Below are 115,343 nucleotides of genomic sequence, written 5' to 3' on the forward strand. Positions count from 1 at the left end.
CGCTGCGGCCGCTGCTTTTTTCTTCGCCAGCTCTACATCGTCTGCGGCGCTCTCCGCTCCTTCTGCCTGCTCCGCTTCTTTCGCCTTCTGCTTCGCCAGCGCTGCTGCTTTTGCTTTCGCTGCGGCCGCTGCTTTTTTCTTCGCCAGCTCTACATCGTCTGCGGCGCTCTCCGCTCCTTCTGCCTGCTCCGCTTCTTTCGCCTTCTGCTTCGCTAGCGCTGCTGCTTTTGCTTTTGCTTTCGCTGCGGCCGCTGCTTTTGCTTTGGCGAGTGCAAGCTCGTCCGTTTCTCCCTCTTGCTTTTGTTCCGCTGCGTTCGCTTCGAGCGCCTGTTCAGTTTGACCGCTCGCTTGTTTCGCTGCCATGCGTTCGCGCGCTAACTGCTTCGCCCGCTCGGCGGCTTCTTTTTTCAATTGCTGTAAATCTTTTTCTTCGCCCATCGATTACAGCACCTTCTTCCCTGTCTTCGCTTCATAGCGAATCTTTTCTTTTAACTTATTAATCCCGTAAATTAATGCGGCCGGATTAGGCGGACAGCCAGGGATGTAGACGTCAACCGGAACGATTTGGTCGACCCCTTTCACGACGCAATACGATTTCACATACGGCCCCCCCGCTGTCGCACATGATCCCATCGCAATGACCCATTTCGGCTCCGGCATTTGATCGTATAAGCGGCGGACGATCGGCGCCATTTTTTTTGTGACCGTTCCCGAGACGATCATCACATCCGATTGGCGCGGAGACGTGCGGAAAAACGAGCCAAATCGGTCCAAGTCGTAATGGGAAGAGCCGACCCCCATCATTTCAATCGCACAGCAAGCAAGCCCGAACGTCAACGGCCATAGCGAATTGCTTCTCGCCCAAGCCTTTAGCTGTTCGAGCGTGGTCAAAAAGACGTTGCGCCGTAATTCTTCCATTTCTTCTTCTGGCACATTCAGCAATTTTACATCCATTTTAACACCTTCTTCTTCCAAGCATACAAAAGCCCAATGACAAGCATTGCCACAAAAATCAACATTTCAATAAGAGCAAATAGACCGAGCCGGTTATAAGCAACCGCCCATGGGTATAAAAAGACCGTTTCAACATCAAAAATGACAAATAAAAGCGCAAACATGTAATAGCGTACGTTAAATTGAATGCGCGAATCGTGAAATGGTTCAATCCCGCTTTCATACGTCGTTTCCTTTGCGGCATTCGGCGCATGCGGCCGCAACAAGCGCCCTGCTGTCAAAGCAACAACCGGAAGCAAAACGCCTAGACATAAAAACACAAAGACGATTAAATAGTTATTCAAATAGATGTTGAGCAATTTCGTGTAAGCCCCCTTTGCTATCTAGCATCATCATAAATTGCGGAAAATATCACACAATTTCGACTTGTAACCGATATCATTATAACATTTATATCCAGATGTGTCGACAGAGCCGAGCATTTTACTTGTAACGAATGTTATTATAGTGATAACAAATTAGGACAGTGGTTTTATCGCATAAAAAAAAAGACAGGGAAAATCCCCTGCCTTTACTGTTTTCCGGCTATCTCTAATCGGTTGATGGCACGTCTTAAGGCGAGTTCCGCACGCTTGAAATCAACGTCGTCTTGCTTCGCTTGCAAGCGTCGTTCCGCGCGTTCTTTCGCCGCTTTCGCGCGAGCGACATCGATATCTTCCGCTTTTTCAGCTGCCTGTGCTAACACGGTCACTTTATCGGGACGAACTTCCAAAAAGCCACCGCTGACGGCGATCAATTCTGTCTTTCCGTCCTTTTTCAAGCGCACCGCTCCAATTTCAAGCGGCGCAACAAGCGGAATATGCCCCGGCAAAATCCCGAGCTCCCCGCTTTTTGCTTTCGTGCTAACCATTTCAACGTCCGCTTCATACACCGGGCCATCAGGAGTAACTACACTGACTTTAATTGTCTTCATGACAAAAACCCCCTATGCCCTTCATTAAACTTCTACGCCCATTTTTCTCGCTTTTTCCACAACTTCTTCAATGCGACCTACTAGGCGGAACGCATCTTCTGGAAGATGGTCGTATTTTCCTTCCAAAATTTCTTTAAAGCCGCGAACCGTTTCTTTTACAGGCACGTAAGAACCTGGTTGGCCTGTAAATTGCTCCGCAACGTGGAAGTTTTGCGATAAGAAGAATTGGATGCGGCGAGCGCGATGAACGACAAGTTTGTCTTCATCCGAAAGCTCATCCATACCAAGAATCGCGATAATGTCTTGCAATTCTTTATAGCGCTGCAGCGTTTGTTGCACTTTGCGCGCTACTTGATAATGCTCTTCGCCAACGATTTCCGGTGAAAGCGCACGAGATGTCGACGCAAGCGGGTCTACCGCTGGATAAATCCCCATCTCGGACAATTTACGCTCCAAGTTCGTTGTTGCGTCTAAGTGTGCGAATGTTGTCGCCGGCGCCGGGTCTGTGTAGTCGTCCGCTGGCACGTAAATCGCTTGGATTGATGTTACAGAACCAACGGCTGTTGATGTGATCCGCTCTTGCAATTGCCCCATTTCTGTCGCAAGCGTTGGTTGGTAACCTACCGCTGATGGCATGCGTCCTAATAGCGCAGAAACTTCAGAACCTGCTTGCGTGAAACGGAAAATGTTGTCGATGAAGAACAATACGTCTTGTCCTTGCTCATCGCGGAAATATTCCGCCATCGTCAATCCCGTTAACGCTACGCGCATCCGCGCACCAGGCGGCTCGTTCATTTGTCCGAAGACCATTGCCGTTTTGTTAATAACACCGGAGTCTTTCATTTCATGGTACAAGTCGTTTCCTTCACGCGTACGCTCGCCGACGCCCGCGAATACGGAAATACCGCCATGCTCTTGTGCGATGTTGTTAATTAACTCCTGAATCAATACTGTTTTACCTACACCTGCACCGCCGAATAAACCGATTTTTCCACCTTTAATATACGGAGCAAGAAGGTCAACAACTTTAATCCCTGTTTCCAAAATTTCGACTTGTGTCGAAAGTTGTTCAAATTTTGGCGCTGGTCTGTGAATCGAATCGCGGCGCGCCTCCGCTGGAATTTCTTCGCCTAAATCGATCGGCTCTCCTAATACGTTAAACACACGGCCGAGCGTGACGTCCCCAACTGGAACAGAAATTGGCGCCCCTGTATCGATGACTTCCATTCCACGAATGAGACCGTCTGTAGAGGCCATCGCAATCGTACGAACAGTATCATCCCCAAGGTGAAGGGCCACTTCTAATGTTAAGTCAATGTCGACTTCGTTTTCACTGCGCGCTTTATGTTGAATTTTAAGGGCGTTGTAAATCGCAGGAAGATGTCCGCTTTCGAACTTCACGTCTACAACTGGACCCATAACTTGAAGAACGCGTCCTTTTGTCATCTTTTTCCCTCCTAACTTGCTACTTGAACGTCTCTATAGCGCCTGACGCTTTGTTATTGCAACGCATTGGCTCCTGCCACGATTTCCGTAATTTCTTGCGTAATCGCTGCTTGACGAGCACGGTTGTATGAAAGCGTAAGCGTGCGAATAAGTTCTTTGGCATTATCGGTTGCGTTTTTCATCGCCGTCATCCGCGCCGCATGCTCACTCGCTTTCGCATCGAGCAACGCACCGTAAATTAAGCTTTCCGCGTATTGCGGCAACAACACTTCTAAAATTTCTTCTTGCGAAGGCTCGAATTCATACGATGTCAATTTTTTGTTCGCAGCCAAATCTGTGAGCGGCAACAATTTCCGTTCTGTTACATCTTGCTGAATGGCGCTCACGAAATGGTTATAGTACATATACAACTCATCAAACGTGCCGTCGGCAAACATATTGACCGTTTGATTCGCGATCGCTTTAATATCAGCGAACGATGGTTGGTCTGGCAAACCGGTAATATGCAAAGCAACCGGAATGTTGCGCTTTTTGAAAAAGCTTAAACCGATGCGGCCAATCGCAATAATCGCGTACTCGTCCGCCGATTTGTGGCGCTCTTGAATCGTTTGGTAAACAGTACGAAGCACGTTGCTGTTGTAGGCGCCCGCTAACCCGCGGTCAGATGTAATGACTAAATAGCCTGTCTTTTTCACAGGACGTTTCACGAGCATCGGATGGTTGCTCGAACTGCCTAAAGCGATGTTCGCCACGACTTCTTGAATTTTTTCCATATATGGAACAAACGATTTCGCGTTCGTTTCAGCGCGGTGTAATTTTGAAGCGGAAACCATTTCCATCGCTTTTGTAATTTGGCTCGTTTTTTTCGTCGAGTTAATCCGCGTTTTAATATCGCGTAATGATGCCAAAGGTTTTCACCACCTTTTTTGCACTGAATCTATTGATAGAGACAAGGAACAGAAGCATCGCGTCCCTTCTGTTCCGTTGCCATTTTATTCCGAAACGACAAACGTTTTCTTGAAGTCTTCGATCGCTTTGTTGAAGTCTTCTTCGTTTGGAAGATCTTTCGTCGTGCGAATATGGTCAAGGATATGCTGACCGTTTTGATCGAGCCATGCGAAAAATTCTTTTTCAAAGCGGCGAATATCTTCCACTGGAATATCGTCTAAAAATCCGCGCGTTAATGCGTAAATGATCGCCACTTGTTTTTCAACTGGAAGCGGCTCGTGTAATCCTTGTTTCAATACTTCTACTGTGCGCGCACCGCGAGCAAGTTTCGCTTGCGTCGCTTTATCAAGGTCCGAACCGAATTGCGCGAACGCTTCGAGTTCACGATACGCCGCTAAGTCAAGGCGAAGCGTACCTGATACTTTTTTCATCGCTTTAATTTGTGCCGCACCACCGACGCGCGATACGGAAAGACCGGCGTTGATCGCTGGGCGCACGCCTGCGAAGAATAAGTCAGATTGCAAGAAAATTTGTCCGTCTGTAATCGAGATGACGTTCGTTGGAATGTAAGCAGAGATGTCGCCTGCTTGCGTTTCAACGAATGGCAATGCCGTTAATGAACCTGCGCCTTTTGCGTCGCTTAATTTTGCTGCGCGCTCTAAGAGGCGAGAGTGCAAGTAGAATACGTCCCCTGGATATGCTTCACGGCCTGGCGGACGACGTAATAAAAGCGAAAGTTCGCGGTAAGCGGCCGCTTGCTTCGATAAGTCGTCGTACACAACAAGCACGTGTTGTCCTTTGTACATGAAATATTCGCCCATCGATACGCCCGCATATGGCGCTAAGAATAGCAACGGTGCTGGTTGGGAAGCAGAAGCGGTCACGACGATCGTGTAGTCTAACGCCCCGTGCTTACGCAACGTTTCAACAACGTTACGAACCGTTGATTCTTTTTGGCCAATCGCGACATAAATACAAATCATGTTTTGGTCTTTTTGGTTTAAGATCGTGTCGATCGCAACCGATGTTTTACCTGTTTGACGGTCTCCGATAATCAACTCGCGTTGACCGCGGCCGATTGGTACAAGGGCGTCAATCGCTTTAATTCCTGTTTGCAACGGCTCGTGTACCGATTTACGATCCATGACACCAGGAGCTGGGCTTTCGATCGGACGAGTTTCTGTCGTTTCGATTGGTCCTAACCCGTCCACAGGTTGGCCTAATGGGTTGACGACACGGCCAATCAATGCTTCGCCGACCGGAACTTCCATGATGCGACCTGTACGGCGCACTTCGTCACCTTCTTTAATGCCTGTATACGGTCCTAAAATAACGATACCGACGTTATTTTCTTCAAGGTTAAGCGCCATTCCCATGACACCGTTTGCAAACTCCACGAGCTCCCCTGACATGACGTTGTCAAGGCCATGAGCGCGCGCGATACCGTCACCGACTTGGATTACTGTACCTACATCGCTCACTTTGATTTCAGACTGATAATTTTCAATTTGTTTTTTTATCAGCGCGCTAATTTCTTCAGCTCTGATGCTCATGCATTTCACCCCTATCTACAAATCTTTAACCAATAAGCTGACGTTGTAGTCGTTCTAGTTTACCGCTGACGCTGCCATCATAAATGCGGTTGCCAATGCGCAGCTTCACACCGCCGATTAAGCTCGGATCGATGATGTTATGAATGTGAAGCGTTGTTTTGCCTACTTTTTTCGCGAACACGTCGGCAAGCGCCTGCTTTTCCTCCTCGCTCAACGGACGAGCCGAGTAAACGGTCGCTTCCGCTACGCCGCGCGCTTCGTTCGCAAGGGCGATAAATTCGTCGGCAAGCTCTTCTACGATGCCGATGCGATGGCGGTCAAGCAACAAAAGCAACGTATTTTGCACAGGTGCTGACAGCGCTGCGAACGTTTCTTTTATTAACGCTTTTTTCTTTTCAAGCGATAGCTTCGGATGGGTTAACACTGCGAAAAAGTCTGGTTGATCCACAAACACTTGCTGGACGACGCGAATTTCTGATTCAAACTGATCAAGGAGCTGCTGCTGTTGTGCGATTTGAAAAAGAGCCAATGCATACCGTTTCGCTACGATTTCTTTGTTCATCGCCCTTCTCCTACCTCATGAATGTACTCTTGGATCAGCTTCGCTTGATCTTGTTCCGTCAATTCTTTTTCAATCACTTTCGATGCAATGAGTACGGATAAAGAAGCCACTTGCTCGCGCAAAGCAGCGACTGCTTGCTCTTTTTCGCGCTCGATTTCTTTTTTCGCCGTTTCTTTGAGGCGCTCCGCTTCGGCGCGGGCAGCCGCAATGATTTGCTCTTTTTGCTCTTCGCCAAGCTTGCGCGCATTTTCAATGAGCGCTTGCGCTTCTTGACGCGACTGTTTCATGAGCGCACGCTGCTCTTCAGCCAGCTTTTTCGCTTCTTGATGATGCTTTTCTGCCTGCTCGATTTCATTAGCGATATGCTCTTCGCGCTGTTTCATAATGCCCATTAATGGACCGAACGCATATTTACGGAGCAATGCTAATAAGATTAAAAACATAAGTAGTTGGAAAATGATATCGCCGCTGTTTAATCCACTATGTTCAGCCACAGCGCCTAATACAAACATGTTTAACACCGCTCGTTTCACTCCCTTCAAGAGTCGCTCGTTAGGTTTATTACTAGTACTAGTAAAATAGCTACCTTATGAAGATGATTCAACTAAGTCAATTATAAACATAAAGGAATGGCGAAGGTTCTCATGGAATGATCTTCGCCATTGTTGAACGATTTTTGTTCATCATGCTATAAAATTGTCAAGTCATATTGCCCAAACGCCGAGCTTGACCATGATGCTCAATAAGCAAAGCGCCGAGCTTCTGCTTGCCTTATTGACCTAAAACCATGAACGCGATAACTACCGCGATGATCGGAATCGCCTCTACTAACGCAACCCCGATGAACATTGTTGTTTGAAGCATACCGCGAGCTTCTGGCTGACGCGCGATACCTTCAACTGTACGAGATACGATTAAACCGTTACCAATACCTGCACCAAGTGCAGCTAAACCGATAGCAATTGCAGCTGCTAATAAACCCATGATTAAAAGTCCTCCTTTAAAATATTTATTGAAATATTAATTTTTTATTAAATTAATGGTCATGACTCACTTTATGTGCCATATAAACCATTGTTAGCATTGTGAAAATAAATGCTTGAATTGCACCAACAAAAACACTGAAGCCTTGCCATGCAATCGTCGGAATGATTGCGGCAACCGTTCCACCAACACCTGTCGCTAAACCACCCGCAAGCAAGCCCAACAAAATTTCGCCTGCGAAAATGTTACCGTAAAGACGCAAACCAAGCGTTAATGTGTTAGCGAATTCTTCGATAATCTTAAGCGGGAATAAAAACCACATCGGGCTGAAGAAGCCTTTCATATAATGACCAAAGCCATTCAGCTTAATGCCATAGTAGTGAGATAGTGCTACAACCATTATTGCGAGTGTTAATGTGACAACTGGATCGGCTGTCGGCGACTTCCACCATAACTTCCCGTCAATCACAACGGAAAATGGAAGACCAAGCATGTTTGCAACGAAAATGTACATGATTAATGTTAATCCAAGCATATGGAAGCGTCCGCCTGTTTTCCAGTCCATGTTACTTTTAATAATATTTTTGACAAAGTCCACAACCCATTCAAGGAAGTTTTGCATTCCTGTTGGTTTCATAGACAAGTTGCGGGTTGCCAAAACAGCAATGATAAAGACAATCACAGATGTGACAGTAATCATTAAAATATTAGCTAAGTTGAAAGTAAAACCTAAAAATTCCGCTGTTGGAGACCCGTGTTCCACTAGTACTCACCTCTCTTCCCATCGCTTTTGCGTATTTTTCCAAAAAAATAATCTATTATAATGACAAAATAGGATGTCATTAATCCCAACACCACCGGAATTGTTGAGAAATAATGAGGATATCGAATCACAATTAACACTGCCAATCCTGCAGCAGCCATACGTGAAAATGTGCCAAGAGAGCGGACTTTCTCCCCTTCGATGATTGCCTGTACGAAATGGCCTGTCTTTCTAGTCAATATCCATAGCCCGTAAAAGCTGATGGTCGTGCCAAGAATCAGACTGGAAAATATGATTTTATATTGTGTAAAACCCCAGCCTAATGTATAAACGGATAGCAAATAAAACATGTATTTTCGCTGCCTTTGAAACATTTGCTGAAGCTCTTCCATGCAACTTATTCTCCTGAAAAATATTGACGAACTGTTCGTAACATGGCATATACGCCTGTAGTAAGCCCAAGCAGTAAACCAATAATTAAAAAAAGAGGCTCTGTATCAAAATGTCGATCGATCCACCTGCCGCCGAATATGCCAACTAAAATGGAACCGACCAACTGTGACGCAATTGCGGACATCAAACCGATCGCTTGAAGGGGATGGCGTTGATTTTGGCGCATAAAATTAATAATCCTCACTCTATGCAATTCACAAAAAATTAAAGAAATAAACGTGGTTTTTTAACTATGAAAACCTTATCATTATTGCCCCTTGTAAGCATACAATAGGAGTCCGCCAATGTCAATGTATTTACTATGAAAAAAGTATTAAACGGTTCTAATTGTAATAATTTGTCACAATTTATAAATTCATTTTTCTTTTCTTAAATTTATTATAACATTTTTTCTCATTATACATAAAAATACATAAAAATACATAAAACGCCAAGCACTCTTTGGCACTCAGCGTTCCATTTTTCCATCTGACCGTTCGTAAAGTTTTCTACGCACCATAGTGATCAACAATGGGGATTATTTCGTCCCAAACAGACGATCCCCGGCGTCGCCAAGTCCCGGAACGATATAGCCGTGGTCGTTTAGTTTTTCATCGAGCGCTGCGATATAAATGTCGACATCCGGATGCGCTTTTTTCACCGCTTCGACTCCTTCTGGGGCCGCGATTAAGCACATAAATTTAATGTTTTTCGCACCGCGCTTCTTCAATGAGGTGATCGCTTCGACCGCGGAACCGCCTGTCGCTAACATCGGGTCGACGACAATAAAGTCGCGTTCCTCAACATCGGTCGGCAATTTCACATAATATTCCACTGGTTTTAACGTTTCCGGATCACGATATAATCCGATATGGCCGACTTTTGCGGCCGGAATGAGCTTCAAAATGCCGTCGACCATGCCGATTCCCGCGCGCAAAATTGGAATAATGCCAAGCTTTTTGCCAGCGATCACTTTCGATTTCGCTTTACTGACGGGCGTTTCGATTTCCACTTCTTCAAGCGGAAGGTCGCGCGTAATTTCAAACGCCATCAATGTCGCCACTTCTTCAACAAGTTCACGGAACTCTTTCGTTCCCGTTTGCTTGTCGCGAATGTATGTAAGTTTATGCTGAATGAGTGGATGATCAAATACGTACACTTTGCCCATTGTTCCCTCTCCTCTTTTCCTCAGGTTGCATTTCCCTACATTTTACCGGAAAAATGATACCTGTTCAATAAGAGGCTTAAATTGTCAAAAAATCACCTCGTATCAATCGAATGATACGAGGTGCACTTTGTTATGCATAAAGCGGGAATTTCTCGGTCAATGCCGCAACGCGGCGGCGCGCTTCTTCCAATTTTTCTTTATTGTCGGTATTTTTCAGCGCCAGAGCGATGATGCTTGCGATTTCATCCATTTCTGCAAGACCGAAGCCGCGGCTTGTAACAGCCGCTGTACCGATGCGGATGCCGCTTGTGACAAACGGGCTTTCCGGATCGTACGGAATCGTGTTTTTGTTCACCGTAATTCCAATTTCATCGAGCACGTTTTCCGCCACTTTTCCTGTTAACCCGAGCGAACGCAAATCAACCAACAACAGATGGTTGTCCGTTCCGCCTGATACGAGCGTAAATCCTTCGCTCACTAATGCTTCTGCTAAACGTTTGGCGTTGTTGACAACGTTTTGTGCGTATGTTTTAAAGCTGTCGCCAAGCGCTTCACCTAATGCAACAGCTTTCGCAGCGATGACGTGCATGAGCGGTCCGCCTTGAATGCCTGGGAAAATCGCTTTATCGATTTGTTTCGCAAATTCTTCTTTGCAAAGAATCATGCCGCCGCGCGGACCGCGCAACGTTTTATGCGTCGTCGTCGTGACAAAATGCGCATAAGGCACCGGATTTGGATGAAGACCTGCCGCAACAAGACCTGCGATATGCGCCATATCGACCATCAAATAGGCGCCCACTTCATCGGCAATTTCGCGGAACCGCGCAAAATCAATCACTCGCGGATACGCACTTGCTCCAGCTACAATGAGCTTCGGCTTATGTAAGCGCGCTTTTTCTAATACATCGTCATAGTTAATGCGGTGCGTTTCAGGATCCACACCGTATTCCACGAAATTGTATTGAATGCCGCTGAAGTTTACCGAGCTTCCGTGCGTTAAGTGTCCCCCATGCGATAAATTCATGCCGAGCACTGTATCGCCATGGTTTAAAATCGTAAAATAAACGGCCATGTTCGCTTGTGCGCCAGAATGAGGCTGAACGTTCACATGCTCAGCGCCAAACAGTTGCTTCGCTCGCTCGCGCGCCAAATCTTCCACGACATCCACATGTTCGCAGCCCCCATAATAGCGGCGGCCTGGATATCCTTCCGCATATTTGTTCGTTAACACAGAGCCTTGCGCTTCCATCACGGCACGGCTCACAAAGTTTTCGGAGGCAATCAACTCAATTTTCGTTTGCTGCCTTTTTAGTTCATCTTGAATCGCTTGAAACACTTGCGGATCTTGCTGTGGCAAGTAGTTCATCACGAGCTCCCCCTTTTTTCGAAATATGAGAATATTCCTTTCTATTTTAACAACTTTTCACGGAATGATTCAAAGAAAAAATGAACAAAATCATTAAGATGTGCACGAAGCATTCGGATTTTCCTTTGAATACACGGCTCGAGCGCCGCCGATTAGTTTCGGTCTTGTTTTCGCCAACGTTACATGAGCATGTCCGACTTGCCGGATCGATGTGCGAATCGGCACGGCGACATGTTTTAAATGCATGCCGATAAGCGTAGCGCCGATATCAATGCCGGCATCCGCTTTCAGAAATTCGACGACGACCGGGTCGTTCATATGGTTGTAGGCATACTCCGCCAGCGCACCACCTGCGGAACGCACCGGAATGACGGAAACAATCTCGAGCTGTTTCGCCAGCGCAGTTTCTTTTTCCACGACAAGCGCGCGGTTTAAATGCTCGCAACATTGAAAGGCGAGCTGGACCCCTGTTTCATCGCGCCATTTTTGCAATTCGGCGAAAATCATTTCCGCCACTTCTGTCGTGCCTGCCGTTCCGATTTTTTTCCCGATCACTTCGCTCGTGCTGCAGCCGATGACGAGAAGATGTTCAGAAAAGAGCGGGACTTGTTGCCGAAATTCCGCTAAAATCGCACGCCATTGTTGCTTCCACTCCGAAAGCATCTTTGCATCCCCCTACTTTTGTTCATATTGTTGAATTTTATTGATGCGGTTGGCATGGCGCCCACCCTCAAATTCCGTCGTCAGCCATATTTTCGCAATTTCCCGCGCCAAGCCTGGACCGATGACGCGCTCTCCCATCGCCAACACGTTGCTGTCGTTATGCTCACGTGTCAACCGGGCGCTGTATACATCATGAACGAGCGCACAACGCACCCCCTTCACTTTATTGGCGGCAATCGACATGCCGATTCCTGTTCCGCAAATTAAAATGCCGCGGTCTACTTCCCCGCTTGCGACTTTTTCCGCAACCGGAATCGCATAATCCGGATAATCAACCGACCCTTCGCATTCACAACCTAAATCGATGTATTCGATCCCCATTTCATCCATCAATTTTTTAATTTCTTGGCGAATGTTGATCCCGCCATGGTCAGATGCAATCGCTACTTTCACCGCTTGTTCCTCCTTGTTCAATAAAATAAAAGCCGCCTTTCTTTCCATTGTAACGATAAAAGGCGACTTTTTCATTAGTTTATTCTTTTTCGTATTTCATATTAAAACTGTCGATCGTATTTTTTAATTTTCGCGCCTGTTCCGCTAATTGCCCCACTAGTTCATTGACGTGGTTAATCATCGCTGTCTGCTCTTGCGTTGCAGCGGTTACTTCGAGAGCGCCTGCCGATGTTTCTTCAGCAATAGCCGCCACTTCTTGCGATTGAATAGACGTTTTTTCGATATGTTTCATCTGCTCTTTCACTAACTCAGCAATTTGGTGAACAGCATTGGCTACTTCGTGAATCGAATTCGTCATCTCCGTAATCGCTTCATTCGTGTCGTTTCCTTTCGCCGCTTCTTCATTCGCCGCCTTCACTTGTTCGTTAATTTGCGCCACGACGTGAACGACTTCTTTTTGAATGTTTTGAATAAGCTCGGAAATACCTTGCACCGCCCGAGCGCTTTCATCGGCTAATTTACGCACTTCTTCTGCGACGACCGCAAAGCCTTTTCCGTGTTCACCGGCGCGCGCCGCTTCAATCGAAGCGTTCAACGCCAACAAGTTCGTCTGTCCGGCGATATCGCCGACAAGTGAAATAATGTTTTCCACTTCTTTCGCATGCTGCTCCAAACGGCGCACCGCACCTAAAGACGCTTGGTTGTTTTGCGCTAAATGTTGGATGCCGGTGACAAGCGAATCAATCACTTTTTTGCTTGTATGAAGCGTATCGACCATATCAGTGACGAGCTGTTCCGACTGCTGCGCTTTTTGCTGCACTTGGTTGGCGATTTGCAACACATCTTCGACCGATTCAGCGGTCGTCTGCATCGAAACAGCGGAGTCGTTCGCTCCTTTCGAAATTTCCTCAATCGTCTGCGCGATGCTTTCCGAGCGCTCGACCGCAGAGCTGGAAGCGTTCGTAATTTCAATAACTTTTTCGTTCGTAAGCGCAAAGTTTTCTTCAATATTTCGCACCATCATTCGTAAATTTTTCAGCATTTCGTTAAACGCAAGCCCTAAGGCGCGAATTTCATCATCCGATTTAGACAGCGGCACATCTTGATCGATTTGCCCGTTCGCCGCCTTCATCGCTGCCTGTTCAAGCTGCTGCAGCGGGCGCGTAATAAAACCGGCGGCAATGTAGGCAAGAAGACCGGACCATAATATACCGAGCACCAATATAATAATCGTGAACAAGCTTTTATTAAATGTGCTGAAAAAGAGATCATAGAGCACATAAATAAACAGCGCGCTTGTCGAATACGTAATGACCGCCAGCACGGTCGTAAACACGACGAGCTTTAACCGCAAGCTGAACCCATATTTTTTATTCTTCATCCCTACATCCCCCTCGTATATTCCCACTATAGTTTTTGAACAAGTTGCGCAATCAGCTGCTCTAGCTCCTCTCTCGTTTGCCGATACGTTTCCACAGAACCGCCAAACGGATCGAACACATCCCCTTCTTGTCCAAAAGCAAACTCTTTTAGTGTAAACGTTTTTCCATCCGCTTCCGGGAACCGTTCGAGAACATGCTGTTTATGCCCTGAAGTCATCGTCAAAATATAGGTGGCCCAATCGATGTCTTCCTTTTTAAGTAAAGAAGAGCGGTGGGCAATCTCAATGCCTTTTTCCGTTAATACCGTTTTGGCATGTTCCGACGCATCGCTTCCATCTAGCGCAAACACACCTGCCGATTTGACTTCTACATGCGGCAGCTGCTTATTTTTTAACAACGCTTCTGCCATCGGACTGCGGCACGTATTTCCCGTACAAACAAATAGTATGCGAGTCGACATGACATCCTCCTTGTCGGTCAAATTATTCATATCATTATTATAATGGAATTTCATTTTGAAAGTATAGTACAAAAAAGACAGCGATCCGCTGCCTTTAGATCGGAAACAATAGCTTTAAGCCGAACGCGAGTAAAATGCTGCCGCCTAATACCTCGCTATAAATTCCGAGCCATTGTTGAAAGCGGTGCCCCAAGAGCAGCCCGATCCACGTTAAGAGCATGCTGAAAAAACCGAACAAAAAAATGGTCACGAGCGTGCGCGCTCCGTAAATCCCAAGGCTCAGTCCGACGGAAAAGCTATCGAGGCTGACGCTAAGGGCAAAAAAAATTAAGCCGATCCCAATAGGAGAAATGAGCGGATCGTTTTCCTTCTTAAATGAAGTCACGATCATTTGCACGCCTAATAAAAGCAACAGCGCGCCACCAATATAAGAGGCAATGCCGCCGAATTGCTGCGATAAAAACCGTCCAATAAACATTCCTAATAACGGCATAACAATATGAAAAACGCCGATCGTAAAGCCTATATAAAACATTTGCTTAAAGCGCAAACGAAAAAATCCCATGCCTAATCCGACGGAAAAGGCATCCATTCCTAAGGCAAACGCCATCATGCATAACGTCATCAGTTCGCCGATCATTGCGTTCATTCTGTTCCCTCCCCGGACTTGCCTTATTCGTAACATATGCGCATCCGGAAAGGTTTAGAATGGTTATTTTTCGCGAACGATTTGATGCCCAGCCGCTTTTTTGAGCCGGTTCATAATCGCTGCGCCGATTCCGTCAGCGGGGAAACTTTCGCTGTAGATGATTTCCACATCGGTGTCATCAAACGCCCGCAACGTGTCGTACAAACGGTTCGCGACTGTCGACAAATTCGCTCTCTCACCACATGCAAGTACGACATCCGCTTTATAAACATGCCGCCGTTCTTCGGTTGTTAATATGCCGACTTGTTTTCCAAGCGCCCGCTGTTTGTCGACAAGTTGCTGCAAAAAAAACGGTTCGCCATCGACGATGATGAGCGGCGATTTCGGCGCATAATGCGCATATTTCATGCCCGGCGATTTCGGCACCTGTTTTTCATCCAACAGTGCCGCGTCGACATTTACACGGCCGATTACTTGCTCCAATTGTTCTTTTGTCACACCGCCCGGACGTAAAATTGTCGGAATTTCGGTCGTGCAGTCGAGCACGGTTGACTCCACTCCGATCCCCGTTTCCCCACCATCGACGACACCGGCAATTTTTCCGTTTAAATCAGCGAGAACATGCATAGCGCTTGTCGGGCTCGGACGACCGGATAAGTTCGCGCTCGGTGCCGCGATCGGCAAGCTGCTCTCTTGAATGAGTGCAAGTGCAACCGGATGCGCCGGCATGCGCACCGCAATCGTAGAAAGCCCTGCCGTCACTTCGTCGCAAATAACGTTTCCTTTCTTTTTTAAAATGAGCGTTAACGGTCCCGGCCAAAACTGTTCAATCAAAGTATACGCCACACGCGGAATATCCGCCGCAATTTCTTCGAGCTGATTGTGATCAGCAATATGAACGATCAACGGATTATCGCTCGGGCGGCCTTTCGCCTGAAAAATTTTTTTCACAGCCGCTGTCGATGCCGCGTTCGCCCCTAACCCATATACCGTTTCTGTCGGAAACGCAACCACTTCGTTCGCTCGCAACAATGCCGCAGCTTGTAAAATCTGTGGATAACTACTCTTTTTATCCACAACATTGTCCACAACCCAAACTTTTGTTTCCACTTGTTTCACCACCATGGCTTTATATCTAATGAATAGTAATCTATCAATATTTCCATCGAAGAGCATATAAAAAGTATAAAAAAAGGAGCATCATCACGCAAGTTTTATCCACAAATTGTGAATAAGTTATTTGTTTTTGTTTATAATTTTGTGGATATTTTGCTATTTGTTCCTTCTTATCATTAACTTATCCACAATTTTGCTATGGAATGAGTTTTTTGAACATCTCTTTGAGAAAAAATTTCACCTCGATTTTTTCTTCTTTTTCATCGACGACAAAGTCCGAAGACGGCCTCGCGGTGCTCGAAGGGGCGACCATACGAAGCGCTGTTAGATCTTCTTCTTTTTCTGTTGCTGCTTCGCCAGTTAGGTTTTGAGCTTCTTTTTCTTCTCTTACTGCTTCGCCATTTGAAAAATCAAGAAAACATAGCGGCGGAAACAGCACACACCACCAGTTTGCTCCTTTTCCTTCACCGAGCGTAATTAAAACCGCTTCATACTGACCCGCTGGATAGATGTAATTGCCGTAAATTTTCGTTGGAAACTGAATTTTTCCAAATTGAACGCGATACGACTGATCACTTTTTTCTTCCCGCAACACCTTCGCAACTGTTTGTTCGATATTTGGCAAATGCGATTGAATCACTTGTTTCGCTTGATCGAACGATGTTAAATCAGCTACCCATTCATTGATTTGCGCGTTGACCGCATCGCGCACTTTCCGTTTTAACGCTTGGTCTTCGGCCGAATCGCTATTGGCTAAAATGCGCAGGCGAATCGCCTCATTTGGAATCATCAGTTCCGCGTTCGCTCCCGCTTCCGTTTGCTGGCCGTACACGTTGACAAGCACACCGATCGTCAATAAAAGCATATATAAGATCATCCCGATTTTACTTTTGTTCATTTTGTTTGCACCGTCCTTTCACTAACTCATTTTGAACCGCGCAACTAAGTTTTAAACTATGAATCTAAAAAAATAACTTCCAGAGGTTCAGTCTGGAAGTTATGGCTTCATCTCTGCATAAACGATTCGGTCTTTTCCATTGATGTCATAAGCAACATCGACGTCTGCTTGCGGAAACGTTTGTCCCAGCAAGCGAGCAACCTCTTTCCCTTGGCCTGCACCAACTTCAAATGCAACGAGCGCGCGTTTTTTTAACACAAGAGGCAATTCGGACATAAAACGACGATAAAAATCGAGACCGTCTTTCCCGCCGACAAGCGCTCTTAACGGCTCACAGTTTTTGACTACCGGAGAAAGAGACGCAATGTCCTCCTCCGGAATATAAGGCGGATTGGAAACGACGACATCAACTTTACGGTTGGCTTGAATAAGCGGCTGCAACAGATCACCACACCAAAATTCCACTTCCGCTCCAAGGCGCTGGGCGTTTTCTTTCGCGACTTCAAGCGACTCTGGTGAAATATCGGTCGCACTGACGCGTAATGAACGGTTTTCAAGCGCAAGCGTGACGGCAATCGCGCCGCTCCCTGTTCCAACATCTACAACATCGACCGGTTCTTGCTTTGAAAACAGCCGATTGATCCGCTTCAACACACCTTCGACTAGCTCTTCCGTTTCCGGCCTTGGAATGAGCACGGCGGGATTGACAATAAATTCTCGCCCGTAAAATTGTTCCGAGCCGATGAGGTATTGCACCGGTATATGATCGTTTACGTGTTTTTCCAAATCGGCGACGAACGCTTTTTCGATTCGTTCGTTAAGCTCATCGCGCAAACAGGCGAATAGCTGCGCCCGTGTCATGTGCAAATGATGACATATCAGCAGCTCCGCCACCCGTTCTTCTTTTCCGTGTTCTTTTAAAAAAGAAGAAGCCCAGTGAAGGACTTCGTAAATTTTGTTATGATTCATGGTTGGCTTGCTCCAGTTTTTTCGATTGGTCGTCTAAAATAAGCGCATCGATGATTTCGTCCAGTTTGCCCTCTAGTACTTGATCGAGTTTTTGGAGCGTAAGCCCGATGCGATGATCGGTCACGCGGTTTTGCGGGAAGTTATACGTGCGAATGCGCTCGGAGCGGTCGCCGGTTCCGACCGCCTGTTTGCGCGTTTGATCGTACTCGGCGCGCGCTTCTTGCTGGTATTTGTCGTAAATGCGGGCACGCAATACTTTCATCGCTTTTTCTTTGTTTTTAATTTGCGATTTTTCGTCTTGGCACGAAACGACGATTCCAGTTGGAATGTGCGTTAAGCGCACGGCTGACATCGTCGTGTTGACGCTTTGCCCGCCCGGACCGCTCGATGCGAACGTGTCGACACGAATATCTTTTTCGTGAATTTCGACTTCGACTTCTTCCATTTCCGGCAAGCAGGCGACCGTCGCTGTCGATGTGTGAATGCGTCCGCCTGATTCCGTTTCCGGCACGCGCTGCACACGATGGGCGCCGTTTTCAAATTTCAGTTTCGAATATGCCCCTTTTCCTTGAATCATAAAAATGATTTCTTTATAGCCGCCTAAACCGGTCGGACTCGCTTCAATCACTTCCGTTTTCCATCCTTGCGATTCGGCATAGCGCGTATACATGCGGTACAAGTCGCCGGCAAATAACGCCGCCTCTTCACCGCCGGCCGCCCCGCGAATTTCCATAATGACGTTTTTATCATCGTTCGGGTCTTTCGGCAACAATAACACTTTCAGTTTTTCGACAAGCGCTTCTTCCCGCTCTTCTAATTCGCTAATTTCTTCTTTCACCATTTCGCGCATCTCGGGATCCAATTTTTCCTCCAACATCGCTTTTGCATCGATGTGCTGCTGGCGAACCGATTTATATTCCCGATACACAAGCACCGTTTCTTCTAAATCGGACTGCTCTTTTGAATAATCGCGAAGCTTTTTCGGGTCGTTAATCACTTCTGGATCCATTAACAACTGATTCAACTTTTCATAACGTTCTTCTACTGCCTGAAGACGGTCAAACACACTTATTCACCTCTACCTTTGTCCATGCACAGTCTAATTTATAATTATACTACAGTTTAAGGGAAGGAGAAAGGTCGGAATCATTTGTGACAATTTTGTGAAAAAAATGTCGTTCATTCGGACAAAAGTGCCGAAATTTCGGCACCATCTTCTATCAATTGTTTTATTTTTTTATTTTTTTGAATTGGCACACTTTTTGCATTTTAAGATAGGTGAACCGACAAATTTTTTGAAAGGGGATAGGGAGAATGAAAGCAGCAGTTGTTCACGAGTTCAAACAAAAGCTTCGAATCGAGGAGGTCGAAAAGCCGACACTAGAGTATGGCGAGGTGCTTGTCAAAATCGAAGCTTGCGGCGTCTGCCATACCGATTTGCACGCTGCCCATGGGGACTGGCCGGTCAAACCGAAACTTCCGCTCATTCCCGGGCATGAAGGGGTAGGAGTTGTCGTTGAAGTGGGCGAAGGGGTAAAATCGCTGAAAGTTGGCGATCGCGTTGGCATTCCGTGGCTATATTCGGCGTGCGGCGAATGTGAATATTGTTTAAGCGGACAAGAAACGCTTTGTCCACACCAATTAAATGGTGGGTATTCCGTCGACGGCGGCTATGCCGAATATTGCAAAGCACCAGCCGACTATGTAGCGCGCATTCCAGAAAACCTCGATCCAGTTGAAGTCGCACCGATTCTTTGCGCGGGGGTCACGACATATAAAGCGTTGAAAGTATCGAATGCCAAACCAGGCGACTGGGTCGCGATTTACGGCATCGGCGGGTTAGGTCATATCGCACTGCAATACGCTAAAGCGATGGGATTCAACGTCGTTGCTGTTGATATTAGCGATGACAAAGCAGAGCTAGCGACGAAATTGGGAGCAGATATCGCTATCAACGGGTTAAAAGAAGACCCAGTCGCAGCGATTCAAGAAAAAGTAGGCGGTGTCCAAGCTGCCATTAGCGTCGCTGTAACGAAAAAAGCGTTCGAACAAGCCTATCGCTCCATTAAACGCGGTGGGTGCCTCGTCGTTGTCGGTTTGCCGCACGATGAATTGCCAATTCCAATTTTCGATACAGTCTTAAATGGTGTGACGGTGAAAGGGTCAATCGTTGGCACAAGAAAAGATATGCAAGAAGCGCTCGATTTTGCAGCACGCGGAAAAGTTCGCCCAATCGTGGAAGCGGTTCCATTAGAAAAAATTAATGATGTGTTCGAGAAAATGGAAAAGGGACAAATTAATGGCCGCATCGTTTTAACGTTGTAACAATTTAGGGTGTCCCACTTCGGGACATCCTAGCGAAAAGAACAAGGGGGAATTCACGTGATTTACAGCCAACCGGGAGAAAAAGACGCAAAAGTCCAATTTAAAAAGCGATACGATAACTATATTAACGGAGAATGGGTGCCGCCTATTTCCGGGCAATATTTTGCAAATATTACGCCTGTAACCGGAGAAGTATTTTGCGAAGTCGCCCGCTCGCAAGCCGAAGACATCGAACTAGCGCTCGATGCCGCTCATGCAGCAAAAGAGGCGTGGGGAAAAACATCGCCGGCAGAAAGAGCGTTAATTTTAAACAAAATCGCCGACCGCATGGAAGAAAATTTAGAAATGCTCGCGGTGGCAGAAACATGGGATAATGGCAAACCGATTCGGGAAACGTTAAACGCCGATTTGCCCCTAGCCATCGACCACTTCCGTTACTTTGCTGGCGCGATTCGTGCTCAAGAAGGAACGATTAGCCAATTGGACGACGATACCGTCGCCTACCATTTCCACGAGCCGCTTGGGGTTGTTGGGCAAATTATCCCGTGGAACTTTCCATTATTAATGGCGGCGTGGAAAATTGCCCCTGCGCTCGCTGCTGGAAACTGCATCGTGCTAAAACCAGCAGAACAAACCCCGGCATCGATTATGGTGCTGTTAGAGTTGATTGGCGACTTGCTGCCGCCTGGCGTGCTTAACGTCGTCAACGGCTTTGGGCTCGAAGCCGGAAAGCCATTAGCATCGAGCCCGCGCATCGCCAAAATCGCCTTTACCGGCGAAACGACGACCGGTCGTTTAATTATGCAGTATGCGTCGCAAAATATTATCCCTGTGACGCTTGAGTTAGGGGGAAAATCGCCGAATATTTTCTTCCCAGACGTCATGGAAGCAGACGACGACTTTTTCGATAAAGCGATTGAAGGATTTGTCATGTTCGCTTTAAACCAAGGAGAAGTGTGCACATGCCCTTCTAGAGCGTTAATTCACGAATCGATTTATGAGGCGTTTATGGAGCGGGCGCTCGAGCGCGTTCAAAACATTAAAACAGGAAACCCGCTCGACACCTCGACAATGATGGGGGCGCAAGCTTCAGCGGAGCAAATGGAGAAAATTCTTTCGTATATCGATATCGGAAAACAAGAAGGGGCGCAATGCCTCATTGGCGGAGAGAAAAATGTGATTGCCGGCTTGGAAAATGGCTACTATATTCAACCGACGGTCTTTAAAGGCCATAATAAAATGCGGATTTTCCAAGAGGAAATTTTCGGTCCGGTCGTATCGGTGACGACGTTCAAAGACGAAGCCGAAGCGCTTGCAATTGCTAATGATACGTTATACGGGCTCGGCGCAGGCGTATGGACGCGCAACATTAACCGTGCGTACCGATTCGGACGAGGCATTCAAGCAGGCCGCGTCTGGACGAACTGCTATCATTCGTATCCGGCACACGCAGCGTTTGGCGGCTATAAAATGTCCGGCATCGGCCGTGAAACACATCATATGATGCTAGCACACTATCAACAAACGAAAAATATACTCGTTAGCTACAACCCGAAAGCATTGGGCTTCTTCTAAAGCGCAAGGGACTGGCCTTATTTTTGGTCAGCCCCTTTTTCTTTTAATAAATACCTCAATTTCCGCACGGTAATGTTGAGCCGCTCGGCTGTTTCTTTTCGGTTGCCGATTGTTTCTTTTAACGTTTTCATGACAAAGGCGCGTCCGATCGTTGTTTCTAACTCTTTTACTAACGACAACACATATTCTAAATCTACAGGTTCATTTTTTTTCCATAACGATAAAATATCATTTACCCATTCGTGCAAATACGTCTCCAAATCTGTATCGTTTGTCTTTTTTTCGACTATCGGCATCGAAGTGCGCGCAGCTTTCAGCTTTTCCGGAAGGTATGGCGGGGTAATAATCGCTGTTTCCCCTTCTGCCAGTGTTACTGCGCGTTTGACAACGTTAAATAATTCGCGGACATTGCCTGGCCAATGGTATTGACTCATATAAGCGAGGCTTTCTGTTGAAAACGACAGCGGTGAGTGTAATTTTTTTAAGAAATAGTCGACAAGAAGCGGCAAGTCTTCTAGCCGTTCACGAAGCGGTGGAATCGTTAGTTTTACGACATCTAGCCGATAAAGCAAATCTTCACGAAACGTTTTTTCTTCTACGGCTTTTGCCAAATTCACATGCGATGCGGCAATGATGCGCGTATTCGTTTTGCGTACCGTTTCGCCGCCAACGCGAATATACTCGCCCGTTTCTAGCACGCGCAACAATTTCACTTGTGTCGCTAACGTCGCTTCGCCAATTTCATCTAAAAACAGCGTACCGCGATTGGCGATTTCGAACATGCCCTTTTTTTCTTTTACCGCCCCTGTAAACGCCCCCTTTTCATGGCCGAACAATTCGCTTTCCAACAACGTTTCCGAAACCGCCCCACAATTGATGCCGATAAACGGTTGGTCGTAGCGCATGCTCGCGCTATGAATAAAATGGGCAAGCACTTCTTTCCCTGTCCCTGTTTCCCCTTCGATAAGCACGTTCACGTTTTTTTTCGCAATTTTATAGGCAAGCTTTAACAAGTCATTCATTTCTTTATTTGTTCCGACGACAAACCCGAGCGTTTCGGCTAGCTTGTACATGTCGTTTTGGGTAGACGTAGCACCACTTTGCAACAACCCGTCAATTAATTGCTCTAGTTGGTTAATGTCATCAAACGGCTTTTCGACATAGTCGCTCGCCCCGTATTTAATTGCCTCGACCGCTGTTTTCACCGTGCTGTAGCCTGTCATCACGACCGCTTTGCAAGCAGGAAAGGAAAGCTTTAGCTGTTTTAATAAATCTAACCCGTTCGTATCCGGCAATTTCACGTCGATTAACGCCAAATCAAAGCGATGCTGGCGAATGAGGGTAGAAAAATCTTTTCCGCTAAACCCAAGCGTCACGTGATATCCTTTTTCTTCGAGAAAATGGCGAAAAAAAGTGCCGACTTCACGCTCATCGTCGATAACTAAAATATTGTACATTTAATCTCCCCTTTCTTCTTTCGCCGGCAATTTTAACCGAAATTCGCTTCCTTTGCCGAGCTCGCTACTGACTTCAATCGTTCCGCCGTGGGCTTGTGCGATTCCTAAACTGACGGACAACCCAAGTCCTGTTCCTTTCCCTGGCCGCTTTGTCGTAAAAAACGGGTGAAAAATTTCTTGTAAATGCTGCTCCCCTATTCCTTTACCGTTATCTTTGACAGAAAGAACGACCCAACGTTTTTCATTTTCCGCAACCGATTTTGTTTCAATTGCGATTACTTTCTCGGGAATTTCCATATCTTCGAGCGCATCTTTTGCATTGATTAAAAGGTTTAAAATAATTTGTCCGATTTGTTGAATGTTTCCTTCGATCAATTCAACGGAATAATCCAATTTTTTTTGAATGGTAATGTTCTGTTTTTGAATTTGGTCGCCTATCAATCCTAATACTTGCTCGACAGCCTCATTAACGGAACACTCTTCAAACGCATATTCATCTTGCCTTGAAAACGTCAATAAGTTTTGAATGATCGTTTTGCAGCGCTTTCCGCATGAATAAATGTCGGATAGCAGTTTATACGAACGATCGTCTTTCGAAAAAGACCGCAATAATAGTTGTGCATTGCCAAGAATCGCGGTGAGCGGATTATTTAATTCGTGCGCGATGCCAGCGGCCATCTCCCCGATGGCGGCCAGCTTTCCTGATTGGACGAGCTGCGCTTCAATTCGCAGTTTTTCCGTAATGTCATTGATATAAATCATGACAGCATACATGTTTTGTTTTTCGTTCAGTACCGGATAAGAATGAAATTCGCATACGCGCTGCTGAATATGGATTCGCCGGTGAACCGGCTTTTTCGTTTCCAAGTTTTCGATGATCGGGCTTTCATTCATATCAATCGATAAAAGTTGACATATGTTTTTTTTATGCAAATGAAACTGAAAAAACTCTTTGGCGGCATCGTTGTACCGTAAAATGTTTCCGTCTAAGTCAACGACTAATATCATTTCTGAAACGGCCCGAAACGTTTCTTCCCACTCTTTTTTACTTGTCAGCACTTCGTTATAAAGGCGGGCATTTTCAATACAAACCGCCAATTGATCGCAAAACTGCTGAAAAAATGAAAGATCCGCCTCGTCGTATACAACCGTTTCTGTACTTCCTATACTTAACATACCGATTACTTGGCCTTTACTAATAAGAGGAATGAGCAACACATTCCGAATTCCTAATGCTTTATACACTTTATTTTCTATATACGAATCTTTGTCTTCCTGTACCTGATAAAAAATCTTCTCTAGCGATTGAATTACTTTCCAATAAAGAGAGCGTTCTTTTGGCAAAACAAAGCCTACCGGAAAATATAATGCATGAGCAGGATATACGTTCGTTAAAACTAATTTGTTATTTTCGTATAAAGACAAGCTGATGCGTTCAATCGGAAAAATTTCTCTCAATTTATCAAAAGTGTTTTTTAGCATTTCATCCATCGACATATCAATATTAAAGCTTTTCGTAATGTCGTTAATAATTTCCAGCTGCATATTTTTCTTTTTTAATTCCGCCACCATCTTTTTTAATTCGGTATAATAGCTTTTTTTTGAAGATTGAACTCCTGTTAAAAGATTAATAATCTGTTGCCGTTCATTCATTGCCATTTACCATGCCTTTCTAAATATTTCCTCAATATCTTCTACGGTTATATCTCGCGGGTTTGTAATCATACACGCATCATGTAAAGCAACAAGGCTCATTTTTCGTATTTCTTCCTTCTCCACCCCGATATCGGATAATCGTTGCGGAGCTCCGATCTCGATTGTTAATTGCTTTACGTATTCAATCGCTTTTTTACCTGCTTCCATATAAGGCATGCCGCGGGTATCGACGCCAAGGAAAAGCGCAATGTCGGCAAACTTTTTCGGATTGGCCAAGAGGTTGTATTCCATGACATGCGGCAGCAAAATCGAATTCACGTCACCGTGGAGGAGATAATATTTTCCGCCAACTGCATGCGACATCGCATGGACCGCTCCTAAAATGGCGTTAGAAAAAGCCAATCCTGCCTGCAAACTAGCCATTGCCATGTTTGTTTTCGCTTCTTGGTTAATTTTAGAAGCTACAGAAGGACGTAAATATTCTGCTACTAAAGAAATCGCGTTTTTTGCTTGAACGTCCGTTAGCGGCGTAGCCGCCAAGCTTACATATGCCTCAATGCCGTGCGTTAAAACGTCAAGTCCTGTTGAAGCAGTTAAATGCGCGCTTTTTGTCGATAGCGTTTCTGGATCAATAATGGCAATATCCGGAATGAGCGAGCGGGAAATAATTGTCATTTTTTTTTGCTCTTTCGTATCGACAATAACAGAAAATTGCGACACTTCTGAACCCGAACCGGCCGTTGTCGGAACCATCACTTGCGGGGGAAGGGGGCGTCGGATTTTATCCACTCCTTCATAATCGTGAATTTGCCCGCCATTTGTGACAAGAATCGCGATCGCTTTCGCCACATCGATAGCGCTCCCTCCGCCAATCCCGATAATGGCATCGCATTCGTTTTCGATATATACTTCACATCCTTTTTCTACTTCTCTGTCTTTCGGATTAATGGTTACATCATAAAATGTCGTATATTTTAGCCCAGCTTGCTTGCAGCTTTTCATGACAACATCCAACCAGCCCGCTTCCATAACGCCCGGATCGCTGACAATTAATACATTCGTAGCGCCAAGCCTCAGACAGCTTTCCCCTACTTGATGGATGGAACCGTTTCCAAAAATAATTTCAGGCATCATAAATTTATGGATATTCATACTCTCGCCACCTTAAAAATCATCTTACATTAATTGTATAACTATTACGAATTTTTTGTCTATTCCGTTGTTTTACGAGCAATAAAAAAACGCCCTCTTTCTAAGGGCATTCGACTAGTCGAGTCGAACGTGAATGTCGTAAGTCGGGATGGCTTTTGTGAGCAATTCATATAATCGAGTTTGATCTTTTTGTCTTTGCTGATAGGATCTGTCGCGCGGGGCATGGACGGTTACCCACATGTCGTTGCCGTTCATCCACACGGACCCGGCCCGGTAATTTTTATATTGTTCGACCACTTGCACCGCTTTCTGGACTAACGCGCGGTCGTTTGCGCTGCCGTCAGTTAAACTGATGAAATTCGGGTTTTGGTTCGTTTTCTCTGGGTCGGCAAAATGATTGTAGATTCGATCGTAGCTAGGACGAGCTTCATTTGCAGTCATTAAGTTTTTCCCGTGTCGATCTTCGCTTTGCGCATGGTACTGCGAGTCCGTCGGATTCATCGTACACGCAGCGAGAAAAACAGCAAAAAATAACAGCAGTAAGCGTTTCATCTTTATCGCCTCCCTGCCGTTATCTTTTCCAATCGTTGAAAAAAATATGGATAGAAGAATATGTCATTAACGAGCGGTGGGCTCGTTCGTTGGGCGATGGTGACGTTCGACCGGTTTGTCTGGCACTTCATGGTGATGGCGGCAACGCGGTTCATATGATTCGCTGGCACCGACTAAAATGATCGGATCGTGATATGAAGCCGGCTTGCCGTTAATTAAACGCTGTGTGCGGCTTGCTGGTGAGCCGCATACCGTACAAACAGCTTGAAGCTTCGTAACAGATTCCGCTATCGCCATTAATGTCGGCACCGGTCCAAACGGTTCGCCACGGAAATCTTGGTCCAATCCGGCGACAATGACGCGATAACCACGATCGGCTAACGTTTGCACCACGTCGACAATTTGTTCGTTGAAAAACTGCACTTCGTCAATCGCAATAACATCCGTCTGTTCGGAAATGTATTGAAAAATCTCGCCTGCCGAATGAACCGGAATGGCAATGACCGATGTGCCGTTATGCGAAACGACCGCTTCTTCACTATACCGATTATCGATCGCCGGCTTAAACACTTTCACTTCTTGTTTGGCGAACGTCGCGCGGCGCACGCGGCGAATGAGTTCTTCCGATTTGCCAGAAAACATGCTGCCGCAAATGACTTCGATCCAGCCTGATTGTGTCATGACATACATCGGGGCATCCCCTTTCTTATAGCCTTGCATGAAAAAACAGGCAAGTGAATGAACTTCGCTTGCCTGTTTTTCGTGTTTATTAGCGGGCATAATTGTAAGCACAGTGCAAATGAATCGCACCGTTTCCGCTTTTCTCATTTAAGGCCATATTTTTTGTTGAATTTATCAACACGTCCTGCAGCAGAAGCGAATTTTTGGCGTCCTGTGTAAAATGGATGGCACTCAGAACAAATTTCCACGCGCACTTCATTTTTCACAGAGCCGCTTTCGAATTCGTTTCCACAAGCACATTTTACGATCACTTTTTTGTACTCAGGATGAATTCCTGCTTTCATTCCCTTTCATCTCCTTCCGCCCTGAATCATTTCGAAACAGAGTTTTTCTATCGTTTTGAGTGGGTTCTCATCGTTTAAACACACATGGTAAAATTATAACAAGGGCAGGGGTGTTTTGCAACTAGTTATTTTTTTACACCCATACTTTTCCATTCTTCATCTAACATCGCAAAAAATTCTTCGTTCGTCTTCGTTTGGCGAAGTTTATTTAAAAAGCGGTCGATAAAGTCCGGCGTATCGGACATCGTCTTGCGGATCGCCCACAGTTTCTCCAAATGTTCACGCGGTATGAGCAATTCTTCTTTGCGCGTGCCGGAGCGGCGAATGTCAATCGCTGGGAAGATGCGTCGTTCTGCAAGCGAACGATCTAAATGCAATTCCATGTTGCCCGTTCCTTTAAACTCTTCGTAAATGACGTCATCCATCCGTGAGCCTGTATCAACGAGCGCCGTCGCTAAAATCGTTAAGCTGCCGCCTTCTTCAATGTTGCGCGCCGCTCCGAAAAACCGCTTCGGACGGTGAAAGGCAGCTGGATCAATCCCCCCGGAAAGCGTACGTCCGCTCGGCGGAATGACTAAGTTGTACGCGCGCGCCAGACGGGTGATGCTGTCCATCAAAATAACGACATCGCGCTTATGTTCGACAAGGCGCATTGCCCGCTCTAATACAAGTTCCGCCACTTTAATATGGTTTTCCGGCACTTCATCGAACGTCGAGCTGACGACATCTCCCGCTACTGAACGTTCGATATCCGTCACTTCCTCAGGACGTTCGTCAATGAGAAGAACGATCAGCTCTACATCTGGATGATTCGTTGTGATGCTGTTAGCAATTTCTTTCAGCAACATTGTTTTCCCAGCTTTTGGAGGAGCGACAATCAAACCGCGCTGTCCAAACCCGACTGGGGCAATTAAATCAATAATTCGGGTCGACAATTTATCAGGCGTTGTTTCAAGTTTCATTTGCCGGCTCGGATAAAGTGGGGTTAGTGCAGGGAAATGAACGCGCTCTTTTGCAGTTTCTGGGTCTTCTCCATTCACCGCTTCAACATGAAGCAGGCCGTAATATCGTTCATTTTCTTTTGGAGGCCGCACTTTTCCGGACACTTTATCGCCATTTCGTAAATCAAAGCGGCGAATTTGCGAGGCTGAAATATAAATATCTTCTGAACTTGGCGAGTAGTTGATCGGGCGCAAAAAACCGAACCCTTCCGACTGAATAATTTCGAGCACGCCTTCCATAAACAATAGCCCGTCTTGTTCTGCCTGCGCTTTCAAAATCGCGAAAATAAGCTCTTTTTTCGTTAGTTTACTGTAGTAAGAAATTTTATATTGCCGAGCGAGCTCGTACAGCTCTTTTAGTTTCATATTTTCTAATACTGAGATTGATAAGTCCATTTCAACACCACACTTTTACTATTTTTCTCTCCCATATACACCAAATGAATCAATGAAATACGTTATGGATGGGATGAAAGAAGGTCATGAAGGTTTACATATTTTAAAGAAGCAAAAATCGCAGAGCTTATTTTTATGCGCACACAGCATGACTATTTTACCCTTTTTCCCGTTTTTTAATCAACATTTTTTTATAAAAAATAAGCGAGGGAGATCGTTGAATCTGCGCCCCGCTCACATTGTTTACGGTTTGATCACTAAGTTTGGTTTTTTCTTTAAGCTATGGCGTCCATCGATAAAACGAACCGTGCCGGATTTCGCCCTCATCACAACAGAATGCGTTTCTCCATAAGAACCTTTAAACTGCACCCCTCGTAACAATTCACCGTCTGTGACTCCTGTCGCGGCAAAAATCGCATCATCTCCTTTTACTAAATCTTCCATACGCAACACTTTGTTAACGTCAAGTCCCATTTTTTTACATCTCTCTAGTTCTGCATCATTTTGCGGAAGAAGCTTTCCTTGAATTTCACCGCCTAAACATTTGAGCGCAACCGCCGCTAGCACTCCTTCTGGCGCGCCGCCGGACCCGAATAAAATGTCAACACCGGTGTGATCGAACGCCGTATTGATCGCCGCTGCGACATCGCCGTCATTAATCAGCTTAATGCGCGCGCCTGCTTCGCGCAGCTCGGCAATAATCCGCTCATGGCGTGGGCGGTTTAACACGATCGCGACGACATCTTCAACATCTTTATTTTTCGCTTTCGCAACCGCTTTCAAATTCTCAATAATCGGAGCGTTAATGTCAATCATGCCGACTGCTTCCGGTCCGACCGCAATTTTATCCATATACATATCAGGGGCGTGAAGCAAATTCCCGTGATCAGCCACCGCCACAACCGCTAACGCATTCCATCCTCCGGAAGCGACGATATTCGTCCCTTCTAGTGGATCAACCGCGACATCGACGCGCGGACCATAGCCATTTCCAAGCTTTTCGCCAATGTATAACATTGGCGCTTCGTCCATTTCCCCTTCGCCGATAACGACCGTTCCTTTCATCGGGATCGTATCAAACACATCGCGCATCGCTGATGTGGCCGCTTCATCGGCTTCGTCTTTTCTTCCGCGCCCCATCCAACGCGCAGCAGCTAATGCCGCCGCTTCCGTTACACGAACGAGTTCCATCGATAAACTTCTTTCCATCGTAACTTCTCCCCCTCCCCTTCACTGCCTACGAATTTTGCATTTGTTCAATTTCTTGGTCGGTCATTTTTTCGCGCCAAATCGTTGCGCCTAATCCTGTGAGCTTTTCGACAAGATGGCTATATCCGCGGTCAATATGCTCAATGCCAGTAATTTCTGTCACTCCTTCTGCCATCAAACCGGCAATGACAAGCGACGCACCAGCTCTTAAGTCGCTCGCTTTTACTCTCGCCCCTTGCAATTGGACAGGTCCTGTTACAATCGCGGAACGCCCTTCCACTTTAATGTTGGCATTCATTCTGCGCAATTCATCAATATGCTTAAACCGGGCGCTGTAAATCGTGTCGGTGACGACGCTCGTCCCGTTTGCTTTCGTCAATAGCGCTGTAAACGGCTGCTGCAGATCGGTTGGAAACCCTGGATATACAAGCGTTTTGACATCGACCGCTTTCATGTGGGGAACTCCCTTCACAAGTATTTGATCATCGTTCGCTTCCGCCTGTACCCCCATTTCGCGCAGTTTTGCCGTCAACGACTCGAGATGCTGCGGAATGACGTTGTCGATAATCACTTCCTGTCCCATTGCCGCCGCAGCAATCATAAACGTGCCGGCTTCGATCCGATCAGGAATAATCGAATGGCGGCAGCCGGACAGCTTTTCGACTCCATCAATGCGGATGACGTCCGTTCCCGCTCCTTTAATTTTAGCGCCCATGTTCGACAGCAACGTCGCGACGTCAATAATTTCCGGCTCTTTTGCCGCATTTTCGATGATTGTGCGCCCTTTGGCGCGTACCGCTGCCAACATGATGTTAATTGTGGCGCCGACGCTCACGACGTCTAAATAAATGCGGGCGCCGCGCAATTCATCGGCGCGCAAGTAAATCGCTCCTTGCTCGTTCGTCACCTTGACTCCTAACGCTTCAAACCCTTTAATATGCTGATCGATCGGGCGCGGGCCTAAATGGCAGCCACCGGGCAACCCGATGACGGCCTTTTTGAAACGCCCGACCATCGCTCCCATCAAATAGTAAGAAGCGCGCAATTTTTTCACTTTTCCGTTTGGAAGAGGCATTGATACGATGTTCGTCGGATCAATCATTGCTTCCTTGCCATCAAAATGAAATGTGCCGCCAATTTCTTCGATTAACTCACCTAACACGCGAACATCTGAAATATCGGGCAACCCTTCAATCGTCACCCGCGATTCAGCAAGAATCGTCGCCGGAATTAACGCTACTGCGCTGTTTTTTGCCCCGCTGATTCGCACCGTTCCGCGCAAAAGGTCGCCGCCTATGATTTTTAACTTTTCCATTATAGTCTCCCTTCCAGCGAAGATAACTTGCGTTTGCGCGAATTTACAAGGAAACAGTTACAGTTTAGACAAAAACGGCCGATTTTTATCGCTTCTGTTGATTCCAGTCCGCTAAAAATTTTTCAATGCCTTGGTCTGTGAGGGGATGCTGGAAAAGCTGCATCAACACTTTGTAAGGAACCGTCGCAATATGCGCCCCCCTTAATGCGGCTTCCGTCACATGAAGCGGATGACGAATCGACGCCGCAATAATTTCCGTTTCAATGCCGTGAATATCAAAAATGTTGGCGATCGTCGAAATGAGCTCTAAGCCGTTATGGCCGATATCGTCCAAGCGGCCGAGAAATGGGGAAACGTATGTCGCACCGGCACGAGCTGCCAACAACGCCTGATTCGCCGTAAAAATAAGGGTGACGTTCGTTTTAATACCTTTTTCGCTAAATACTTTGACGGCTTTCAATCCTTCTGGCGTCATTGGTACTTTGATCGTAATGTTTGGGGCGATTTTCGCCAATTCTTCCCCTTCTTGAATCATTCCTTCCGCATCGGTCGAAATGACTTCCGCGCTGACTGACCCTGGCACAATCGCCGTAATTTCGCGGAGACGGTCATGGAAGGAAACATTTTCTTTCGCTACAAGGCTTGGATTCGTCGTCACCCCTGCTAAAACCCCCAATTCATTTGCTTTTTTAATTTCTTCTAAATTCGCCGTATCAATAAAAAATTTCATGATCCCATCCTCCTAAACTAAATATTATTGAAATGAAACAAAACCGCTCGTTTCGGCTGCGAGCCGAAACGATGCGGCTATGCGATTACAACGCTTTACCAGAAGAACCGAACTCGCGCATTTTGCCGATGACCGTCGTTTTAATCGCATCGCGGCCAGGACCGATAATTTTGCGTGGGTCATATACTTTTTCATCTTTCGCCAATACTTCGCGGACAACTTTTGTAAAGGCCATTTGGTTTTCTGTGTTCACGTTAATTTTCGAAGTACCTAGCGAAATCGCGCGTTGAATTTGTTCCGTTGGAATGCCGGTGCCGCCATGCAATACGAGCGGAACGCGCGTTAAGTCGCGGATGATTTCCATTTCTTTGAATCCTAATTTTGGCTCACCTTTATAAGGACCGTGAACAGATCCAAGCGCAGGTGCAAGGCAATCAATGCCGGTACGCTTCACAAGCTCTTCGCATTCTTTCGGATCGGCATAAATGATTCCTTCAGCGACGACATCATCTTCTTGGCCGCCGACCGTACCGAGCTCCGCTTCGACCGATACGCCGCGCGCATGGGCGTATTCAACAACTTGTGAAGTAATTTGTACGTTCTCTTCAAATGGATGGTGAGAGGCATCAATCATAACGGATGTAAAACCAGCGTCAATTGCCGCTTTACATTTTTCAAAGCTAGAGCCGTGATCGAGGTGAATGGCAACAGGAACGGTAATATTCATATCTTCCATTAAGCCTTTGACCATGTTGACAACCGTTTTGAAGCCACCCATGTAGCGAGCTGCTCCCTCCGATACGCCGAGAATGACCGGAGATTTTTCTTCTTCTGCCGCTGCTAAAATCGCTTGCGTCCATTCTAAGTTGTTAATGTTAAATTGCCCGACCGCATACTTTTCCGCTAGCGCGTTATTTAGCATTTCCTTCATCGATACTAAAGGCATGATAAAATCCTCCTTAATCATTAAACTTCGCCTTTCGCAAAAAAGGGGCTATGCGTAGCATCGCCGAAATAAGTCGAAATATGTATGAAAGGCGCGCTTCCTACGTTATAAGCATACCAACTTATGGACAAAACAGCAACCTTATGAACATCGGCGAATTTCACAAAAGTTTGTCGAAATGTTATTACAAAGAGATATATTTTTTTACAGCTTCACGCAGCTCATCAATATCAAACGGTTTGGCAAAATGCATAATCGCTCCTAACTCTTTCGTTTCTTGAATCATATCAAGTTCGCCATAGGCGGTCATAATAATCACTTTAACTTGCTGACTCATCTCTTTAATTCGTTTTAATATTTCAATCCCGTCCATGCCGGGAATTTTCATATCTAACAATACTAAATTAGGTTGGTGTTTTTGAACAATTTCTAATGCTTGCAAACCATTAGCTGCCTGAAAAGTGGTGTATCCTTCCCTTTGAAATACTTCGTTCAATAAAATGCGAATTCCATATTGATCATCGACGATTAAAAGCTTGTTCTCCATCTGCTACACACCTCTATTCTTTAGAGTCTTCTGCTTAATATATTTTCACATCTATTAATTTCACATTTCCTAGCCATTTTCCTGCCTCTTTTTTGCATGATTATCAACAAATGACAATATGGATGCACTTTTTTCGGCTTATTTCTCCCAAAGAACAATAGCAATGAAACGGTTGTTTTCTCATCTAAATCAAGTATACTGTAATGTTTAGAAGGAAGGTGAAAATAATGATAAAAATTTTGCTAACGCAATTAAACGGCTATTTTAAAAACCTAGCTGAAAACGAAGAAACGGCGATCGAAGACGGTGCCCGTTTGCTCGCTCAAGCGATCATGGGAGACGGACGGCTATTGATTCACGGATTCGATGAGATGGAAGCGGTTGTCCTCGAAGCGACGAAAGGACAAGAGACGCTGCCGAAAGCAGAGCCGTTGATCGAAAACGGAACAATCCGCAGTGACATCGACAATACGGATCGCGTTTTGCTTATTGCGCGTTTCTGCAACGACGAGCGGGCGATTGCATTAGCGGAACAATTACGAGGACAAGTTCCGGTCGTCGCCATCTCCGCAACGGTCGGTGAAGGGCGTTCTCTTGCAGACGCGGTTGACGTGCATATCGACAGCAAGCTGACAAAGCCGCTTATTCCGAAAGACGATGGCACCCGCTTCGGATTTCCAGCGTTGATGACGGCATTGTTTGCCTACTATTGCTTATTTTTCACCATTCATGAAATTTTAGATGAGTATGACGAATAATGTTATTGCCCATCCATGCATGAAAATAGCCGCTTATTCACCGTTGTTTTCACAAAAAAGGAGGGTGGCCCGGCGAGGGGATACCCTCCTTTTATCTGCCGTGTTTGAGATTAAGCAGCCATCCTTTATCATTGTTGCAACGATGCTTTTACAAAGTCGCGGAACAGTGGCTGCGGTCTTGTTGGACGCGACGTAAATTCTGGATGGAATTGCGCTGCGACAAACCACGGATGATCTTTCAACTCAATGATTTCGACTAAACGGCCGTCCGGGCTTGTGCCGGAAAAAACAAAACCGTGCTGCTCCATCACTTGGCGGTATTGGTTATTAAATTCATAGCGATGGCGGTGGCGTTCATAAATCACTTCATCTTGATACGCTTCATAAGCAAGCGTTCCTTCTAGAAGCTTACAAGGGTACAATCCTAGACGAAGCGTTCCGCCTAAATCTTCGACGTCTTTTTGCTCTGGCAATAAGTCAATGATTGGATGCGGCGTATCCGGGTCAATTTCCGAGGAATGCGCACCTTTTAAGCCGACAACATGGCGGGCAAACTCTACGGACGCCAGCTGCATGCCAAGGCAAATGCCGAAGAACGGAATGCGTTGCTCGCGCGCATAGCGGATCGCCTCAATTTTTCCTTCAATTCCGCGGTCACCAAACCCGCCTGGGACAAGAATGCCATTTGCATCCTTCAATAGCTCAGCAACGTTTTCGCGATTGACATGCTCAGAGTTGATCCATTGAATTTCCACGTCCGTATCAAACGCATAGCCGGCATGGCGAAGCGCCTCAACAACCGAAATGTACGCATCTTGCAACTCCACATATTTACCGACGAGCGCAATTTTTGTTTTATGGGAAAGATTGCGCACTTTCTCAACAAGCACTTTCCATTCCGTCATATCCGCTTCTTGGCAGTTCAGTTTTAAATGTTCGCAAACGATTTGGTCTAACTTTTGTTCTTGAAGCATTAACGGCACCGCGTATAACGTATCGGCATCGCGCGCTTCGATGACCGCTTTCGGATCAATGTCGCAAAAGAGCGCAATTTTATCTTTCATCTCTTGTGACATCGGCATTTCAGTGCGAACGACGATGACGTTTGGCTGAATGCCGAGGCTGCGCAATTCTTTTACGCTATGTTGCGTCGGCTTTGTTTTCATTTCTCCTGCCGCTTTAATATACGGAACGAGCGTGCAATGAATATACATTACATTTTCACGCCCGATATCGCTTTTAATTTGGCGGATCGCTTCTAAAAACGGCAATGATTCGATGTCGCCGACCGTGCCGCCGATTTCCGTAATGACGACGTCAGCATTCGTTTCCCGGCCCGCGCGGAACACGCGCTCTTTAATTTCGTTTGTAATGTGCGGGATGACTTGCACCGTACCGCCTAAATAATCGCCGCGGCGTTCTTTTTTCAATACGGTAGAATAAATTTTTCCCGTTGTGACATTGCTATATTTGTTTAAATTAATGTCGATAAATCGTTCGTAATGGCCTAAGTCTAAGTCCGTTTCCGCTCCGTCGTCCGTGACAAACACTTCCCCGTGCTGATATGGGCTCATCGTCCCTGGATCTACGTTTATATATGGATCAAATTTTTGAATCGTAACGTTTAAGCCGCGATTTTTTAATAAACGACCTAACGACGCAGCCGTAATCCCTTTTCCTAACGATGATACGACGCCACCCGTTACAAAAATGTACTTTGTCATGTTATTTTCCCCCTTGCCGAAATATACGTAACACTTAAAGTGTGCTCAAAGCGCCAAAATAAAAAACGCTCCTCTTACAGTGTAAGGGAGCGATATTTTTATCGAAATTATTGAAAGAGCCCAAATAAGATTCTACATAGTCCGGCATATAAAGTCAAGGGGATTGTTATTCTTCCTCTTCTTCTGTTTCATCGATGTCGAGCAATTCTTCATCTAATTCTTCGTCCAGTTCCTCACCCTCTAATTCAAAATCATCATCTAGAAGCTCGTCATCAAACTCATCCGTTTCATCAAGATCAAACTCCTCATCATCGAGAAGTTCATCATCTAAATCAACGTCTTCTACATCATCATAATCTTCAATGTCGTCATAATCCAATTCTTCTTCGTCGATAATGTCGTCGTCATCATAATCATCGTACTCATCCAACGCTTTTTTCTTTTTCTTCGGTTTGAACGTTGTCACGTTTTCGTCTTCCGTCTGATCATATGGATACCAAGAACGCAACCCCCAACGGTTTTCGCCGATGCAAATAAAACGTCCGTCAATATTTAAGTCTGTATAAAATTGCGCAAGGCGCGCTTTTACTTCTTCCTCCGTCAAATTTGCCAAAGCAGCAATTTCATGAACGAGCTGTTGAAAAGGCAACGCTTCTTTTTTATCGCTCATCACTAAATAAGCGAGTTCAACGAGCGACATTTCTTGTAATTGTTCTGGAGAGTATTGCTGCAAACTCAAATCCGGCACTCCCTTTCTATGTAATGATTCGACATCGATAAAATAATAATGAATGAATGCACTTAGAATACATACCATTCATTATAAACAATTTTCCTTTGTTTATGCTAGGTCTTGAACGACGGTTTCGAAAAAAATTGTGGTTTTTTCGCGAAAAAGGGGCTGATCGACATTCGATCAGCCTTACATATTCCGGCGATATTGGCCGCCGACTTCGTATAACGCTTTCGTAATTTGCCCGAGGCTCGCCACTTTGACCGTTTCCATCAGCTCTTCAAAAATATTGCCGCCGCTGACCGCTACATGTTTCAGCCGCTTCAACGCTTCTTCTACTTTATCTTTATTGCGTTCTTGAAAAGCTCGTAAATTTGTAATTTGCAATTCTTTTTCTTCGTAAGAAGCGCGCGCAAGCTGAATGTTGTTCAACTCTTCTTCCGATGGCGGATTCGGGTTTAAATACGTATTGACGCCAATGATCGGCAATTCGCCACTATGTTTCTTCATTTCGTAATACATCGATTCATCTTGAATTTTGCCGCGCTGATATTGCATTTCCATCGCGCCTAACACGCCACCGCGGTCATTGAGCCGCTCAAATTCCTGCAATACCGCTTCTTCGACTAAATCTGTTAACTCTTCAATAATAAACGATCCTTGGAGCGGGTTTTCGTTTTTCGTTAAGCCATGTTCTTTCGTAATAATGAGCTGAATCGCCATCGCGCGGCGGACCGACTCTTCGGTTGGTGTCGTAATCGCTTCGTCATAGGCGTTTGTATGCAACGAGTTGCAGTTGTCGTGAAGCGCCATTAACGCCTGAAGCGTTGTGCGAATGTCGTTAAAATCAATTTCTTGCGCGTGCAGCGAGCGGCCGGACGTTTGGACGTGATATTTCAGTTTTTGGCTGCGCTCGTTTGCTCCGTATTTTTCGCGCATGACGACCGCCCAAATGCGGCGGGCGACGCGGCCGATCACCGTATATTCCGGATCTAAGCCGTTGCTGAAGAAGAAGGAAAGATTTGGCGCAAAATCATCGATATGCATGCCGCGGCTTAAATAATATTCGACATACGTAAAACCGTTCGCCAATGTGAATGCGAGCTGCGTAATCGGGTTCGCCCCGGCTTCGGCGATATGGTAACCTGAAATCGATACAGAATAATAGTTACGTACTTTGTTTTTAATAAAATATTCTTGAATATCGCCCATCATTTTTAAGGCAAATTCGGTCGAGAAAATGCACGTATTTTGTCCTTGGTCTTCTTTTAAAATGTCGGCTTGCACCGTGCCGCGCACCGTCTGCAACGTCCATGCTTTCACTTCTTCGTATTCCGCTTCCGTCAGCGGTCGGCCAAGCTCTTGTTCCCGTTTTTCGACTTGTTGCTCAATCGCCGTATTCATAAACATCGCTAAAATAATCGGCGCCGGTCCATTGATCGTCATCGATACCGATGTCGACGGATGGCACAAATCAAAACCTTTATACAACCGTTTCATATCGTCGAGCGTACAGACGCTGACACCGCTTTCGCCCACTTTCCCGAAAATGTCTGGGCGGTATTGTGGATCTTCTCCGTATAACGTCACCGAGTCAAACGCGGTACTTAAGCGCTTCGCTGGATCGTCTTTACATAAATAATGGAAGCGGCGGTTCGTCCGTTCCGGCGTTCCTTCCCCGGCAAATTGCCGCTTCGGATCTTCGCCTTGCCGTTTGAACGGGAAAACGCCTGCCGTGTATGGGAAGGAGCCCGGCACGTTTTCTTTATACACCCAGCGCAAAATTTCTCCATAATCTTTAAATTTCGGCAATGCCACTTTCGGAATGTCAAGCCCCGCAAGGCTTTTCGTCGTCAACTCTGTTACGATTTCTTTATCGCGAATTTTCGTGACAAACTGCTTCGCTTTATATTTCGCTTTCACATCTTCCCATGAAGAGAGGATTTGTTTCGATTCCGATGTAAGCTGGTTTTCATAATGCTGTTTTAACACTTCAAGCGACGTGAGCACTTCTTCGTTTCGTTCGCGCTCTTTGACCGCTGCGATCGCCCCTTCAAGCTGGAATAGGCGGCGGGCAATTTCTGATTGTTTATCTACATGCTTATGATAATTTCGCACTGTTTCCGCGATTTCACGCAAATAATGACGGCGTTCGTTCGGAATAATGACATTTTGTTTTTGGACATCTGTTACCGTTTCGAGCGTCGTCGTCCAGTTTGTTCCTGCTTTTTTGTTAATTAAATCAATAAGCGCTACAAACAGCGTATTCGTGCCTGGATCGTTGAACTGGCTCGCAATCGTGCCATACACCGGCATTTCCGATAAATCTTTGTCAAACAATTGATGGCTGCGCTGATATTGTTTTTGCACTTGGCGTTTTGCGTCTTCTGAACCTTTCCGTTCAAATTTGTTAATGACGATGAGATCAGCATAGTCGATCATATCGATTTTCTCAAGCTGCGTCGGCGCACCGAATTCGCTTGTCATCACATACATTGAGATGTCGCACACTTCGGTAATGGCCGCATCGCCTTGGCCGATGCCGCTCGTTTCGACGATGATTAAATCAAATCCGGCCGCTTTGACGACTTGGATCGCGTCTTTAATCGCCAGCGACAGCTCTGAGCGCGAATTCCGCGTCGCAAGACTCCGCATATACACCCGCGGCGAGTTGATCGAATTCATGCGAATGCGGTCTCCTAACAGTGCCCCGCCCGTTTTTTGCTTTGTCGGATCAACCGATAAAATGGCTACTTTTTTATTTGGAATTTCATTTAAAAAGCGGCGCACTAATTCGTCGGTTAATGTGCTTTTGCCCGCGCCGCCCGTTCCGGTAATGCCGACGACCGGAACCGGTTTCGTCATTTCTTTTACTTTATCAAGGACGTTTTCACTCGTAGCCGCCGCTTCTTTTGCGGCGTCCATCCGGTTTTCACAAACGGTAATGAGGCGGGCGATCGCCTGAACATCCCCGTTTGGCAAGCGTTCTAGTTCGTCCGTAATTTCTTGAACGGTCGGAAAATCGCACTCTTCCATCATCACGTTAATCATGCCTTGCAAGCCGAGAACGCGCCCATCTTCCGGCGAAAAAATGCGGGCGATGCCGTAGTCGTGCAATTCTTTTATTTCCCTCGGAATAATGACACCGCCCCCTCCGCCATAAATGCGGATGTGGGAAGCACCCCGTTCTTGCAATAAGTCATACATATATTTAAAAAATTCGACGTGCCCGCCTTGGTAAGAAGAGACGGCAATGCCTTGCACATCTTCTTGAATGGCGGCATTGACAATCTCTTCTGCGGAACGGTTATGCCCTAAGTGAATCACTTCCGCGCCGCTTGCTTGCAAAATGCGGCGCATAATATTGATCGAGGCATCGTGGCCATCGAATAAGCTGGAGGCTGTCACAAAGCGAACGTGATGTTTCGGACGATAAATGTGAGCCATCCTCTCCCCTCCTTTGTCATTATGACCGTTTTTGCAAAATACCTCTTAACAAAAATTCCGTTTGCAGCTCAATAAACTCATCAAGCGTGTACATTTTATGCAGCGACCAGCGCCGGAACGCCCACATTTGTCCTAATACGACAATGTTGTGCGCAAACAATTTGATTTCTTGTTCTGTTAATTGAAAAACCCCATTTTGAACACACGTCTGCAAAATTTCCTCAAATATCGCAACCATTTGCATTTCCTTATTCAGTACATATGGCAACGATTCTTTGCTGAGCGATTTTGCTTCTTGATACATGACAAGCACTTCATCTTGCAAATCATCGACTACTTTAAAATAGTGAGCGATCGCTAATTTGAAGCTTTCCACCGTAGCATGATGAGTGCCGATATCTTTTTCCATGCGTTCGCGTACTTCGTCATAAATGCGGTCGCACACTAAATAAAGCACATCTTCTTTTTGGCGGATATATTCATAGAGCGTGCCGATGCTAAACCCTGACGCTTTCGCAATTTCTCTCGTTGTCGTGCGATGGAATCCTTTTTGTTTAAATAGAGCGATCGCACCTTTAATCATTTCATTGCGCCGTTTCTTTACAAGGCGCTCATCTTTCACTGAAGCCGGTACTTCGCGCTTTTTCATGTTCATCACCTATCGCTCTGTTATTCTTTCGTGAGCATCCGCGAAATAACGAGCCGCTGGATTTCTTGCGTTCCTTCATAAATTTGCGTAATTTTCGCATCGCGCATAAACCGCTCAACCGGATAGTCTTTCGTATAGCCGTATCCGCCAAAAATTTGCACCGCATCGACCGTTACTTTCATCGCCGTATCGCCAGCAAACAGCTTCGCCATCGCAGACGCTTTTCCGTACGGAAGACCGTTTGATTCGAGCCATGCCGCTTGATAAGTTAATAACCGGGCTGCTTCGATCGCTGTCGCCATGTCCGCCAGCTTAAACCCAACCCCTTGTTGCTCAGCGATTGGTTTGCCGAATTGAACGCGACCTTTCGCATATTCAACCGCTGCATCCAACGCGCCTTGAGCGATGCCGACCGCTTGTGCCGCAATGCCGTTTCGTCCTCCGTCTAACGTCATCATCGCGATTTTAAAGCCTTCCCCTTCTTGGCCGAGAAGGTTTTCTTTCGGAATGCGGCAATCTTCAAAAATCAACTCCGTTGTCGGCGAGGAACGAATGCCCAATTTTTTCTCTTTTTTACCGATCGAAAATCCCGGTGTGCCTTTTTCGACGATGAAAGCGCTAATGCCTTTATGTTTTTTCTCCGGATCCGTCACAGCAAACACGACATAAATTTCCGCTTCGCCGCCGTTTGTAATCCACACTTTTGAACCGTTTAACACATAATGGTCACCGTCTAATACCGCTCTCGTTTTCATCGAGGAAACGTCAGACCCTGCGCCCGGCTCGGAAAGACCGTAGGCGCCGAGCTTTTCCCCTGTCGCTAACGCCCGTAAATACGTTTGTTTTTGTTCTTCCGTCCCGAATTTATAAATCGGCCAGCTTGCGAGGGAAATGTGGGCAGATAACGTCACACCCGTCGAAGCGCACACTTTCGACAGCTCTTCAATGGCGATGACATACGCTAAATAATCGCTGCCGATGCCGCCGTATTCTTCCGGCCACGGGATGCCCGTTAAGCCGAGTTCAGCCATTTTGTTAAAAATTTCGCGGTCAAACCGCTCTTCTTCATCGCGCTCTGCGGCAGTTGGCGCCACTTCGTTTTTCGCAAAATCGCGCACCATTTTTCGTATCATTTCATGCTCTTCTGTCAATTGGAAATTCATTGTTTTCTCCCCCGATCATTATAGTTGTTTACTAATGACTAAGCGCTGAATTTCGCTTGTTCCCTCATAAATTTCGCAAATTTTTGCATCGCGGAACAGCCGTTCAACCGGATAATCTTCGGTATAGCCATTGCCGCCGAAAATTTGCACCGCTTCAATCGCGTTTTCCATCGCAGCCCGTGAAGCGAATAATTTTGCCATCGCCGCTTCTTTCCTGCACGGAAGCCCGTTTGTCCGCAAAAAAGCGGCGCGATATACTAATAGCTTTGCAGCTTCCACCGCTGTCGCCATATCCGCTAATTTAAACGCTACTCCTTGTTGTTCAGCGATCGGTTTGCCGAATTGAATGCGCTCTTTCGCATAAGCGGTCGCATATTCCAACGCTGCTTCCGCAATACCTAAAGATTGTGCGGCAATGCCGATGCGCCCGGCATCGAGGTTGGCCATTGCGATTTTAAATCCTTGTCCTTCTTCGCCTAATAAATTTTCCGCTGGCACTTTCGCATCTTCAAACGAAATTTGCACCGTTCTTGAGCCATGTAAGCCCATTTTCTTTTCGTCTTTGCCGACGATAAAACCTGGCGTGCCTTTTTCCACGATAAAGGCGGAAATGCTGCTTTGATCCGTCCGCGCAAACACGATATACGTATCCGCTTCGCCCCCGTTCGTGATAAAGACTTTCGAACCGTTTAAAATATAGCAATCTCCTTGGCGGACCGCTTTCGTTTTTAAGCTTTTTGCATCTGAGCCGGCGCTCGGTTCCGTGAGGCAAAACGCCCCTAAATACTCGCCGCTCGCGAGCTTCGGCACGTATTTTCGTTTTTGTTCTTCCGTGCCGAAATAAAGAATCGGATTCGTGCCGACAGACGTATGGACGGATAAAATGACACCTACTGTTGCGCTCACTTTCGAAATTTCGTGAATCGCAATAATGTACGACGTAAAATCCATTCCGGCGCCGCCGTATTCTTCCGGGATCGTAATGCCCATTAGCCCGAGCTCAGCCATTTTTTTGAGAATCGGACGCGGAAACTCACCTTGTTCCATCCGTTCGACAAACGGGGCAATTTCGCTTTGAGCAAATTCTTTTACCATGTTGCGCATCATTTCTTGCTCTTCAGTAAAACGTAAATTCATGTCTACCACCTTCTTCAGCGCCAAGTAGCCGTCATGATTCGTACGTGTAAAAACCTTTCCCCGTTTTTCGTCCAAGCCAGCCAGCTTTGACGTATTTGCGAAGAAGCGGGCACGGACGGTATTTGTCGTCGCCAAATCCTTCATGAAGCGTTTCCATAATATACAAGCACGTATCTAAACCGATAAAATCGGCAAGCGTCAACGGCCCCATCGGATGGTTCATGCCGAGCTTCATCACTTCATCGATCGCTTCTTTCGTTGCGACCCCTTCGTACAATGCATAAATCGCCTCATTAATCATCGGCATTAAAATGCGGTTTGAGATAAATCCCGGGAAATCGTTTACTTCAACCGGCACTTTATTCAATTTATGCGTAATTTGTTCAATCGTCTGGTACACTTCTTCAGCGGTAGCCAAGCCGCGGATAATTTCAACAAGCTTCATCACAGGAACTGGGTTCATAAAATGCATGCCAATGACTTTTTCCGGTCGTTTCGTTGCGGCGGCGATTTCCGTAATCGGAAGCGAGGATGTGTTCGTTGCTAAAATGGCATGCGAAGGAGCAATTTCATCCAGCTGCGCAAACAGTTTTGTTTTGACTTCCATATTTTCGACAACCGCTTCAATGACTAAGTCGACAACGCTTGCATGTTGCAAATCAAGCGAAGGTGCAATGCGGTTCAAAATACTTGCTTTTTCTTCTTCCGTCAATTTCCCTTTTTCGACTTGGCGCGTTAAATTTTTCGCAATCGTCGCAAGTCCGCGATCAACATATTCTTGCTTTAAATCGTGCAAGAACACATCATATCCTGCCATCGCACATACTTGCGCAATGCCTGATCCCATTTGCCCAGCGCCAACGACCATGATTTTTTTGACATCCATTTCCTATCCCCCATTAACGAATAATTTTAGGGCGAGCGCGGCTGTTTGAATGAACAACAACGCTCGCTTTCTAGGTTTCTTACGCCATCGTTTAATCTACTTTTACCATCACTGCATCGCCTTGGCCGCCGCCGCTGCAAATCGCTGCGATGCCGAGTCCGCCACCGCGGCGTTTCAGTTCATGAATGAGCGTAATGATGATGCGCGCACCGCTTGCGCCGATCGGGTGGCCTAGCGCCACCGCACCGCCGTTGACGTTCACTTTTTCCGGATCCAATCCGGCGATTTTGATGCTCGCTAACGCAACGGCAGCGAACGCTTCGTTAATCTCGAACAAATCGATTTCTTCCGCTGTTTTGCCTGTTTTTCTTAACAGTTCGTTAATGACAAGGCCCGGTGTTTTCGGGAAGTCTTTCGCTTCGACGGCGATCGATGTGTGGGCGACAATCGTCGCAAGCGGCGTTCTTCCTTCGCGCAATGCCCGTTCTTCGCTCATTAAAACGAGTGCAGCTGCCCCATCGTTCACGCCAGGAGCGTTGCCCGCTGTAATCGTGCCCGATGGATCAAACACAGGAGCGAGCTTCGCCAATTTTTCGATCGACGTGTCTTTGCGCGGCGATTCATCGTGCTCCACCACAATGGGGGCGCCTTTTCGTTGCGGAATTTCGACAGGCACGATTTCTTCGGCGAGCACGCCTGCCTCGATCGCCGCAATCGCGCGCTGATGGCTGCGATACGCCCACGCATCTTGCTCGTGGCGCGAAATCTCTAATTGTTTGGCTGTTTCGCCGCCATATATGCCCATATGAACGCCGGTAAAGCTGCATGTCAAACCGTCATACACCATTAAATCTTTGACCGTCGAATCACCCATGCGAAATCCCCAACGCGCTTTTGGCAAAACATATGGGGCGTTGCTCATCGATTCCATTCCTCCTGCTACGACGACTTCCCCATCGCCAGCGCGAATGATTTGGTCAGCCAATGTTACGCTGCGCATGCCTGAAGCGCACACTTTATTGATCGTTTCCGTTCGTACTTCCCACGGAATCCCCGCATAGCGAGCGGCTTGCCGCGAAGGAAGCTGCCCTTGTCCGCCTTGAAGAACGGTACCTAAAATAACTTCGTCGACTTGTTCACCGCTCACATCCGCGCGATGAAGCGCCTCTTTTACCGCAATGCCTCCTAGCTGCGCCGCTGTCAATGAACTAAGACTCCCTCCGAATTTCCCAAATGGAGTACGCACTCCGCTTAAAATAACCGTTTTTCCCATCTTTCTCTCCCCTTTGAAAAATATATGGACCATTCAAGCAACATTTAAGTTCAAACAGTTTTTACAAAAATCAAGAAAGCGATTACAAAATACAGACTGAACATTCGCTCAGCGCGACAGTTTAGGAGAAAGGTGTACCCCTTCGTACACCTCCTCTTTTTATTATACTAACTATTTTAAAAAATACGAATTATTTATTCAATTCTTTTTTATGAAACAGCTTCTCTCCGATCGCCAAACACCGCTTTTTCTAACAACTCCGCAATATCATAGGTCGCTACTTTGTCCTCTACTTCTTTCGCTTTCGTTCCGTCTGTTAACATCGTTAAGCAGTACGGACAGCCGGAGCTAATCACCGTCGGGTTGACAGCTAGCGCCTGTTCCGTGCGCGCCACGTTAATGCGCGTTCCGGTCGTTTCTTCCATCCACATTAAACCGCCGCCGGCGCCGCAGCACATTCCTGTTTCGCGATTACGTTCCATTTCCACAAGCTTCACGCCTGGGATGGCGCGCAAAATGTTGCGCGGCTGTTCATATACTTCGTTATAGCGTCCGAGGTAACATGAATCATGAAACGTAACCGTTTCGTTCACCTCATATTTCGGCACTAACCGGCCTTCTTCGATGAGTTTCGCAAGAAGTTCGGTATGGTGATATACTTCTGCTTCAAATCCGAAATCTGGATATTCGTTTTTAAACGTATTATATGCGTGCGGGTCGATCGTGACGATTTTTTTCACGCCCGCTTTTTCGAATTCGGCGATGTTATTTGTCGCTAATTCTTGGAATAAAAATTCATTTCCTAAGCGGCGCGGCGTATCGCCGGAGTTTTTCTCTTTGTTTCCTAAAATCGCAAATTTCACGCCGGCTTCATTCAATAACCGTGCAAATGCTAACGCGATTTTTTGGCTGCGGTTGTCAAATGAGCCCATTGAGCCAACCCAGAATAAATATTCGAATTGTTCGCCTGCTTTTTGCATTTCTTTAACAGTCGGAATATGCACGTCTTCACGCAGTTCACGCCAGTTTTCTTTTTCTTTTCGGTTGAGCCCCCACGGGTTGCCTTGACGTTCAATGTTCGTCATCGCTCGCTGCGCATCCGGATTCATTTTTCCTTCCGTCAAAACGAGATAGCGGCGAAGGTCGATGATTTTGTCGACATGTTCGTTCATGACCGGACATTGGTCTTCACAGTTGCGGCACGTCGTACAGGCCCAAATTTCTTCCTCTGTAATCACATCGCCAATTAAGCTTGGCATTTCTAATGCAGCGGCTTGTTCTTGCAAGCCTTGTGCGGCGAATGCAAGTTGATTGCCCTTTGTGTTTTTGAAGGCAAACGTCGGTACCCAAGGCGCTTTAGATGTAACAGCAGCCCCTTTTTCCGTTAAGTGGTCGCGGAGCTTTAAAATTAAGTCCATCGGAGAAAGCATCTTTCCTGTTCCCGTCGCTGGACACATGTTTGTGCAGCGTCCGCATTCGACGCAAGCGTATAAATCGATGAGCTGCGTTTGTTTAAAGTCTTCGATTTTGCCGACGCCAAACGATTCTTGCGTTTCATCTTCAAAGTTAATTTTTTCAAGCTTTGGTCGTGACAAGCGGCTGAAAAACACGTTCACCGGACCTGCGATTAAGTGCGCATGCTTCGATTGAGGAACGTATACTAAGAAGGTAAGCAAAATTAGCAAGTGAACCCACCATGCCACGTAGAAAAGAACAGCAGCTCCTGTTTTCCCAACCCAAGAGAAAGCGCCAGCGATCAACGATGCAACAGGTTCGCTCCACGTCGCTTCTTCGCCATGCCAAATCATGCTCATTCCGTTTCCAAACAGCACAGAAAGCATCAGCCCGCCGATAAAAATTAGCACTAATCCGGCTTTCAAATCGCGCTTTAAGCGGACAAGCTTTTCGATGTAGCGGCGGTAAAACGCCCAAAACACCGCAAGTAAAATAAGCAATGTCACAATTTCTTGGAAAAACGTAAAGCTTGGATAAAGCGGTCCTAGTGGTAAATGTCCTTCTGGGATAAGCCCTTTAATAATAAAATCAATCGCGCCAAATTGAACGAGAATAAACCCGTAAAAAAAGACAACGTGAATGAGGCCGCTTTTTTTGTCTTTCAACAGCTTTTTCTGTCCGAACACATTCACCCAAATTTTTTCGAGACGTTCTTTTACCTTTTGGTCAAACTCGACTTTTTTGCCTAGCTTAATATAAGCGATGCGCGTTTTTATTAAATACGTAAACAAATGAACAGCGTAAGCGGTTACAAACAAAAACGCAAGAAAATTAAGGATCAACAACGAATTCACCATCTAACTCCCCTTTCCCCCTCATAATCGACAATAAAAAAATATTAACAAGAGAACAAATTTTCAGAAATTATACCCCTTGTTTTTATTTTAACTATGAATGAGCATTCAGTCAACAATGTTTTTGCTGGAGAGCATGCTAATTTTTTTCATAACGGGTACATTAATAAATAATGACGAAATACAGGAGGAAGATGCCGTGATTGCGATATGGGTAATTGTGATTGTATTATTGCTTATCATCCTCGATGAGCAGCTTGGCCGCAAACGAAAGCGGGCCAGTCCAAAAAAAGAATATCCGATGCGTCAAAGCGATATGACGCTGTTTACAAACGGAAAACATTTATTTGCTGATTACTTTCAATCAATCGAGCAGGCGACACATCACATTCATATTTTGTTTTATATTGTCAAAACGGACGAGATTAGTCAACAGTTTTTCTCGCTTTTACAACAAAAGGCAAAAGAAGGAATCGAAGTGCGGCTTCTCGTCGATTGGGTCGGCAGTTTCGGGCTGCCGCGGAAAACGATTCGCTCATTAAAGAAAAGCGGCGTGCGCTTTGCTTATAGCCAAAAGCCGACCTTTCCTTATTTTTTTTATCAGCTGAACCGAAGAAACCATCGAAAAATTACCGTCATCGACGGAACGATCGGCTACATTGGCGGCTTTAACATCGGCAAAGAGTATATCGGGCAAGACGCTGATTTCGGCGATTGGCGCGATTACCATTTAAAAGTAAGCGGGGAAGGAGTGGCGGATTTGCAGGCGCAATTTTTGGACGATTGGAAAGCCACAACAAGAGAAACTGTGCAAAATGAGGAACGATATTTTCCGCCATTGCCAAATGGTGCGATCGCTCATCGGTTCATCGCAACAAACGGCGATGGACTTGAGGAAGATTTTTCTCGCCTCATTCGCCAAGCGCAGCGAGAAATTATGATCGGCTCTCCTTATTTTATTCCCGGGAAAAACGTGATGGATGCGCTGCTAGATGCACTGAAACGCCAAGTAGCGGTGACGATTCTCGTTCCATTAAAAGCGGATCATCTGTTTGTCAAGGAGGCAGCGTTTCCATACTTTTACCGCTTGTTAAAAGCAGGTGCCCATATTCATCGTTTCTACCAAGGGTTTTACCATGCGAAAACAATCATTGTTGATGACAACATATGCAACATCGGGACGGCGAACTTTGATAAACGGAGTTTTTTTCTCAATGGTGAGATGAACTGCTTTATTTACGACCGTGCGTTTACGCAACAAATGAAGCACGTCATCCGATATGAACTGTCCCGTTCAGAACGATTGACGCTCGATTGGTGGAAAAAGCGGTCGGTATGGGAGCGGGGAAAAGAATCGCTTTCCACACTTCTTTCCCAATGGTTATAAAAAAATGTTGAGGAGTTTCTCCTCAACATTTTTATTTCCAAAGTATGCTGATCCATTGAAACGCTTTCATGCCTAAATAGACGCCGACGATTCCAGAAATTCCCGCAATAGCCGGCGGAGCCGGAATCGGCAAGCGGAATAATGTAAACAAAAAGCCAACGACCATACCGGTCAATAATGACAAAATAATTTCTTTCATCCGAAACATCTCCTCCATTTTTTCCGCTGTCACACTTTTTCGACAAATATCTACTTCTATCGACAGCCATTACCCATCTTAACATACTCTTTTTCAAATGAGGAGGCAAAAAAAGTGGATATATTTGTCTAACACAAATATACCCACTTCTCCTGTTTATTATATCTCAAAAATAAACGTGTAACTACATTTTTTCCGGTGCGGAAACACCAATTAAAGCAAGTGCGTTTTGCAAGGTGATTTGCACCGCTTTCACTAGCGCTAGACGTGCGCGGCTTTTTTCAACGTTTTCTGGGTCGATCACTTTTTCCGCATTGTAGAAGCTGTGCAAAGCGGACGCAAGCTCGAAAATATAGTTTGTCACGCGATGCGGCGTACGTTTAAGCGCAGCTTCCGATACCGCAGCTGGAAACTCGCCGAGCTTTTTCAATAGATCGATTTCTTTTTCTGATTCGATATGCTCAAGTTGCAACTCGCCTTCGTAAGACAGCTGCTGCTCTTCCCCTTGACGAAGAATGCTGCATACGCGCGCATGCGCATATTGCGCATAATAAACCGGGTTTTCGTTCGATTGCGAAACGGCTAAGTCCATGTCGAAATCTAAATGTGTATCGCTCGAGCGCATCGCAAAGAAATAACGGGTCGCGTCCAAACCGACTTCTTCCATCAAATCGCGCATTGTCACCGCTTTGCCGGTGCGTTTGCTCATTTTCACTTTTTCCCCGTTTTGATACAAGCTAACGAGCTGAATAATTTCTACTTCTAGAACGTCTGGATCATAACCGAGCGCCGCGATTGCCGCTTTCATGCGCGGAATGTAGCCATGGTGGTCCGCGCCCCAAATGTTAATCAGCTTTGTAAACCCGCGCTCCAATTTATCTTGGTGATACGCAATATCCGGCAATAAATATGTATACGTGCCGTCTTGCTTAATCAATACGCGATCTTTATCGTCGCCAAACGTCGTCGAACGGAACCATGTCGCGCCGTCTTTTTCATAAATATGCCCTTTTTCGCGCAACGCCGCTAACGCTTTTTCGATTTTGCCGTTATGGTACAACGAAGTTTCAGAATACCAAACGTCAAATTTCACGCGGAAGTCGTGTAAGTCTTTTTTAATTTTATCCATTTCATAATTTAATCCGTATTCACGGAACAATTTTAAGCGCTCTTGCTCGTCAAGCGACACAAACTTGTCGCCATGCTCTTCGGCAAGCTTTTTCCCTAGTTCAATAATATCATCGCCGTAATAGCCGTCTTCCGGCATATCTTTGTCGATGCCAAGCGCTTGAAAATAGCGTGCTTCAACCGATTTGGCCAAGTTGAAAATTTGATTGCCAGCATCGTTAATATAATATTCACGCGTGACGTCAAATCCCGCTTTTTCTAAAATGTTGCACAACGAATCGCCGACAGCGGCGCCGCGGGCATGTCCTAAATGCAAATTCCCCGTCGGGTTGGCGGATACGAACTCAACTTGCACCTTTTGGCCGTTGCCGACGTTCGTTTCACCATACGACGCCCCTGCGTGCAAAATCGTCGGAATGAGTTTCGTTAAATAACGGTTGTCCATATAAAAGTTAATAAAGCCTGGTCCGGCAATATCAATTTTTTCAACCGAAACAGCCTGCTGATTGAAATGGCGGACGATTTCTTCTGCGATCATGCGCGGCGCTTTTTTCGCCACCCGCGCCAGCTGCATCGCCATATTCGTCGAATAGTCACCGTGCGCTTTTTCGCGCGGCACTTCTAAAATGACATTCGGCATTTCCGCTTCTGTCGCAAGTCCAGCTTTGATCACCGCTTGTTTAATCTCTTCTTTGAGCTGTTCTTTCATTTGTTCCACAATGTTCATTGCGTTTCCTCCTTAAACGTAATCGTCATCGTATGGCGACCGACATGTTGATCGGCTAGCTGCAATATGTAAGAAAAAAACAATTGTCCTTTTTTTGCTTTTTCATTGTATCGATATAACACTTGTTCTGTTTTTGTTTTCATTGGCCAACGAGCAGCACTGTTTTCGTACGTCCCAACTGTTTCTTCGTGTTTGCGAAACGTATGGCGCATTTGTACAGCACCAGAGCGAAGAACAACGACTTCATCACCAGTAATTTTCAGCACGTTCTTGACTGTTTTGCCTTCATACTTTTCTTCAAACGTTAAGTAAACCGTATCCCCTTTTAAGTAGTATAAACCATTTGTTTCAAGGACAACAGTTTCTTTTCGCAATCCGTCGCGAATTTCCGTCACTTGTTTCAGTTGAATAGGTATTCCGTTTGTTTTCTCCATCATCCACACACCCTTTAAACAAGCTGCTATTAAGTATAAGGGAAGCCTTTACCTTGCTTCAAGAGCGTAATACGTGACCGAAAACAAAACAACAAAAATCCCCCACCTTTATCACAGGTGAGGGATCACCATTATTTTACCCAACCGAGAATCATTTCGCGGATGAGTTTGCTTGCTGTGTTGGCTGTTTGTTCAGAATGGTCATACACAGGAGCGACCTCCACTAAATCTGCACCGACCACACGCACATCTGAGCGGGCAATTTCATGAATCGCAGCCAGCAATTCTTTCGATGTGATTCCTCCTGCATCAACGGTGCCTGTACCAGGCGCATGAGCCGGATCTAATACATCGATGTCAATCGTGACATACACAGGGCGGCCAGCCAATTTCGGAAGCACTTCTTTTAACGGCTCTAGCACTTCAAATTTCGCGATATACATCCCGTTTTCTTTCGCCCATGCAAATTCTTCTTTCATGCCGGAACGAATGCCGAATGAGAAAACGTTTTTCGGTCCGATAAGCTCGGCAATTTTCCGGATCGGCGTCGAGTGCGACAACGGCTCTCCTTCATATTGCTCGCGCAAATCGGTATGCGCATCCATATGAATGATCGCTAAATCCGGATATTTTTTGTACACCGCCTTCATCACCGGCCAGGAAACTAAATGTTCGCCGCCAAGGCCAAGCGGAAATTTATCCGCTGCCAAAATGCGATCAACAAACTCCTCGATCATATCTAAGCTGCGTTGGGCGTTTCCGAACGGGAGCGGAATATCGCCCGCATCAAAATATTTCACTTCGCCTAGTTCGCGATCTAAATACGGGCTGTATTCTTCAAGGCCGATCGACACTTCGCGAATGCGCGCCGGACCGAAGCGAGAACCTGGGCGGTAGCTAACCGTCCAATCCATCGGCATGCCGTAAATGACCGCTTCACTTTCTTCAAAATTCGGATGGCTTTTAATAAAGACGTTGCCAGAATAAGCCTCATCGAATCGCATGCAAAATCCCCCTTATTTCACTAAATCGGCCACAAATTTCGGCAAGACAAAGCACGCTTTATGCAGCTCTTTTGTGTAATATTTCGTGTCAATGTCATGGAAACGGTCATCGCTAACTGCTAGCGGATCGTATTTTTTCGAACCGATCGTAAACGTCCACATGCCGCTCGGATATGTCGGAATGTTCGCAATGTAAAGGCGCGTAATCGGGAAAATTTCGCGCACATCGCGCTGCACCGTACGGATTAAATCTGCTTTAAACCAAGGGTTGTCTGTTTGTGCCACGAAAATGCCGTCTGCTTTTAACGCTTTCGCGATTCCTGAGTAAAAACCTTTTGTAAATAAATTGACGGCCGGACCGACCGGCTCTGTCGAGTCAACCATAATCACATCGTATTCGTTTTCGCTTTGGGCAATGTGCATAAAGCCATCATCGACTTTTACTTCGACGCGCGGATCGTCAAGTTTGCCTGCGATTTCAGGCAAATATTTTTTCGAATACTCGATCACTTTTCCGTCAATTTCAACTAACGTTGCTTTTTTCACGCTCGGATGTTTCAGCACTTCGCGAATCACGCCGCCGTCGCCGCCGCCAACGACAAGAACATTTTCCGGGTTTGGATGCGTAAAGAGCGGCACATGAGCGACCATTTCATGATAAACAAACTCATCTTTTTGCGTCGTCATCACCATGCCGTCTAAAATGAGCATGTTTCCAAACTCTTCTGTTTCGACCATATCAAGCTTTTGGAATTCTGTCTGTTCTGTATGTAAAGTGCGTTTAATTCGTGCTGTAATTCCAAAATGTTCTGTTTGCTTCTCGGTAAACCATAATTCCATCGTTCGAACACCCTTTCTTTAGTTCATTCACATGCCTTTATTTTAGCCTTACAAAGAAAAACTAAACACGAAAAAGTATAGAGCAATCTAGCAAAATTTCAAGTAAAAATTGCTAGAAAAATGTTTAAAATGGGAAAAATCTTTTCATACTAATACAAACAACATCGATGAGGTGAGGACGTTGGAAATCATTCCAAGCAGCCGGTTCCGCGGAACGGTCAAATATATTCGTGCGCTCGTATTTATTAGCCTCATCCTAGCAATCTTATTCACCGTCTGTATCGCGGCGGTCATTGCGTTGGCAAAATTTGAAGGAGCTCCTCCGTTAGCCGTTCCGCAAACGACGGTTTTTTATGCCGATGACGGCACGAAAATCGGCGAAAGCGATAACGGCCAAAAACGATATTGGGTGAGCCTTCATGACATGGCTCCTTCTGTCATTGAAGCAACGGTGGCAGTAGAAGATAAAAAATTTTTTGAACACCACGGTTTTGACATGAAACGCATTATCGCTGCCATCATCGCCGATGTAAAAGCGATGCGAAAAGTGCAAGGAGCGAGCACCATTACCCAGCAATATGCGCGCAATTTATTTTTAACGTTAGATAAAACATGGATGAGAAAACTTCAAGAAGCATTGTATACGATTCGCCTAGAAGTCAATTATAGCAAACAAGACATTTTAGAAGGATATTTAAACACCATTTATTACGGTCACGGCGCTTACGGAATTGAAGCAGCAGCCAATTATTATTTTGGGAAATCAGCGAAACAACTTACATTAAGCGAGGCAAGCATGTTAGCCGGCATTCCGAAAGGCCCTTCTTACTATTCGCCGTTCATCGATGAAAAGCGAGCAAAAGCGCGGCAAAAAACAGTATTATTATCGATGGTTGAAAGCGGCTATATTAGCAAAAAAGAAGCGGAACAAGCATATGAAGCGCCGCTTGTGTATTCCCGCGATCATGAAGTCGCGAAAAAACAAATCGCTCCATATTTCCAAGATGTAGTCAAACAAGTGTTGCGAACGAAATTAGGGCTCAATGAACGAACAATTGAAATGGGGGGATTGCGTGTCTACACCTCTTTAGATCCGAAAATGCAAACAATCGCCGAACAACAAATTCGCCAGACAATCGGCCCGGCATCAGCGATTCAAGTCGCTCTCGTTGCAATGGACCCACGTACGGGAGAAGTGAAAGCGCTCGTCGGTGGACGAGACTACCACCAAAGCCAATATAACCGGGCCGTACAGGCGGAACGGCAGCCGGGGTCGACGTTTAAACCGTTTCTTTATTATGCCGCCATCGAGCAAGGGTTTACCCCGTCGACGGAAATGCGAAGCGAACTGACGACTTTTACATTTGACGATGGATCGACGTATACACCTCATAACTATAACAACTATTACGCCAATGACACGATCACGCTCGCGCAGGCAATCGCCTTATCAGATAACGTCTTTGCCGTGAAAACCCATTTATTTATCGGCGAAGAGCAGCTCGTCCAAACCGCTAAAAAACTCGGGATTACAAGCAAACTGAAAAAGGTACCCTCGCTGGCGCTAGGAACATCGCCCGTAAAAGTGGTTGAAATGGTCAATGCCTACAGCATCCTAGCGAATAACGGAAAAAAAGTCGAGCCGGTCTTTATTAAAAAAATCGTCAACCATCGTGGGGAAACGATTTATGAAGCCACACAGAGCGACGAACAAGTGTTGGATCCGGACGCTGCTTTTGTGACAACCGAGCTGATGACCGGAATGTTTGATCCGAAACTGAACGACTACACGACCGTCACCGGGCAGACGATCATAAACGACATCACCCGCCCTTATGCTGGAAAATCGGGAACGACCGAAACGGACAGCTGGATGATCGGCTATGCGCCGCAGCTTGTAGCCGGTGTATGGACCGGCTATGACCGGGCAGAAAAAATTACGAAAATGGCAGAGAAACAATATGCGAAAAAAATTTGGGTGCAATTTATGGAAAAAAGCTTACAAAACGAACCTGTCAAAACATTTAAACCGACAAAAGGGGTCGTCGGCGTGTACATTAACCCTGATAATGGGAAGCTTGCGACAAGAGCGTGCCCTGTTAAACGGCTCACATACTACATCTTCGGCACCGAACCGACCGAATATTGCACCGATCATCTGCAGAAAAAGAAGAAAAATAAACCGCCTAAAGCCAAGCCGAACAACTGGTTCGAAAAATTTTTTGAATGGTTTTGAATATGAGAATAAGGAAAACCCTCAAACGCTCGCCGCTTGAGGGTTTTCCCGTCCTAGTTTTATTGTGTTATGCATGTAGGTTTAGTTTACTCTTTTTCCAAAAAAAGCTCAAGTACCCGCTCATATACGTTCACAAAACCGTCACATCTATGGGAAATATTCCTACTGACTCAACCCGTTTTTTAATTCGTCACTAGAGCGGTTCCACATCTCGATATCGTGTTGCTTCAAAAAATCCGCTAACACTCGTTTCGATTTTTCGTCCATATGATCGACGATCACCCGGCGTTTGAGCGATTTATCGAGCTTGTTGACATGATCGGGCAACATTTTGTACCCGCGCCGCGCTTCGCGGTCGACTGTCATTTCGCACGCCGTCACTCCTGCATAGTAAGACCCTTCTTCCTTTCGGTCGATCGTGACCCAAACGAGCCAATACGGTTTACCGTTTGGCACTTCCTCGCGGTTTGGGGTAAATTTAATCCCTTTTTCGACTGCGCTGCGAGCGTGCATCGCCCCGATATCGACAAACGCCTCGCCCGCTTCGACATCAATAATGACCGGCGATACGTTATCAAGGCTCAACGCGCCGGCGCCAAACCCGCCGTGCCCAGCTGTCGGATCGCTTTTAATAATGTTAAAGCCGATGTTTTTCTTTTTTTGTTCCATCAAAACACCCCTTTAAAAAATGATCAGAGAAAACCATGATTGTAATCGTTCCAGCACAAACGGCACCGCCACGTTAAAAATCGGATGAATCGTATACCGATCAAGCGGTGTTAATACAAGAATCAAAAAAATGAGCGCCCCGTAATTTTCCCATTGCGTCATTTTCGCCCGCAACTGACGAGGCGCCAAATCCTCGATAATCCGGTATCCGTCCAACGGCGGAAACGGCAGCAAGTTAAACAGAAACAACAGCACATTTAAGCTAATAAAAATTTGAAAAAACGAGTCAAATCCCGCTGCAAACCAGTCTGGAATCATCGTCATCACACCGAAACGGATCATGCTGTACCAGACGAGAAAGCCGCCGGCAGCAAGCACAAAGTTGCTGAGCGGCCCCGCAACCGACACAAGAATGCCTGCTAGACGCGGATTTTTAAAGTAATATGGATTTACGGGCACAGGCCTTGCCCAGCCAAAGCCGGCAAGAAAAATGAGCAGCGTTCCTAACAAATCCAAATGAGCAAGCGGCGATAAGGTCAAGCGCCCTTGATTTTTTGCCGTCGGATCACCGAACTTATAGGCGACGTACGCATGCGCAAATTCATGAACGGAAAAAGCAATCGCAAGCGTCATAAACACATATGGAATTTCACTGAGCGAATACGGTAAAAGTTGATCCACGCTATACTTCCCCTTCTTTCGATCTTTATTAATCAGTATACCATGATTTGCTCTAAAAAGTAGAACTCCCCTGCTGTTTTCATGGTACAATAACGATGAGATATAAAAAAGGAGGAGTGCTGCATGCCTTACGTAACAGTCAAAATGCTCGAAGGACGGACGGAAGAACAGAAAAAAGCGCTCGTGGCAAAAGTGACAGAAGCGGTGGCGGAAACAACGGGAGCACCGAAAGAAAAAATCGTCGTGTTTATCGAAGAAATGCCGAAAAACCATTATGCCATCGCGGGAAAGCGCCTCAGCGACGAATAATGTACATAGAGGGTGTCCTTTTGCTTCTGGGACACCCTCGACCTTTTGAGTCCTCTTTTCTAAGACCGGCTATGCACATAGCCGCGAAGCTTATCGATATACGCATACGCCTCTTCAAACTCTTCTTCCGTATAGCGTTGCTTGCTTTTTAACGAAAATACTTTTTCCTTTACTTCCTCCTTGCTTAAATGCTCAAAATAAAGCACCGTCGATACGAGCTCCAAAAACCGCGAGTGCTGCCCATTCATATCTTGCAAACAGTCTTGCAAATGCGGCAGCTCGATGTCGTAATGGCTTAAAAACTGTTCGCCCGCTTCCGTTAACGTATAGCGGTATTGAACATAGCCGCCTTTTTTCTCTTTCACTTCATTCAAAAAACCTAAGTTGCAAAGCTCTTCAATGCGCCACGTCAATTCTTCGGAATACGGCCCATAAAAATGGAAATCAAATTTCTCATAAAAAGGGAATTGCAATTTTTTCGCGATATAAATCATTTTTTGCAGCTTCTTGCGACCGACGATTTCCCCTGCCGCCATAAACGCCTTCATAATTTTTGCGTGTTCCGTTAACACATCAAGTCATCTCCTAACCCTCTAATATTTCCATAATCTTTTTCTTTGTCGCACGCTTTGTTGAGAAGTCATATAGAAAATCGTCTGGAAAATACAATTTATGATCCGTCCTACGCTTTCCGGAAATCGCATCAACGAGTACCGATTCTCTCGAAAGCTCACGCAGTTCTCCGTTCGGCATTAACAAATAAATCGGCAGCCGCTCGCCTTCTTCCCCCGGCCTGTAAAAGTCATACGGCAAATCGGACGAGGAATCGACGACCAAATAATACTCAGGATCGATCCCTGCTTTTTTAAATAAAAGCGTCAACTCCATCAGCTTTTTCATTTGCTCATTCGTCGGGCTGAATTCGACATATTTAAATAAGCGACGGTGAACAAAACGGCTGCATAAATCGCGCAAAATCTCGTCTTTTTCTTCTTGCCATTGTTGGAAATAGTAGAGGATCACTGCTTCATCGAGCTTTAAATAGTCTTGCAAATTCACATTTCCGACAAAGAGAGAATAAAAGTGAACCGGTTTCGTTTGAAACGTGTAGCCGCTTTCGTACAATTTTTTGGCGCGATGTAAAATTTTCGTTAAAATCACTTCCGCGCTGCGCGTCACCGGATGAAAGTACACTTGCCAATACATTTGATAGCGGCTCATAATATAATCTTCGACCGCATGCATGCCGCTCCGCTTAATGACGACTTGATCTTCACGCGGGCGCATGACGCGCAAAATGCGCTCCATATCAAAATTCCCGTAGCTGACACCCGTATAATACGCATCGCGAAGCAAATAATCCATCCGATCGGCGTCAATTTGGCTTGAAATAAGGCTAACCACGAGCTTATTTTGATACGTTTTCGCAATCACTTCGGCGACTTTTTTCGGAAAATCATTGCCCATCCGCCTTAGCACCGCATTCACTTCCGTATCCTCTAAAATAATCGCTTGCGTAAAATTTTCATGATCGAGATGGAACACTTTCTCAAACGAATGGGAAAACGGACCGTGGCCTAAATCGTGCAATAACGCCGCACATAAGCATAACAGCCGCTCGCTATGATCCCAGTGCTCTCTTCCGACAAAAACATCATCGATAATGCGGCGAATAATTTCATACACGCCGAGCGAGTGATTAAAGCGGCTATGTTCCGCCCCATGAAACGTTAAATACGTCGTACCGAGCTGCTTAATGCGGCGCAACCTTTGGAACTCTTTTGTTCCTATTAAGTCCCATATAATTTTGTCCCGAACATGTATGTACCGATGAACAGGGTCTTTAAATACTTTTTCTTCGCTTAATTGCCCTCCGGGATACGCCATTTTATCCCCTCTTCCATTCCTAACATGAATCTATTATAAGCTGTTTCCATCGACAAAAAAATACTTGATTTTTTATAGTATTTCCTAAAATATAGAAATAAAAAATCACCTTTCATAAACATGAAGGCGATTTTTTAACTCTTTTTTAATTTTTGCACGATTTTTTCAATGAGCTCATCTTCGTTTGCGGCAGAAACCGGCCGATTGTTGACAAAAGCGAACGATTTTTTCCGGCCCGGGCCACAATAGGATTGGCAGCCAATTTGAATGGTCGCATTTGGATCGAGCTTTTTGAGCCGAGGCAACAATGTTTTTAAATTCGTTGCTTGGCAATCATCGCATACGCGAAACTCGTTGGCCATTTTCTTCATCCTTTCCGAGTTTTTACGCTAACGTGTATTCTACCTCTTCTTCGCTTACAATGCAAGCTACCAAAACTTGCAACTTTCCATTCACAAAAACTAAAAAATCGTATAGATCTTTTCATTTTTGTCCATGATACTACTAACCAGCTATAACTGTTGAAAAACAATGCCGAGAAAGGGTGCTTAATTATGAAGAAACGACAAGATGCATGGACAGAAGATGATGATTTGCTGCTGGCTGAAACGGTGCTGCGCCATGTGCGAGAAGGAAGCACGCAACTAAACGCGTTTGAAGAAGTGGGAGATAAGCTCAATCGAACATCAGCAGCTTGCGGATTCCGCTGGAACGCCGTCGTGCGCAGCCAATACGAAACCGCCTTGCAACTTGCGAAAAAACAACGAAAAGAACGCTTACGGCTGCTTGGAAAAAATCAGCCCGTCCGCAAAAAGCTGCTGTATACTCCGCCAATCCCTTCTCTAGAAGAATTAGGGGAAATCGCGGAACTTCCGGCTTCTATTGAACAAGCGACGATGACGCTCGATCATGTCATCGCTTTTTTGCAATCATTCAGATCGGACAACATACATGCCGAAGCGCTCAAAAGAGAGAACGAACGGCTTAAAAAAGAAATGAATGAATTGATGGCGAAAAACGAAGAACTAGAAAAGAAAATTGCTAAACTAGAAGAAGATTCTTCTTCCATTCGCGAAGAATATGAAACGATGTTGCGCATTATGAACCGCGCGCGGAAAATGACGCTGCAAGAGGAAGAAGAGCGGCAAACGTTGAAATTTAAAATGGACAAAAATGGTAATTTAGAGAAAATTGCGGAATAATATCGGCCTGCCCCTTTATGAAAGGGGCAGGCTTGCTTTTTCATTCCGCTCGACCATTCGCTGCCAATATTGCTCATACAGCGGCCATTCTTTTTCCGTTAAGGAAGACGAATAAAGTTCGGCGCCAAACGAACGAAGCGTTTGCAATAAGCGGAGCATCGTATCAGAAATCGTTAACGGCTCATGCAATAATTCGGACAGTGATGCCATCGTTGCTGGAACGATGCGCGGATACACAAATTTCGTTTCCGCCCCTTGTAAGCTGCGCTCGTAAAACTGTTGAATGAGCTTGGCGCGTTCCGAACCGCTACCATTGACGCATATATAAATTTGGACGGCTACTCCTCCGCGAACACGGCGCTGCGAGATACCAGCGAACTTTTTCCCCTCTATGCTTAAATCGTAGCTGCCGGGGCAATAAGAGCCGACAATTTCCTTCGCTTCTATGGTGACCGGATACACCGAAAACATCCGTTTGATTAATTCCCACATCGCTTCATAGCCTTGGGTAATGTCAATTGCTTTTTTGCTTTCTGGCAAAATGAGCGAAATGTTAAGCACCCCATTATCTAAAACGACCGCCAGCCCGCCGGAATTGCGAATGATGACGCGATAGCCTTGTTCTTTTAAGAAAGAGACCCCGTCTTGCAAATACGGAAGCTTCGTATCTTGAATCCCGAGCACAATTGTATCGTGATGCACCCATATGCGAACGACCGCATCCGAGCCTCCTTGCCCGACGCACGTACAGAGCGTATCATCGATCGCAAACGATTGTTTCGCATCAAACATCGAACTAAAATGAGATTGGTCAATGATTCGCCATCTCGGCTGCCGCAACAGTTCATGTACCATAAGTCAATCTCCTTGTTGCCATAATATATCCCCATTATATCACAAAAGGGCCCAACCCCATCGTGTTAAGCCCTTTTCCATTTGTTTCTTATAACGCCTGAGCGGCCGTAATAAGCGCGAGCTTGTACACATCTTCAGCGTTGCAGCCGCGCGATAAATCGTTGACCGGCTGGTTTAGTCCTTGTAAAATCGGGCCGACCGCTTCGAAATTTCCAAGACGCTGCGCAATTTTATAGCCGATGTTTCCAGCTTCTAAACTCGGGAAGATGAAGACGTTCGCATCGCCTTGAATGACCGAATCCGGTGCTTTCTTTTTCGCCACAGACGGCACGAACGCCGCATCAAATTGAAATTCGCCGTCGATGACTAAATCTGGCGCCATTTCTTTCGCAAGGCGCACCGCTTCGATCACTTTTTCTGTCTCTTGCGATTTTGCCGAACCTTTTGTCGAAAAGCTTAACATCGCGACACGCGGTTCGATATCAAACATTTTCGCGGTATTGGCGCTTTCTACGGCAATTTCCGCTAAATCTTGGCTGTCTGGCGCAATATTAATCGCACAATCGGCAAAAACATACTTTTCGTCGCCGCGCACCATAATAAAGACGCCCGATGTTTTGCGAATGCCCGGTTTCGTTTTAATAATTTGCAACGCTGGGCGTACCGTATCCGCTGTTGAATGAGCCGCCCCGCTCACCAAGCCGTGTGCTTTATTCATATAGACAAGCATCGTACCAAAATAATTTTCATCCAACAAAATATTGCGCGCTTCTTCGTTTGATACTTTTCCTTTCCGACGCTCGACAAACGCAGCGACAAGCTCGTCCATTGCTTCGTATTGTTTTGGGTCAATAATTTCAACGTTCGGAAGCGCTACGCCGAGCTCTGCTGCTTTTTGCTTCACTGCCTCTTCATTGCCAATCACAATTGGAATCAGCACTTGCTCACGCGCCAAACGGCTGACCGCTGTCAAAATCCGTTCGTCCAATCCTTCCGGAAAAACGAGCGTCACCTTTTTCCCTGCTACTTTTTGTTTTAAACTGGAAAATAAATCGCTCACTTGTTTTCCTCCTCCAAAAAAATCATCTTACTTACTAGCATACTCTTATCATATGGAAAAGCAACAAAAGTAACCCCTTACAAACAATAGTCTTTCTATTAAAATAATTCAGTCATTATGATCCGGTATTTGTTTTTCGAGCACTCCTTTGGCAAACTATGATATAGTAAAGTTAAACCATACATAAGGAGTTGAAAGCAATGAGTGAAGCAGCACAAACACTCGAAGGCTGGTATTGCCTTCACGATTTCCGTTCGGTCGATTGGGCCGCTTGGAAAACGCTCACACGCGACGAGCGCCAAACGGCTATTGATGAATTTTTAGCATTGGTGGAAACGTGGGAAACAACCGAAGCGCGCAACGAAGGGAGCCACGCGATTTACACCGTTGTTGGTCAAAAAGCTGACATCATGTTCATGATTTTACGTCCAACAATGGAAGAATTGAACGACATCGAAACTGCCTTCAATAAAACAAAATTAGCGGAATATTTAGTGCCAGCCTATTCATACGTATCAGTCGTCGAATTAAGCAACTACTTGCCTTCTGACGGAAGCGATCCGTATGAAAATCCGGAAGTTCGCCGCCGCCTGTTCCCGATCTTACCAAAAACAAAACATATTTGCTTCTATCCGATGGACAAGCGCCGCCAAGGCAACGATAACTGGTATATGCTTCCGATGGAAGAACGCCGCAACTTAATGCGCGCCCACGGGATGACCGGCCGCAAATACGCAGGCAAAGTCGTGCAAATCATTACTGGCTCCGTCGGATTTGACGATTATGAGTGGGGCGTTACATTATTTTCAGATGACGTTCTGCAATTTAAAAAGCTCGTCTACGAAATGCGGTTTGATGAAGTGAGCGCCCGCTACGGCGAGTTCGGCTCTTTCTTCGTCGGAAACAGACTGCCAAAAGAAAAAGTAGTTTCATTTCTTCACGTATAACGTTCAGGGCGTCGAAAGGACGTCCTGATTTTTTTGTCATAGACCGTTCCTTTTCTCCATATGTATAAAATAAAATCGCTTTTTCTTGTCACCAAATTCCGCTTTCACAATAGCCTATTATTGTCGAGAAAAAAGACGGGATGAGGTGACGAAATGGCTGTTGTTGCCCATAATGAAGAAGACGTGAAATTGCTAGCGAGGCTGATGCGGGCGGAAGCAGAAGGAGACGGGCGATTAGGAATGCTGATGGTTGGTAACGTCGGCGTCAATCGCGTTCGAGCCGATTGTCTTGATTTTCAAGGATTACGTACAATTCGGCAAATGGTGTTTCAAAGCCCCGGCGGTTTTGAAGCAGTGCAAAAAGGATACTTTTATCAAGCAGCGAGGGAACTCGACATCCAATTAGCCCGCCAAGTGATTCGTGGCTGGCGCTATCATCCGGCAACGAATGCGCTTTGGTTTTTTAAACCGGAAGGCGATTGCCCGCCGCAATGGTTTAACCAATGGAATGTGGGCCGCTATAAATCACACTGTTTTTATGCGCCGTTGCCGAGCGACTGCCCAAGAGTATATTAATCCATTTTTCTATAGGAGGGTTCTTACATGACATACGAAGAAGATCGTCAACAAAGCTATCAGCCATATCCATATGGCTATTATCCGCAAAGTTATTATCCAACAGCATATCCTTATTCCCAACAAATCGTTCCGTATCAACAGACCATTTCACCAATGACCGGCTTTGGACTACAGCCCCCTTCATTTGCAGCACAAACTCCGACAACCGCTAGCCAACCAGCAGCCGGCATGCTGCCGCTCGAAGAGTCATACATCGAAAACATTTTACGCTTAAACAAAGGGAAAATCGCCACTGTGTATATGACTTTTGAAAACAACCGCGAATGGAATGCGAAAATATTCCGCGGAGTGATTGAAGCAGCGGGACGCGACCATTTAATTTTAAGCGATCCGCAAACAGGCAAGCGCTATTTGCTGCCGATGATTTACCTCAACTACGTAACGTTTGATGAAGAAATTGCCTATGAATATCCATTTGCCGGCGGAACTCCTGGATTAAGTTCCTATGCTCCCCGTTAATTAAAACAGGGCTGTCATTAAACAGCCCTGTTTTATAAATGTTTCATAGCGACATAGGCGATCATCGCCCATGCGATTAAAAACGCAACCCCGCCAAACGGCGTAATCGCCCCGAGCGGTTTAATTTGCGTCACGCTTAATACGTACAAGCTTCCGGAAAACAGCACAATCCCCACAACCATAATCCACCCTGCTGTTGTAAGTGTGCCGACGTTCGGCCATTTCGCCAATAAAAGCGCAACGACAAAAAGCCCGACCGCATGAAACATTTGATAATGCACCGCTGTCTTCCATATTTCTAAATAACGATCCGGAATTTTTCCTTCCAACCCGTGCGCGCCAAACGCACCAAGCGCCACTGCTAAAAAAGAAGCGATCGCCCCAAGCAACAGAAACGTTTTCATTTCCCCATCTCCTTTATCTTAACTTTTAAAAATCTAACAAAGATGATCCGTTCGCATCGTCGCCGATGTCGATGCGCTCTTTTGCTATAGCCAACGGCGGAATTTCTGGCATAGCAGAAGAAAGAACAGCGGGTTTTTCCTCTTCTTCTAAAATAAGATCACAAAGAACACGAACCGCCGCGATATGCTCCCGCATTTGCCGCACATCGCTAGTCTGCGCCTTTTGCACCAGCGCGGCCATTTTCGCTAAAATTGTCGTTACCGATACATCCAAAACGTTTTCACTCCCATCTTTCTTTTCACGCTGATTCAATGGTATTCTATACATGAAAACATTTCAAGTTGAAAGCGCTTTAGACGGAGGAGAAGACGATGAAAAAAGCATGGTGGAAAGAAGCAGTCGTATATCAAGTGTATTGGCGCAGTTTTTACGATTCCGATGGAGACGGCTACGGCGATTTGCAAGGGTTAATCGAAAAGCTCGATTATATCCAGCATCTCGGGGTCAATGTCATTTGGCTTAACCCTTGTTATGAATCGCCGGATAAAGATAACGGTTACGATATTTCCGACTACTACCGCATTATGGACAAAGCCGGAACGATGAAGACGTGGGAAACACTTTTGGACGAAGTGCATAAACGCGGCATGAAACTCATTATGGATCTTGTCGTCAATCATACGTCAGACCAACATCCTTGGTTTTTGGAATCGCGTTCATCGAAAGACAGTCCGAAACGCGACTGGTACATTTGGCGCGACAAGCCGAACAACTGGCGTTCATATTTTACCCCATCGGCATGGGAATACGATGAAACGACCGGACAATATTATTTCCACTCGTTCGCGGTGGAACAGCCAGACTTAAACTGGAAAAATCATGAAGTGCGTGAAGAAATTTATAAAATGATGCGTTTTTGGCTCGATAAAGGAATTGACGGCTTCCGTTTGGATGCGATCGCGCTTCTCGCCAAACAAGACGGATTCCCTGATGCGACCGATCCATATGATATTCGCTATTTAACGAACAATCCGGGACTTCACGACTATTTGCGTGAAATGAACGAACAAGTATTCAAACATTACGACATTTTTACTGTCGGTGAAGTCGCTTTCGTCTCGCCGGAAGAAGGGTTAAAATATGTAGCGGAAGACCGCCATGAACTGCATACGCTGTTCCACTTTGAAGTATGCGACGAAATGCCGAGCTGGGATCCGCTCCGCTTTAAGCAAATTCAAAAACGCTGGTATGAAGCGTTATGGGGAAAAGGCTGGAACTCGCAATTTTTAAATAACCATGACCATACGCGGCAAGTGACGCGCTACGGCAACGACAAAGAGTATCGCGTCGAATCGGCGAAGCTGCTCGGAACGATGCTGCATACGCTGCCGGGAACACCATACATTTACCAAGGCGAAGAAATCGGCATGACCGGCGTCCGCTTCTCTTCCATTGACGACTATAACGACATCGCCATGAAAAATAAGTACGCCGAAGAAGTCGCAAAAGGGCGCGACCCGCAAGAAGTGCTTGAAAACTTGCAGCCGTTAAGCCGCGACAATTCGCGCACACCGATGCAGTGGGACGACAGCGAACACGCCGGCTTTACGACCGGAACGCCGTGGATTAAGGTGAATCCGAACTATAAAGAAATTAACGTGAAACAAGCGCTTGAAGATCCAAACTCGGTTTATCATTATTACCGAAAGCTCATTCAATTGCGCAAAGAGCACCCGGAAATGGTGTATGGCACGTTCCATGACTATACGGAAAACGAGCCATATATTTACGCCTATACGCGCGAACTTGACGGCAGACGTTTGCTCATCGTTCTCAATCATTGCAACGAGCCAAACGACTACGAACTTCCAAGCGCATTATCCGCCTACACACGCGATTATTTGCTCGGCAATTACGCCGATATTCAAGAAACGGGCGCCGTTTTGCATATGCGGCCGCACGAAGCGCGCATTTATAAGCTAAAGCAGGACTGAGGCATCCAGTCCTGTTTTTATTTTGCTATTTCTTCAAAGCGATCAAGTTGTTCTTTTTTCCCAAATACGATCACTAAATCTCCGGCATGAAGCACCTCTTCTGACGACGGATTGCTAATGATGGCGTTGCCGCGCTGAATCGCGAAGACTGTCACGCCGTAGCGAGTGCGAATTTCGCTTTCTCGCAATAGCCGATTGACAAGCGGGGAATGGGCAGCGATTTTAATTTCTTCTAAGGCGAACTCTTCGTCATAATCATGGAAAATCGTATCAACATAATCGATACTGACCGGCTTTAAAATCGTCATCGCCATGCGGCGGCCGCTTAAAAATGAAGGATTGATCACTTTATCCGCCCCCGCGCGCCGAAGCTTTTCTTCTGTTTCCGGCCGCTCGGCTCGAGCGACAATTTGAATGTCGCGATTCAGTCCTTTCGCCGTCAGCGAAATAAACACATTATCCGTATCCGCAGGCAAGGCGGCCACTAACCCTGCGGCTCGTTCGATCCCCGCTGCCAATAGCACCCCATCTTCCGTCGCATCCCCTTCAATATAAAGAATGGGGTCATTCATTTCTTCGAGCCGCTCCACGTTTTTCTCCACAACGACGACACGTGTCCCGTTTTTTAATAATTCGCGCACCACTTGTTCCCCGACGCGGCCAAATCCGCAAACGATAATATGATTGGATAGCGAATCAATTTTTTTTCGCATTTTTCTCCTCCGCACCGTTTTCGAAAATTCGCCTTCCATCATCATCGAGGCCACTGCCCCTGTCGCATATGTGACGATGCTAACTCCAATCGGGATGATGAGAAGCGCAAACAGCTTTCCATAAAACGTTTGCGGCACCGTATCGCCATACCCGACGGTCAAAATCGTCACGACGGTAAGCCATAATGCCTCAAAAAAAGGAAGCTTTTCAGAAATGCTAAACCCAATCGTACCTGCCCCGATCGCCAACAACATCGCCAAAATGGATATTAAAACGGATTTCGATGAACGCATTGAAAAATCCCCTTATGTTCATTTCTCCAAAAATTTCATGCAAGGCGCCCCGGAAGATTGCTTGACGACAACGGAAGGCAGCGCAGCGCTTTTAAAACCAAACGCGCGGCAGCCCCTCGGAAATTGCCGATCCCACGTGACGTAAAAATGCTGGCAGCGATAACAGTTCACTCGCTGCTCAAATGTTTTCGATTTGCCAATCAATTGGTTCTCTCCCTACTTTTTTCAGAAACGCATTCGTTTTTGAAAACGGCCGGCTGCCAAAAAAGCCGCGCGCCGCGGAAAATGGGCTCGGATGGGGCGCTTCGATGACGTAATGAGCGGGATTCGTAATGAGCTCTTTTTTCGCTTGCGCATGCCGCCCCCATAAAATAAAGACAACTCGTTCTTGTTTGGCATTCACGAGTTCAATGACGCGATCGGTAAAAAATTCCCATCCTTTTCCTTTATGGGAATTCGCTTCTCCGCGCCTTACTGTTAAAACCGTATTCAACAAAAGGACGCCTTGCTTCGCCCATTTCACTAAATAGCCATTGTTCGGGATATAGCACCCTAGATCGTCATGAAGTTCTTTGAAAATATTAAGCAGTGAAGGCGGCAGCGGAACACCGGGCTTTACGGAAAAACTCAAGCCGTGCGCCTGATTTGGCCCATGGTACGGGTCTTGTCCTAAAATGACGACTTTCACTTGTTCATAAGGAGTATAATGAAGCGCATTAAAAATATCGTACATATCAGGATAAATCGTTCTTGTCCGGTATTCCTCTTTTAAAAATTCTCGCAGCTTCACGTAGTATGGCTTTGTAAATTCTTCTTGCAACAAAGGAGCCCAATCATTTTTTAACACACTCATCCTTTTCACTCCTCTAGCACAAAGGCTATCCTGTTTATAGGATAGCCTACTTTAGGTTAAATTTGAATTTTTTCTTCTAAAAAGCGTTTCAAATCGGAAATTGGGATGCGCGTCTGTTCCATCGTGTCGCGGTCGCGCACGGTTACCATGCCGTCTTGTTCGGAATCAAAATCGTACGTAATACAGAACGGTGTCCCGATCTCGTCTTGGCGGCGATAGCGTTTGCCGATCGAGCCGGATTCATCGTAATCAACCATAAAATATTTCGATAAATCTTCAAAAATTTGGCGCGCACCTTCGGACAATTTTTTCGATAGCGGGAATACGGCCGCTTTGTATGGCGCAAGCGCCGGATGCAAGCGCATGACCGTCCGCGTCGTTCCATCTTCAAGCGGCTCTTCCTCGTATGCATCGACCATAAATGCGAGCGTCACGCGGTCTGCACCAAGCGACGGCTCGATGCAGTAAGGAATATAGCGCTCGTTCGTTTCTTGGTCAATATATTGAAAATCTTCACCTGAATGTTCCATATGTTGTTTTAAGTCATAATCGGTACGGGAGGCAATGCCCCATAGTTCGCCCCAGCCGAACGGGAATTTGTATTCGATGTCTGTTGTCGCATTGCTGTAGTGTGACAACTCTTCTTTCGAATGATCGCGAAGGCGAATGTTGTCTTTCTTCATGCCTAATGACAACAGCCATTGTTCGCAAAATTGTTTCCAATAATCAAACCATTTCAATTCTTCGCCTGGTTTGCAGAAAAACTCAAGTTCCATTTGCTCAAATTCGCGCGTGCGGAATGTAAAGTTGCCCGGCGTAATTTCATTGCGAAAGCTTTTTCCGATTTGCGCAATACCAAACGGAAGTTTTTTGCGCATCGTCCGCTGCACATTTTTAAAGTTGACGAAAATTCCTTGCGCCGTTTCCGGACGAAGGTAAATTTCGTTGGCGCTTGACTCGGTTACACCTTGAAACGTTTTAAACATTAAATTAAATTGGCGGATGTTTGTGAAATCTTGGCTGCCGCAATCTGGACATGTGATGTTGTGCTCTTTGATAAGCTCTTCCATCTTTTCAAACGGAAGTCCGTCCACAACGATTTCAATTCCTTTTGCTTCTAAGGCGTTTTCAATTAATTTATCGGCGCGGTGGCGCGCTTTACATTGTTTACAGTCGATCATCGGATCGTTAAAGTTGCCTAAATGACCCGATGCTTCCCACGTTTTCGGATTCATTAAAATCGCCGCATCTAAGCCGACGTTGTACGGCGATTCTTGCACGAATTTTTTCCACCAAGCGCGCTTAATGTTATTTTTTAATTCTGTCCCAAGCGGGCCGTAATCCCACGTGTTTGCCAAGCCTCCGTAAATTTCTGAACCCGGAAAAACAAAGCCACGATGTTTCGCGTGTGCCACAATTTGTTCCATTGTTGCTGACATATTTCCTTCCTCCTTTTATCATTTTCAAACAAAAACGCTCTCATCCTTAGGCCTTTCGCCTAGGGACGAGAGCGTGACTCCCGCGGTTCCACCCTAGTTGATGCAAAGTGCATCCACTTTTCATGCGCGCAACTCCGGATTGCCGTTTCATTGGCCGTCTTCACCGGGCTTCCACCATCCCCGGCTCGCTATCGAAGAGAGGGACAACTACTATTCATCCATCATCGTTACAATATCGTATTTTGCTATTTATCATAACAAAACAAAAAAACGCTCGTCAATGCCACAATCAATTTTTTACAATCTGTGCTTCAGTCGCGACACGATCGGCGTTCCGTCCCAAATAACTTCGCTTTGCGCTTTTCGTTTCGCCACTTCCGGCTCCTTAAGCAACAGCCAAAAATTTTTCGTCGGGAGTTTTCCGAGGCCATGCTTCTCGCTTAACCGGTCTAAGTACATTTGCCGCTTGTCGCTCATCTGTCGCGACAAATGATCCCCTTCATTCGAAAAGGCGTACAAGACGCTTGCGGCGGCGACACGTTTGACGCGGAACTTCTTCGACACGCGCAAAAAGAAGTCCCAATCCCAATAGTTGTAGACATATGGATCAAAATAGCCAAGCGATGTATGAATATGTTTCCGATATAAACTTCCTGACGGCACATACGTCGAAAATTTTCGCATTTCTTCTTGGTCGTATTCGTACGCAAATAAAAACCGCTCGGTCGGTATGCGCTGCCCGTTGTCGACGCGATAATGAAAAATCTCGACATCTGAGTACACAAAGTCCGCATTAGAAATCTCTGCCACCATCCGTTCGATATGACAAGGAAGTAATAAATCGTCATCATCGCAAAGCATAATCAGCTCGCCTTGTGCCGCTTTCACACCAATGTTTCGCGCCTCAACATGGCCGACGTTTTCGTCGCGATGAATGAGATGAATGCGTAATTCCGGATACAACGCGACAATTTCATCGACGCGCTCTCCCCCGTCATTGACAATGACTGTTTCAAAGCGACGATACGTTTGCCGGCTTAATGCCTCCAGCAATTCTGCCAGCAAATATGGCCGATTGTACGTCGGAATCACGACCGAAACGAATGGATCCATCTACACTCACCGCCTTAACCCGATCATTTTTCTTCGCAAAGAGGAAAGAACCATTTCTTCCAATGCTCCGGAAGCAAGCAACACGCCAACGACGATAAAGAAAAAGCCGAACCATTGCACGAAATGAATTGTTTCTCCTAAAAACAGAGCGGAAGCAACTAACGAAAAAAACGGCGACAAATTAATAAAAACGGCCGCTTCGGAAGCGCCGAGGCGTTGAATCGCGCGGTTGTAAACCATTTGCCCTAGCCCGCTTGCGAAAATCGCCGAGGCAAGAAAAACGAGCCATATCGGCACGTTTCCTTCCGTTAATCGCCCGATTCCGTCCCGCTCGGTCAACAAGCCGATGGCAAATAAAACGAACGACCCCAGCAACAGCATCCAAGCTGTTAACGCGATGACATTCATCGTTTGCGCCAGCTTTTTAATAAAAATAAAGCTGATCGCCTGTACTAACACGGCGAAAAAAATATAAAGATCCCCGAAAGAAACGGCACCGATTTTCGCCGAGCTGTGCGTTACGATAAACACGACTCCTGTAAAACCTAAAAGGATGCCAAGCACTTTCGCCGGCCGCAGCCGGTCGCGCAAAAAAACAACCGCAAATAGAGCCGTCACTAATGGCGCCATGCCTAAAATAATGCCAGCATTCGACGCTGTCGTCTTCGTTAAGCCGGTCGCTAAAAAATAATGATGGCCGACGACATTACATAATCCGACCATAAAGATCATCGCGATTTGTTGCACAGTCATTCGTTGGCTTTGTCGCATCACGGCCAGCATAAAAAATACCGTCAACGAAGCGGCGAAAAGACGCAACGCTGTAATGGTGATCGGCGTAAAAGCATTTACTAATAGTTTAATGGCCACCACGTTTGCTCCCCAAATAATCATCACCATCACAAGCGAAAAATAAGTAAATAATTTCGACATCGGATCCAACCTCTTTTTCAAAAATAAAAGAGAAGAAGCAATAATATTAAACGTATCGCTCCTTCCCTTTTTTGTCAATTGTTATGCCAATTCTTGCTGCTTTGTTTCTTTGCCCAATGTCCAAACCGCTAATACGCCGACGAAAATGGCCATGCAAAAAATCGCAAAAATCGTCGTGACTTCTGTTTTTTGCGCTGCAAGATAGCCGACTAAAAGCGGACCGAGAATGCCGCCGATCCGTCCGAATGAAGCGGCCATTCCTGCTCCTGTGCCGCGAATCGATGTCGGATATTGCTCCGGAGTATAGGCGTACAGCGCTCCCCATGCTCCAAGGTTAAAGAATGATAATAAAATGCCAAACAACATTAACCATGTTAATGATTCCGCATTTCCAAAAAAGTATGCACTTACCGCCGTACCGATTAAATACGCAATAAGGACAAATTTTCTGCCGGCGCGTTCAATGAACCATGCTGCACTGAAGTACCCCGGCAGCTGTGCAAGCGTCATAATGAGCACATACTGAAAACTTTTAATTAAGCTGAATCCTTTCATTACCATGACGCTCGGCAGCCATAAAAACATGCCGTAATAGGAAAATACGACGCAAAACCAAAGCACCCAAAGCATGATCGTTTCTCGCCGGTACTCCAAAGACCATACTTTCATAATATTTAAAAAAATGGTGTCTTCCTTTTTCACGCCGACAAATCGCGGGGAGTCCGGCAAATTCCAGCGCAAATAAACTGCATAAAACGCCGGAATCGCTCCTAATATTAATGCCATCTCCCATCCGTACGCCGGAATGACAAAATACGAAATCAATGCGGCTAAAAGCCAGCCAAATGCCCAAAAGCTTTCTAACAAAACGACCGTCTTGCCGCGTTCGCTTGCCGGCACGCTTTCGGAAACTAATGTAGAGGCGACCGGCAATTCACCGCCCAATCCCATTCCGACAAAGAAACGCAACACTAAAAACGCCGCCAATGTCGTTGTAAAGGCCGAAAGACCGCTGCCAACCGAAAACAATAAAAGTGTAAGAATAAAAACATTTTTTCTTCCGATCCGGTCGGCTAACAGCCCAAATACAAGCGCCCCAACCGCCATGCCGATCGAGTTGATGCTGCCGATCCAGCCCATTTCTTTCACCGTCAAATTCCATTCTTTTTGCAGCGCTGCTATAATAAACGACAGCATGCCGACATCCATCGCATCAAACATCCAGCCAAGGCCGGCAATGCCTAATAGCTTTCGCCGTGAAATCGTCTGTTGACTCATGACAAGCCTCCTTTTTTGACATGTGTAAAGTCACTCCATGTTCTCATTATATTGGTATAATCACAGTGTTTCAAACAAAAAACAAAGGAGGAGCCCTCATAGCCATCATGTTAAGAATAACATCTTTTTTCGATGCTAAAAACATGATATCCTTTCTAACAAAAATCATCATTCAGAAAAAGGTGTGGTGACAATAAATTTTTCTGAAAATTCAAAATATATGAACAAAGAGATAAACGATATTAGGAAAATCTTTAATGATGATTTAAAAATAAAATTTAAACAAGTGCAAAGATCTGAAAAGAAGCTTGATGAGATACATTCAACAGTACTCTCGAAAAAGAATGAGTTAAAAGAACAAGGTATACATGTTACTACTATATATTCTGATATACAAAGGAATAAGGTTATTATCGGTATTTATCCATTTGACAGTACTGCTAGGGATTCACTTGTAAATATATTCGGTTCAGATATTGAGGTAATTGAATCTGATGGTGGTTACGAAGAGTCTAGAACTGCTTATACACGGCCATTAGAAGGTGGCTTAAGGATTAACAATATTGACACAGGTTGGGGGTGTACGGGTGGATTTTCAGCTTCTTATGGAAACTGGGTTTACTATGTCACAGCTGGTCATTGCGGAAGAAGTAGTGATAGATTTAGCCAAGGCGGTTCATACTTTGGATATGCCTATAGGCTCGTAAATAGTAGTGAACTAGATGCAATGCTAATTTCATTAGGTCAACTTTCCTATGCTAGCAATTATAATTACGGACAGCCTAACTTTACTTATAGATGCAATTTGGAACTTTAACGTTTTCGTCTTTTTAGAGTAATCGGTATTTTTCGACTGTCGGGTACCACCTAGGCATGAAAATAACCGTTCATGGATTGATTATTTTCACAGAAACACACATGACGGTCGTTCTTCCCGCCACCATCTAAAATGAAAAATATCGCGGCTATTGATCATCCAAAATTATACATTGTTTTTCCATAAAAATGGGTATACTCAAGTATGGAACTTCCTTCACCTTTTTGGCTACCGTCGAGTAGTAAAATCGTGGCAACTGGTCGCGAGAGGCCACGTCGGCTCCATGGCGGAAGCTCTTCCATTCATGAGCAGCGGTGAGAAGGAAAAAATCAATGGGTGTTCGTAACGTAAATGTACGGGATATATCGTGGTAACCAACCGCTTCGGCGATCAGGCGAATTTCTTCATCGGAAACGATTTTTTGCAACAAATTCGGGAGTGTGGTAGCTTATTCATAGAGAGCACCTCTTTCCTAGGTTTGTTGGTTTGGTCACTTACATTCTACAAGAAAGGTTCTCTTTTTTCATGTTCCAAACCTATGAGAATGGGATAGGAAACATTATCATTTACAATATTGTTCTTTTGTGGTTTAAATGTATTTTATAGGATAATCAACATGCGTGATTAAATATCTAAGTGCTCTAGGATATCAGATCGAAAAGAAACAGGAAATGGCATAGTTTCCCAAAATAAAATCATCTTGAATCCGTGACAGCTTATGTTCATAATTACTCAAAAATCCCGTCACATCAAGATTCAGGCTTGTTTGTGTATACTCACCTAATAGGTGAGGTACAACATATACAATATTTGCTGATTTGTTGAGCTTTCTCAGCCTTTTGCACGAGTTTTTATCACGGATTCACGATCATTTTTAAACGCCTCTTTTTTTTCATAAAAAGGGAATAGAGGAAGGTTTAGTTTTGTGTTGTCTTTTTTAGATAAATGCGATCTCTTAACAAAATTATTTTTCATGCAAAGGAATGTAACTCAAATGATTAGAATTGTTATTTTATTAATCTTGGTTAGTTTACTCTTGATTGGTTGTACAGGAACAAAGTCTTTTGAAGGAATACTTTATGGTACTGAAGAAAATTATTTTATAGTGGAATGTTCTAATGCAGTAAATAAAGGGAAAAATAACGTAGAAGATATGAGTTATCCTTGCACAGTCCAAATCACAGATCAAACAAAATTCAGTGATGAAAATGGCAACAAATTAAGTGTTGACGACTTCACGGGAGAAGTAACTGTAAGAGTCATTCTTGTCACTCCTCAGACTATTAGTCAAAGTAAAGAAAGCAGAGACGTTGAGGCTAGGGAGATTATATTGCTTAACCGATAGAATTTGGTCCTTCAAGCCATAAAAAAACTGCCCCCCATCCGACGGCAGACTGAGAGAAGAGGGGCACCTTGTCAAAAAAGTGGAGAAACATCGTAGTTTCATCATACTTGTTCTTTGATATGTTTGGTAAGGAAATGTAATACAAAAAGGGCGCCTTTATTTTACAAACACCTTTTCAATCGTATACACGAGCCAGTCTTTTACCGTTTCAAAGGCAAACGGCACGTTTAGGCGTTCTGTCCATTGATGGGCGTCACGGCCGACGGGGCCGACGTTTAACACCGGGACGTTAAATTCCGCTAATGCCTCAATTGGCAACGTATAGCCTTGATTCCACATCGGCATGTTCGCTGCCAAGACGCGCAAAGACGCTAGCGGCTGTTGCAGCCCGACATAGCTTAAATCGGAAATGCCGCCAAAATAATGCTGCTGCACAAGCGTAATGCCGTGCTTTTCGTGAGCATATTGCTGCAAGCTCGACACAAGCCGCTGAATAAACGGCTCATCGCTTGAATTGACAGCCGGATAATACGGCGGCGCGTAAAACAATACGATCATCGGCGCCAAATCTTTGCAAAGAATACCAAGTTGGTCGACGAATTCAATCGTCCGCTCCCGTTCGTCTTTGCCCCTTTCACTCATAAAGATATTTTTCTCTAGCTGTTCAATTTTTTCGCGGCCAAACATTTCCACCGCTTTCTGTCGCAACTCGGCAAACGTCCATACGTTCACCGAAATCCATTTCGGTGTCGACCCCTCCATTTGCGCAAAGCGAACCGCCTGCTCATGATACCGCTTTTCCATTCGCTCTGCTGCACGTTTTGCCAATTCCACTAACGATGCCGTGACATCATCGAGCGATTTTTGTTGCAAAAATAAATTAAATAACGTCACGGCCCGATGCGGAATTTGCACCGAATAATCCTCTTTTAAGTCCGTCTGGAATAAATTTGTCGGCGGCGGGCTCACTTCGCCGCCAAATACTTCGCAAAAATCAGTGTTTAATTCAAGTTCATTCACGATTTGCGCCACCATCAAATTCGCATTCAATCCTGCTAGCGGCTCGCCAACGTGCGTTTCTTTTCCGTAACAATAAAAGCCCGGCAGCACTTTGCCGATCGAGCCGGTATAGATGTAATTCGTTTGATCGCCCGGATAGCGCGTAAACATCGGCTCCGAATTAAGCACCAACTGATATACCAAATCATATTTTTTCGCCATTTCAACTAACGTCGGAACAGCCGCACGCATCCCGACCGAGTTCACTTCTTCATCCGGAACGGTCAATAGCAGCAAATTTCCGTTAAACTGACCGTGGCACGCTTGCTCAATGAGCGACATATGGAGGGCAAGCCCGCATTTCATATCCATTACGCCGCGGCCAAACAGCCATTCATCGTGTTGTAAATCGGCTTGCACATCAGCTGGAAGCTGCTCTTTCTGTTCATAAAAACGCTCCGTTAACGTTTCCGGCGCAAACGCGATTTCTTTCCATGCTCCATAATCTTGCACATCGACAACGTCAAAATGGCTGACCAAAACGATCGTATCCCGCACTTGTTCCTCTTTTTTGACAAGTGCTGTAACGAAATAACGCCCATCCCCCGTCGGATGCAGCTGAACTAGTTCACGGTTAGTTTGAAAATAATCAAGCGTATGCAGCTGGTCGGCTATGTACTCTGCCAAACGAACTTCTGCTTCCGACCCGCTTACGCTTGCATATTCCACTAAACGGCAAAGTAACTGTTTCAACTGCTGCCTCGTTTGCCACTTCATATACATCACCCACTTTACATTCGCTCTTCTTTATTTTATCAAAAAAACGCCGCACATATGACAGGTGCAGCGTTACAAGTTCCATTTTGTAATGTCAAAAATACATTTCCCGTTAGCAGCAATGACGATGGAATGATTGCTTGGATACGGAAATAGACGCGCAGTAAATACTTCTTCGCCCCCATTCACAAATACTTCTATTGATGAAGTATCTAAAAAAATGTGCAATGAAAGGAGATGCTCCAAACGGCATTGCCTTTTTTCCGTTAAGCCGTTAACAAAACTTTTTCTCTCCAGCGTCAAAACGCGTTCATCATGGTGATAAATGAGCCGTGCATTATTGCGAATCTGCATTTCTATCATGCCTTCAAGTTGGTGGATATCGAATTTCAATTCGATGACATTACCGCTTATTCCTTCCAGCGAAATTTCCTCGTTCGCTACAGTTACATTCGTATAGGCAATTTCGTTTTTTCGCAGCTTTTGTAATTCCTCTACCGGCACTTGGTGTAGCTTGCCGTCGATAAGCCGAAGCTCGCGCGGCAATGTCAATGCGTGAATCCAGCGCTGCTGAATGGTTGGATGTTTCTCCTCATCTTGGTCTGGCACTCCCATCCACGCAATCAAAAGCCGCCGACCTTTCGCATCCAGCGTCGTTTGCGGAGCATAAAACTCAAAGCCCCGATCTAACTCAGTAAACGATCCGTGAACAAATTCCGCAGTTTCGTAATTCAGTCGGCCGACAAAATAACCGGCTTGATACACATTTTGATAATGCATCCCCTTCGCCTGCAAGCCTTGCGGACAGACAATCAGTACGTCTTGTCCATCCAATTCAAATAAATCGGGGCACTCCCACATGTAGCCAAACTCCCCTAATTGCTTCTGTTTTCCTCCGGCAATTGCACCAAGATACTCCCATTGCGTCAAATTTTTAGAACGAAATAGCACTGCCTTTCCATCTAAGCTCTCACTTTGAGCACCAACAATCATATACCAATCATCATCTTTTTTCCACACTTTCGGATCGCGAAAATGAGCCGTATATCCATCGGGAAGTGTAACAACAACTCCTTTTTTGACAAAATCGATCCCGTTCTCTGAAACGGCCATACATTGATACGTATGGCGGTTCCCATCTTCATCTTTTACGTTTCCAGTATAAAATAGCGTTAATAAACCATGATTATCAACGGCGCTTCCTGAATAGCACCCGTTTTTATCAAACCATTCACTCGGAGCTAATGCAACGGGCTCAAGCTTCCAATGGACTAAATCGCAAGAAGTATAATGTCCCCAAAATTTTGCTCCATGGCCTGTTTTAAACGGCATCCATTGATAAAACACATGATATGCGCCGTTCCAATGAATAAATCCATTCGGATCGTTCATTAATCCAACAGGCGGCATTAAGTGATACGAAAGCCGATATGGATCAGCTTCGACAATTGATCGATATTTTTCAATTTCCATTTGAGCCAGCTGGATTTGTCGTTGTTCGATTGCTGATTTCATAAAAAACGCTCGGATACTCGTAACTCTCGAGCCATAAAACCTCCTTTCGCTTATTAAATCGACGATTAAGATTGGAAGCGCTCTTGCCCGTAGCTTGCGCTTTTGTTTCTGCTGCAAGCTGCTGGCAAAGAACTTTTATTTCATTCGTGAAGGCAATAAAAATTTTATTCTTCTTCTTTAAATCCTAACATCCATGTTGCGCCAAATGCTGTGATCACAGCAATCGCAAAACCGATTAAATAGTTTATTAAGTTTGCCATCCCCATTGGCGCGACAATTGCAATCATCGGAATACCTGTTAGTCCATATGCGTTTGCTACAACGTTTGTAAAGACAACGTATGCACCGCCAACAGCTCCTCCGATCGCTGCGGCGATAAATGGTTTACGATATTTTAAGTTTATGCCAAAAATGACCGGCTCGGTAATGCCTAAAAATGCTGAAAAGGCTGCTGGCAATGCAATCTCTTTTGTTTTTGTACGCTTTGATTTGAAAAAGACGGCTAAGCCCGCACCGCCTTGAGCAATATTTGCCATCGACCAAATCGGTAATAAATAATTTTTTCCAATATCAGCTAATAATCCTGCTTCAATGGCGTGAAAGCTATGATGAACACCTGTGATAACGATCATTGAATATAACCCGCCAAAAATAAATCCAGCAAGTGCACCGCCTGTCTCATACACAAAATTTAATGTAGTCGTAATTCCTTTACCCACGATATTTCCGAGCGGACCAATCGCTAAAATCGCTGTAAACCCTGTCAAAATAACCGTCACAAATGGCGTAACAAGTAAATCAATCGAATGAGGAACAACTTTACGCAACGATTTCTCAATCTTGCTCATAACATATATTGCTAGTAGGATAGGAATAACCGTTCCTTGATAACCAATCATTGCAATATCAAAACCAAGGAAATGTAAATATTCCGGTTTTGCATTTGCTAATCCCCATGGATTTAATAAATTCGGATGCGTCATAATTCCGCCGATAACCGCGCCTAAAAATGGATTTCCGCCAAACTCTTTTGCCGCACTATAACCAATCAAAATCGGCAAAATGATAAACGCTGCACTTGAAAACATATCTAATAAAACGATCCACGCACTATCTGGGGCTACCCATTTGAACGCTTTCATCATGCCAAGCAATCCCATTAATAACCCGCTTGCAACAATTGCAGGAATAATTGGAACGAAAATATTCGATAATGTTTTAGCCAATCGCGCAATTGGATTCATTTTTTGTTTTATCGCTTCTTGATGAGTATCCGCACTAACGTTTTGCAAATTAGCTTCTTTTACAAACTGCTCGTATACTTTATTGACAACACCTGTTCCGAAAATAATTTGATACTGACCAGAACTTGCAAATGCTCCTTTTACCCCTTCTACGTTTTCAATCCCCTTTTGATCTACTTTTTTCTCATCGTGCAGCACAAGGCGAAGACGGGTTGCACAATGAACCGCACTGATAATGTTTTCTTTTCCGCCTAACAACGGAATTAGCTGTTTGGCAATTTGCTCGTAACTCATGATTTTTCCCTCCTGATCCTTATTTTTATAAAAATATAAAAAAGACCTAAAACGTACAAAAGATGAGATAAACATCTTTCATACATTTTAGGTCTTGCCTGCAACGTGCAGTCACAATCCCGCAATATTTACTATTTGTTTTCATTAATAGCACATTATACATAATAAGTAAACATTATACAAAAAATCAAGATTTTCTTATTAATCGTTGAATATGCAATGTAATGTATGCAAGTTCAGCATCAGGAAATTGAATGCCGTATTCCTCTTTTGCGTAGCGGGCCATGCTAATGGCACAAGCAAACTCTTTTTCATATTTCGTTTGAATGAGCCGCAGCATGTCCTCGTCTATCGTATGAAACAGTTCGCCAGTTTCAATCCGATTGAGCGCAAAGCGCAAATGCGTAAGCAATCGTTGATACGAAATGCTTTCTTCGTCGATGTCAATATGCAATTGTTGTTTGATGAGTTCGATCATGTCACGAATAAGCGTCGTTTGTTGAAGCGTTTTATTCATGCTCGCGGCATCCATTTTGGCTGTATGGATGTGTAAAGCAATATGTCCAACTTCATCATCTGGAATCTCAACGCCAAGTCGCTCACGAATAAGCTGCTTTGCCCAAAGGCCAATTTGATACTCTTTTTTGTACAACACTTTAATTTCATTCAACAATTTATTTTGAATTTGGTACCCTTGTTGAATGCGCTCAATCGCAAAGGAAAGGTGATCCGTTAACGCAATATGAATATGGTTATTCAGGGGAGCGTGCAGTTCCCCTTCGGCATAACTAATAATTTCTTCAGCAACGGCAATATGTTCTTCAGGAAGCGTACGCAATAGTTCTTGAAACTTTTCGTTCTCCTCTTCCATAACAAAAATTTTTTCAATTTTTGTTCGGGGAATGATGTCATTTTTTCGCTTTTGAAATGCAATTCCCGGACCCATTACGATTTTTTCCTTACCTTCATCTAATACAACAACCGCATTATTGTTTAAAATTTTATGGATTCGTAACATCATTTTTCGTCCCCTCAACGAACAAAATTTTCACCACCATTATATCCTTTTCAGCAAACCGGGTAACAGGCTTGTTGATAACCCCTACCATCGGTCTATTTATAGCTTTTATCCCCCATTTTAACTGGCCACATAGGCTTATTGCCATGCTATTATGTTTTTATATAAATATAATAAATAATCGACACTCGTGACCACATTTATTTTGTCGCGATTGTCATCATAACCGTTTGACCACGCTGAACCGTTTCCACCTCAACTCTCTCTATATGTTCAATCGCATCACTATTTGTAATAATAATAGGTGTTATTGTACTTTTCGCCTTCTGTTGGACGAGTGATAAATCAAACGTTATTAAACGATCCCCTACTTTCACACAATCTCCAGCTTGAACATGAACCTCGAATCCTTCGCCATTCATGCCGACCGTTTCTAGACCAATGTGAATTAAAATTTCCAGTCCTTTTTTTGAGCGTAGGCCAATCGCATGCTTTGTCGGAAACACTTGAACGATCTCTCCATCAATCGGCGCAACAACAATTCCTTCTGTCGGCTCAATCGCTACACCATCTCCCATCATTTTTTGTGCAAATACCGGATCCGGAACACTTTCGAGAGTAACGATATTTCCTGTCAACGGAGCAACGATCGCTTCCTTTTCAGCTTTTTTGCGGAACCATTTAAACATGATAAAATCCCCTCACTAGGAAAAATTTTGAAAAAAAGACCTAAAACGCATGAAAGAGCTTCTTCTTTCATCCGTTTTAGGTCTTGCCTGCAACGTGCAGTCACAATCCCACGTATATCCGCTTTCGATTACTAGACTAAAGCAAGCCCTTTCATTTGTCAAACAGATTTTTTTGTATGGTAAAATGGAAGGTAACAACGAAGATGAAACGGAGTGGATGTGATGAATCCTTTTGCCACTCATTTTGATAGTTTAGAAGAGTTCGCAGATCGGGTAAGTGAAGTATTACAATGTCCGATTACAATCGAAGATGCCAACCATCGGCTTATCGCTTACAGCACTCATGAACATTATACCGATCCAGCACGTACAGCGACGATTATTAACCGGCGCGTTCCCGAAAAAGTCATCAACAGCCTATGGCGAGAAGGAGTCATTCCAAAATTATTGAGCAATCGTGAACCGATTCGCGTAGAAATGATTTCGGAAGTGGGGCTTGGCAATCGCATCGCCATTTCCATTTGGAAAAACAAAGAAGTATTAGGGTTTATTTGGGCGATTGAAATGGAGCAAACATGGACAGAGGAACAATTTGAACTGCTGAAGCAAGCTGCTAAAGCAGCAAAAAATTTGCTTCTTCAGCTGCAAATTCGCAAACATAAAAAAGAAGAACGAATACAGGAATTTTTTTGGAAATTGTTGACGGGGCATTTTTCATCGCACAATGATATTATCCAACAATGCCACGTATTAAACATTCCCGTCTATCCGTTCTCTTCCGTCGTCATTTTTCATTTTAAACAAGAAATTCAACCACAAGTTGAACGACAAATCGACTATTTACTAAAAACAACGCAACAGCTTGCTGTCCCGCTTTATACGATCGACCATCACCGCCTGACTTTGCTTGCCGCCCCAAAATCAAACGCCAATGCACAGGCAGACATTAAACGGTTTTTGCGTTCGTTTATTGCGCAAATGAACGAACGGTTTCGCATTGAAATAACCGATGGTGCATTCGGGAGTATATACGAATGCTATACTAAAATTGAAAAAAGCTATAAAGAAGCGCAAACGGTTTTAAACATGAAACGGGCATTTCCCCACGATTTAGGAAATGTTCAAAGCTATCAAGAGCTTGGCATGTATCAATTTTTTGATTTGCTTCTTGAAAAAAAAAGGGATGGGGATTTTTACAATGAAACGTTAGAAAAGCTCAAACAATATGATAATCGCCACCATGCTTCTTTAGTCAAAACGATTGAAACGTTTCTCGACCACGACAGCAACGTCAACGAAACGGCGAAAGCGCTCAATATTCATCCGAACACGCTTGCCTACCGGCTTAAGCGCATCGCCGAAATCGGCGAAATTGACTTGCATGACATGAACCAAAAAGTAAAGTTGTATATCGATGTGAAACTGGCGAAGTATGAAACATCGCATTAGTTTTGTGGATTTCCACAAAATCATGCGATGTCTTTTTTTCTTCTTAACAAATAAAAAGTAGGGCAAACTGTGTATACTACAGATAAGGATATATGAGGGAGGAACTCAAATGATGATTATCGGTGTACCAAAGGAAATTAAAAATAACGAAAATCGCGTGGCAATTACTCCTGCAGGGGTCATGTCATTCGTTCAAGCAGGTCATACAGTCATTATTGAAAAAGACGCAGGAATCGGAAGCGGTTTTACAAATGAAGACTATGCAAGCGCTGGCGCACAAATCATCGATCATGCACAAGACGTCTGGGAGCAAGCCGATATGGTCATGAAAGTAAAAGAACCGCTCGCAAGCGAATACGGCTATTTCCGCCCGGGATTAGTGTTATTCACTTACTTGCATCTTGCGGCAGAGCCAGAACTCGCGCGCGCATTAAAAGAAAAAGACGTCACGGCGATCGCCTATGAAACGGTGCAAGTCGGCCGCACGCTTCCGCTTCTTACGCCGATGAGCGAAGTCGCAGGCCGCATGGCAGCGCAAATCGGCGCGCAATTTTTAGAAAAACCAAAAGGCGGAAAAGGCATTCTTCTTGGCGGCGTTCCAGGCGTCAGCCGCGGCAAAGTAACGATCATCGGCGGCGGTGTCGTCGGAACGAACGCTGCAAAAGTCGCAATCGGTTTAGGCGCAGACGTGACGATTATCGACTTAAGCGCAGACCGCCTTCGCGAATTAGACGATATTTTCGGCAACCAAATTACGACGCTTATGTCAAACCAAATGAACATCGCCCAAACGGTCGCGGAATCTGACCTTGTCATCGGCGCTGTTTTAATCCCAGGGGCAAAAGCGCCAAAATTGGTGACAGAAGAAATGGTGAGAGCGATGAAGCCAGGCTCTGTCATCGTTGACGTCGCGATCGACCAAGGCGGTATCGTTGAAACGAGCGACCATGTCACGACGCACGACAACCCGACATACGTCAAACACGGTGTCGTTCATTATGCGGTAGCGAACATGCCGGGTGCGGTGCCACGAACATCGACGATCGCGTTAACAAACGTCACGATTCCATACGCATTGCAAATCGCGAACAAAGGCGTTCAGCAAGCGATTATGGACAACCCGGCGTTAAAACTTGGCGTCAATGTCGCAGCCGGCGAAATCACATACGAAGCAGTTGCCCGCGACCTCGGCTACCACTACGTTCCGGTCGAAGAAGCATTCGGGAATCAACTTACAGCTAATTAATGTCAAAAACATCGTTCCTTAAGCCATAGGAACGGTGTTTTTTATATACTATTTTACCTTATTAATTAGATCATAACAAAACTTAAAAACAATAATACATAACTTAGAAATAATTTTACTAAAAAAATAAATGCTCATTAACTCTTTTTTTTTTGATAAATTTATTTTCACAAAATATATTTATGTTGTTTTTTTACTTTTTAGAATTTATAATATATTTCATAAAGAAACTACATATACTAGTTAAAGATACATTTTGGGTGTTTTTCTAAATGTTACAAAAAATTATTTTTATAAAAAGTATTGAATAAATAAAAAAAGACTGGTAGTATGATAATCGTCTTAGTCAGTGTCACAAACCAAAAGTCGCGCCAGACACTGGATAAATATAAAATTTCATTTATTTTTTTATACAAAAGGGGGAAGAAAACAGATGAAAAAAGGATTGGTGTTTGCCGTCATCCTTGCGCTGTTTGTCGCTTTAGCAGGATGCGGCGGAAAATCAGCGGAACAAACATCTGGAAACGGTGAAGCGAAGAAAAAGGTAATTGTCGGCACCGATGCTGCATTTGCGCCGTTTGAGTATATGGATAAAGGAAAAATTGTCGGTTTTGACGTCGATTTCTTAGATGCAGTCATGGAAGAAGCCGGGCTTGAATATGAATTGAAAAACATCGGCTGGGATCCGCTATTTGCAGCCTTACAAGAAGGAAAAGAAATCGATTTAGCGATTTCCGGTATTACCATTAACGATAAGCGAAAACAAACGTACGATTTCTCTGTTCCTTACTTTGAATCGACTCATATGATTCTTGTAAAAGAAAACAGCCCAATCAAAAACGCGCTTGATCTAAAAGGAAAAATCGTTGGCGTGCAAAACGGGACAACCGGACAAGCAGCAGTTGAAAAATTGTTTGGAGCAGAAAACAAAAACATTAAAAAGTTTGAAAACACCGTTGTGGCGATTATGGACCTTTTAAACGGCGGCGTTGACGCGGTTGTAACAGACAACGCAGTCGCAAACGAATATGTGAAAAACAACCCTGATAAAAAATTAAAAGCGATTGAAGACCCAGCAAACTTTGAATCCGAGTTTTACGGGCTTATGTTCCCGAAAGGAAGCGACTTAAAGCCGAAAGTCGATGAAGCGATTAAGAAAGTAATCGAAAGCGGCAAATATGCAGAAATCTACAAAAAATGGTTCGGAAATGAACCAAAAGTCGATAACTTACTCAAACAGCAATAACAATATCGGTAAAAATTGCGTAACTATCTGTCGCTAGTTACGCAATTTTTCTGTGAAAATAAACGATCCATGAGCGTTGTTTTCATGTTTGGGTGGAGAGTAACAATTATTCATGGATGTTTTATTAAGAAAGGTGAGGAGAATGGATTTTCGTTTTGATATTATCCAAGAATACGCCCCGTTTTTCCTGCAAGGCTTGCTATTAACCATTGTCGTATCTATCATTTCTATTATTGTCGGCTCGATTCTTGGGCTCGTCATCGGGCTTGGCAAAATGTCCAAGAAACGGCTCATCCGCCTTCCATTTGAATGGTATGTTAACTTTTTCCGCGGAACGCCTTTATTGGTGCAAATGTTACTCGTCCACTTTGGTTTGATGCCCCTTTTCTTTTCGCAACCAAGCGCAACGGTTTCGCTTGTCGTATCTTTATCGTTGAACTCCGCTGCTTATGTAGCAGAAATTTTCCGTGCGGGCATTCAATCGATTGATAAAGGGCAAATGGAAGCGGCTCGTTCACTCGGAATGACGCATGCTCAAGCGATGCGCTACATTATTTTGCCGCAAGCGTTAAAACGGATGATTCCGCCGTTTGCGAACGAGTTTATCGTCTTAATTAAAGACTCTTCTCTCGGCGTGGTCATTGCTGCTCCTGAATTAATGTATTGGGGAAAAGCGGCACAAGGGCAATATTACCGTGTATGGGAGCCATATTTAACGGTTTCATTCATTTATTTAATTTTAACCCTTTCCCTCAGTAAACTACTACATTATTTGGAAAGGAAGTATTCGAACCAATGATTAAAGTGACGAATTTAAAAAAATCATTCGGCGATTTGCAAGTGTTAAAAGGGATTGATGCGCATATTAAAGAACGCGAAGTGGTCGTTGTGATCGGCCCGTCCGGTTCGGGAAAATCGACGTTTTTACGCTGCTTAAACTTGCTTGAAGATTTCGATGAAGGCGAAATTATTATCGACGGGTTTAATTTAAAAGACAAAAATACCGACATTAATAAGGTGCGCGAAGAAGTCGGCATGGTGTTCCAACGATTCAACTTATTCCCGCACATGACCGTGCTCGATAACATTACGTTAGCGCCTGTCAAAGTACGCAAGTGGCCGCTTGAAAAAGCGAAAGAAACAGCGATGGAGCTATTGAAAAAAGTCGGTCTGCAAGACAAGGCAAACGTCTATCCGGATTCATTATCCGGCGGTCAGGCGCAACGTGTCGCCATTGCCCGGGCACTCGCAATGGGACCGAAAGTGATGTTGTTTGACGAACCGACTTCCGCTTTAGACCCGGAAATGGTCGGGGAAGTATTAGCCGTTATGAAGCAGTTGGCGAACGAAGGAATGACGATGGTTGTTGTCACCCACGAAATGGGCTTTGCGCGCGAAGTCGGCGACCGCGTCATTTTCATGGACGGCGGCTACATCGTCGAAGAAGGGACGCCAAGCGACATTTTCGACAACCCAAAACACGAACGGACCAAATCGTTTTTATCGAAAGTGTTATAGAAATTTTTTCATCCACCTTATTTCGTAAAAGGTGGATATTTTTTATAGTTGTTGTTAATTTTCAGCTTACAGGAAGTGAAGTTTGCTTCATCCGATCATTTTTTTCCTTTTCGTTTATTCTGCCAAACATCAAATAAGACAGAAAACAATTCAAAAACAACAGAAAAAATGAAAGCCGTCACAATGTTACTTTTCCACTCATGATTAAACAAGGAAATAATCAAGTAGTATATAAAAAATGTCCCTATAAAACTGAAAACATGTTTTTTCATAATCGTTTTTTCTCCTTTCTTTCATCACCATTGGCGAGGAGACCCCCACTTCAAGCGTTAGCTAAGTGGGGGGAGTTGACTTGGGCGACTATGTTTTTACTGTCACCATCAATGCCTCCCCTATTAATAAATTCGCAACCTTTCATATTTTTCCTTTTGAATTCCAAAAATTATATCCCATTATTATTCCTCTCCATAAAATAAATAGCTGACCTTCCTAAAAGGAAAGCCAGCTACACTGTTACAACACAAACGCCATCGTCCATATCGAGCCTGCGACGACGACAGCCGCGATAAAAAAGCTGTATACCATATTGATCGTCTGAATTTTACCGCTGTCGCTTTCGGTCATATGCATGAACATAAATAACTGCAGCGCCGCTTGCACAATCGCCAATGTCACAATCACGACAAGGATCACCTTTGTCGCGAGTCCTGAAGACAATGCGACCCACAGCGCGACAAACGTTAACACGAGCGACAAAATAAACCCGATAATATGTTTCCAAGGAAATGTTTCATGGTGATTCCCCATCTTATATCACCATCCCTGTCAAATAAACTAGCGTAAAGATGAAAATCCAAACGACATCAAGAAAATGCCAATACAAACTGACAATAAACACTTTCCGTGCGGTTCTTGGAGTAAGGCCTCGCTGAAGAAGCTGAATCATAATAAGGATCATCCAGACGATGCCAACGCTGACGTGCGCCCCATGCGTCCCGACAAGCACAAAGAAACTCGAAAGAAACGCGCTCGTTTGCATCGTTGCCCCTTCATGGACGTAATCAATAAACTCGCGAACTTCAAACGTAATAAACCCCGCTCCTAAAAGAAGCGTCACTAACAGCCACGTTAACAGCCCCGTTAACCGGCCGCGGCGCATCTCAAACACCGCCAGCCCGCACGTAAAGCTGCTCGTCAAAAGAAGAATCGTTTCGATCATCACACCTTTTACTTGGAACAGCTCTTCAGCTGTCGGACCATTACCCGTCCGTTGAAAAAGAACGAGATACGTGGCGAACAAGGTCGCAAACAACGCGACCTCAGCGCCAAGGAAAATCCAAAACCCTAAAATATTTAGGCGGCTTTCTTCCGTTCGATACTCTAATGGCATCTTTTCATCATAATGATGAGCTGCTTCTGCCATTATCTACGCCCCCTTTCCCGTCAAACGTTCCGTACGTTTAATTTCATCGACGCTAATATAGTAACCGTCATCATCATCAAACGAACGAAGAATCAAACCGAGAACAATAAATAATGCAGCGATGATCGCCAACGTAAACCATTTGAACACAAGACCAAATCCGGCAAAGAAAAAGGCAATCGAAATCAAGAACGGGCGGCCGGAATTGCTTGGCATATGAATCGGTTTTAACTTTTCTTCATCAATTTCGAATCCTTTTCCAGCTTTCTTCATGCGCCAATACGCATCTAAATCCGTCACTTCCGGAATGACGGCGAAGTTATAATGCGCCACCGGCGAAGACGTCGCCCATTCCAACGTCCGGCCATCCCACGGGTCGCCTGTCATGTCGCGCTCCCCATAACGCGCACTGTAATAAATGTTATAGCAAAGCACAATAAAGCCAATCCCCATTAACACCGCACCGACTGTCGCAACCACATTTAGCGGCGTCCAGCCAAGGCCGGCAGAGTACGTGTACATGCGTCGCGTCATTCCCATCAATCCTAAGAAATACATCGGGAAGAAGCAAATGTTAAAGCCGATCATAAATAACCAAAACGTCCATTTTCCTAACCGCTCGTTTAAAAGATGGCCGAACATTTTCGGATACCAATAATGCAGTCCGGCAAAACAAGCAAACACCGTACCTGCGATTAATACATAATGGAAGTGAGCAATTAAGAAATAGCTATTATGATACTGATAGTCCGCCGCTGCCATCGCCAGCATGACCCCCGTAACCCCGCCGATGACGAAGTTCGGAATAAATGCTAACGACCAAAGCATCGCTGTCGTAAAGCGGATTTTCCCTTTCCGAAGCGTAAACAGCCAGTTAAAAATTTTCACACCTGTCGGAATCGCAATCGCCATCGTTGTAATCGAGAAAAACGAGTTCACCGCAGCTCCCGCGCCCATCGTAAAGAAATGGTGCACCCAGACGATAAAGCTTAAAAAGGCAATCCCGACAATGGAATACACCATCGCCTTATAACCGAATAGACGCTTGCGGGCAAACGTGCTTACGATTTCAGAGAAAATACCGAATGACGGCAAAATGACGATATACACTTCCGGATGTCCCCAAATCCAGAACAAATTCGCCCAAAGCATCGACATACCGCCGTTTGCCATCGTAAAAAATTGCGTATCAAACAAACGGTCAAACGTCATAAGCGCCAGCGCCACTGTCAACACCGGGAACGCAAAAATGATGAGCACGCACGTAATCAAAATCGTCCATGTGAACATCGGCATGCGCATGAGCGTCATTCCCGGCGCGCGCATTTTTAAAATCGTCACTAAAAAGTTAATCCCCGTCATGAGCGTACCAATACCGGAAATTTGCAACGCGACCGCATAATAGTTGTTCCCGACACCCGGGCTAAACTCGTTCCCGGCAAGCGGGAAATAAGCTGTCCAACCTGCATCCGGAGAACCGCCAATGACGAACGCAATGTTAAACAACATCGCACCGACGAAAAACAACCAAAAGCTTAACGCATTCAAATACGGATACGCTACATCGCGCGCCCCGATTTGCAACGGCACGACAATGTTCATGAGTCCGATAATAAACGGCATCGCCATAAATAAAATCATAATCGTACCGTGCGTCGTAAAAATTTCGTTATAATGTTGAGAGTCAAGAAACTTCATATTCGGTGCCGTTAATTGCGCCCGCATTAACAACGCATCAACACCGCCGCGGAATAACATCAGCACCGCTGAAATAATGTACATAACGCCGATTTTTTTATGATCCACCGTCGTCAACCATTCATTCCAAAGCCATTTCCACTTTTTAAAATACGTCAAAATGAACACAATACCGATCACCGTTAAAACGATCGATACGTCAGCGGCATAAATCAAAGGCTGCCCTGTCACGAAAAACTCGTTCCACTTCATTCACCTATTCCTCCTTCCTACCGATTAATGCCATCATCGCTGTTCATATAATGGCGGTTTTGTTTTGTGTGATCGATCCATGCAAGATGTGTATTCGAAAACGTCATCCGCCCAACAATCCCCGGCTGCAAAATCGTTTCATATTTTTTCTTACTTAACTTTGGTGCCGTCTGCTGCACCTCTTTTACCCATTTCGCAAAATCGTCTTTCGTCTGAGCCAAGACTTCAAACTCCATATGGGCGAATTCTTTTCCCGAGAAGTTCGCGCTCCGCCCCATATAGGAACCCGGCTCATCCGCTTGAAGAATCAATTCTGTGTTCATGCCGTCCATCGCATATTTTTGTCCGCCTAATTGTGGTACCCAAAACGAGTTTATCGGACCGACCGATGTCAATTGAAACTTCACCGGAACATCTTCCGGAATATTGACGTAGTTCACTGTTTCGATGTTTTGCTCCGGATAGCTAAAAATCCATTTCCAGTTCGCCGCTGTCACTTGGATCGTCAGCGGCTTCACCTCTTTTTTCACCGGCTTTTCCAGCGCAAACGTCGCTTTCACCGTCGGAATGGCCAACGCTGTAACAATGATAATCGGAATCACCGTCCAGATGATTTCTAACAGCGTGTTCCCTTCTTCTTCAGGCGGTTCGTAATCGGCACGTTCCGGCTTTTCGCGATAACGAATCAAAACGACCGCAAACAATACAAACACAACGACAATAATGAACAACATAAAACCAACCGACCAAACAATTAAGTCGTATTGCGTTTTCGCTACAGGCCCTTTTGGCTGTAACACTAACATGTTTTCGCTGCACCCGCTTAACAACAGCAATAACGATAACGGAAGCAACGAAACCCATTTCCACATCTTTTGCTTCATCGATGTGCTTCCCCCTTTACCTTGTAAAATAACGTGGCACATGCAATTGATTTGTTGTTTCTAACATACCAAAAGTGAAAATATTTGAAATGAACTTGAGAAAAAGTTCACAAATTAGCAAAAGATTTGTCACAATATGTTCAAAAACTGTTCACGAAATATTCGTTTGTATGGATAAAAAATGAAAACGATCCATTTAAGTTCCTTTCAAATAAGAAAAGCTGCCCCTCATTTTGTGAAGGTCAGCTTTATTTCCCAAGACGCACTTTCATCATATCGCGGAGGCGCGGATTGAGCGTTTGCCACATCCATTTTTCATACAGCGCCTTTTTCTCGGCAAACGGCAAATAGTACGCTTTGCCCGCTTGCCGGCGAGCCCGCTCCGTGACGTCATACAGCGTTAAAGCAGCTGCGACCGAAATGTTGAAGCTTTGCACAAAGCCGCGCATCGGAATCATAAACGTCCCATCCGCCAAATGAATCGCTTCAGCTGATACGCCGCTATGCTCGTTGCCGAATAAAAGCGCCGTCGGCCGCGACACGTCGATTTCATAAAGCGAGATCGTCCCTTCGCCTAAAAAACTCGCCAGCACTTGATACCCGCTTGCTTTCAATTCATCAATCGCTGTTTGAATGTCGCATTTTTGGTGGATCGTCAGCCATTTATCCGCATTGCGCGTCACAAACGGATTCGGCTGAAACGGTGCTTCTCCTGTCACGACATAGACGTCTTGCAAGCCAAACGCTTCCGCAGAACGCAAAACCGCCGCTTGATTATGCGGGTCATCTACGGCTTCCGTTAATACGGTAATATAGCGGGTCCGTTCGTTTAGCACATCATACATCCGCTTCAAACGTTCCGGCACAATCATTTCCCAAACCGGACGCATTTCTTCCGTTAACAACCCTTCTTGTTGCAACTGTTCAATGAACGCTTTCGCTTCTTGCCCGTTCATTGTGTTCACCTTCGTTCCGCTAGAATTTCTAAGAACGAATTTCATTGTACAAAAATTCATGACATACGGCAAATGGCAAAGGACCCCCTTCATCGGAGTCCTTTGCCATTACGCTAAATACGCCTCGCGCACTTGTTCGTTCACAAGCAGTTCTTGCCCGAGACCGGACATGACAATTTCACCTGTTTGAATGACGTACCCGCGATGAGCAATTTGCAACGCTTGGAACGCGTTTTGTTCGACGAGCAAAATCGTCATCCCTTCTTCGTTCAGTTCGCGGATAATTTCAAAAATTTGCTCGACAATAATCGGGGCAAGCCCCATCGATGGCTCATCTAACATTAATAGCTTCGGCTGCATCATGAGCGCCCGGCCGATCGCGAGCATTTGCTGTTCCCCGCCACTCATCGTTCCGCCTTTTTGCTGAAGCCGCTCTTTAATTCTCGGAAAATAATGAAAGACGCGTTCCATCCGCTCGGCGATCACCTTCTTATCTTTCACTGAAAAGGCACCCATTTCCAAATTTTCTTTCACCGTTAGACGCGGAAAAATCCGCCGTCCTTCCGGCACGTGGGCGATACCAGAAAGAGCGGTCACGTGCGGAGGAGTGTTCGTAATATCTTGGCCATTATATAAAATTTTCCCGCTTTTCGGCTTCACTTGCCCGCTAATCGTTTTGAGCGTCGTTGATTTGCCGGCACCGTTACTGCCGATTAATGTGACGATTTCGCCTTCGTTGACTTCGAGTGAAATGCCTTTTAGCGCATGAATCCCGCCGTAAAATGTGTTAATGTCTTCTAACCGTAGCAAACTCATTTGCGAGGTCCCCCTTTACGAAGCCGTTGTAGCAGCACCTTTTCCTAAATAAGCTTCAATGACTTTCTCGTTATTGCGTATTTCATCAGGTGTACCTTCGGCAATTTTTTCCCCGTGGTCCAAAACAACGATATGCTCGGAAATTTCCATGACGAGCTTCATATCGTGCTCAATTAAAACAATCGTCAAATCTAATTCTGCCCTCATATTGTAAATGAGCTTCGTCAGTTCGCTCGTTTCTTTCGGGTTCATTCCGGCCGCCGGCTCATCGAGCAACAACACTTTCGGCTTCGTCGCCAGCGCCCGGGCAATTTCTAATTTCCGTTGCGCTCCATACGGCAAATTGCGCGCTTCTTCATTAAAAAATGACTCTAATCCGACATACTCAAGCAGGCGGTACGCTTCTTTTCTTGCTTCTTTTTCTTCTTTTCTCACGCGCGGCAAATTCAAAATCGTGCTAAACAATCCGCCATGAAGATGGTTATGCATGCCAATCATGACGTTTTCCAAAACGGTAATCGCTCCGAACAAGCGAATATTTTGAAACGTGCGGGCGATTCCTTTTTTCGTCACTTGATGCGGCTTTAGGCCGACGATCGATTCGTTATTCAACAAGATTTCGCCGCTTGTCGGCTGATAAACGCCGGTGACCATGTTGAAAAACGTCGTCTTCCCAGCACCGTTCGGACCGATGACCGCCGTAATCGAACCTTTTTGCACTTCCATGTTGATGTTGCTGTTGGCAACAAGCCCGCCAAACTGCTTCGTTAAATTTTTAACGGTCAAGATGGACATGCTGCGTCGCCTCCTTCTGTACACTCGTGTTGACTAAGTTCCCTTCTGTATTTTTGAGCTCGTCTTCATCAAATGCAGGGTTTTTCGCCGGCAACAACCCTTGCGGACGGTAAAGGGCAAAGAAGATTAAAATAATCCCGAAAATAAACCGCTGCATTTTCGCCGGTGAAAGCGCGTCTGGAACGTTAATCACGCCGTTTAAACTGAGCTGGTTGAGCCAGTTGGTGAGCTCTGTTAACACTTGAAGGTTTAAAATCGTCACGAGCGCCGCACCGAGAATGACACCTGGTACGCTGCCCATTCCGCCTAAAATGACCATGACGAGAATCGTGATCGACTCAAGCAAGGTAAAGCTTGTCGGGTCAACGAACGTTTGCTTTGCCGCAAACACAACGCCCATCATTCCGGAAAAAGAGGCGCCGACCGCAAACGCCATCAGCTTTGTTCTTACAAGATGAATCCCCATCGCTTGAGCGGCGATCTCATTTTCCCGCACCGCCTTCCATGCACGGCCGATTTTCGAAAATTCAAGACGACGCACCGCAAAAATAACCGCAATTAAAATGACTAAGACAATATAGTAAAACTGGCTTGGGTACATAAAATCGATGCCAAACAATCTTGGCGGTTGAACGGAAGCAAGGCCCATCGCCCCGTTCGTAATATTTACCGGCTTGTCCAAGTTATTGAAAATGATGCGAATAATTTCCCCGAATCCTAACGTAACGATCGCTAAATAATCGCCTTTGACACGTAAAACCGGAATCCCTAACAACACGCCGAACAAGGCGGCAACTAAACATCCGATGAAAATAAATACCCAAAAGCTTTCTCCAGACAGAGGGTATTGGCCGAACGGCATAAAATTGTTCGCCTGCGATGTCGCAAAAATGCCGTACGTATAAGCTCCTAGCGCAAAAAACGCGACAAATCCTAAATCTAAAAGCCCGGCTAAACCGACGACAATGTTCAATCCGAGCGCCATCGCAATGTAAATGCCGACTAATGTCGCTACTTCCATGTACGATTGATACGCTTCCCCTTGACTAGCCGCAAAAGGCAGCAAAACGACCAGCACAAACCCACCAATCAGCCATTTTACGCGGTTAGAAAATGTCGTGAAATATAAAAGCAGCAAAGATGAAAGCAAAAGTAAGAACGCGACAACCGATTTTTGCGCCAAATATAAACTTAAAAACGTGACGACGATGTATAAGCCAATGATGATAGCCTGAAGGCGTTTGTTTTGTTGGATCGTACTGAGCCAATTTTTCATCTTGGTCACCTACACTTTCTCTACAGACACTTTGCCGAATAAACCTTCTGGCTTGAAAATCAATACGATAATTAAAATCGCAAACGCAAATACATCTTTATACTCCGCCCCGAGTATTCCATTAGAAATGACAGGCAAGTTCGCCGCCGCAAACATTTCAAGCACTCCTAGCAAAACCCCTCCAAACATCGCCCCACGAATGTTGCCGATGCCGCCCAAAACAGCAGCTGTAAATGCCTTTAATCCTAAAATAAACCCGATATATGGATCAATTGTTCCGTATTGAATTGCAAATAATACACCTGTTGCTCCCCCTAATGCTGAACCGATAAAAAATGTAAGAGCGATGACTTTATTCACGTTTACCGTCATTAACGCCGCTGTTTCCCGGTCTTGTGCAACAGCGCGCATCGCCATTCCCCACTTCGTTTTATTGATGAAAAAGTCGAGTGTGACCATCATAATTACTGCGACAACTATCACAATAAAGAACGAGGATTTTACCGATGCATCGTTAAATCCCGACCAAACAGAGGAAGCTTTAATCCCAATTTGCCCGCTAAACAAACTTGGTCCCGTCAAAATGTAGTTCCCTTTTTTTAATTCAGCGATAAAACGAACGATATCCTGAAGTAAAAACGAAATGCCGATCGCCGTAATTAATGTAATAAGCTTCGGTGCATTACGCAACGGGCGATACGCCACTCGCTCAATTCCCATCCCAAGCAAACCGGTTACAACCGACGTAATGATGAGCACTAAAATTAGTGCAACGACCGCCGGCATGGATGCCATCCAGCCAACTCCCGCAAACGTCAATAAAATCGCCGTTCCTACAAACGCCCCCGTCATAAAAATTTCCCCGTGGGCAAAGTTAATCAGCTCTAAAATCCCGTACACCATCGTATATCCTAATGCAACAATCGCATAGACGGCTCCTAGCGTTAACCCATCAATTAATACTTGCGGCAATGTATGCAACACTTCATTGATCATTTTCTTGTTCACCCGCCTGTTTTGCTACTTTTACTAAAGAAAGCGCCTAGCTTTGCTGCCGTAGATAAACAAAAGTTCTTTGTTTGCCACCAATAAGCTAGGCGCGAAACGATGCCTAAAGAAAAGGGTACGGCAAACATGTCATACCCTTTTCTGACGATCCTTTTATTGTTTGCTTACTTCGTCCTCTAACTTAGCTGGATATTTTGCTTCTTCGAATTTGTAAATGTAAATTTTTGCGTATTTGTTGTCGCCTTTTTCATCAAAACTTACTTTCGTTGCAACTCCTTGATAATCTTGCACTTTGCGAACCTCCTCCGCCACTTGCTGGCGTGTAGGAAGCTTGTTGCCATTTGCCTTAATCGCATTTTCAAGACCTTTTAACAGCACGCCCATTGAATCATAGCCATAAGCTGAATAAGACTCGATGTCTTTGCCGAATTTTTGCTTATATTTCTCCGCAAATTGTCTTCCGGCATCGGTCGCTGTTGCTAAACCAGCCGTTGATGTCATGTACGTATTTTTCACCGCATCGCCTGCGATTTGAACGAGCGTTGAAGAGTCTAAGCCGTCGCCACCCATAATCGGCACCGTAATGCCTTTATCGCGCGCTTGCTTAATCAATAGACCGCCTTCTGTATATAGACCACCGAAGTAAACAAGGTCAGGCTTTTTCGCTAACACTTGGTTTAAGACCCCGTTGAAGTCTTTTTCACCGACGGTAATTCCTTCAAACCCAAGAATTTGCGCGCCAAGTTCTTCCGCACCTTTTTTGAACGCTTCCGCTAAGCCAGTACCGTAAGCGGTTTTGTCTTGAATGATAAAAATTTTCTTCGCGCCAAGTTTTTCGACAGCGAATTTCGCTCCTGCAGGTCCTTGGAAATCGTCACGAGCACAAATACGGTTCACCGTTTTTAAGCCGCGGTCTGTTACGTCTGTAGCTGTGTTTGCCGGAGAAACCATCGGAATGCTGTATTTTTCATAAATTTCTGACGAAGGAATCGCTACGCCGGAATTGAGGTGGCCAACTACCCCATAGATTTGTTTATCGGCTCCGATCAGCTGAGCGTTCGCTACCCCTTTTTTCGGGTCGCCTTGGTCGTCATATGGAACGAGTTCAAGTTTGAAACCAAGTTTTTCAAAATTCGCTTTTTGTTCTTCAAGCGCCAATTGTGCACCGAGTTTAATCGATTCGCCTAACGTTGCACTTCCACCGGAAAGCGGAGTTTGCGTTGCGATTTTAATCACATTGCTTCCACTGTTACCTCCACTGCCTCCGCTGCTGGTGTTTTGTTGTTTTTGTCCCCCAGAACATCCCGCCAACAAGCCGACTGCTAGCGTCGTCGCTGCTAAAATCGAGAGCGTTTTCTTTAAGCCCATTCGTATCCCCCTTTTTAAATTTTAAAAATTTTTTTTATTTTAAGAAAAATATAATATGAATTACTCAAATACACAAGCTTTATTTTTTTACTGGAAAAAACTTTTTTCGGCAAAATTCTCTTTAATAATGTAAGCGTTATCCATTCATAACGCTTTTTTTGCTATGTATTTCGCCCCTCTAAATATTATTCTTACAAAGGTTACTAAATATTTTCCTATCACAATGGAATTCTGTTTATAAAAAATCGTGATGCTCATCACACTTGCTCAAAATTTCACAAATCCTTCAATAATGTCTGCTTCCGCTTTCCCATAAATGTAGTATGCTATATCTAGAAACTGTTATATATGTTTTTATGGATCTGTTATAGTCTAAATATATTGGGAGGGGATTGATATGGAACAAACGGTGATGGCAAAAACTTCATTAGATCCATGGCGAGGTTTTAAAGGTTCCAAATGGAAAAAAGAAATTAACGTTCGCGATTTTATTTTAAACAACGTCACCGTATACTATGGCGACGAATCGTTTTTAGAAGGTCCAACCGAAGCGACGAAACAGTTATGGGAACAAGTGATGGAATTATCGAAACTTGAACGGGAAAAAGGCGGCGTTCTCGATATGGACACAAACATTGTTTCGACGATCACATCCCATAAGCCTAGCTATTTAAACAAAGAGCTTGAAAAAGTGGTAGGATTTCAAACTGACAAACCGTTTAAACGCTCATTAATGCCGTTCGGCGGCATTCGCATGGCGGAACAATCGTGCGAAGCGTACGGTTATCAAGTAAGCGACGAAGTGAAAAAAATTTTTACCGAATACCGCAAAACACATAACCAAGGCGTATTTGACGCTTACACAGATGAAATGAAAGCGGCACGCAAAGCAGGGATCATTACCGGTCTTCCTGACGCATACGGACGCGGCCGCATCATCGGCGACTATCGCCGCGTCGCGTTGTATGGCGTTGACCGCCTCATAGAAGAGAAAAAGAAAGATTTACGCAACACAGGCGCACGTACGATGAGCGAAGATATTATCCGCCTTCGCGAAGAACTATCGGAACAAATTCGCGCACTTCAAGAATTAAAACAAATGGCGCTAAGCTACGGCTACGATATTTCCGAACCGGCGCGCAACGCCCGCGAAGCGTTCCAATGGCTCTATTTCGCTTACCTTGCAGCGATTAAAGAACAAAACGGTGCGGCGATGAGCTTAGGACGCGTATCCACGTTCTTAGATATTTACATCGAACGCGACTTGCAAGAAGGCACGATAACCGAAAAAGAAGCGCAAGAACTCGTTGACCATTTCGTCATGAAATTGCGCCTTGTCAAATTCGCCAGAACGCCAGAATACAACGAACTATTCAGCGGCGACCCGACATGGGTGACAGAATCGATCGGCGGAATAGCGATTGACGGACGACCGCTCGTGACGAAAAACTCATTTCGTTTCCTTCATACGCTCGATAACTTAGGTCCTGCGCCAGAGCCAAACTTAACGGTGCTTTGGTCGAAACAATTGCCGGAGAGCTTCAAAGAATATTGCGCGAAAATGTCGATTAAAACAAGCTCAATCCAATACGAAAACGACGATTTAATGCGCGCGGAATTTGGCGACGATTACGGTATTGCTTGCTGCGTATCAGCGATGCGCATCGGCAAACAAATGCAGTTTTTCGGCGCGCGGGCAAACCTTGCGAAAGCGTTACTATACGCGATTAACGGCGGCGTCGACGAAAAATTAAAAATCCAAGTTGGTCCGGAATTTGCGCCAATTACATCGGAATATTTAGATTATGAAGAAGTGATGCGCAAATACGACCAAGTGTTAGAATGGCTCGCTGAGCTTTACATTAATACGCTCAATATTATCCATTACATGCATGACAAATATTGTTATGAACGCATTGAAATGGCGCTTCACGATACGCACATTTTACGCACAATGGCAACAGGTATTGCTGGTTTATCCGTTGTAGCTGACTCTTTAAGCGCGATTAAATACGCAAAAGTGAAGACGATTCGCGATGAAAACGGTCTTGCGGTCGATTTTGAAATCGAAGGCAACTTCCCTAAATATGGAAACAATGACGATCGCGTCGATTCGATCGCTGTCGACATTGTCGAACGGTTTATGACAAAATTGAAAAAGCATAAAACATATCGCGATTCGAAACATACGACATCGATCTTAACGATCACATCGAACGTCGTATACGGTAAGAAAACAGGACATACACCAGATGGCCGCCGCGCGGGTGAGCCGTTCGCACCAGGGGCCAACCCATTGCACGGCCGCGATACAAAAGGCGCATTGGCTTCGCTAAGCTCCGTTGCGAAATTGCCGTACGAGCATGCGTTAGACGGCATTTCGAACACGTTCTCGATCGTGCCGAAAGCGTTAGGAAAAGACGAACAAACTCGAGTTCGCAACCTTGTCGCCATTTTAGATGGCTATGCAGAAAAAGGCGGCCACCATCTCAACATTAACGTCTTTAACCGCGAAACGTTGTTGGACGCGATGGAACATCCGGAAAAATATCCGCAATTAACAATTCGTGTTTCCGGATATGCGGTAAACTTTATTAAATTGACGCGCGAACAACAAATCGACGTCATTAACCGCACATTCCACGAAAGCATGTAACCAAAATCCCCCTCACGATCCGCTTCTTTCGTGAGGGGTCATTTCTATTTGGAAGGAGAATTTTTCATGAAAGGATTTATTCATTCGATTGAATCATGCGGCACCGTAGACGGCCCGGGCCTTCGCTACGTTGTCTTTATGCAAGGCTGTTTATTACGGTGCCAATATTGCCATAACGCCGATACGTGGGAAATCGGCAAAGGGAAAGAGATGACGGTCGAAGAAATCATCACCGATTTACAAACGTATCTCCCGTTTATTCAGACCTCCGGCGGCGGCATTACCGTCAGCGGCGGCGAACCGCTTTTACAGATCGATTTTTTAATTGCGCTATTTAAAGAATGCAAACAACTTGGCATTCATACGACGATCGATACATCCGGAGGCTGTTATACGACGGAAGCATCGTTCCAACGAAAACTAGAGGAATTGCTTAAATATACGGATTTAATTTTGCTCGATTTAAAACATATCGATGAAAAAAAACATCGCAAACTGACCGGGAAAACGAACACCCATATTTTACAGTTTGCCAAGCTCTTATCAGAAAAACGAATACCGGTTTGGATTCGCCACGTACTCGTTCCGACGATTACCGATAACCAAGAAGATTTGCGCCGGCTTGCCGCGTTTATTCGGACGTTGAACAATGTAGAGAAAATTGAAATTCTCCCTTATCATAAATTAGGAGTATATAAATGGAAAGAACTCGGGCTTGCTTATCCGCTCGAAGGCATTGAATCGCCTTCTGAAGAAACGGTTCAAATGGCGTACAACATTTTGCAAGGAAGCACTCCTCTTACATCGTAAGAGGGGGATTTTTATGCAAGTCCCCAAACACATTTCTAACCGAAATATAAAAAGGCTTATGAGAAGGGATTTTTCCCTTATTCATAAGCCTTTTCCAGAGGGAAGGTGAGGGATCTATTATACTCCTTTAAACGCTTGTCGGTAAATGTCTGCCAAGTCACTGACAAGCGGGAGTTTCGGATTGGCTGTTGTACATTGATCTTCGAAAGCGAGTTCGGCTAATTTATCGACTTTACTTTCGAATTCTTGTTTGCTGACGCCGCATGCTTCAATGCTCAATGGAATATCCAATTCTCTTGCCAGCTTAATGATCGCTTGGATGAGGCTTTCGACGCCTTCTTCGGTTGTCCGCGCCGGCAAGCCGAGCATTCTTGCAATTTCCGCATAACGCTGATCCGCTACGAAATATTCGTATTTCGGGAACGCGGTAAATTTTTTCGGCTTCGTTGCGTTATAGCGAATGACGTGCGGCATTAAAATCGTATTGGCGCGTCCGTGAGGAATATGGAATTCTGCACCGAGTTTGTGCGCTAAACTATGGTTAATGCCTAAAAACGCATTCGCAAACGCCATGCCTGCGATCGTTGACGCGTTATGCATTTTTTCGCGAGCTAATTCATCGTTGCCGTTTTTATATGCTCTTGGCAAGTATTCGAATACAAGCTGGATCGCTTTCATCGCCAAACCGTCTGTATAGTCGTTCGCCATGTTGGACACATATGCTTCGATCGCGTGTGTTAACACGTCCATGCCTGTATCGGCTGTCACATGCTTCGGCAGCGTCATGACAAATTGCGGGTCGACAATCGCTACATCCGGCGTTAATTCATAGTCTGCCAATGGATATTTAATGTTATTTTCTTTATCGGTAATAACCGCAAATGATGTAACTTCTGAACCGGTTCCGGACGTTGTCGGAATCGCCACAAATTGCGCTTTTTGGCCGAGCTTCGGATATTTGAAGACACGTTTGCGAATATCTAAAAATTTTTGTTTTAATCCGTTGAAGTCTGTTTCCGGATGTTCATAGAATAACCACATCGCTTTCGCTGCGTCCATCGCTGAACCGCCGCCAAGCGCGACGATCACGTCCGGTTGGAAGCTTCTCATCATCTCGGCGCCTTTCATGACTGTAGTGAGCGATGGATCCGGTTCGACTTCCGAGAAAATTTCACAATGGACGTAGTCCGGACGTTTCCGTAAATAGTAGAGCACTTTATCGACATATCCAAGTTTCACCATGCCCGGGTCTGTTACGATAAACGCTTTTGAGATATTTGGCATTTTCGCTAAATATTGCGTTGAATTTTTCTCAAAATAAATTTTTGGCGGCACTTTAAACCATTGCATATTGACCGTCCTTTTCGCCATTTTCTTAATGTTAATGAGATGAATCGCCCCTACGTTCGTTGATACAGAGTTTCCGCCAAACGTACCGCAACCGAGCGTTAACGATGGAATGTAGGCGTTATAAATGTCGCCGATTGCTCCTTGCGAAGATGGTGCATTCACGATAATCCGTCCGGCTTTCATCCGTTTTCCAAATTCGGTAATAACATCTTGGTCATCAGAATGGATGACAGCAGAGTGGCCTAATCCGCCGAACGCTAACATTTCTTCGCAACGTTTTAATCCTTCTTCTGTATTGTTCACTTTATAGCAAGCTAACACAGGGCTTAATTTTTCGCGAGAAAGCGGATATTGCGGACCGACACCTTTTAATTCGGCAACGAGAATTTTCGTGTCTTTCGGTACGTCGACACCAGCCATTTTCGCAATTTCATACGCTGGTTTTCCGACGATGTCCGGGTTGACTGCGCACGTATTTTCGTTAATGACCAATTTCTCTACTTTTTTCTTTTCTTCTTCGTTTAAGAAATAGCAACGGTTGTCGATCATTTCTTTTTTCACTTGATCGTAAATCTCTTTATCGATGATAACGGCTTGCTCGGAAGCACAAATCATTCCGTTATCAAACGTTTTCGATAAAATTAAATCGTTCACTGCGCGTTTGATGTTCGCTGTTTTTTCGATATAGCAAGGCACGTTACCAGGCCCCACCCCTAACGCTGGTTTTCCTGAGCTATATGCCGCTTTCACCATTCCTGCACCGCCAGTCGCTAAAATGAGCGAAACGCCTGGATGCGTCATTAATTGTTGCGTCGCTTCTAATGAAGGGGTTTCAATCCATTGGATGCAGTGTTCTGGAGCGCCTGCCTTAATCGCGGCGTCGCGCAACACTCTTGCCGCTTCGCTGCTGCATTTTTGCGCCGATGGATGGAACGCAAAAATGATTGGGTTGCGTGTTTTAATAGAAATAAGCGACTTAAACATGGTCGTTGATGTTGGGTTCGTTACCGGTGTAACGCCAGCAATGACGCCAACCGGTTCAGCGATTTCCACAATCCCTTCATGCGGGTTTTCGCGGATAATGCCAACTGTTTTATCGTATTTAATATTGTGGTATATATATTCTGTCGCGAAAATGTTTTTAATAATTTTGTCTTCATATACACCACGTTTTGTTTCCTCTACCGCCATTTTTGCTAATGGCATATGCTGATCGAGCCCAGCTAACGCCATTTCTTTGACAATTTTATCGATCGTTTCTTGGTCGTAGTTGCGGAATTTTTCTAGCGCTTTTTGGGCATTTGCGACAAGCTGGTCAATCATTTTTGTCACTTCAATTTTTTTGTCTAATACCTTTTCTTCCACCGCCATGTTGATTCCCTCCTATCTTTTTGTGAAAAATTTCACAATTAAGAAGAAAAATTTTAGATGAGAAATCTCTCATCCACCACACTTTCATTATAAACGATTGGCTCGTATTTAGATATGTCAAATTTGTGAAATATTGAGCAAACTTTTTCAGACGAAACGGGCTACCTTGAAAAATAGCCCGCCTTTTTATTCGCAAACAAGGTTTCGCGCAATTTTGGTAAATGAAATATCATTATACATACGCGTAGTTCGTTTAATAATAACAACATAATTTACTGTCCATATATTTTAAGAAGGAATATCGTCTCCGTCTTCAAACATCATCGCTTCAAACTCATCACCGATCATTTCTTCAAAACTCTCCAATGTATATGAAAAATCTCTCCACTCGCAAACAATCATAACTTTCACTCCTACCTGCTGTTTGATTTTATTGTAATACGTTTTTCATCCCATCATGCACGATACTATTGAACAAATCATGAATCTTGCTTTGCCTTGTACGCCTGACGCGGATGATTCGGTTGCTCTGGATACTTCAGCTGAATTTTTCCTTCTTCTAATAGTTTGGCTAAATAGTTATTTCGCAATCCATCCGATGTTCGGTCCAATAAATGAGCCAATTCTTTTAGCATGAGCGGCCTGATTGCACAAAGCTGCAAAATGATTTGTTCCATTATATTTGGATGAAGCCTTTTTTTCTTACGCGCCGTTTCTGCTATTCGCCATAATGCTTCATCCGCCTCTTCACAATCATACCCGTTTCCGTTATTTACGGACTTCAGTCGTTTATTTATGGAGTTTGGTTCGTTGTTTACTGATTGACCTTTTTTATCTACGGAGTTTAGTTCGTTGTTTACGAAGTACAAGTCGTTATTCATAGAGATCGCCATACTATCTATGGAGTTTGGTTCGTTATTTATAGAGTTAAAATCGTTATTTATGAAGTCTCGTTCGTTATTTACGGAGTCGTCCGTATCCTCTTCCAGCTCATTGTCGATCCCATCGCTCACATTCTGTATCATCGAACTATGATCATCTGTTTCAAATGATGCCGCTGTTTCATCTGGAAAAACCACATCGTATCGCTTCATCGTCAATGTTAAAATCGTGCGTTCCGGATCGGCTTGTTGAAAAAACTCCGGCTGCTTCCATTGACGATATTTCCACATCGACTCAATATAATTCAATCCCGATCCAGCCCGTCTACAAAGACCGATTAAAATAAACATTTTAAATAAATTCGGATTGCGCAAATGGCTCATTCCGCCAACCCAAGCGGATTCAATAGGAATGCGGAGCAAGCCAGGATTCGAAAAACGGTATATATCTGACTCTTTTTCAATGACAATTCCCCCTTCTCTTGAATAATCAGCATGAACTAACGAATTGACCACAGCTTCGTGCAGCGCCGAACGTAAAGGATCGTCGTAGTCAACTATGTTGTCCATCACTTTAAAATAAAAATCATACACATTTCCTGACCATGTTCCGTCTTGGGAAGTAAACCGCTTTGTCCAACCGTTTATCGCAAAAGCTCCTGAATTTTCTCGATACTCAAGAAAATATTGCGGTAATACTTCCGTAATGATTCGCTCTTCGCTAAACATCAGAAGCCCGGCAACTGTAACCCCTTCTTTACTGCTGTTTCTCAGTTTTCCCCACGCACCAATTTTGTATAAAAATTCTTTCGTCTCAAGCCCGTTCCAAGGGTGATGAGGCTTCACCGTTGCGAATTTCTCACGATAATGTTTTACAGATTCGAAATTCAATTCGTTTAATCCGTAATGTTCCAGAATGAAATTATCCGACAATGTAAGTGATTGTTCATCCGAAAGATTTGTATATTTGTTCACTTCCAATCTCCCTCTTACATTATTTTATGAAAATAAAACCGTTTGTCTCTGCTTCTTATTTTACCACCTTTCTTATTTATTGCGGGCGGCGGCAAAAAAGAAAATGGAACGACTTGTCCATCAATAGGGATAATTTTTTTATTTTAAGGAAATTTATGTATATAGTCTAAATGATGAGGAGGTTATTCACCATGCACTCTCTCCCGCTATCTGTTGAACCGTACTGGCGAACGTCTGTTGCAATTCCATTTTTTCCACCGTTAACAGAAGACATCCATGCTGATGTGGCGATCGTCGGCGGCGGAATTTCCGGAATTACAACCGCTTATTTGCTCACGAAAGCAGGGGTCAAAGTTGCGATGATCGAGGCCGATCGCCTATTAAACGGAACAACGGGGCACACAACAGCTAAAATTACCGCTCAACACGATCTCATCTATGATGAGTTCATCCATCATCTTGGCAAAGAAAAAGCAAGGCTGTACTATGAAGCGTGTACAGAAGCATTGCAGTTTATAAAGACAACCATCCAAGAACAACAAATCGACTGCGATTGGGCAGAAGAGGATGCATACATTTATACAAACTCAGACGCATCAATGAGCAAGCTGATCAATGAATGGAAAGCATATGAAAAGCTTGGCATTCATGGAGAATTCGTGGAAACGATTCCGCTTCCGATCGCTGTCAAAGCAGCGCTCGTTATGAAACAACAAGCGCAATTCCATCCTTTGAAATATTTGCAAAAACTCGTAGAAACGATTGTGCAAAAAGGCGGAATGATTTATGAACATACTCCTGCGCGGGATGTGGAACAAGGAGAAATGTTAACGGTTATTACAAGACATCATAAACGGCTGACGTGCCAACATCTCATCGTTTGTTCCCATTTTCCGTTTTATGACGGCGGGTTTTATTTTTCAAGAATGTATGCCGAACGCTCATACGTGTTGGCTGTGCAAATCGACGGACATTATCCAGGCGGCATGTACTTAAGCGCTGATGAACCGAAGCGGTCAATCCGCTCTGCGAAAGCGGCCAACGGTAGCGAACTCCTTCTTATCGGCGGGGAAAGCCATAAGACAGGACAAGGCGTGCCGACAATCCGGCATTATGAGGCGCTCCAGTCTTTTGCGTCCGACTTATTTACAGTGACGTCGATTCCTTACCGATGGTCTGCCCAAGATTTAACAACATTGGACAAAGTGCCGTACATCGGCAAGATGACCGCCAACACCCGAAACGTCTATGTCGCGACAGGATATCGAAAATGGGGGATGACAAACGGGACAGTCGCAGGGTTGCTATTAACCGACTTGATCACGGGACGGGACAACCGATATCACGACCTTTATACGCCATCGCGGTTTTATGCTGACCCAAGCGTCAAACATTTCATTACACAAAATTTGGATGTCGCGAAGCATCTCATCGAAGGAAAAATCGAAATGGCCGTTCGCATGCCGAACGACCTAGCTAACAGCGAAGGCGCTGTTGTCCTTGTCAACGGCAAACGGGCAGGTGCCTATAAAGACGAAAACGGGACATTGTCCGTCGTCGACACGACGTGCACGCATATAGGATGCGAACTCGAATGGAACAGCGGCGACCGCACATGGGACTGTCCTTGCCACGGCTCCCGCTTCTCCATCCACGGCGATGTCATCGAAGGGCCGGCGAAACAGCCGCTTACAAAAATGAAATGTCAGGAATCATAGCAGTCGCAACGATTTGCGGCTGAAAGAGGCGGTCTCGGTCATGACGGAGACCGCTCTGTTTTCATGAACAAACGCTCGGACACTCATGACTTGAGTTATGATCTGTTGATGTTCATGCCGATGTTTAGTAGCGCCGCTATATGACGAGCCGTCCGCTCCACATAGCAAGCAGCCTGATCGATCGCTTTCGAAAGCGGCATAACCCCTGGCACAATGCTGTAGAGAGCGTCGATTCCGTACTGTAAGACGATGTCGCTATCGTCTGACAACGAGCCAGCCAAAGCGATAACCGGAATCCTATGCTTTTTCGCCGCCTTCGCGACACCGACCGGTGTTTTTCCATATATCGTTTGACCGTCGATCCGCCCTTCACCTGTCATAACAAGCGACGCGCCTTCAACTTTCTTGTCAAACTGAACCGCCTCTAACACAATGTCAATCCCTCTTTTTAGCTCCGCATCGAGAAACGCTAACAAACCGGCGCCAAGCCCACCCGCTGCACCGGCGCCGGGAACGTTGACTTGTTTTCCGAGCGTTTGAGCAATAACTTCTGCATAGCGTTGTAAATTTTCGTCCAGCTGTCGCACCATGTCCGGCGTCGCCCCTTTTTGCGGCCCAAATACAACCGAGGCTCCTTGTGGCCCTGTTAACGGATTATCGACATCGCATGCCACTTCCACTCTGACGTGTTTCAGTCTCGGGTCAAGCTGCGACACATCGATTTTCGCCAGTCGCGACAAGCTTCCTCCACCAAAAGCGAGTTCTTGCCCATCTCCGTCTAACATCCTTCCGCCGAGCGCCTGCACCATCCCTGCGCCGCCGTCATTTGTGGCACTCCCACCGATGCCGATGATCATATGTTCCACACCGCAGTCAAGCGCCGCCCGAATTAATTCCCCTGTCCCTCTCGTTGTCGCAATCAGCGGGTTCCGCTTCTCGTGCGGAACAAGATGCAACCCGGAAGCAGCCGCCATCTCGATCACCGCTGTTTTTCCGCCCCCAAGCAAGCCAAAAAAAGCATTAACTGGATCCCCTAACGGCCCTGTTACTTTTTTTTCGACGATCTTGCCACCTGTCGCATCTACAAGCGCTTGCACCGTACCTTCGCCGCCATCGGCCATCGGGATTTTCACATATTCCGCGTCTGGAAATACGCGGCGAAACCCTCTTTCAATGGCATTAGCCACTTGAAACGCCGACATACTTTCTTTAAATGAATCAGGCGCAATGACAATTTTCATCGTTTTCGCTCCCCATTTCTTAAAAATCTGTATCAACTATCTTTCAGTCATTTTTATCAAATCACATCATCTATTCTTATGTCCAGCAAACAAAATGCTGGTCCCGCCATCTGGAACCAGCACGTCGTTTTTATTCTTTCATTTGCCCAACAGCCTTTTTAACTATCAATGTTTCTTTCGCTACATTCGCAAAACTCTTTCTAGTTTCCGATCCGATTTTACGGTATTCGATGCGGGACGGATCCAACCCATATCCTAACGACCCGTATACGTTTCCTTGGCGCGGCTCGATCAATTCGGTTTGCTGGTAATAAAGCCTTGGCGTCTTCCAAAGCGCCCATAACGCTTGGATCATCGGCATTTCGTGGTAGCGATCCGGCCACATCTTTTTGATATGTTTTTTCACTAACGGATAATATTTCGAGCTCATACTTGGGAACAGATGGTGCTCTGTATGATATGAAAAATTAAAGTGAAGTACATCGAGCCATTTCGGAACCGTAACAGATAGGCTGTTGGCAAGCGGGTCGTTTACTGGGACTAACGGATTTAAGCGATGGTTCGTGGAAATATAGCTCATTACAATGAAGTTGGCAATCAATAGCGGCAGCAAAAAGATAAAGAACCAATTGGCAAATCCGACGACAAACAGCAAGCCAATCCATGTCGCCCACGGCAATAAAAACTGAAAGAAAACAACGCCGCGGTTTTTAGGCTGAAAATCTTTCAGAAAATAAAACAACATTCTTATCGAATGAAGCGTAAACGTAATCGCTAACGAACTAAATGCGAAAAATGCCCGGATGGGAAACGGAATTTTATACACCCAGCGCAGCATCCGGCTTCGCGCTAATTTTTCCAACCCTGGCCATGCATCAGGATCTTTCTCTTCATCTTGCGTATGCGCATGATGCGTCACATTGTGCCATTTTCTCCATAGCTTTGGACCTGTGCATAGCGGCCAAAACGCAACCGCTCCGAGAAAATCCCGCAACCACGGCGTCCGCACGACGGTACCGTGCAAAATCTCATGTCCTAAAAATCCTAACGCTGCAAAACTGAACCCTAACACGACAGAAATGAGCGTATTCCATATCGGATGAAGATCCAGTAAAGAAATGGCGAGAATGCCACTAAGCGCTATAAGCAAATACATAAGACCACCGAAAAGGCGCGAAGGAACAGGCTGGAACGCTTTCTTCGGCAAATGCGGAGACAGTTTCGCCGCATACCAGCCAAACGAATGAAACTCTTTCATTTCATGACTCCTTTCAACTTAAACCTTTTGCCTGCAAAAAAATTGACAAAAGGTGCGAAACCAACATAAATTGCAATCTTCTGAAAAAAAAAAAACTTATATTGTGATTCGCTACTTTTGTTCCATCCTAACACCTTTCCGCTCGTCCTGTCAATCTTTTTTATTACTAGGTATTATTATTTAATACTAATTCTCGACAAACTGACAGGCTTTTCTAACAACAGCAACAAAAAAGCTTGTTATAGCGCGATTTATAGTACGGCTTCCCATTTTTTATTTCCTTTACTATAGTGACGAATCTCATGACATCATTACTGTCAAACAGGCTATCCCTTATGCCACGTATAGCTGTTTTTGATTTTATTTAACAATGAGGAATGTATTTATGCAGATGTTCTTTTTGCCGAACAATGGTCTTTTTCGCTAATATACTTTTTGTGAACATAAGGAGATGTCATCACTGAAAGCATAGCCCCGTAATCAAGGGAGAATCTTACTTCATCGCCTAGCTTTAAATCCATATTTTTTGTATCAAGAATAATATGATCACTGCTTGAACCGAGTATTTCAACAGGCAGAAGCGGAGTCAATCCGCTTACTAATACGTCTTGCCGTCCCATTCCGACAATAGCGCGGCGAATGATTCCACGCTCTTTAAAAGATACCGTCTCACCAAATGCATTTCTTCCCCGGTCTCCAAACGGTACAGATGGCTTTAATTTCGATTCAATCACTTCAGCAACTAGGCAGAACGCATCTTGATACAGCCCAGGAATGGGTGTTCCATTGACCGTTTCCCTCCCTAAAAAGATGGACTCTCCAAGGCGAATATGATTAATCATTCCGACGTCTTTTGTCTGTTTCAACCAATGGTAGTTAGCTGAATTGCCACCCGAAACGTATGGGAGGAATAAAGAAAATTGTTTTTGCACTCGCTTTACTAGGGAAGAGAATTCGTGCATTTTTTGTTCGGTCGGAATGACACCGCCAAAGCAGGCAAAGTTCGTGCCAAGACCGACAATTTGAATTCCCGGCAGTTTCAGAACTTCCTCAATAAAAGCGGGAACATCTTTGATCATAATTCCCTCTCTTAAATCGCCCATTTCGACCATTAAAATAATCGAATGCACTTTCTGTTGCTTCACCGCTTCCGCCGACAAAGCCCGAATCACTTCAAGCTCTGTGTTCATACTGATATCGGCAAACCGAACCACCTGCTCGACTTCACTTAGCGCAGGCGTGCGCAATAACATATATGTGGCATTCAATTGGGCCGATTTCAGCTTTTGGATGCGGGAAATTTTTGTGTCCGCTAGGCTCGTAATGCCGCTTTCAATTAAAACTTTGGCGATCTCAAGGCTAGCGCCAACTCCTTTGACTACCCCAGTAATTTGAATTTCTTTCTCCTCATATAATTTTTTTAGCACTCTGGCATTATGGCGAATTTTTCTTAGATCGACTTCTACTCTTGGGGCGATTTCCTTCCTCATACAGCCACCCCGGATTTCCGCTTATTTTGTAAAGAAGGAAAATATTCAATGAGGCGATTTATCACTTTATCAGGTCCCATTTTTAACACGTCCGTAACTGGCATCCGGAACTTTTGTTCGTACTCGACGATCGTTTTCTGTAATTCATCGTCGGACATGCCCTCATGATTCAATGTAATGGCGATCACTTTCGTTTGACCGAAATGTTCGATCAAGTCGATTTCACTTTGGACGGTCGGCATTGTCATAAAAGGAAAATCGCCTAACACTTTCCTTTTTGGAGGATGTTGTAAAATGACGGCTTTCGGTCTTGCCCCTTTTAAAATGCCGCATGAACTTACATAAGCAGGGTGGCTTAATGCGCCTTGCCCTTCCACAATAATGATATCAGGCTTTTCGATTTCGTTCGCTCTGACAATTTCTCTTTCTAATTCGCCGATCATATACTGAAGCGGGAAAGCATCCATGGCAAATCCGTAGGAAGCGCCTTGAATGAGCCCAGTTTGTCCGGTTGCGATAAAGGCGGTGCGATATCCCCGTTCTTGCAGACGTTTATCAATCATCATGGCGGTTGTCCGTTTTCCGCATGCCCCGTCTGTGCCAAGCACAGCAATAATCGGCGTCCTCACTTGCAAAATGCGGCCGGTAAATAGCGTCCATTCTTTTTTCGGTCTCGGCTTGCGAATATCGCGAATCTCTACCCCATATTGTTGGGCGATTCTCATCATTTCTTCATCTTCTGTAAGAAATTCCTGAAGCGGGTTAATGATATTCATTCCAGCTTCCATTGCATTGATAATGACTTGTCGTTCTTCTTTTTTGAGAAAAGCATCAGCAGGAGCAATGCCAAGGATAAAGTAGTTCGGTTTTTCTTTTGAAGAGGCAATCGCTTCTTGAAGGTCTCTACAAATAGGAATTCCGTTTCTTTTTTGATCTAAAAATTCCCCAGAATCTTGGCCGGCTTTCGAGCTGTCAATCACCGCTGTAATCTCGTACATTCCTGAATTGCGAATCAATCCGTTTGCTGTCTTTCCATCCATGGAGCCAAATTGATTTTCACAGTAAACAATGGCATATTTCTTCATCAGAAATCCCCCCATTTTTTATGTGAAATCAATTTTTTCCATGAAAAAGAACATCTTGACCGTTCCTAAAATAACCTTTAGAAAAGAAAGATGTTCTTTCATTCTTGAAACATAGTTGTCCTATTGATAATTATAATAAATTTAGCGAAAAATGTAAAATAGTTTGCCGGGTTCAGATAACAAATGAAGAGATCACTGCTCCTCAAAGGATATCCAAAAAATCATTCAGATATATACACCAATAACTTACTCGTATCGATAACGAGGTTCGAAGCACTTAAGAAATCAACCCCTAAGATGCCATCAAGATCTAGGTTATCAATTTTATTAAAATCATAAAATAACGACAAAGATTTTAATAAAATTGTTTATATGATGATAACATATTACCAGATCAAAAATAACTATTTTTATAAAAATTTTGGTTCATCACCACAACATGTACTTGACAAGCAAGGCGTTTGCGTGAACCGCTATGTATCAAAACATTAATTTCCCTCATTTTTCCTTCTAGTCACAAGTAAGAAATGTTCTGAAACAGTCAAGCACAACTTTTGGTGAAGAGCCCAGAGGAAAAGCTTTTTGAACAGGCTTTATTAGTTATTTTACATAATTACTAAGGAAGTTTTTAGATACAATAAACATTCAATAAAAATGGTTGAAGTGATAATATATTGAGCAAATGATGCTATAAAACTTTTCCTACAAGCAAGTCATTGATTAAGGAAGCATCTCGATTCAATTACATATCATAATTTTTCTCGTACTGAATGGGTGTATGGATAAGACTCACATATACAATGATGAAACTTTAACACCATTTTTATAGTTGAAGGAAGTGAAAAAGAATGAGCTTAGAGGCTTTAAACAAACAAGTGAAAATCGATCTTTCCTATCTCGCCTTCGGAGGTCCAAACTGGGTGCGCCCGCTCAGCCATCCTGAAGGGCATGTTTATGATGTCGTGATCGTCGGCGGCGGCCAAAGCGGTTTAGGTGCAGCTTTCGGTCTTTTACGCGAGCGAATATCCAACATTCTCGTGATTGACGAGAACCGGGAAGGCTTGGAAGGACCATGGGAAACCTACGCCCGCATGGTGACTTTGCGAACACCTAAGCATTTGACCTCCATCGACCTTGGAATTCCTTCTCTAACCTTCCGCGCTTGGTGGGAAGCGCAATTCGGATCGGAAAGTTGGGAAGCGCTGGACAAAATTCCTCGGGGAGACTGGATGAACTATTTGCGCTGGTTTCGAAAGGTTCTCAATCTGCCCGTCGTTAATGAAGTGAAGTTGAAGTTGATTGAGCCAACTGATGAAGGGATTCACCGACTTCATATTGAAGGAAAGGGTGCACCATCGGACAGATTATTGGCGCGAAAGGTCATTTTAGCCACGGGAATTCAAGGCGGCGGCGAATGGCATGTACCTCCTTTCATTGCCGAAAAATTGCCGCGTCATTTATATGCCCATTCCTCAGAAGCAATTGATTTTAAAGCACTAAGAGGGAAAAAGATTGGAATTCTGGGTGGCGGAGCATCTGCCTTTGATAATGCGAATTTCGCCCTATCAGAAGGTGCTGCGGAGGTTCATGTCTTTGTCCGTCGCAATGAATTGCAACGTATCAATCCGATTCGCCATATGGAAGTTTCCGGCTTAATCGAACGTTTCCAAGCTTTATCGGACGCCGATAAATATGCGGTTATTGCTCATTTCTTTAAATATAATCAACCGCCGACTAATGATACCTTTGAACGCGCAGCCTCATGGCCCGGTTTTCATTTGCACTTAGGTGCACCGTGGCTTAATGTTGAAGCTACAGATAAAGGGGCAGTAGTGACCACTCCTCAGGGCAAGTTCACCTTTGATTTCTTGATCATCTGTACTGGTCTCGTCACTGACCCGGCTTTGCGTCCGGAGTTGAGGCTTGTTGAAAGCCACATTGCTCGATGGGGCGACCGCTATAATCCCCCTGAAGAGTTGGCCAATCCTTTGCTTGATGCCCACCCTTATCTCAGCCCCGGTTTTGCTTTTTTAAGCCGGGATGAAAAGGGCAAAAAGCTCCTGTACGGACTTTTCGCTTTTAACTATTCGGGTTTGATCAGTTGCGGCATTACAGCATCTGCTCTTTCCGGCTTGAAATATGGGATTCCGAAGCTCGTGTCAGCAGTAGCAGATCAACTTTTCTTCGACGATCGCGAAGAAATACTGAAAGACTTCTTTGCCTATAGTGAAGTCGAATTTGTCGGTGAATGGACTAAAACGGATTAAGAAAAGTTGCATTTTTTACCGAATTGCATATAATTAGCGACATGATTACTGCTAAAAATAACAGGGTTAGAGTTACTTTGCGATTGTTTTTCCTAGAAATGCAAAGTAGATCTAACTCTTTTGAGATTTTACCATATATTAGAGCAAGATCACGAATAGAATATACAAAAAAGCTTCGCTTGCCGTTTTACGACAAACCATAATTCAATCCTTTGCTTT

General features: G+C 44.9%; 108 protein-coding genes and 4 pseudogenes. 23 read left to right on the top strand and 89 right to left on the bottom strand.

Going from position 1 to position 115,343, the window contains the following annotated elements; all coding sequences use genetic code 11:
- From HNQ34_RS17435 to prfA, 24 genes and pseudogenes are all read right to left on the bottom strand, one after another.
- Positions 1–438: pseudogene (locus HNQ34_RS17435) on the bottom strand (NADH-quinone oxidoreductase subunit C); the annotation flags it as partial.
- Between the two features lie 3 nt (positions 439–441).
- Positions 442–954, bottom strand: a complete 513-nt coding sequence (locus tag HNQ34_RS05250) for a NuoB/complex I 20 kDa subunit family protein (RefSeq protein WP_027408015.1) — start codon at positions 952–954, stop codon at positions 442–444.
- Entirely contained in the window at positions 945–1,313 is a 369-nt protein-coding gene (locus tag HNQ34_RS05255; RefSeq protein ID WP_183252308.1) for an NADH-quinone oxidoreductase subunit A, read from the bottom strand. The genes HNQ34_RS05250 and HNQ34_RS05255 overlap by 10 nt, the downstream gene beginning before the upstream one ends.
- A 212-nt stretch (positions 1,314–1,525) precedes the next feature.
- Positions 1,526–1,927, bottom strand: coding sequence for a F0F1 ATP synthase subunit epsilon (locus HNQ34_RS05260; protein ID WP_183252310.1), 402 nt, complete (start codon positions 1,925–1,927; stop codon positions 1,526–1,528).
- A gap of 24 nt (positions 1,928–1,951) precedes the next feature.
- Entirely contained in the window at positions 1,952–3,373 is a 1,422-nt protein-coding gene (gene atpD / locus HNQ34_RS05265) for a F0F1 ATP synthase subunit beta (protein ID WP_183252312.1), read from the bottom strand.
- Positions 3,374–3,426: 53 nt separating this feature from the next.
- Complete coding sequence (locus tag HNQ34_RS05270; protein ID WP_183252314.1) at positions 3,427–4,281, bottom strand: F0F1 ATP synthase subunit gamma; 855 nt, start codon at positions 4,279–4,281, stop codon at positions 3,427–3,429.
- An 84-nt stretch (positions 4,282–4,365) separates the two neighbouring features.
- On the bottom strand, positions 4,366–5,874 hold the full coding sequence (atpA, locus tag HNQ34_RS05275) for a F0F1 ATP synthase subunit alpha (RefSeq protein WP_183252316.1): 1,509 nt from the start codon (positions 5,872–5,874) through the stop codon (positions 4,366–4,368).
- 25 nt (positions 5,875–5,899) lie between these two features.
- The gene (locus HNQ34_RS05280) at positions 5,900–6,436 is read right to left on the bottom strand and encodes a F0F1 ATP synthase subunit delta (RefSeq protein WP_183252318.1); all 537 of its coding nucleotides are present in this window, start codon (positions 6,434–6,436) and stop codon (positions 5,900–5,902) included.
- Positions 6,433–6,948 carry a F0F1 ATP synthase subunit B gene (atpF, locus tag HNQ34_RS05285; RefSeq protein ID WP_183252596.1) on the bottom strand — a complete coding sequence of 172 codons (516 nt, stop codon included), beginning with the start codon at positions 6,946–6,948 and terminating at the stop codon, positions 6,433–6,435. Before atpF ends, HNQ34_RS05280 begins: the two co-directional genes overlap by 4 nt.
- Before the next feature lie 259 nt (positions 6,949–7,207).
- Positions 7,208–7,420, bottom strand: a complete 213-nt coding sequence (gene atpE / locus HNQ34_RS05290) for a F0F1 ATP synthase subunit C (RefSeq protein ID WP_183252320.1) — start codon at positions 7,418–7,420, stop codon at positions 7,208–7,210.
- Positions 7,421–7,472: 52 nt separating this feature from the next.
- Positions 7,473–8,183, bottom strand: coding sequence for a F0F1 ATP synthase subunit A (gene atpB / locus HNQ34_RS05295; protein ID WP_183252322.1), 711 nt, complete (start codon positions 8,181–8,183; stop codon positions 7,473–7,475).
- Entirely contained in the window at positions 8,183–8,575 is a 393-nt protein-coding gene (locus tag HNQ34_RS05300) for an ATP synthase subunit I (protein ID WP_183252324.1), read from the bottom strand. The genes atpB and HNQ34_RS05300 overlap by 1 nt, the downstream gene beginning before the upstream one ends.
- 5 nt (positions 8,576–8,580) lie before the next feature.
- Positions 8,581–8,802, bottom strand: a complete 222-nt coding sequence (locus tag HNQ34_RS05305; RefSeq protein WP_183252326.1) for an AtpZ/AtpI family protein — start codon at positions 8,800–8,802, stop codon at positions 8,581–8,583.
- 351 nt (positions 8,803–9,153) lie between these two features.
- Entirely contained in the window at positions 9,154–9,783 is a 630-nt protein-coding gene (gene upp / locus HNQ34_RS05310) for a uracil phosphoribosyltransferase (protein ID WP_183252328.1), read from the bottom strand.
- A gap of 130 nt (positions 9,784–9,913) precedes the next feature.
- Positions 9,914–11,149: a serine hydroxymethyltransferase gene (gene glyA, locus HNQ34_RS05315; protein ID WP_183252330.1), complete on the bottom strand. Its 1,236-nt coding sequence runs from the start codon at positions 11,147–11,149 to the stop codon at positions 9,914–9,916.
- Positions 11,150–11,242: 93 nt separating this feature from the next.
- On the bottom strand, positions 11,243–11,812 hold the full coding sequence (locus HNQ34_RS05320) for a TIGR01440 family protein (protein WP_183252333.1): 570 nt from the start codon (positions 11,810–11,812) through the stop codon (positions 11,243–11,245).
- A 12-nt stretch (positions 11,813–11,824) separates the two neighbouring features.
- Positions 11,825–12,265, bottom strand: a complete 441-nt coding sequence (gene rpiB / locus HNQ34_RS05325; RefSeq protein WP_183252335.1) for a ribose 5-phosphate isomerase B — start codon at positions 12,263–12,265, stop codon at positions 11,825–11,827.
- Positions 12,266–12,344: 79 nt separating this feature from the next.
- The gene (locus tag HNQ34_RS05330; RefSeq protein ID WP_183252337.1) at positions 12,345–13,646 is read right to left on the bottom strand and encodes a methyl-accepting chemotaxis protein; all 1,302 of its coding nucleotides are present in this window, start codon (positions 13,644–13,646) and stop codon (positions 12,345–12,347) included.
- 26 nt (positions 13,647–13,672) lie between these two features.
- Positions 13,673–14,107, bottom strand: coding sequence for a low molecular weight protein arginine phosphatase (locus HNQ34_RS05335; protein ID WP_183252339.1), 435 nt, complete (start codon positions 14,105–14,107; stop codon positions 13,673–13,675).
- Between the two features lie 94 nt (positions 14,108–14,201).
- Complete coding sequence (locus tag HNQ34_RS05340) at positions 14,202–14,756, bottom strand: manganese efflux pump MntP (RefSeq protein WP_183252341.1); 555 nt, start codon at positions 14,754–14,756, stop codon at positions 14,202–14,204.
- Between the two features lie 63 nt (positions 14,757–14,819).
- On the bottom strand, positions 14,820–15,881 hold the full coding sequence (locus HNQ34_RS05345; RefSeq protein WP_183252343.1) for an L-threonylcarbamoyladenylate synthase: 1,062 nt from the start codon (positions 15,879–15,881) through the stop codon (positions 14,820–14,822).
- 187 nt (positions 15,882–16,068) lie between these two features.
- On the bottom strand, positions 16,069–16,770 hold the full coding sequence (gene spoIIR, locus HNQ34_RS05350) for a stage II sporulation protein R (RefSeq protein ID WP_183252346.1): 702 nt from the start codon (positions 16,768–16,770) through the stop codon (positions 16,069–16,071).
- Between the two features lie 99 nt (positions 16,771–16,869).
- Positions 16,870–17,739, bottom strand: coding sequence for a peptide chain release factor N(5)-glutamine methyltransferase (prmC, locus tag HNQ34_RS05355; protein ID WP_183252348.1), 870 nt, complete (start codon positions 17,737–17,739; stop codon positions 16,870–16,872).
- Positions 17,729–18,805: a peptide chain release factor 1 gene (prfA, locus tag HNQ34_RS05360; RefSeq protein WP_183252351.1), complete on the bottom strand. Its 1,077-nt coding sequence runs from the start codon at positions 18,803–18,805 to the stop codon at positions 17,729–17,731. The genes prmC and prfA overlap by 11 nt, the downstream gene beginning before the upstream one ends.
- Positions 18,806–19,053: 248 nt before the next feature.
- Here prfA and adhP point away from each other — a divergent pair, with 248 nt between their 5' ends.
- Positions 19,054–20,064 carry an alcohol dehydrogenase AdhP gene (gene adhP, locus HNQ34_RS05365; protein ID WP_183252352.1) on the top strand — a complete coding sequence of 337 codons (1,011 nt, stop codon included), beginning with the start codon at positions 19,054–19,056 and terminating at the stop codon, positions 20,062–20,064.
- Positions 20,065–20,121: 57 nt separating this feature from the next.
- Positions 20,122–21,639, top strand: coding sequence for an aldehyde dehydrogenase (gene adh / locus HNQ34_RS05370; RefSeq protein ID WP_183252355.1), 1,518 nt, complete (start codon positions 20,122–20,124; stop codon positions 21,637–21,639).
- A 17-nt stretch (positions 21,640–21,656) separates the two neighbouring features.
- On the opposite strand, the gene HNQ34_RS05375 is transcribed toward adh, so the two are convergent.
- From HNQ34_RS05375 to HNQ34_RS05430, 12 genes are all read right to left on the bottom strand, one after another.
- Positions 21,657–23,096: a sigma-54-dependent transcriptional regulator gene (locus HNQ34_RS05375; protein WP_183252358.1), complete on the bottom strand. Its 1,440-nt coding sequence runs from the start codon at positions 23,094–23,096 to the stop codon at positions 21,657–21,659.
- Positions 23,097–24,749 carry a sensor histidine kinase gene (locus tag HNQ34_RS05380; protein ID WP_183252599.1) on the bottom strand — a complete coding sequence of 551 codons (1,653 nt, stop codon included), beginning with the start codon at positions 24,747–24,749 and terminating at the stop codon, positions 23,097–23,099. It abuts the gene before it with no gap.
- A 6-nt stretch (positions 24,750–24,755) separates the two neighbouring features.
- Entirely contained in the window at positions 24,756–25,904 is a 1,149-nt protein-coding gene (locus HNQ34_RS05385) for an iron-containing alcohol dehydrogenase (protein ID WP_183252360.1), read from the bottom strand.
- Between the two features lie 114 nt (positions 25,905–26,018).
- Complete coding sequence (locus HNQ34_RS05390) at positions 26,019–26,456, bottom strand: hypothetical protein (protein WP_183252362.1); 438 nt, start codon at positions 26,454–26,456, stop codon at positions 26,019–26,021.
- A 66-nt stretch (positions 26,457–26,522) separates the two neighbouring features.
- Positions 26,523–27,146, bottom strand: a complete 624-nt coding sequence (locus tag HNQ34_RS05395; RefSeq protein WP_183252364.1) for a thymidine kinase — start codon at positions 27,144–27,146, stop codon at positions 26,523–26,525.
- A gap of 134 nt (positions 27,147–27,280) precedes the next feature.
- Positions 27,281–27,481, bottom strand: coding sequence for a 50S ribosomal protein L31 (gene rpmE, locus HNQ34_RS05400; RefSeq protein ID WP_183252366.1), 201 nt, complete (start codon positions 27,479–27,481; stop codon positions 27,281–27,283).
- A gap of 125 nt (positions 27,482–27,606) precedes the next feature.
- Entirely contained in the window at positions 27,607–28,878 is a 1,272-nt protein-coding gene (rho, locus tag HNQ34_RS05405; protein ID WP_183252368.1) for a transcription termination factor Rho, read from the bottom strand.
- 243 nt (positions 28,879–29,121) lie between these two features.
- Positions 29,122–30,087: a class II fructose-bisphosphatase gene (glpX, locus tag HNQ34_RS05410; protein ID WP_183252371.1), complete on the bottom strand. Its 966-nt coding sequence runs from the start codon at positions 30,085–30,087 to the stop codon at positions 29,122–29,124.
- 28 nt (positions 30,088–30,115) lie between these two features.
- A complete protein-coding gene (locus tag HNQ34_RS05415) occupies positions 30,116–31,402 on the bottom strand; it encodes a UDP-N-acetylglucosamine 1-carboxyvinyltransferase (protein WP_183252373.1) in 1,287 nt (428 codons plus the stop codon).
- An 85-nt stretch (positions 31,403–31,487) separates the two neighbouring features.
- Positions 31,488–32,132 carry a fructose-6-phosphate aldolase gene (gene fsa, locus HNQ34_RS05420; protein ID WP_183252375.1) on the bottom strand — a complete coding sequence of 215 codons (645 nt, stop codon included), beginning with the start codon at positions 32,130–32,132 and terminating at the stop codon, positions 31,488–31,490.
- Positions 32,133–32,217: 85 nt separating this feature from the next.
- Entirely contained in the window at positions 32,218–33,078 is an 861-nt protein-coding gene (locus tag HNQ34_RS05425) for a class II fructose-bisphosphate aldolase (protein ID WP_183252377.1), read from the bottom strand.
- 184 nt (positions 33,079–33,262) lie between these two features.
- Positions 33,263–33,625 (bottom strand): response regulator, encoded by a 363-nt coding sequence (locus HNQ34_RS05430; RefSeq protein WP_183252379.1) that lies wholly within the window; start codon positions 33,623–33,625, stop codon positions 33,263–33,265.
- Between the two features lie 227 nt (positions 33,626–33,852).
- Here HNQ34_RS05430 and HNQ34_RS05435 point away from each other — a divergent pair, with 227 nt between their 5' ends.
- Positions 33,853–34,383 (top strand): DUF2529 domain-containing protein, encoded by a 531-nt coding sequence (locus HNQ34_RS05435; RefSeq protein ID WP_183252381.1) that lies wholly within the window; start codon positions 33,853–33,855, stop codon positions 34,381–34,383.
- Positions 34,384–34,511: 128 nt separating this feature from the next.
- On the opposite strand, the gene HNQ34_RS05440 is transcribed toward HNQ34_RS05435, so the two are convergent.
- From HNQ34_RS05440 to HNQ34_RS05480, 9 genes are all read right to left on the bottom strand, one after another.
- Positions 34,512–36,107 carry a CTP synthase gene (locus HNQ34_RS05440; protein WP_183252383.1) on the bottom strand — a complete coding sequence of 532 codons (1,596 nt, stop codon included), beginning with the start codon at positions 36,105–36,107 and terminating at the stop codon, positions 34,512–34,514.
- A 166-nt stretch (positions 36,108–36,273) separates the two neighbouring features.
- On the bottom strand, positions 36,274–36,846 hold the full coding sequence (gene rpoE, locus HNQ34_RS05445) for a DNA-directed RNA polymerase subunit delta (protein ID WP_183252386.1): 573 nt from the start codon (positions 36,844–36,846) through the stop codon (positions 36,274–36,276).
- 183 nt (positions 36,847–37,029) lie between these two features.
- Positions 37,030–40,287 (bottom strand): fused isobutyryl-CoA mutase/GTPase IcmF, encoded by a 3,258-nt coding sequence (gene icmF / locus HNQ34_RS05450; RefSeq protein ID WP_183252388.1) that lies wholly within the window; start codon positions 40,285–40,287, stop codon positions 37,030–37,032.
- Between the two features lie 19 nt (positions 40,288–40,306).
- A complete protein-coding gene (locus HNQ34_RS05455; RefSeq protein ID WP_183252390.1) occupies positions 40,307–40,936 on the bottom strand; it encodes a TetR/AcrR family transcriptional regulator in 630 nt (209 codons plus the stop codon).
- Positions 40,937–40,956: 20 nt separating this feature from the next.
- Positions 40,957–42,099 (bottom strand): acyl-CoA dehydrogenase, encoded by a 1,143-nt coding sequence (locus HNQ34_RS05460; RefSeq protein ID WP_183252392.1) that lies wholly within the window; start codon positions 42,097–42,099, stop codon positions 40,957–40,959.
- Positions 42,100–42,117: 18 nt separating this feature from the next.
- The gene (locus HNQ34_RS05465; protein ID WP_183252394.1) at positions 42,118–43,236 is read right to left on the bottom strand and encodes an acyl-CoA dehydrogenase; all 1,119 of its coding nucleotides are present in this window, start codon (positions 43,234–43,236) and stop codon (positions 42,118–42,120) included.
- A 31-nt stretch (positions 43,237–43,267) separates the two neighbouring features.
- Positions 43,268–44,122 carry a 3-hydroxybutyryl-CoA dehydrogenase gene (locus tag HNQ34_RS05470; protein ID WP_183252396.1) on the bottom strand — a complete coding sequence of 285 codons (855 nt, stop codon included), beginning with the start codon at positions 44,120–44,122 and terminating at the stop codon, positions 43,268–43,270.
- A 91-nt stretch (positions 44,123–44,213) separates the two neighbouring features.
- Positions 44,214–45,395 (bottom strand): acetyl-CoA C-acetyltransferase, encoded by a 1,182-nt coding sequence (locus tag HNQ34_RS05475; RefSeq protein ID WP_183252398.1) that lies wholly within the window; start codon positions 45,393–45,395, stop codon positions 44,214–44,216.
- A 209-nt stretch (positions 45,396–45,604) separates the two neighbouring features.
- Entirely contained in the window at positions 45,605–47,704 is a 2,100-nt protein-coding gene (locus HNQ34_RS05480; RefSeq protein ID WP_183252401.1) for a (Fe-S)-binding protein, read from the bottom strand.
- A 199-nt stretch (positions 47,705–47,903) separates the two neighbouring features.
- Here HNQ34_RS05480 and cls point away from each other — a divergent pair, with 199 nt between their 5' ends.
- Positions 47,904–49,091, top strand: a complete 1,188-nt coding sequence (gene cls, locus HNQ34_RS05485) for a cardiolipin synthase (RefSeq protein ID WP_183252403.1) — start codon at positions 47,904–47,906, stop codon at positions 49,089–49,091.
- A gap of 31 nt (positions 49,092–49,122) precedes the next feature.
- Here cls and HNQ34_RS05490 read toward each other — a convergent pair whose 3' ends face one another.
- The 5 genes from HNQ34_RS05490 to speE all read right to left on the bottom strand — a co-directional run bounded on the left by HNQ34_RS05490 (position 49,123) and on the right by speE (position 53,423).
- A complete protein-coding gene (locus tag HNQ34_RS05490; RefSeq protein ID WP_183252405.1) occupies positions 49,123–49,290 on the bottom strand; it encodes a XapX domain-containing protein in 168 nt (55 codons plus the stop codon).
- A gap of 184 nt (positions 49,291–49,474) precedes the next feature.
- Complete coding sequence (gene argS, locus HNQ34_RS05495) at positions 49,475–51,145, bottom strand: arginine--tRNA ligase (RefSeq protein ID WP_183252407.1); 1,671 nt, start codon at positions 51,143–51,145, stop codon at positions 49,475–49,477.
- Positions 51,142–51,579: a YwiB family protein gene (locus HNQ34_RS05500; RefSeq protein ID WP_183252409.1), complete on the bottom strand. Its 438-nt coding sequence runs from the start codon at positions 51,577–51,579 to the stop codon at positions 51,142–51,144. The genes argS and HNQ34_RS05500 overlap by 4 nt, the downstream gene beginning before the upstream one ends.
- A gap of 131 nt (positions 51,580–51,710) precedes the next feature.
- Positions 51,711–52,583 carry an agmatinase gene (gene speB, locus HNQ34_RS05505; protein ID WP_183252411.1) on the bottom strand — a complete coding sequence of 291 codons (873 nt, stop codon included), beginning with the start codon at positions 52,581–52,583 and terminating at the stop codon, positions 51,711–51,713.
- Positions 52,584–52,595: 12 nt separating this feature from the next.
- Positions 52,596–53,423 (bottom strand): polyamine aminopropyltransferase, encoded by an 828-nt coding sequence (gene speE / locus HNQ34_RS05510; protein WP_183252413.1) that lies wholly within the window; start codon positions 53,421–53,423, stop codon positions 52,596–52,598.
- A 181-nt stretch (positions 53,424–53,604) separates the two neighbouring features.
- Here speE and HNQ34_RS05515 point away from each other — a divergent pair, with 181 nt between their 5' ends.
- On the top strand, positions 53,605–55,659 hold the full coding sequence (locus HNQ34_RS05515; protein ID WP_183252415.1) for a transglycosylase domain-containing protein: 2,055 nt from the start codon (positions 53,605–53,607) through the stop codon (positions 55,657–55,659).
- 162 nt (positions 55,660–55,821) lie between these two features.
- On the opposite strand, the gene HNQ34_RS05520 is transcribed toward HNQ34_RS05515, so the two are convergent.
- Together HNQ34_RS05520 and HNQ34_RS05525 are read right to left on the bottom strand one after the other, a co-directional pair.
- The gene (locus tag HNQ34_RS05520) at positions 55,822–56,328 is read right to left on the bottom strand and encodes a YwhD family protein (protein ID WP_183252417.1); all 507 of its coding nucleotides are present in this window, start codon (positions 56,326–56,328) and stop codon (positions 55,822–55,824) included.
- A gap of 12 nt (positions 56,329–56,340) precedes the next feature.
- Entirely contained in the window at positions 56,341–57,009 is a 669-nt protein-coding gene (locus tag HNQ34_RS05525; protein WP_183252418.1) for a site-2 protease family protein, read from the bottom strand.
- Between the two features lie 123 nt (positions 57,010–57,132).
- Between HNQ34_RS05525 and HNQ34_RS05530 the strand changes: the two genes are divergently transcribed.
- Positions 57,133–57,318: a 2-hydroxymuconate tautomerase gene (locus HNQ34_RS05530; RefSeq protein WP_183252420.1), complete on the top strand. Its 186-nt coding sequence runs from the start codon at positions 57,133–57,135 to the stop codon at positions 57,316–57,318.
- A gap of 59 nt (positions 57,319–57,377) precedes the next feature.
- On the opposite strand, the gene HNQ34_RS05535 is transcribed toward HNQ34_RS05530, so the two are convergent.
- The 3 genes from HNQ34_RS05535 to HNQ34_RS05545 form a co-directional block, all read right to left on the bottom strand.
- Entirely contained in the window at positions 57,378–57,890 is a 513-nt protein-coding gene (locus HNQ34_RS05535; RefSeq protein ID WP_183252423.1) for a YwgA family protein, read from the bottom strand.
- A 13-nt stretch (positions 57,891–57,903) separates the two neighbouring features.
- Positions 57,904–59,205, bottom strand: coding sequence for an HD domain-containing protein (locus HNQ34_RS05540; RefSeq protein ID WP_183252425.1), 1,302 nt, complete (start codon positions 59,203–59,205; stop codon positions 57,904–57,906).
- Positions 59,206–59,339: 134 nt separating this feature from the next.
- Positions 59,340–59,567, bottom strand: coding sequence for a YuzB family protein (locus HNQ34_RS05545; RefSeq protein WP_183252427.1), 228 nt, complete (start codon positions 59,565–59,567; stop codon positions 59,340–59,342).
- Positions 59,568–59,759: 192 nt separating this feature from the next.
- Here HNQ34_RS05545 and HNQ34_RS05550 point away from each other — a divergent pair, with 192 nt between their 5' ends.
- Complete coding sequence (locus tag HNQ34_RS05550; RefSeq protein ID WP_221277310.1) at positions 59,760–60,407, top strand: RsfA family transcriptional regulator; 648 nt, start codon at positions 59,760–59,762, stop codon at positions 60,405–60,407.
- Between the two features lie 15 nt (positions 60,408–60,422).
- Here the strand turns inward: HNQ34_RS05550 and HNQ34_RS05555 are convergent, their stop codons facing one another.
- Both HNQ34_RS05555 and pta read right to left on the bottom strand, forming a co-directional pair.
- Entirely contained in the window at positions 60,423–61,262 is an 840-nt protein-coding gene (locus HNQ34_RS05555; protein WP_183252429.1) for a lipoate--protein ligase family protein, read from the bottom strand.
- 88 nt (positions 61,263–61,350) lie between these two features.
- The gene (pta, locus tag HNQ34_RS05560) at positions 61,351–62,322 is read right to left on the bottom strand and encodes a phosphate acetyltransferase (protein WP_183252431.1); all 972 of its coding nucleotides are present in this window, start codon (positions 62,320–62,322) and stop codon (positions 61,351–61,353) included.
- 200 nt (positions 62,323–62,522) lie between these two features.
- On the opposite strand from pta, the gene hemQ reads away from it, so the two are divergent.
- From hemQ to gerQ, 3 genes are all read left to right on the top strand, one after another.
- Entirely contained in the window at positions 62,523–63,269 is a 747-nt protein-coding gene (gene hemQ / locus HNQ34_RS05565; protein ID WP_183252433.1) for a hydrogen peroxide-dependent heme synthase, read from the top strand.
- A gap of 153 nt (positions 63,270–63,422) precedes the next feature.
- Positions 63,423–63,845, top strand: coding sequence for a cell wall hydrolase (locus HNQ34_RS05570; RefSeq protein ID WP_183252436.1), 423 nt, complete (start codon positions 63,423–63,425; stop codon positions 63,843–63,845).
- Between the two features lie 27 nt (positions 63,846–63,872).
- Positions 63,873–64,367 carry a spore coat protein GerQ gene (gene gerQ / locus HNQ34_RS05575; RefSeq protein WP_183252438.1) on the top strand — a complete coding sequence of 165 codons (495 nt, stop codon included), beginning with the start codon at positions 63,873–63,875 and terminating at the stop codon, positions 64,365–64,367.
- Positions 64,368–64,399: 32 nt separating this feature from the next.
- On the opposite strand, the gene HNQ34_RS05580 is transcribed toward gerQ, so the two are convergent.
- Both HNQ34_RS05580 and HNQ34_RS05585 read right to left on the bottom strand, forming a co-directional pair.
- Entirely contained in the window at positions 64,400–64,771 is a 372-nt protein-coding gene (locus HNQ34_RS05580; protein WP_183252440.1) for a DUF423 domain-containing protein, read from the bottom strand.
- Between the two features lie 25 nt (positions 64,772–64,796).
- Positions 64,797–65,045, bottom strand: a complete 249-nt coding sequence (locus HNQ34_RS05585; RefSeq protein ID WP_183252442.1) for a YwdI family protein — start codon at positions 65,043–65,045, stop codon at positions 64,797–64,799.
- Positions 65,046–65,143: 98 nt separating this feature from the next.
- Between HNQ34_RS05585 and HNQ34_RS05590 the strand changes: the two genes are divergently transcribed.
- On the top strand, positions 65,144–66,766 hold the full coding sequence (locus tag HNQ34_RS05590) for a glycoside hydrolase family 13 protein (protein WP_183252445.1): 1,623 nt from the start codon (positions 65,144–65,146) through the stop codon (positions 66,764–66,766).
- Between the two features lie 17 nt (positions 66,767–66,783).
- On the opposite strand, the gene HNQ34_RS05595 is transcribed toward HNQ34_RS05590, so the two are convergent.
- From HNQ34_RS05595 to HNQ34_RS05620, 7 genes and pseudogenes are all read right to left on the bottom strand, one after another.
- Positions 66,784–67,773, bottom strand: a complete 990-nt coding sequence (locus HNQ34_RS05595; protein WP_183252447.1) for a potassium channel family protein — start codon at positions 67,771–67,773, stop codon at positions 66,784–66,786.
- Positions 67,749–67,977: pseudogene (locus HNQ34_RS17440) on the bottom strand (uracil-DNA glycosylase). The gene HNQ34_RS05595 and the pseudogene HNQ34_RS17440 overlap by 25 nt, the downstream one beginning before the upstream one ends.
- On the bottom strand, positions 67,952–68,626 hold the full coding sequence (locus HNQ34_RS05600; RefSeq protein ID WP_183252449.1) for a uracil-DNA glycosylase: 675 nt from the start codon (positions 68,624–68,626) through the stop codon (positions 67,952–67,954). The pseudogene HNQ34_RS17440 and the gene HNQ34_RS05600 overlap by 26 nt, the downstream one beginning before the upstream one ends.
- Positions 68,627–68,682: 56 nt before the next feature.
- Complete coding sequence (locus HNQ34_RS05605) at positions 68,683–70,065, bottom strand: glycine--tRNA ligase (RefSeq protein WP_183252451.1); 1,383 nt, start codon at positions 70,063–70,065, stop codon at positions 68,683–68,685.
- 297 nt (positions 70,066–70,362) lie between these two features.
- The gene (locus HNQ34_RS05610) at positions 70,363–71,178 is read right to left on the bottom strand and encodes a glycosyltransferase family 2 protein (protein ID WP_183252453.1); all 816 of its coding nucleotides are present in this window, start codon (positions 71,176–71,178) and stop codon (positions 70,363–70,365) included.
- 6 nt (positions 71,179–71,184) lie between these two features.
- On the bottom strand, positions 71,185–72,111 hold the full coding sequence (locus HNQ34_RS05615) for a DMT family transporter (RefSeq protein WP_183252455.1): 927 nt from the start codon (positions 72,109–72,111) through the stop codon (positions 71,185–71,187).
- Positions 72,112–72,192: 81 nt separating this feature from the next.
- Positions 72,193–73,389 (bottom strand): MFS transporter, encoded by a 1,197-nt coding sequence (locus tag HNQ34_RS05620; protein WP_183252457.1) that lies wholly within the window; start codon positions 73,387–73,389, stop codon positions 72,193–72,195.
- Positions 73,390–73,576: 187 nt separating this feature from the next.
- Between HNQ34_RS05620 and HNQ34_RS05625 the strand changes: the two genes are divergently transcribed.
- Positions 73,577–74,206 (top strand): chymotrypsin family serine protease, encoded by a 630-nt coding sequence (locus tag HNQ34_RS05625; protein WP_183252459.1) that lies wholly within the window; start codon positions 73,577–73,579, stop codon positions 74,204–74,206.
- Between the two features lie 202 nt (positions 74,207–74,408).
- Here the strand turns inward: HNQ34_RS05625 and HNQ34_RS05630 are convergent.
- Positions 74,409–74,636, bottom strand: a pseudogene (locus HNQ34_RS05630) (IS4 family transposase); the annotation flags it as partial.
- Positions 74,637–75,200: 564 nt separating this feature from the next.
- Here HNQ34_RS05630 and HNQ34_RS05635 point away from each other — a divergent pair.
- Positions 75,201–75,551, top strand: coding sequence for a hypothetical protein (locus tag HNQ34_RS05635; protein WP_183252461.1), 351 nt, complete (start codon positions 75,201–75,203; stop codon positions 75,549–75,551).
- A 156-nt stretch (positions 75,552–75,707) separates the two neighbouring features.
- Here HNQ34_RS05635 and HNQ34_RS05640 read toward each other — a convergent pair whose 3' ends face one another.
- The 5 genes from HNQ34_RS05640 to HNQ34_RS05660 form a co-directional block, all read right to left on the bottom strand.
- Positions 75,708–77,327 carry a M20/M25/M40 family metallo-hydrolase gene (locus tag HNQ34_RS05640; protein WP_183252463.1) on the bottom strand — a complete coding sequence of 540 codons (1,620 nt, stop codon included), beginning with the start codon at positions 77,325–77,327 and terminating at the stop codon, positions 75,708–75,710.
- 72 nt (positions 77,328–77,399) lie between these two features.
- On the bottom strand, positions 77,400–78,842 hold the full coding sequence (locus HNQ34_RS05645) for a sucrose-6-phosphate hydrolase (protein WP_183252466.1): 1,443 nt from the start codon (positions 78,840–78,842) through the stop codon (positions 77,400–77,402).
- Positions 78,843–79,006: 164 nt separating this feature from the next.
- Positions 79,007–80,380, bottom strand: a complete 1,374-nt coding sequence (locus HNQ34_RS05650) for a sucrose-specific PTS transporter subunit IIBC (protein WP_183252468.1) — start codon at positions 80,378–80,380, stop codon at positions 79,007–79,009.
- Positions 80,381–80,567: 187 nt separating this feature from the next.
- Positions 80,568–81,401, bottom strand: a complete 834-nt coding sequence (locus HNQ34_RS05655; protein ID WP_183252470.1) for a PRD domain-containing protein — start codon at positions 81,399–81,401, stop codon at positions 80,568–80,570.
- A 197-nt stretch (positions 81,402–81,598) separates the two neighbouring features.
- Entirely contained in the window at positions 81,599–82,087 is a 489-nt protein-coding gene (locus tag HNQ34_RS05660) for a PTS sugar transporter subunit IIA (protein WP_183252472.1), read from the bottom strand.
- A 49-nt stretch (positions 82,088–82,136) separates the two neighbouring features.
- On the opposite strand from HNQ34_RS05660, the gene HNQ34_RS05665 reads away from it, so the two are divergent.
- From HNQ34_RS05665 to HNQ34_RS05690, 6 genes are all read left to right on the top strand, one after another.
- Positions 82,137–82,310, top strand: coding sequence for a hypothetical protein (locus HNQ34_RS05665; protein ID WP_183252474.1), 174 nt, complete (start codon positions 82,137–82,139; stop codon positions 82,308–82,310).
- A complete protein-coding gene (locus HNQ34_RS05670; protein ID WP_183252476.1) occupies positions 82,310–83,536 on the top strand; it encodes a PucR family transcriptional regulator in 1,227 nt (408 codons plus the stop codon). The genes HNQ34_RS05665 and HNQ34_RS05670 overlap by 1 nt, the downstream gene beginning before the upstream one ends.
- Before the next feature lie 112 nt (positions 83,537–83,648).
- Positions 83,649–84,782 (top strand): alanine dehydrogenase, encoded by a 1,134-nt coding sequence (ald, locus tag HNQ34_RS05675; RefSeq protein ID WP_183252603.1) that lies wholly within the window; start codon positions 83,649–83,651, stop codon positions 84,780–84,782.
- Positions 84,783–85,215: 433 nt separating this feature from the next.
- Positions 85,216–86,028, top strand: coding sequence for a basic amino acid ABC transporter substrate-binding protein (locus HNQ34_RS05680; protein WP_183252478.1), 813 nt, complete (start codon positions 85,216–85,218; stop codon positions 86,026–86,028).
- A gap of 142 nt (positions 86,029–86,170) precedes the next feature.
- A complete protein-coding gene (locus HNQ34_RS05685; RefSeq protein ID WP_183252480.1) occupies positions 86,171–86,827 on the top strand; it encodes an amino acid ABC transporter permease in 657 nt (218 codons plus the stop codon).
- On the top strand, positions 86,824–87,546 hold the full coding sequence (locus HNQ34_RS05690) for an amino acid ABC transporter ATP-binding protein (RefSeq protein WP_183252482.1): 723 nt from the start codon (positions 86,824–86,826) through the stop codon (positions 87,544–87,546). The genes HNQ34_RS05685 and HNQ34_RS05690 overlap by 4 nt, the downstream gene beginning before the upstream one ends.
- 513 nt (positions 87,547–88,059) lie before the next feature.
- Here HNQ34_RS05690 and qoxD read toward each other — a convergent pair.
- The 10 genes from qoxD to HNQ34_RS05740 form a co-directional block, all read right to left on the bottom strand.
- Positions 88,060–88,353 (bottom strand): cytochrome aa3 quinol oxidase subunit IV, encoded by a 294-nt coding sequence (gene qoxD, locus HNQ34_RS05695; protein ID WP_183252484.1) that lies wholly within the window; start codon positions 88,351–88,353, stop codon positions 88,060–88,062.
- A 1-nt stretch (position 88,354) separates the two neighbouring features.
- On the bottom strand, positions 88,355–88,969 hold the full coding sequence (gene qoxC / locus HNQ34_RS05700; RefSeq protein WP_183252486.1) for a cytochrome aa3 quinol oxidase subunit III: 615 nt from the start codon (positions 88,967–88,969) through the stop codon (positions 88,355–88,357).
- A gap of 3 nt (positions 88,970–88,972) precedes the next feature.
- Positions 88,973–90,919 (bottom strand): cytochrome aa3 quinol oxidase subunit I, encoded by a 1,947-nt coding sequence (qoxB, locus tag HNQ34_RS05705; protein ID WP_183252487.1) that lies wholly within the window; start codon positions 90,917–90,919, stop codon positions 88,973–88,975.
- A 17-nt stretch (positions 90,920–90,936) separates the two neighbouring features.
- On the bottom strand, positions 90,937–91,803 hold the full coding sequence (gene qoxA / locus HNQ34_RS05710; protein WP_183252489.1) for a cytochrome aa3 quinol oxidase subunit II: 867 nt from the start codon (positions 91,801–91,803) through the stop codon (positions 90,937–90,939).
- Positions 91,804–92,051: 248 nt separating this feature from the next.
- Entirely contained in the window at positions 92,052–92,759 is a 708-nt protein-coding gene (locus HNQ34_RS05715; protein ID WP_183252491.1) for a TrmH family RNA methyltransferase, read from the bottom strand.
- 108 nt (positions 92,760–92,867) lie between these two features.
- Complete coding sequence (locus HNQ34_RS05720; RefSeq protein ID WP_183252494.1) at positions 92,868–93,575, bottom strand: ABC transporter ATP-binding protein; 708 nt, start codon at positions 93,573–93,575, stop codon at positions 92,868–92,870.
- Positions 93,576–93,590: 15 nt separating this feature from the next.
- Entirely contained in the window at positions 93,591–94,370 is a 780-nt protein-coding gene (locus HNQ34_RS05725) for an ABC transporter ATP-binding protein (RefSeq protein ID WP_183252496.1), read from the bottom strand.
- Positions 94,351–95,646, bottom strand: coding sequence for a branched-chain amino acid ABC transporter permease (locus HNQ34_RS05730; RefSeq protein WP_183252498.1), 1,296 nt, complete (start codon positions 95,644–95,646; stop codon positions 94,351–94,353). The genes HNQ34_RS05725 and HNQ34_RS05730 overlap by 20 nt, the downstream gene beginning before the upstream one ends.
- Before the next feature lie 9 nt (positions 95,647–95,655).
- Positions 95,656–96,642 (bottom strand): branched-chain amino acid ABC transporter permease, encoded by a 987-nt coding sequence (locus HNQ34_RS05735; protein ID WP_183252500.1) that lies wholly within the window; start codon positions 96,640–96,642, stop codon positions 95,656–95,658.
- Positions 96,643–96,807: 165 nt separating this feature from the next.
- Positions 96,808–98,022, bottom strand: coding sequence for a branched-chain amino acid ABC transporter substrate-binding protein (locus tag HNQ34_RS05740; RefSeq protein ID WP_183252502.1), 1,215 nt, complete (start codon positions 98,020–98,022; stop codon positions 96,808–96,810).
- A gap of 412 nt (positions 98,023–98,434) precedes the next feature.
- On the opposite strand from HNQ34_RS05740, the gene pflB reads away from it, so the two are divergent.
- Together pflB and pflA are read left to right on the top strand one after the other, a co-directional pair.
- Positions 98,435–100,678 carry a formate C-acetyltransferase gene (gene pflB / locus HNQ34_RS05745; protein ID WP_312856100.1) on the top strand — a complete coding sequence of 748 codons (2,244 nt, stop codon included), beginning with the start codon at positions 98,435–98,437 and terminating at the stop codon, positions 100,676–100,678.
- 66 nt (positions 100,679–100,744) lie between these two features.
- Positions 100,745–101,488 carry a pyruvate formate-lyase-activating protein gene (gene pflA / locus HNQ34_RS05750; RefSeq protein ID WP_183252506.1) on the top strand — a complete coding sequence of 248 codons (744 nt, stop codon included), beginning with the start codon at positions 100,745–100,747 and terminating at the stop codon, positions 101,486–101,488.
- A 117-nt stretch (positions 101,489–101,605) separates the two neighbouring features.
- Here pflA and adhE read toward each other — a convergent pair whose 3' ends face one another.
- From adhE to HNQ34_RS05765, 3 genes and pseudogenes are all read right to left on the bottom strand, one after another.
- On the bottom strand, positions 101,606–104,209 hold the full coding sequence (gene adhE / locus HNQ34_RS05755) for a bifunctional acetaldehyde-CoA/alcohol dehydrogenase (RefSeq protein WP_183252508.1): 2,604 nt from the start codon (positions 104,207–104,209) through the stop codon (positions 101,606–101,608).
- Between the two features lie 186 nt (positions 104,210–104,395).
- Positions 104,396–104,611: pseudogene (locus tag HNQ34_RS05760) on the bottom strand (hypothetical protein).
- A 77-nt stretch (positions 104,612–104,688) separates the two neighbouring features.
- Entirely contained in the window at positions 104,689–106,065 is a 1,377-nt protein-coding gene (locus tag HNQ34_RS05765) for an ATP-binding protein (protein WP_183252510.1), read from the bottom strand.
- Between the two features lie 191 nt (positions 106,066–106,256).
- Between HNQ34_RS05765 and HNQ34_RS05770 the strand changes: the two genes are divergently transcribed.
- The gene (locus HNQ34_RS05770) at positions 106,257–107,783 is read left to right on the top strand and encodes an FAD-dependent oxidoreductase (protein ID WP_183252512.1); all 1,527 of its coding nucleotides are present in this window, start codon (positions 106,257–106,259) and stop codon (positions 107,781–107,783) included.
- 95 nt (positions 107,784–107,878) lie between these two features.
- Here the strand turns inward: HNQ34_RS05770 and HNQ34_RS05775 are convergent, their stop codons facing one another.
- From HNQ34_RS05775 to HNQ34_RS05790, 4 genes are all read right to left on the bottom strand, one after another.
- The gene (locus tag HNQ34_RS05775; protein WP_183252514.1) at positions 107,879–109,024 is read right to left on the bottom strand and encodes a glycerate kinase; all 1,146 of its coding nucleotides are present in this window, start codon (positions 109,022–109,024) and stop codon (positions 107,879–107,881) included.
- Between the two features lie 130 nt (positions 109,025–109,154).
- Positions 109,155–110,282 (bottom strand): Delta(10) desaturase DesB, encoded by a 1,128-nt coding sequence (gene desB, locus HNQ34_RS05780; protein WP_183252515.1) that lies wholly within the window; start codon positions 110,280–110,282, stop codon positions 109,155–109,157.
- 383 nt (positions 110,283–110,665) lie between these two features.
- Positions 110,666–111,772 carry an alanine/ornithine racemase family PLP-dependent enzyme gene (locus HNQ34_RS05785; RefSeq protein WP_183252517.1) on the bottom strand — a complete coding sequence of 369 codons (1,107 nt, stop codon included), beginning with the start codon at positions 111,770–111,772 and terminating at the stop codon, positions 110,666–110,668.
- The gene (locus HNQ34_RS05790; RefSeq protein WP_183252519.1) at positions 111,769–112,857 is read right to left on the bottom strand and encodes a DUF1611 domain-containing protein; all 1,089 of its coding nucleotides are present in this window, start codon (positions 112,855–112,857) and stop codon (positions 111,769–111,771) included. Before HNQ34_RS05790 ends, HNQ34_RS05785 begins: the two co-directional genes overlap by 4 nt.
- 848 nt (positions 112,858–113,705) lie before the next feature.
- Here HNQ34_RS05790 and HNQ34_RS05795 point away from each other — a divergent pair.
- A complete protein-coding gene (locus tag HNQ34_RS05795; RefSeq protein ID WP_183252521.1) occupies positions 113,706–115,124 on the top strand; it encodes an NAD(P)-binding domain-containing protein in 1,419 nt (472 codons plus the stop codon).
- Positions 115,125–115,343: the final 219 nt, after the last annotated feature.

Origin of the sequence: Anoxybacteroides tepidamans, from assembly GCF_014201465.1 — a bacterium.
GTDB classification, from domain to species: Bacteria; Bacillota; Bacilli; order Bacillales; family Anoxybacillaceae; genus Anoxybacteroides; species Anoxybacteroides tepidamans.

Coding starts and splice junctions, on each gene's coding strand:
- HNQ34_RS05655 (WP_183252470.1), bottom strand. CDS start 81,401: ATGATGTTACGAATCCATAAAATTTTAAACAATAATGCGGTTGTTGTA.
- HNQ34_RS05280 (WP_183252318.1), bottom strand. CDS start 6,436: ATGAACAAAGAAATCGTAGCGAAACGGTATGCATTGGCTCTTTTTCAA.
- HNQ34_RS05615 (WP_183252455.1), bottom strand. CDS start 72,111: ATGTCGAAATTATTTACTTATTTTTCGCTTGTGATGGTGATGATTATT.
- HNQ34_RS05720 (WP_183252494.1), bottom strand. CDS start 93,575: ATGAGTTTGCTACGGTTAGAAGACATTAACACATTTTACGGCGGGATT.
- argS (WP_183252407.1), bottom strand. CDS start 51,145: ATGAACATTGTGGAACAAATGAAAGAACAGCTCAAAGAAGAGATTAAA.
- speB (WP_183252411.1), bottom strand. CDS start 52,583: ATGCGATTCGATGAGGCTTATTCTGGCAACGTCTTTATTAAAAGCCAT.
- HNQ34_RS05430 (WP_183252379.1), bottom strand. CDS start 33,625: ATGGAGAACAAGCTTTTAATCGTCGATGATCAATATGGAATTCGCATT.
- desB (WP_183252515.1), bottom strand. CDS start 110,282: ATGAAAGAGTTTCATTCGTTTGGCTGGTATGCGGCGAAACTGTCTCCG.
- HNQ34_RS05685 (WP_183252480.1), top strand. CDS start 86,171: ATGGATTTTCGTTTTGATATTATCCAAGAATACGCCCCGTTTTTCCTG.
- HNQ34_RS05425 (WP_183252377.1), bottom strand. CDS start 33,078: ATGCCTTTAGTATCGATGAAGGAAATGCTAAATAACGCGCTAGCGGAA.
- gerQ (WP_183252438.1), top strand. CDS start 63,873: ATGACATACGAAGAAGATCGTCAACAAAGCTATCAGCCATATCCATAT.
- HNQ34_RS05345 (WP_183252343.1), bottom strand. CDS start 15,881: ATGGTGGTGAAACAAGTGGAAACAAAAGTTTGGGTTGTGGACAATGTT.
- HNQ34_RS05690 (WP_183252482.1), top strand. CDS start 86,824: ATGATTAAAGTGACGAATTTAAAAAAATCATTCGGCGATTTGCAAGTG.
- rho (WP_183252368.1), bottom strand. CDS start 28,878: ATGGACTTATCAATCTCAGTATTAGAAAATATGAAACTAAAAGAGCTG.
- HNQ34_RS05610 (WP_183252453.1), bottom strand. CDS start 71,178: ATGGATCCATTCGTTTCGGTCGTGATTCCGACGTACAATCGGCCATAT.
- HNQ34_RS05390 (WP_183252362.1), bottom strand. CDS start 26,456: ATGAAACGCTTACTGCTGTTATTTTTTGCTGTTTTTCTCGCTGCGTGT.
- qoxD (WP_183252484.1), bottom strand. CDS start 88,353: ATGGGGAATCACCATGAAACATTTCCTTGGAAACATATTATCGGGTTT.
- upp (WP_183252328.1), bottom strand. CDS start 9,783: ATGGGCAAAGTGTACGTATTTGATCATCCACTCATTCAGCATAAACTT.
- rpmE (WP_183252366.1), bottom strand. CDS start 27,481: ATGAAAGCAGGAATTCATCCTGAGTACAAAAAAGTGATCGTAAAATGT.
- HNQ34_RS05640 (WP_183252463.1), bottom strand. CDS start 77,327: ATGAAGTGGCAAACGAGGCAGCAGTTGAAACAGTTACTTTGCCGTTTA.
- HNQ34_RS05725 (WP_183252496.1), bottom strand. CDS start 94,370: ATGTCCATCTTGACCGTTAAAAATTTAACGAAGCAGTTTGGCGGGCTT.
- HNQ34_RS05570 (WP_183252436.1), top strand. CDS start 63,423: ATGGCTGTTGTTGCCCATAATGAAGAAGACGTGAAATTGCTAGCGAGG.
- HNQ34_RS05600 (WP_183252449.1), bottom strand. CDS start 68,626: ATGAGTGTGTTAAAAAATGATTGGGCTCCTTTGTTGCAAGAAGAATTT.
- speE (WP_183252413.1), bottom strand. CDS start 53,423: ATGGAATTATGGTTTACCGAGAAGCAAACAGAACATTTTGGAATTACA.
- HNQ34_RS05730 (WP_183252498.1), bottom strand. CDS start 95,646: ATGAAAAATTGGCTCAGTACGATCCAACAAAACAAACGCCTTCAGGCT.
- glpX (WP_183252371.1), bottom strand. CDS start 30,087: ATGGAAAGAAGTTTATCGATGGAACTCGTTCGTGTAACGGAAGCGGCG.
- HNQ34_RS05775 (WP_183252514.1), bottom strand. CDS start 109,024: ATGAAAATTGTCATTGCGCCTGATTCATTTAAAGAAAGTATGTCGGCG.
- HNQ34_RS05435 (WP_183252381.1), top strand. CDS start 33,853: ATGATAAAAATTTTGCTAACGCAATTAAACGGCTATTTTAAAAACCTA.
- HNQ34_RS05465 (WP_183252394.1), bottom strand. CDS start 43,236: ATGAATTTACGTTTTACTGAAGAGCAAGAAATGATGCGCAACATGGTA.
- prmC (WP_183252348.1), bottom strand. CDS start 17,739: ATGAATCATAACAAAATTTACGAAGTCCTTCACTGGGCTTCTTCTTTT.
- HNQ34_RS05550 (WP_221277310.1), top strand. CDS start 59,760: ATGAAGAAACGACAAGATGCATGGACAGAAGATGATGATTTGCTGCTG.
- pflB (WP_312856100.1), top strand. CDS start 98,435: ATGGCAAAAACTTCATTAGATCCATGGCGAGGTTTTAAAGGTTCCAAA.
- HNQ34_RS05340 (WP_183252341.1), bottom strand. CDS start 14,756: ATGAACGCAATGATCGGCGAACTGATGACGTTATGCATGATGGCGTTT.
- HNQ34_RS05380 (WP_183252599.1), bottom strand. CDS start 24,749: ATGAATGAACGGCAACAGATTATTAATCTTTTAACAGGAGTTCAATCT.
- HNQ34_RS05490 (WP_183252405.1), bottom strand. CDS start 49,290: ATGAAAGAAATTATTTTGTCATTATTGACCGGTATGGTCGTTGGCTTT.
- HNQ34_RS05795 (WP_183252521.1), top strand. CDS start 113,706: ATGAGCTTAGAGGCTTTAAACAAACAAGTGAAAATCGATCTTTCCTAT.
- HNQ34_RS05385 (WP_183252360.1), bottom strand. CDS start 25,904: ATGAATATCCATAAATTTATGATGCCTGAAATTATTTTTGGAAACGGT.
- HNQ34_RS05680 (WP_183252478.1), top strand. CDS start 85,216: ATGAAAAAAGGATTGGTGTTTGCCGTCATCCTTGCGCTGTTTGTCGCT.
- HNQ34_RS05530 (WP_183252420.1), top strand. CDS start 57,133: ATGCCTTACGTAACAGTCAAAATGCTCGAAGGACGGACGGAAGAACAG.
- HNQ34_RS05740 (WP_183252502.1), bottom strand. CDS start 98,022: ATGGGCTTAAAGAAAACGCTCTCGATTTTAGCAGCGACGACGCTAGCA.
- HNQ34_RS05440 (WP_183252383.1), bottom strand. CDS start 36,107: ATGACAAAGTACATTTTTGTAACGGGTGGCGTCGTATCATCGTTAGGA.
- icmF (WP_183252388.1), bottom strand. CDS start 40,287: ATGGCTCACATTTATCGTCCGAAACATCACGTTCGCTTTGTGACAGCC.
- HNQ34_RS05475 (WP_183252398.1), bottom strand. CDS start 45,395: ATGGGAAAAACGGTTATTTTAAGCGGAGTGCGTACTCCATTTGGGAAA.
- HNQ34_RS05375 (WP_183252358.1), bottom strand. CDS start 23,096: ATGTACAATATTTTAGTTATCGACGATGAGCGTGAAGTCGGCACTTTT.
- HNQ34_RS05715 (WP_183252491.1), bottom strand. CDS start 92,759: ATGAACGGGCAAGAAGCGAAAGCGTTCATTGAACAGTTGCAACAAGAA.
- HNQ34_RS05590 (WP_183252445.1), top strand. CDS start 65,144: ATGAAAAAAGCATGGTGGAAAGAAGCAGTCGTATATCAAGTGTATTGG.
- HNQ34_RS05300 (WP_183252324.1), bottom strand. CDS start 8,575: ATGGAAGAGCTTCAGCAAATGTTTCAAAGGCAGCGAAAATACATGTTT.
- atpA (WP_183252316.1), bottom strand. CDS start 5,874: ATGAGCATCAGAGCTGAAGAAATTAGCGCGCTGATAAAAAAACAAATT.
- atpD (WP_183252312.1), bottom strand. CDS start 3,373: ATGACAAAAGGACGCGTTCTTCAAGTTATGGGTCCAGTTGTAGACGTG.
- adhE (WP_183252508.1), bottom strand. CDS start 104,209: ATGGCGGTGGAAGAAAAGGTATTAGACAAAAAAATTGAAGTGACAAAA.
- HNQ34_RS05540 (WP_183252425.1), bottom strand. CDS start 59,205: ATGGCGTATCCCGGAGGGCAATTAAGCGAAGAAAAAGTATTTAAAGAC.
- pflA (WP_183252506.1), top strand. CDS start 100,745: ATGAAAGGATTTATTCATTCGATTGAATCATGCGGCACCGTAGACGGC.
- HNQ34_RS05330 (WP_183252337.1), bottom strand. CDS start 13,646: ATGAAGAATAAAAAATATGGGTTCAGCTTGCGGTTAAAGCTCGTCGTG.
- HNQ34_RS05735 (WP_183252500.1), bottom strand. CDS start 96,642: ATGATCAATGAAGTGTTGCATACATTGCCGCAAGTATTAATTGATGGG.
- HNQ34_RS05520 (WP_183252417.1), bottom strand. CDS start 56,328: ATGGAACAAAAAAAGAAAAACATCGGCTTTAACATTATTAAAAGCGAT.
- HNQ34_RS05660 (WP_183252472.1), bottom strand. CDS start 82,087: ATGTTTAAATGGTTCCGCAAAAAAGCTGAAAAGGAAGCGATCGTTGCT.
- HNQ34_RS05665 (WP_183252474.1), top strand. CDS start 82,137: ATGAAAGAGCTTCTTCTTTCATCCGTTTTAGGTCTTGCCTGCAACGTG.
- qoxB (WP_183252487.1), bottom strand. CDS start 90,919: ATGAAGTGGAACGAGTTTTTCGTGACAGGGCAGCCTTTGATTTATGCC.
- HNQ34_RS05785 (WP_183252517.1), bottom strand. CDS start 111,772: ATGAGGAAGGAAATCGCCCCAAGAGTAGAAGTCGATCTAAGAAAAATT.
- qoxC (WP_183252486.1), bottom strand. CDS start 88,969: ATGGCAGAAGCAGCTCATCATTATGATGAAAAGATGCCATTAGAGTAT.
- HNQ34_RS05305 (WP_183252326.1), bottom strand. CDS start 8,802: ATGCGCCAAAATCAACGCCATCCCCTTCAAGCGATCGGTTTGATGTCC.
- atpF (WP_183252596.1), bottom strand. CDS start 6,948: ATGTTTGTATTAGGCGCTGTGGCTGAACATAGTGGATTAAACAGCGGC.
- HNQ34_RS05455 (WP_183252390.1), bottom strand. CDS start 40,936: ATGAAAAAGCGCGAAGTACCGGCTTCAGTGAAAGATGAGCGCCTTGTA.
- HNQ34_RS05460 (WP_183252392.1), bottom strand. CDS start 42,099: ATGAATTTCCAATTGACAGAAGAGCATGAAATGATACGAAAAATGGTG.
- spoIIR (WP_183252346.1), bottom strand. CDS start 16,770: ATGAACAAAAGTAAAATCGGGATGATCTTATATATGCTTTTATTGACG.
- HNQ34_RS05620 (WP_183252457.1), bottom strand. CDS start 73,389: ATGAGTCAACAGACGATTTCACGGCGAAAGCTATTAGGCATTGCCGGC.
- glyA (WP_183252330.1), bottom strand. CDS start 11,149: ATGAACTACTTGCCACAGCAAGATCCGCAAGTGTTTCAAGCGATTCAA.
- HNQ34_RS05555 (WP_183252429.1), bottom strand. CDS start 61,262: ATGGTACATGAACTGTTGCGGCAGCCGAGATGGCGAATCATTGACCAA.
- HNQ34_RS05645 (WP_183252466.1), bottom strand. CDS start 78,842: ATGAAATCAGCAATCGAACAACGACAAATCCAGCTGGCTCAAATGGAA.
- HNQ34_RS05670 (WP_183252476.1), top strand. CDS start 82,310: ATGAATCCTTTTGCCACTCATTTTGATAGTTTAGAAGAGTTCGCAGAT.
- HNQ34_RS05605 (WP_183252451.1), bottom strand. CDS start 70,065: ATGTCAGCAACAATGGAACAAATTGTGGCACACGCGAAACATCGTGGC.
- HNQ34_RS05545 (WP_183252427.1), bottom strand. CDS start 59,567: ATGGCCAACGAGTTTCGCGTATGCGATGATTGCCAAGCAACGAATTTA.
- HNQ34_RS05260 (WP_183252310.1), bottom strand. CDS start 1,927: ATGAAGACAATTAAAGTCAGTGTAGTTACTCCTGATGGCCCGGTGTAT.
- hemQ (WP_183252433.1), top strand. CDS start 62,523: ATGAGTGAAGCAGCACAAACACTCGAAGGCTGGTATTGCCTTCACGAT.
- HNQ34_RS05470 (WP_183252396.1), bottom strand. CDS start 44,122: ATGGATGTCAAAAAAATCATGGTCGTTGGCGCTGGGCAAATGGGATCA.
- ald (WP_183252603.1), top strand. CDS start 83,649: ATGATTATCGGTGTACCAAAGGAAATTAAAAATAACGAAAATCGCGTG.
- HNQ34_RS05650 (WP_183252468.1), bottom strand. CDS start 80,380: ATGAGTTACGAGCAAATTGCCAAACAGCTAATTCCGTTGTTAGGCGGA.
- HNQ34_RS05415 (WP_183252373.1), bottom strand. CDS start 31,402: ATGGAAAAGTTAAAAATCATAGGCGGCGACCTTTTGCGCGGAACGGTG.
- HNQ34_RS05500 (WP_183252409.1), bottom strand. CDS start 51,579: ATGGAGAAAACAAACGGAATACCTATTCAACTGAAACAAGTGACGGAA.
- HNQ34_RS05335 (WP_183252339.1), bottom strand. CDS start 14,107: ATGTCGACTCGCATACTATTTGTTTGTACGGGAAATACGTGCCGCAGT.
- HNQ34_RS05595 (WP_183252447.1), bottom strand. CDS start 67,773: ATGCGTTCATCGAAATCCGTTTTAATATCCATTTTGGCGATGTTGTTG.
- adhP (WP_183252352.1), top strand. CDS start 19,054: ATGAAAGCAGCAGTTGTTCACGAGTTCAAACAAAAGCTTCGAATCGAG.
- qoxA (WP_183252489.1), bottom strand. CDS start 91,803: ATGAAGCAAAAGATGTGGAAATGGGTTTCGTTGCTTCCGTTATCGTTA.
- HNQ34_RS05635 (WP_183252461.1), top strand. CDS start 75,201: ATGATTAGAATTGTTATTTTATTAATCTTGGTTAGTTTACTCTTGATT.
- HNQ34_RS05320 (WP_183252333.1), bottom strand. CDS start 11,812: ATGCTTTCGGAGTGGAAGCAACAATGGCGTGCGATTTTAGCGGAATTT.
- atpE (WP_183252320.1), bottom strand. CDS start 7,420: ATGGGTTTATTAGCAGCTGCAATTGCTATCGGTTTAGCTGCACTTGGT.
- HNQ34_RS05770 (WP_183252512.1), top strand. CDS start 106,257: ATGCACTCTCTCCCGCTATCTGTTGAACCGTACTGGCGAACGTCTGTT.
- fsa (WP_183252375.1), bottom strand. CDS start 32,132: ATGAAATTTTTTATTGATACGGCGAATTTAGAAGAAATTAAAAAAGCA.
- HNQ34_RS05395 (WP_183252364.1), bottom strand. CDS start 27,146: ATGTATGTCATGACACAATCAGGCTGGATCGAAGTCATTTGCGGCAGC.
- HNQ34_RS05580 (WP_183252440.1), bottom strand. CDS start 64,771: ATGAAAACGTTTCTGTTGCTTGGGGCGATCGCTTCTTTTTTAGCAGTG.
- HNQ34_RS05790 (WP_183252519.1), bottom strand. CDS start 112,857: ATGAAGAAATATGCCATTGTTTACTGTGAAAATCAATTTGGCTCCATG.
- HNQ34_RS05250 (WP_027408015.1), bottom strand. CDS start 954: ATGGATGTAAAATTGCTGAATGTGCCAGAAGAAGAAATGGAAGAATTA.